Below are 115343 nucleotides of genomic sequence, written 5' to 3'. Positions count from 1 at the left end.
ACACCGCCCAACACCCCCACCGACACAGTTGGAAAGCGTGTTGGGGGCAACCCCTCACGAGTTCGAATCTCCTATCCTCCGCAGCCGCCCACCAGGGCAGATGAAAGGCCCCGACCGTTCGCCGGTCGGGGCCTTTGTCGTGGTCCGTCTCGGCATGGTCCCTCGGTATCTGGACATCGTCGTTCGGAACCCGGTTACGGCTGTACCCCATCCGTAGGAGGGTCGTCCGGTGGGCGCGGAGGGTGCGGCGGAAACGGCGGGTATGCAGGGGCTGGTACAGGGCGCGGCGTACGCAGAGCAACGATGACCGCGGCAACACCACCGCAGACTCCGCCCAAGGCGGAAACAGCGCCGGATACCGCCGTGATCACTTCCGCTGGGCTGGTCGCGTCTGTGGAGCCCCGTCGGTCGTCGTTCTCCGGGGCTTCGGCAGGTGTCGATCCTGGGCTTGAGGTCTCGGACGGATCCGGGCTTGAGGTCGCGGACGGATTTGGCCTTGAGGTCTCGGGCGGAGTCGCTGTCGGACGAGGCGCTCCGTCCCCCGGATCCGTCGGCTCCTCCGCGGTTGGGCGTTCGCTCTTCCTCGGTGGCTCGGCGACCCCCCGATCTGAATCGGCGGCCAGCACTGCTGACCAGCTGAGTAAGGCAACGCCGATGACCAGGGCCAAGACCGAGACATGCGTCAAGCGACGAAGTCGCTTCTTGTGTACTGGTCCGCCCACTGCGTCCCCCTCGGCGTCTCGGACCTCAAGTTCCCCTTCCAGGGTGCGAAATGAACGACTTCGACAAAAGGAGGCGTCGGCCAGGGGCGGCAGTCTCGAGGCTCTCGTCTGGCACGACACGGAAGGTCCGCGAGAACATCGCCGACCGACTACGGCAGGAGCTGCTCGGTCCAGATGCACTTGCCGTCGGAGGTGTAGCGGGTGCCCCAGCGTTGGGAGAGTGCGGCGACCAGTTGCAGGCCGCGGCCGCCTTCATCGGTCTCGATCGCGCGGCGGATGTGCGGGGTTGTCAGGCTGCCGTCGCTGACCTCACAGATGAGCGAGCGGCCGCGGATGAGACGCAGGTGGACGGGGCCTCTCGCATGGCGGACGACATTGCCGACGAGCTCGCTGGCTATCAGCTCCGTGGTCCAGATGAGGTCGTCCAGCTGCCAGTCGGTGAGCTGCTGTCGTATGTAGTCGCGGGCTTGGCCTGCGGCGATCGGACCTTCGGGAAGCTCCCGGAACGCCACGTCACCGGCGGGGAGAGCGTGGGTGCGGGCCACGAGCACCGCGGTGTCGTCGCTGGTCTGCTCCTTGGCGGAGAGGAGAGCGGAAGCGAGCTCGGTGCACAGCTGGTCGAGGTGCCGGGCGTCGGCATCCCGGTCGGCGATCGTGGCGCCCGGATCGTGCCCGTCGGACAGGGGGGGCGTGGGTGAGCGTCTTGGCCAGGTGGGCCATGCCGCTGTCGATGTCGCGGTACGCGGACTCGACCAGGCCGTCGGTGTAGAGCACGAGCAGGCTTCCGGCGGGCACCGTCAGCTCCACGGTCTCGAAGGGCGGCGTGGCCGCGCCGAGCGGCGGGTTCTGAGGCAGCTGCGGGAAGTGGACGGTGCCGTCGGGCTGGACGAGGGCAGGTGGGGGGTGCCCGGCCCGGACGATGGTGCATACCTGGTCGGTGGGGTCGTAGACCGCGTACAGGCAGGTGGCGTAGAAGTCGTCGCCGAGGTCGCTGACCAGGTCGTTGAGGTGGGACAGCAGCTCGTCGGGGGACAGTTCGAGTCCCGCCAGTGTGTGTACGGCGGTGCGCAGGCGCCCCATCGTGGCGGCTTCGGACAGTCCGTGTCCCATGACGTCTCCGATGACGAGCGCGACTCGCTCGGCCGACAGTGGGATGACGTCGTACCAGTCGCCGCCGACGTCCAGACCCTTGGTGGCCGGCACGTAGTGGGCAGCGGTGGTGACGGCCGGCACGGAGGGCAGAGCCAGCGGGAGCAGGCCGCGCTGCAACTCCTGGGCGCGGGTGTGCTCGGCGTCGTACAGGCGGGCGCGTTCGACGGCTTGGGCGACCAGCCCGCTGAGCGCGGTCAGCAGGGCTTGGTCCTCCTCGCTGAACCGACGCGGCCGGGAGAAGGAGATGACGAGGCAGCCGACGGGACGACCGGAGACGATCAGGGGCAGGTACGCCCAGGCATGCTTCCCTCCCGCGAATGCGAGGTCGGCCACATCTGGATAGCGTTCGCGGAACTCCCGCCTGGAGAGGACGTACTGCGGGGCGCCGTGGTGGACGGCGTCACTGCTCGGGATGTGATCGGACAGGCTCAACCTGTCGGGGAAGTTGTCCAGAAATTCCTGGGACCCGGCGCTTCCTGTCACTCGGAGGCTCTCGCCGTCCACGAGCTGCACGAACAGGTCGGTGGCACCGAAGAGGGGCAGGACACGCTCTGCAACGGTGTCCACGATGTCGCTGACCGAGACCGCCTGAGCCAGCGCCTCGTTGAGGCGCCCGATGTACGTGGTGCGTCGGGCGGCAGCGCGCTGTGCCGCCGCACGCTGCTCGTCCGCCAGCCGCTTCTCGGTCACGTCGGTGAGGTAGACCGTCACACCGTCCGGCGACGGGACCAGACGCAGGTGGTACCGGCGCCGGTTTGCCGGCCACTGGACGTCGAAGCCGGTCGGAGTGCCCGCGGCGGCGGCCTGCCGGCAGCGGTCCTCCAGACCGGGCACTTCGGCACCGGCGACGTCCCACAGCACGCGGCCGAACAGTTGCTGCGCGGGGCCGAGGAGGCGCTCGGCGTGGAGGTTGACGAACTCGATCCGCCAGTCGGCATCCACCGTGAGGAAACCGTCGCTCATGTGCAGCAGGGAATGGGCGACCGAGTCCAGCGCCGCCCGTTTCTGCGTCGTGTCCCATACGGTGCCCACGAAGTGAGCAGGCTCGCCGTCCTCGCCGAGGACGACCTGGGCGCGGGCCTCCACCCAGACGACAGTGCCGTCCGGCCGGCACAGCCGGTACTCCGCCGCGTACTCGCAGCGCTGTCGGATTGCCTGCTCCACCGCGGCCACGACGCGCGGCAGGTCGTCCGGGTGGATGAGCCCCACAACGGTGTCGACCCGACCGTCGAAGGTCTCCGGGTCGATGCCGAGTACGGTCAGCGTCGCCTCGTCATAGATCACGTCGCCGGTGCGGAGGTCCTGGTCCCAGCTGCCGACGCGGACGGCCTCGCGAGCCTGCTGGAGCCGGGGCCCGGCCAGATGTTCCGCGTTCCACCAGGCAGGGCCGAGGCTGCCTGTGGCGGGAGCGGGACATGCCAGGCGCTCGCACACCCACTGTGCGAGCGCCTCGAGGAAATCCCGCTGCGCCACCGAGGGAGCTCCGCACACGGTCACGACCGAGAGCACGCCGAGCGAGCTGCCCTCCGCGGCGAGCAGCGGGACAGCCGCGATCCCGGTGCCGGCAGGAAGGGCGCAGGCCTGCGTGTCGGTCGTGGGCAGCCACACGAACGCGCCGTCCCGCAGGGCCCGGACCGGTGCGGTCTCGTCCTCCCAGCCGAGGGTCCCCCACTCTTGGGCGAACTCCCGGGGCAGTCCACCCGTCGCCGCCAGGTGCAACGGCCGGCTGTCGCCGGGTACGCGCAGATGCACCATGCCACCCAGCCCACTGAGCTCGGCCACCGCGTGATGCAGGGCGAGCTGCAGTATCTCCGCCTGGGCCTGTCCGTCGCGCATGTTCCTGAGTACACGCATCCGGGCGGCTTCCGGCGCCAGGCTCGCTGTCGGCGGAGCCTGACCGAGCTGCTCGTTCAGGGCCATATGGATCACGCTCACCGTCCCGCTGGGCAGCGAGATTTACAGTACTGCGTGCCCATATGGGCGGAATCAGTGTCATGCCCTTGTCGAGCCTGACGCGCTCAGTGAGCGAACGCCGTACTCGCCAGGAGTACATGGACGGGGTGCCGCCGAGGATGCTCAGGAGGGCTTGCGCCGCCACAGGTGCAGGCCGATGGTGACGGCCAGGGCAGCCAGCGGGGCGATGGCGCTTGGCTCGGTGAGGGCCAGGTCGCGCAGGCAGTAGACGACCAGGATCACCATGACGCCGGCGGGGCTTATTCACATGTGGACATTTTGGGAAGAATCTCGCCTTACATGGTTGTCGATTGTGCCCATATGATCTCGACATGAGCAATGAAGTCAGCCTGGATGCCCTGGATCGGGAAATTTTGTTTCACCTGCGTCAGGACGGGCGGCTGACCAACGTGGAACTGGCCAAGCGGGTCGGCCTGACCCCGCCGCCCTGTCTGCGTCGGGTCAAGCGTCTGGAGGAGGCCGGCGTCATCGCCGGCTACCGGGCCGTCATCGATCCCGAGGCCGTGGGGCGCGGGCTGGAAGTGCTGATCGATGTGGAGATCTACGCCCAGGACCGCAAAACGGTGGAGGAGTTCGAGCACACCGTGGCCTCGTACGAAGAGGTCGTCGAGTTCCGTCGTATGTACGGCCGCCCCGACTATTTCGTCCGCGTCGCCGTCGCCGACCACGCCGCCTACGAGGCCTTCCTTACCGAGAAGCTCAGCGGCCTGCCCGCGGTTCTTCGCCTCCAGTCCCACCTCACCATGAAGAAGATCAAGGCTGACGGCAGCTGACGCTAAGGACCGGGCTGGCACCGCGGGCACCACATGGTGGTCCGGCCTGCCAGGCGGCACCGGCGCAGGGGGGTGCCGCAGCGTGGGCAGTGCGGGTCGGGAAACTCCGCGACAACGCCGACAGACAGCGGCAGACAACCATGCACGTCTCTGGACCATCACAGCGGGTGAGAAGGGCACCAGCCCAAGGTCAAGTGCCCACCCAAGTTGCTTCGGGACGAAGAGGTCTCGTCGCTAAGGCATGTTGGGGGACTCGCCGGATCCGGACGCCGGCGCGGCGGCCGGGGATCCGGTGGAGGTCACGCGGGCGCACGTGGAGGCGTTCCAGGCGTGGGTGATCGAGACGCGGTCGGCGTCGACGGCGCTGAACAAGCACAAGGGGCTGCAGCAGTTCTTCAAGTGGCTGATGCTGGACGAGGGGGAGATCGACCGGTCGCCGATGGAGCGGGTGCGGCAGCCGAAGCTGCCGCAGAAGCTGGTCCCGGTCATCCGCGACGAGGAGACCTCGAAGGTCCTCGGCACCTGCAAAGGCAGGGAGTTCGCCCAGCTGCGGGACGAGGCGATCATCCGCTTGTACTGCAACACGGGGGCGCGATTGTCGGAAGTCGGCAACCTCCTGCTCGACGACATCGACCTGACCACCGAATCGGTGCACTACCACGGCAAGGGCAGCAGGGACCGGCGGGTGCGGTTCGGGCCGAAGACCGCCCGGGCCGTCAGCCGCTACCTGCGAGCGAGGGCCAGGCACAAGGCGGCTCATCTACCGGACCTGTGGCTGGCCGAGCGGGGGATCAGGCGGCTGGCACCCAACGGCATCAAGATCATGCTCAAGCGTCGGGGCCTTGCGGCCGGGCTGGTGAAGCTGCACGCGCACCGGTGGCGGCACACCTTCGCCCATGAGTGGAAGCGCGCAGGCGGCGACACCGGGGATCTGATGCTGCTGCTGGGCTGGACGTCGGAGGAGATGCCCCGCCGCTACGGGGCCAGCGCCGCAGCGGAACGGGCCCAGGAGACCCACCAGCGGATCGGAGTCGGCGATCATGTCTGAGCCCGGTGCCCTGCCTGTGCGAGGGGAGGCGCTGCACGGGCAGCAGCTTGTCTTCCGCGCCGTTACCACGATCACGGGGACGGTGGTCGGTCTTGCCTTCCTCTTCGGCTTCGGCAACGTGTGGACGTTGGCCCTGCGGCTGGGCGTGTCCGGCGGGGTGGCCCCGCTCGTCGCACCGGCCGTTGACCTGTCGGTGGTGGCGCTGCTCCTGGCGATCCGCTACCTCGCCCTGTCCGGGGCCCCCGCGGCGGCCCTGCGTCCTGCCCGCAGGCTGCTGCTCCTGACCCAGTCTGCTGACACTGGCCCTCAACGTCACCGAGCCGCTGCTCGTCGGCGCGTACGGGCGGGCGGCCTTCGACGAGGTCGGTCCCCTGCTCCTGATCGGCCGGGCCGAGGTCGGCCCCGGCTGCTGCAGGCCATCAGCGGTATCTGCGCCGGCACTGCGGAGGCACCGACAGCGTCAGAGGATCGGCTTGGCCGCAGCGGAAGGCGACTGCACCGCATACAGTCGGAGCAGATTGCCGCCCTGGGTGACGACGGCGATGAACTCCTCGCACGCGCCCGGGCAGAGGATGCCCTGCACTGGCAGATCCACCGGCGGCCGATCTCGGCGGAGACCCTCCGTAAGCGCCTCCACATCGGAGCCGCGCGCTCCCGCTCCTTGGTCGCCATCCTCCGCACTGCCGATGCGCCGGAGGACAAGCCGGTGCTGCGAACCGTGCCTGGCTGCGGGACGGCAAGCCACGCCTGATGTGACGCGGGGCAGCCATGGCGACCTCCTCCCGGAGCGGACCTAAAGCCGCACCCATGAGGGCCGGGCCTGTCAAGGGGCGTAGACGACCCCCGCCCGCGGCTTTCGGTTGGTTGCCGGGGCGTTGTCCTCGCGGCTCTTCCTCGTACGCCGACAGGCGGTCAACAATGGAGGCCGAGGAAACGTCATGGACGTTCGCGGATATGGCCGTTGGCATCCCCGATGCTGGCTGGTCGGCGGAGTGGTCTCACATCCACCCATTCGACGTCTGGCCGCACAGGCCGGCGTCATGACCGTGGTGCGGGGATCCGGGCTGCTCAGTCAGGTCATCGAGCGCGGCCGACGGGCCGTCTCATGCTGTTTTACGAGCTCACCCGGGGTCTGCGACCGCCGGTGGCGGTTGTCGGCTGCTTTCATCGGACCCCCGGCTGGCCGCATTGGTCCTGGACCGCGCGCAGCAGGTGGTAGGCGCGAGCCAGCAGGCGGCGGGCGATGGCGGTGGTGGCGATCTTCTTGCCGCGGCGGTGGGCAAGGCGCTGGTAGGCGGCGGCGAATTCCGGCGACCGCTTCGCAGTCTGCGCGGCCTCGCACAAGATCCACCGAAGCCAGTCCGAACCCTGTTTGGAGATGTGCCCGTGCCGCACGGTCAGGTCCGACCCGCGGACGGTGGGCGTCAGCCCGGCCCAAGCGGTGAGCTTGCGCGCGGAGGGAAAGCGCGTGATGTCCCCGACCTCGGCCACGATGACCAGGGCGGTGAGCGTGCCGACCCCCGGCAGCTGGGTGAGCACCCTGATGCGCGGATCACCCCGCGCCTGCGCGAGCAGCTGCCGGTCGAGCACGTCGATCGGCTCTTTGAGGGCGTCCATCAGGACCAGCAGGTCCTCGACCACGCGGCGGGAGGCGTCCGGCAGGTCCAGGCCCTCCAGCCAGGCCCGGCCCGGGGCGGTGAAGTAGCCGCCCGGCCGGTCGCAGCCGTGGTCCGCCAGGACGGCGTGGACCCGGTTGCGCAGCAGGGTCCGCAGCCGCACCAGCTGGCAGCGGTGCCGCAGCAGGGCCCGCTGCTGCCGCACGTCCAGCGGGGCGATCCACGCCTCCGGGAGAAGGTCGGCCCGCAGCAGCTGGGCCAGGGTCGCGGCGTCGACCTTGTCGTTCTTCAGTCGTGCGGAGGCGATCGCCTTGCACCGCAGTGGATGCACCAGGTGCGGCTCAAAGCCGTAATCCTCCAGCAGCTCCACCAGCCAGCCCCAGCCGTAGGCGGCCTCGAACGCGACTGGTGCCCCGATCGGCAGATCCCCGATCACCGACAGCACCGTCTTGACCCCATTCGGCACATTCCGGTTGACCTGCACTGCACCACCGTGGTTCACCACGGCGATCTGCGACCGCTTGCGATGCACGTCGATACCGACGTAGACAGACATCGAGGGCCTCCTTCCCGAGCCCGTTCCATACCCGGACGGTAGGCACCGCCCGGCTGAGCAGGGAAGGGGGCCCGGCCCTCATAGGGTCAGGTCAGCAGCTGCTAAGGAGTTACTAAGACCTCGACCTTGCAAAGCCGCCCCCGTGTCGGCGGCGCCTGAATCGTGACCCTTTGGCGTCGCTACTGGTCCAGTTTTCAGCCGTCGCCGACACTCGAAGACGCAAGTGCACCGGCCCCTGGCTGCCAGGGTCGACGCAGAGTGATGACGAGCCAGGCCGACAGCAGTCAGCTCCTGCTCGAGTTCAAAGGAGGACGGTAGGGTCTTGCGGAACCGGGAAGGCACTCCCTGCCCAGCCAGCCGACCGGCTCCTACCACGAGTACAGCCTCTGACTGCCTCACGTTGCTGTTTGTGCAGGTCAGGCGGGTGCGTCAGGGGCGCATGAACGCGTGGGGTCGAATCCGGGTCGAAGTGGCTATGCAGTAAATGGCAGTTCTCTGGAAGGCTGGGGGGCTCATCCTGAGAGTTGCGAATGGCGACTGCCGAATTCGGATCGACTTTGGCTGGAGCAGAACGGGGAGTACGAGCCGTTCAGCGGGACCGTCGAGCCCATCAGCGCGGCCTTGATGCGCTGTCCCGACCAGTCCGGGTGCTCCTGCGCGAGGATCGCGGCGGCACCGGAGACGTGCGGGGTCGCCATCGACGTACCGCTCATGCGCACGTAACCGGGGGTGGAGACCGCGTCGCCCTGGACGCCGTGTGCTGCCTTCGCTCCGACGATGTCCACGCCGGGGGCGGAGATGTCGGGCTTCAGCTCGTGGCTCGCGTCCGGGCCGCGGCTGGAGAAGTCGGCGAGCCGGTCCCGGGAGTCCACGGCGGCCACGGTGAGCGCCGCGGAGGCGGCGCCGGGCGAGTCGACGGTCTCGGGGCCCGGGCCCTCGTTGCCCGCAGCCATGACGAACAGCGCACCGGTGGAGGCCGACAGGCCGTTCGCCGCTTTCTCCATGGGGTCGACCCCCGGGGAGTCGACGCCGCCGATACTCATGCTGATCGCGCGCCTTCTGGGCCTGCAGCACACAGACGAAGTCAGAGTGGGACTTACCTTCCCTCCTCCCGCGCTACGGCAGGCGTCGTTCACCTACCAGATCAACCTGAACGTCCGACAGTTCGTGATCTTCGATCGTGACTACGGCCTGACCGCCCAAATGGACATTCACGTCTTCGATACAGGCAGCACCGTGCACTTCGCCTCCCCGTTCGGTTCTACGGCCCCGGCGGTACGCTTCTGCACTTCTTCGGACGCCCCTTCGACGGACTTCCCAGGCGTCGCTGCGTAGCGTCTCTCGTCCATGAGAACGCGACCTGGCACGGCGACAGCATCCAGCTCAAAACCCGGGCAGAGGAGACCTATCGATTCATGCTGCTGATCCCGTCCCTTACCCAGGCTTGCCACCGGGTTCTTGCTGATACAACGGAACGCTTCGAGCTGTCTGACAAGGGGCGGATCGGACAGGGCATCCTGGCGCAGCACGACCCGCAGATCCTGCGTCGCCCCGGCGTGTACGAGGTGATCACCGGCCTCTACACCAAGCGGTCGAAGGAACTGGCCAAGCAGCTCAAAAAGGCACAGGCTGATGGCAGCGACGAAGCCGCTCTCCTGGAAATCGCCCAAGCCTGGGGCGGCCGGGCCCGCCGCACCTACCGCTCCGCCAAACAGCTCCCGGGCAACCATGCCGCGACCGCGCTCGAGCAGTTGTGCTCGATGGAGTGGGCAGAGCGAGGACTGGAATCCAACTGCGCACGCTGCGGGCAGAAGACATTCGTGTCGCTGCCAGACACGACCGGTGCAGCAACCTGCCCGGGCTGCGGAGCCGCCGCCATCTACACCAGCACCGATACCGGTCCCGTCATGATGTACCGGCTGAACACCTTCATCGACCAGGCCGCAGACCTGGGCATACTGCCTCACCTGATGGCCATCGCGGCGCTCCTCGAACAGCACCCCACCTCACATTTCCTTCCCGGCATCAACCTCTACTTCGACGGTGACGTGAAGCGCGAGGCAGACATCTACGGCATCTGGCAAGGCAATGTCGTCGCCGGTGAAATCAAGACCAGCCCCCGTGACTTCGACGCCGCGCAGATCGAGCATGACGTTGACACCAGCGCCCGTCTCGGCGTGGACACCCACCTCATGGCCTCGGTCCACCCCATCCCCGAGGACATCCGAAATGCTGCCCGGGCCGCATGCGAGGCGAGAGGGATCGAGCTGTTGGTCCTCGATCAAGAACACCTGCGGCCCGCCCAATGAGGACTGTGGCGACCTGCTTCGGAGAGCCGACGGCTTCGGGAGCTCGTCCCTGCGCCGCAAGGTGGGACAGGGAGATGAGCGGCCGGCGCGCCCGGCGGCTGGGGATGCCGCGCATGGTGTGATCGCTGGCCGATGAACGGATCCGGGAGGTCGCCCGACTTCACTGAATGCCCAGGGCTAAACGAGCCGCGGCCGTTCGTTCGTGCAGGACCAAGTGCCAACGGCTGCGCATGCGGTGACTTGCTGGCTCTCGGCTGAAGCGCGACGATGGAAGCACGAGAGTTCATTGCGCCCCTCGGTCAGCGGAAGGCGGTGTGCGAGGCGACGAGGCTGTCGGACGGAGGCCTGAATTCACAGACTCCTTTACTCGAACGAGTACGCTGGACACTGACCTCGAAGAACGACCCGTCGCACGCCGCTCATAGAGCACCCAACTGGGGGTCAAGGGGTCGCAGGTTCAAATCCTGTCGTCCCGACTCTGCTTTCGGCAGGTCGGAGGCCGTTCTCTCATGATTGAGAGGGCGGCCTTTCGTGCGTCCGGGGGCGTGGTGGTCGCAGCCACGCCGACCGGTCCGGAGAGGTCCTCGGGGCCGAACAGTGTTGTGCCGTCGACGATGTGGAGCCGCTCGTCGCCATCCTTGCGGCGCTGCTCGACGTGCCGGCTCAGCAGCTCGCGGACGCGTGTCAGCGTGAGTGCGCCGGCCGCGAGTTCGGCGGGGCGGCCGACGGTGCGGACGCTGCCGTCGGCCCGTACGAGCGTGGGGCTGGGGTGCTCCTCGGCGACCGGGCAGATGATGGGGTGATGATCACGATCGACGAACTCGTTCGGTGTGAGCACGCGCGCGCCGGGCAGCTCGTCCTCGTCGAGGGAGTGAGCGGGCACCCAAACTTCGACGCCCTTGTGTGCGTGGAGTACGGGGATGGCCGGTCGGGGCGCCGATACTGACTTCGGCTCGTCAAGGTGAGGCTGGGTCGTCGAGGGTCAGGCCGGTGCCCGCTATGAAGCCGTCGAGGGTTTCGGGGCGGTACTGGAGGCGTTTGAGCCGGTTGCGTACGAGAGCTTCGAGCCGGTCGAGAGCGACCACGGCGAGGTTGGCCAGACTGCGCTTGACGTGCGCCCATACCCACTCGACGGGGTTCAGGTCCGGCGAGTAAGCGGGCAGCAGGAAAACCGTCAGCCAGTCACGCTCGGCAATCAACTCACGCATGGCGTGGGAGACGTGGGTGTTGAGCCGGTCCCAGACCAGCACGATCGGCGCCTTGACGAGCTGGTGGACGCCGTCGACCAGTGCGATGAAGTCGCGCTCGCCCATGCTGCGGCGCTTGCCCTTGCCCGAGGGGTGGGTGCGCAGGCGGTGGCACAGCCGGGTGCGGGAGCCGGGCCGCATGGCGATCAGCCCGGCCACCGACAGGCGACCTGAGCGTCGACCGCTCACCGTCACCTGCGGGGTGTGGCCGCGTCGGCCCCAGGTGCGTCCTTTGGGCGGCTGTCGCGTGAAGCCTGCCTCGTCCTCGAAGCAGATGTAGCCCCCGCAGGCCGCCCGGGCTCTTTTACCTCGGCCCAGGTCGCCTCCTTCCACAGGGTCACGGCCTGCTCGTCGCGTTCGGCGACCCGCCGCGCGGGGACCTGCGGGCTGAAGCCGAGCCGGTGCATCAGCCTCGTGGCTCCCGAGACGCTGTAGGAGACGTGGAACTTCCTGCCGATCAGCGTGGCTACCCGGGCGGCGGTCCACACCTGGTCCTCCACCCATCCGTGCGCGGCGGGTCCTTCATCGAGGTATGCGGCCAGTTTCTCCAGACAGCGCGGGGACAGCCGGCATCGCGATCCACTCGGGCCGCGGGATGCCAGCGCCTGCACGCCGCCGTCCCGCCACAACTGATGCCACTGGTAGGCCGACTTCGGGCTCACCCGCAGGCGCCGTGCCACCTCGGGCGGCTTGATGTCCTGGTCGAACAGCTCGGCCGCCTGCATCCGTACCGTCTCCCGGCGCAGCCGTCCCGCAGCAGTCAGCCCGCCCCCATCCGCATACCTCACACACCACGGAATACAGCCACTACCCCAGGCCCATCAGGGACTTCGGGAAAGTTCACCCTGACGAGCCGAAGTCAGTAACGCGTAGCTGATGCACGGTGCGCCAGCCCTCGGGCTTCGGCAGGCGTACGACATCTCATCCGCGCCCGGCGGCGTGCGAAGCGACGGTGTGTCCGGCTACGGGGATGGTGAAGCCCTGGGCCCGCCGTCACCACACCACCTTCCGCAGCCGTGCCGTCCCCTGTAGCTGATCTTCGTTGCCGCCGGACGTTCCCTCACGGCGGACCAGTTCGAGGATGGGGATGCCGTGGTCGACCACGGTGCCCTTCTCGGTGAAGGAGAGATAGCCGCCGGCGCCGTGGGCCTTCTGGGAGATCATGACCTGGAACATGGCGGCGACAGCCTTGCCGTCCGGGCGGGGGTTGCCGGAGCCGTTCTCGCCGCGTGCCATCTGCAGGGCTTTGCCGATGACGGCGACGGAGTCGTGGGCGACCATGGCCTGGCCGTCGTCGTGGGTGTCGGACGGGAACCACTCGGCCATGCGGCCGCCGGGGGCGAACTCGCGGGCGGGGTCGGGGATGTCGTCGCGGTCGTCCCACATGCGGGGGTGGGCGAGGCCGGTGAACAGCAGGCGGACGCCCTTGTCGGCGGACTCGGCAAGCTGCGCGCTGGAGAGGTTGCTGGTGTCGTCGCCGGTCATGACCGTGACGTTCTGCCAGGCGTCGTCCTGCTCGCCCCGGCAGGTACGGTCGGCGAGCTCGGTGAGGAAGCGGCCGAGCTGTTTGCCGCGCCCGGCGAAGAAGACCACGTCGGGGCGCTCGTCGCACAGTGCCTCGGCCAGGAAGTGCATCTGGTTGCCCCAGCTCTCCTGGGAGGAGTCGTAGACGTAGCGGCGTTCGGCCAGCCGGGACCTGGTGCCCCGGGGGTATACGTGGGCGAATTCCTCGGCAAGGGTGCGTGCGTAAAGGTTGCCTGAAGCCTTGTCGACGACCAGGGCCGCGGTGTCGTACCCCTCATCGTGCAGGTAGGAGGCGGCGGCGCGGGCCTGTGCGGAATTCGGCGGGGCGACCCGCACGAGGCGCTCGGCGACCATGTCGGTGGCGGTCGCGGTGGACGCGGCCAGGGCCAGCCCGGCGTCCGAGAGAGCGCGCGCGGCGGCCTTGTTCTCCTCGGTGGACGGCCCGATCCCGGCCACCGCGACCAGCGGGTGGTCACCACCGGTGCGCGCCTTCAGTTTCTCGACGGTGAACTGCCAGTGCCGGGAGCGGCTGCCAGGGTTGGCGAGAATCAGCTTGATCTTGGGGGAGTAGGCGGCGTTGTGCCGCACCTGCGCGAGGTAGGCGCCCTGGAGCTCATGGCGTACGGATTCGGCGGAATTGGAGTCGTCGTCGCGGACCGTGAGCGTCGTCAGATACGCCACCTCGACGTACGGCGTCTTGTCGTCCTCCGCGGTGATGTTCGCGTTCTCCGTGGCGATACGGGCGGTGACGTCGCGCAGATCGTCGGTGAAGGCGAAGGTGCCGGAGTCCGGGACGCCGACGCACTCGGCCGGGGTGCCGCGCTGCTCCACGCCCTCGGTGCAGTGCCGTTCCGGGCTCAGCCACCAGACCAGGCCGACCGTGACCAGGGCGGCCACAACCAGAGCGACGGCGGCCCAGCCGAGTATGCGGTACAGGCGTCGTCTCGTCCAGCGCGGTCTGCTCGGATACGTCCCCTGACGTGGAGTCACCACCACGTCACCCCCTCCTGGGTCTGCGGCGGCACCCAGTCACGGAACCGGGCCGCCTCTTCGTACAGCGGCAACGTGTCGCGGTCGAGCAACGCCGCGAGCCGGCTGAAGCGCTCCGCGAGTTCGGGCAGCATGCGCCCGCGCGGATCGGTGAGCGGGTCGGCCCACAGCCAGCCGGCCGCCACCAGCCCGCAGACCGTGCGCCGCAGTTCGTCGGTGCCGGCGGCACCCAGTGTGGCGAGCCGGGCCAGATGGTGCTCCGGCTCGGGGAACCGCTCCAGCCGGTTCGGTGCCGCGCACACCCGCTGCAGCAGTGCCACCCACTCCCGGCGCGGCAGTGCCTGATCCCCGGTGAGCAGGGCGGTCAGGGTGTCGGCCACCGCAGCCGGTTCGCCCAGGGCGAGCCGGTGGTACAGCACGTCGGCGGGGCGCTGAAGCCGCTCGGCGTGCGCGTGGAACGCGGCGTGCACTCGCCGCCAGCGCTCCTCGTCCGCGGCCAGGCGCCACAGCAGCAGCCGCCGCAGCCACGGCAGGAACCGCAGCTCACCCGAAGCGCCGTGGTACACCAGCCAGCGGTCGAGGAGGCGGGTGACCAGCGGACGCGGCACCGGCCCGGACGGCTCCGAGACTACCTGCGGGGCCTCGTCCACCGCGTGTGCGGCGGCCCACTTCTCCAGCGTGTGCACCTCCTGCTCGGTGAAGTCGGCCAGGAGCCGGCCGAGCGCGAGATCCACCAGCCGCGGCGCACCGCGCTCCACCGCCACCTCGGGCAGCATCCGCAGCGATCGGGGGGACACCGGCCGCTCGCTGTCCGGCAGTGCCTGCGCGAGCTGGGCGACCGCCCAGGGCAGACCGCCGGTGAGCCGGTGCGCCCAGTCCGCCTCCTGGGTCCAGCGCGGACGCCCGAGCGCGGCGAGGGCGGCGACGTCGTCCCGGGTCAGATTGCGCAACCGTACGGCGTACCACCAGGACCCGGCGCCGCCGTCCGCCGACCGGTGGTTCAGCCAGTCCGCGAGCGAGGCCGCATCCGACCCGACCACCCGTACCCCTTCGCCCGGCCCGCCGTCGCGACTGGGCCCCCAGGCGGCGGGCCACTTGTGCAGACTGCCGGCGACCACCGCCGGGTCGTTGCCGTGACCGTCCTCCGGCAGCGCCTCGCGCACCCTGGCCCAGGCGCGGACGAAATCCAGGCCCATCGGCTCCTGGCAGTTGTCGAGGAGCACCAGCATCGACTTGTTGTGCAGTGGCCCTCGTGCGTGCGCCCGAAGATCGTGGACGAACGCCTCGAGGAGCAGGCGCTCCACCCGTGCTCGGTGGTCTGCCGTCTCCTGGTGCCACCAGGCGTTCAGTTCGACCAGCGCGTCGTCCGGGTCGGTCAGTCCGGCCAGCCGGCCGGCGTACCACTGCCGTCCGCGGCGCTCCTGCAGCAGGCTCAGTTGGCGTCCCGGCGACACCTGGATGTGCTCGGACACGGCGGCGAGCACCGAGAACGGCCCGGGCACCTCGAAGGCGCTCGTCACCTGCATCGCGGTACGGCTGAGTGAGCCGACGATGTCGCGCGTGCGGGAGGGCATCTGGTGGCGCAGCCGCCGGGTGATGCCGACCCGGGCGAGTCGCCGGGCGCCGTCGCGGGTCGGTGGGTCCCAGCGGTGTTCGGTGGCGAGCAGCCCGATGGTGAGCCGTGGGAAGGCAACCGGGTCCAGCGGCTTTCCCGACTGCAGCTGGTGCGCCAGCGCGGCGAGCACCTCGCGCATGGACAGCTGGCCGCCGCCCGCGCGCGGTTCGAAGTTGAGGTACGCCACCGGGCACACCGTCTGGAAGTACTCCAGGGCCGACTCGTGCATCTGACTGGCGCCCGTGCCACGCGGCCCGAGCAGCATCAGCAGCGGACGTGGCGGCGGACTGCCGGGCGGGGTGTGCAGCGCGTCCGCCAGGAACCGCAGCACCGGCCGTCGGCCCCGGAAGCCACCCGGTATCTCCTCCGCCATCCCTGTCACCCCCGTCACCTGGCGCGAACAGCAGTGTCGCACCAAGAGAGTGTCACTACCAGCGAGTTGGGGAGGGTCTTCGAGGCGTGACAGGCGGTGCTGGGAACGGTGGACGGACCGTCAGGGCTCGCAGCTCCGAGGACTGTCTGTTCTGGAACCGACAGGCCACCGGCGACAGCGAGTTCCTGGTCCTGCCGCTCACGGGATCGGCAACGGTGACCGTCGCGGGCGACTCCTTCCAACTGGCCGGACCGAGCGGAGCGTCAGGCGCGGTCACCCACTTCGCCCACCTCCCGCGGGACGCCCGGGCGCATATCAGCAGCGAGGCCGGCGGACGGTTCGCCCTGCCCTCCGCCCGCACCGCACAGGTCCTCATCCCGCGCTACGACATCCAGTGCGAGACCGTCGGCGAGGCCGGGGCACGCGGCTGCGCGCCCCGGCCTCCACGGAGCTCAGGACAGTCGCAGTCCCAGGTCCGTCAGGTGCACCGGAGCGCCTGTGGCCAGGCTGCGGTTGATGCCGATGCCGATGCCGATGCCGATGCCGACCGCGACGCTGCGGAGTCCGTCCGGGTAGCGTCTCTGATTGGCTTGGCGATCCCATGGGTTGCACAGGATCAGAGCGCGGAAAACCGCTCCATGCCGCCAATCGCCTTCGTGCCCTGGTACCGATGGGCAAAGCCGTCGGCCCGCGTGGCACGTCCCTCCGGACGCTGGCCGGTCAGGCAGGTGCAACACCTGACCGGGGAGGGTGCCCGACGTCGCCTGGGCGCCGAGCGTGCGCGTCACACTCTGCCACAGCATCACTACGGTTGGCTGATCCAACTGGTGAGCCTGCGCGGCGGCGCAGAGGGTCGTCGCCGGAGCCGACGAAGACGTCGTGGAGAAGGAGTGCGTCGCCGCCGCCGTGGCCGCCCTCGCCCTCCTTGACCTCGACCTCCTGGGCCTCCTCCCAGTGCCGCTGCACCACCAGGCGGGTGCCGTTGGCCCGGACCGTGCCGCCCTCGCCGGCGCCGGGCCCGGCGGCTTCGGGCGTGGCGCTCGGGTCGGCCGCCGGGCGTACGGGTGCGTGCTTGGAGTGCAGATGGCGGGCCGTGTCGTCCGCCGTGACATGGGCCCGCTCGACGATCTCCAGTTCGGCCCGGCCCTCCGAGCCGTTGACGCACACCCGGTAGCCCTCCCATGGGCTGTGCGCGGTCAGCGCGTACGACATGGACACGTCGCCCTGGTAGCCGACCAGGACGTTCAGGGTGTCCTCGGTGGTGATGCCCGGGTCGAAGACGTCGCGGTCGCGCAGATATCCGTCCACGTGCTCGGCGTCGAGGTAGAGGGCGCGCAGATGCGGGTCCGTGGCCATGCCGAAGCCGAACGGGTCCTCGGCCGCGGCGTCACGGCCGAGCAAGGGCCGCTCGCCCGGCGGCCGCCCCGCGCCCGTGTCGCCGTAGAAGCGGAGGCCGCCGAGGGCGAAGACCGTCTCGGGTACGTCGTCCAGCCACCAGTTGACCAGGCCGAAGTGGTGGGTCGCCTTGTGCTCCTGTCCGGGGCGGATGGGCGGACATCGGCCGGACGGCTCACGCCATCCTCAAGGGCGGCGAGCAGTTCATCGGCAGCACCATCGGTCTGGCGGGCGACCATCTCACCGGCGCCCAATACGCGGAGAAGCTGGGGCCGCGATCGGACATCGCCCGGGTCCCGACAGGACTGGGAGGCCTCCTCCCGACCCCGCTGACCTCCGTCCGCGGAATAGGGACGTTCCGCAGCGTGTTGCGAGGACCTGCACGCCGCCCGCGACGCCGAGCACGCGGCAGGCCAGGAAAGGAGTCCTGATGACCGAGAACTTCAACGACTACCGGGCGAACGGCGGCGTCGCGCCCGACCGCTGGGCAAGCGCCCTGCACCTGTTCGACAACGGCGCCGGGGTCCCGCACGAGGAGACCACCGTCGAGCGCTGGGAGCGGGCCCAGCTGCTCTTCGAGGCCAAGGACTACATCGGCGCCGCGAAGCTGCTCGCCGTCGTCGTCGAGGAGGCCCCGGAGCAGACCGGCCCCAGGCTGCTGCTGGCTCGCGCCTACTACCACTCGGCCCAACTGCAGGCCGCCGAGGAGCAGTTGCGCAAGGTCATCGACCGTGACCCGGTGGAGCACTACGCCCACCTGATGCTGGGCCGCACCCTGGAACGTCAGGGGCGGCATGAGGAGGCGGGGCCCTGGCTGCGCATGGCCGCCGCGTTCTCGGGCGAGTTCCCGGACGACGACTGAGCGGCGGATCGCCTGCTGCGCCGTCAGCGCACGCGCCGGCCGCGCAGCAGGCGCCACAGTAGCCACGCCTGCGCCAGGCCGCCGGCGGCCAGCAGCACGCCGTACGCCTCCGGCGGGGCCGGTATCAGGATCAGCGGGACGGACACGGGCAGGGTCACGAGGATGAGCCACACCCCGCCCAGGCCCGGATCGCCCACCAGAACCAGGGTCTCCAGCCAGGCGGCGACGCCGACGACGAGCGCGGCGTAGCCACCGGCCACGATCAGGGCGGTGTCTCCTCGGGTGTGCAGGGCGGCCGACCGACGGGGCCAGTGCATGGAGGCCTCCTCCTGGTCAGGGACTACTGCGGTCTCCATATCCCAGAAGTACCGTTCCTAAAGGCTGAGCGGGAGTGAGTCCTGTTGCCAGAACCCATGCTCAGCCGCGTGCCCCGAACGGTGCTGGGCACGCTGGTCGGCCGTTTTCACTCCGCACCCAGCGCCATCGGATCGTGTCCGTGGTCCGGGGAGGCGGGGGCGGCTTTCCTCACGCCGTCGGGTGCCGTGTCCGGCCTGGGCGGTCCGATGCCCACACCCATCGCTCTGGTGGGTGCGGGGCGGTGTCGTCCGTCGCCGGATACGGTGCCCGAGGGCGCGCCTTCCGATGGCCGCACTCGCGGCGTCGTGCCGCGTGGTGGCCCGCTTCGTGCTGGTGAGGGGCTTCTGCCAGTGCTGCGCGCCCCACTGGGAGGTGTAGGCGGGATCGACCGCGACGATGGTGATCCCCAGCTCAGCCGCCATGCTGACCAGCCGCGCCCGTAGCTTGGAGACGGGCATGCCGCTGATGAGCTTGCGGAACCGCTTTCGTCTGCCGTGCTTCTCGCGGGTCTTCTCCGCGCCGAAGTCGAGGTCTTCGATCGCGATGTTCAGTCCGTGCCGGGCGGCCCAGTGCAGCAGGCGGATCAGGGCGTGCCGTACCTGGGCGTCCCGGTAAGAGGCGGGGCCTTCGAGGTCGAAGGAGAACCTGCGGGGTTCGCCGCACGGGTTGCCGTGCTCGTCCAGCCGCCAGGCCGCGAGGTGGTCGGCGTTGGTGTCCACGCCGATCAGGCCGCCGCGCCTCGCCCCGGACAGGGGAACGGTCAGAGCCGGAGGGATCGTCCACGAGGCGGTCAGGTACCAGCGCCCGCGCTCCACGTCCAGGTGGATGCGGTAGGCCACGGCCCGGTTCGCCGATACACGGTCGGCCCACTCCTCGCCCCGGTAGCGGAAGACCACAGTCTGGGTGAGGACGTACCGGCCGTGCCTGCTATTGGCCAGGTGGGCGAGCGGAGCGGGAAGCTTGATGGAGACTTCGCCGTCGGGGGTGACGCGGATCGTCTCGTTCCCGAACCTCTTCCCGCTCTCGCCGTCCGCCTGCAAGAACCAGCGCGACGCTTCCCACCGCTGCCGCCACTCGGCTTCGGTGAGCTGGGCGGCTTCGAGACGGTGACGGCCCCGGGCCTGCTTCTTGCCGCCCCGCACGACGCGGACGCGTCCGGCTTCGCGGTCGGCCCGCTCAGCGGTCAGCCGGTCGGCAAGCACGTGCAGACGCCTGGTCTTGGCGAACCACTCTTGCCGGGTGCGGTACCCGCCCGGAGCACGCTTCGTGCCCTTCTCGCCGACCGGCAGGGACAGCCGGTGCTCGATCGTCTCGATGCCCGCTTCCAGTCCTTGGATGTGGGCGAGTTGCGCACGCCGGGACAGCGCCCACTGGTCGTGGGTGGCCTTGGTGATCGATCCGGCCCAGCGGGAGGAGGACTCCTCGGTCAGGGCACGCTTGCGCTCGGCCCACGTGTCCGTGGAGTGCTCCAGACCGTCCATGCAGCGCCGCTTGAGATCCCTCGAGGCGAGCGCGCCGAGGTGCGCGCCCACGGCCCGCAGCACCTTGTCCTCCTCCGGAGTGAGGCCCTTGAGGCGGGTGCGGATGGCGACACCGGACGGGCCGGGCGCCACGAACGGAGCGGCCACCTCCCGCAGCTCACCCACCCCGATCACCCCCAGCCAGGAACAACGCAGTCCGTCACCCCGCTCGACGACCACCATCCGGAAAGGTCACGTATTCGATCGACAGACACAAGTTCCCCGAAGCGGGCCGCTGCTGCCGGGCACTCACTCATCCACACCAGAACACACTTGCGCGTGCTTGTACGGCAGCAGTACACAACCCCTGCCGCGGGCCGTGAGGCTTCCGTGCGGCTACTCGATCGGGATGAGTACGCGCACGCATCCATGGCGTGGTCGGAGACGTCACCCTCCCCCGAAGGTGACGTCCCCGACCGCTCCCCCGGTGCCGGACTGTGGTCCAGGCGTCCGCGTGGCGCGGGGCCGTGCTGTCACCAGCACATGACCGCCGTCTCGCCCGGACCCCACGAGGAGTACAGGCGCACACGGACGAAGTAGCGGCGGCCCTTGACGAGCCGGGCCCTGACAGTGGCGTTGCCGGAGGTGCCTCCGTCGTCCTGTCCGGTGAGGTAGCGGGGTTCGCCGTCCCGCTCCTCGAAGACCACGACGACGGTGTCGCTGTCGCCGAAGGTGCCCACCGTGTACGCGCGGGTCTCCGGCGGCTCGACGACGAAGTCGGCCTGCTCGCCCGGCCGCAGACCGAGCGGCGCCGAGCGGAACGGCACCAGCGCGGGCGGCCGATGGGGGTCCCCCCGGTCGAGTCTGTTCGAGACTGGGGGAGCGCCGGCCGGCGGGTACCAGCGAAGGACGAACTCCTTGTCGAGGGCCGACAGCGCGCCGGGCGGGTTCAGGCCCCCGCGGAACTGCTCGGGCTCCAGGATCAGCCCCGACGGGAACGGGTACTCCATGATCGACAGCGGATCCCAGACGGAGCCGTTGACCTCGTCCGGGTCGAGCTTGCGCAGGATGTTGAAGAACGTCCGGTCCCGGCTCCAGAAGTTCGGCGGGCCCGCCAGCTCGGCGTACACGGCCTCGTCGTCCCAGTGGATGCCCGCGAACGGGCTCTGGTGCTCGTGCAGCATGCCGAGCGCATGCCCGATCTCGTGCAGGGCTGCCCCACGCTCTCCGGGCGCGGTCAGGTCCCAGCCGAAGTTCATGGTGCGTTCGTTGTGGCCGACCCGCAGCGCGTCCCTGCCCACCGTCGACCAGGAGCCGTCGCCGAACTGGAACCCGATGCGCAGCTCCGCCTCGGACCGGTCGTCGACCTCGGTGAAGGTGAGGCCGATGCCCAGGTCCTGCCACTCCCGGAAGCACTCGCGCACGACGTCCTGCTGGTCCTTGGCGCCGGCCCACGACACCCGCCGGGTCTCCGCGGTCCCCGGAACGGGGATGACGGAGCCGTCGGTGTCGCCGTCGAAGAAGTAGTAGTGCAGGACCGTGCCGTTGACCCACATCCGCCGACCGCCGCGCAGCGCACTGAGCCGCTCGGCGGTCAGCCCCGGTGCGAAGACCGGGGCCGACGCCTGCGCGAGGGAGCAGTAGCGTCCGGCCATGCGCACAGACTGCCGTCGGCCGGGCCGGGGCGCCTGAGTCGGGGGCTACTCAAGTCGCCCTGTATCAGGTGTGAGTAGCGCTGCTCTTATGGACGTGATGACTTACGAACAGGACGCGAAGACCCTGGAGCTGCCCTGGCCGTTCGCCGGGCGGGAGGACGAACTCGAACTGGTCCGCCGGTCGTTGACCGCCGGCCGGCACGGCATCGTCGTGACCGGTCCCGCGGGCTGCGGAAAGACCCGGCTCGTCACGGAGGCCGTCCGAGGCGCCGACTGTGCCAGGGCCGCCGGAACACCCGAGACCCGGGAGATCCCCTTCGCCGCGTTCGCCCACCTGCTGCCGGAGGCGGTCGGCCTGCACCGGGCGGTGCACCTGCTGTCCGGCGTACGGCTGTTGCTGGTGGACGACGCACACCTGCTCGACGACGCTTCCGCGGCCCTGGTCCACCAGCTCGCCGTGCACGGCCGCACCCGCCTGCTGGTCGTCGCCACCGAGGGCGCCCGTGTCCCCGGTGCCGTGTCCCGGCTGTGGACCGGCGAACTGCTGCCCCGCCTCGCCCTGGAGCCGCTGCCCGCCACGGAGACGGCCCAACTGCTGACCGCGGGCGCCGGCGGCCCCCTGGAGCCGCTCACCGCGAACCGCCTGCACCGCCTGTGCCAGGGGGACCTGCGGCTGCTGCGCGACTTGTTGGGCGCGGTACGCGACGGCGGACTGCTCACCCGGGTCCCCGACTCGGACGAGCGGGCCTGGCGGGGCCCGGTGCCGATCACCTCGACCGTACGCGACCGGACGGCGCCGGTCCTGGACCGCACCGACCCCGACGAGCGTGAGACCCTCGACCGCCTCGCCTTCGCCGAACCCCTGCCGCTGCACCTGGACGAACTCGACCTCCGCCCCCTCGAACGCCTCGAGGCCGACGGCCTGATCCGCATCGACGACCACGGCGCCGTCCACCTCGCCGACCCCCTGCACGGCCCCGCGCTGCGGGCCACGGCCGGCACGCTGCGCGCCCGGCGGCTCGCGGGCGCCCCGGACCGGTGCGGCCCCGCGCTGGACGCGGAGCGGGCGGCGCTGGCACGGCGTATCGAGCAGGCCGACGTGACCCCCCTGCCCACACCTGTGGGGGAGTGGCTCGCGGCGGAGGGCGTGCCGGTGCCGCCCGGGTACGCCGCGGTACGGGCGCGTTTCGCGCGGCTGCGCGGAGAGCTGCGGGAGGCCGGGGCGTGGGCGCGCGAGGGCCTGCGCGGTGCGCCCGACGACGCGCCCTGCCGCACCGAGCTCGCCCTCGCCGCAGCCCAGTCGGGCGAGGTGACGACCGCTCAGGAGGCGATGGTGGGCTCCGCGGCGGCGGCCTGGCTGGCGGCGGCGCGTGGCGCCGTCGACGGGGCACTGGCCATGCTCGCCGAGGAGGACGCGTACGACGCCGTACGCCTCGGTGCGCCCGAGCAGGCCACCGGCCGCCTGCGCGGCGTCTTCGCCGACCACGCCGACGCGCTCGCCCGCGGCGACGGGCCCGCCCTGGACCGGGCCGCCGAACGGCTGGAGGAGCGCGGCTTCCTGCTCTTCGCCGCCGAGGCGCACGCCCAAGCGGTACGGGCGCACCGCGACCCGCGTGCCGCCCGCACCTCGCGCACCCGCGCCGTCGCCCTCGCCCGCCGCTGCCAGGGCGCCCGTACCCCCGCCCTGTCCGGCCTCGTCCTCGGCGAACTCACCGCCCGCCAACGGCAGATCGTCACCCTCGCGGCGGCCGGCCTCAGCAACCGGCAGATCGCCGAACAGCTCACCCTCTCGATCCGCACCGTCGGCAACCACCTCTACAGCGCCTACGCCCGCCTCGGCGCCAGCGACCGCGGAGCCCTGCCCTGGCTCGTGGAACTGCCCGACGCGCAGCCGGCGTGAACCGGTATCACGCCGCCCCGAACGCCGTGAACGCCCACCCCGTGGCCCGGTGCACCGCATCACCCGGCAGCGCCGCCCGGGCGTCGCGCAGCGCCTCGGCCAGCGACAGACCAGCGCTCAGGCCCTTGTGCAGCGCGAGCATCAGCGGGACGACCGCGGCGTCGTTGACGGGTGCGCTGCTCGCCACCACCCCGGCCGTGCCCAGCGGCAGCAGCGCGGTGACCAGGCCGAGCAGCTCGTCCGCGCCGACCGAGGCGAGCCGGGCGGTGTCGCAGCTGGACAGGATGATCCGGTACGGGCTGCGGTCCAGGCGTTCGAAGTCGTGCACGATCAGCGGACCGTCGGCCATCCGCAGCGCCGAGAACAGCGGGCTGTCCGCGCGGAAGGTGCCGTGCGCGGCGATGTGCGCCAGCGCGGCGCCGTCGAGTTCCGCCAGGACGCGCGGCACCCGCGCCTCGTCGTGTTCCAGGACGGTCGGCCGGCCGTACCGGTCGGCCACGTCGGGCACCTCCGCGCCGCCGGTCGCCAGGCCCGGCCCGCGCACCAGGACATGCCGGCCGCCCGGCGGCGGCTCGGTCTCCCGGGCCCGCAGCCAACTGCTCGCCGACGGTGACACGCTGAGCACCCGCTCCCGCAGCGAGGGCAGCAGCGCCCACGGCACCCGGTGCAGGCGGCCCGGCGGTACCACCACGACCGGGCCGGGCCCGAGATGCGCCGCGGCCGGACCGAGCAGCAGCTCCTCCAGGCGGTGGCCCGCCGCCTCCACCACCGGCAGCCGGCCCTCCGCCCCCGGATGGGCGAGGCGCCGCAGCCCGGCCTGGACGTGCTCGGCCTCGGCCTCCGCCTCCGCCAGCAGCCCCGCCTCGAACCGCCGCACCCGCCCCTGACCGCACAGCAGCACATGCACCCGCCCGTCCAGGACGGCGAGTTCCACCAGCCGCGCCTCGCCGAGCCGCTCCAGGAGCCGCCCGACGTCGAAGCCGAGCTCGTCACCGGGAGCGTCGCCCCGCATGTGCAGGGTCCGTGAGCGGATCTCCCGCTCCAGGCGGCGCTCCTCGCGCTCCAGCGCCGGGACGGGACGGCCCTCCATACGGGCGGCGTCGGCGCGGGCGGCGATCTCCCGGTAGGCGGTCAGGGAGCTGAGCAGCGCCGGGTCGGCCGGCGGACGGGTCGGGGGCGTGGACAGCACGGTGGCCCGCCAGCGCTCGCTCCACACCAGCAGCCGGCGCGGCCCGCCGCCCGTCAGGCTGGCCTGCTGGGCGAGCGCGGCCAGCTCAGCGCCCTGCTCGGTGGCGCGCGCCCGCAGTTCCGACGCGCCGAGCGTCATCCGATGATCGTCCAGCACGTTCAGGCCGCGTCGGCACGCCTCCAGAACCCCTCGGCCGGAACCTGCGGCCCGCGCCCGCAGCGCCTGCGCCGCCCAGCCCGTCATCCGCGCCAGCGGCGGCCCGCTGTGCCTGCTGCGGGCGGCGACCGCCAGATGCCGCTCCGCGTCCGTGCGCCAGCCCAGGCCCAGCGCGATCCGGCCCGCGAGCAGCGACGCCTCCGGCGCGGCCGGCGCCCCGAACGCGGCCAGCCGGTCGGCCACCGCGGCGGCGTCCGCGACCAGCCGCCCCGAACTGCGTCCCGCGGCCACCCGCGCCTCGATCAGCACCAGCCGGGCGTGCGTCTCCCACCAGGTCCGCCGCTGCCCGGCGAACAGCCGCACCGCCAGCGCCGCCCGCGCGATCGCCGTGTGCGGATCGCCCGCCAGCCGGGCCGCACGGGCGGCCGCCAGCAGCAGCTCCGCCTTGCGGGTCGACTGCCCTCCTATGCCGTCGAGGACCGCGATCGCCGCGTCCGCCTCGGCCAGCGCCTCGGGGGCGAGCCCGGCCGCCATCAGTACCTCGCAGCGCCGGATGTTGAGCATGAACGACGGCGTGCCGAGCTTGGCGTACCGCTCCGCTGCCTCGTCCAGCAGCCGCAGCGCCGCCGGGACGTCGCCCGACCGGAACGCGGCAAGGCCGCGGCTCTCCACCGCGTCGGCCTTGTCGTGCTCCTGGCCGGTGGTGTCCCACAGCGCCTCGGCCGCGGTGAAGTCGGCGTCCGCCCGCTCCACCGCGCCCAGCGCCAGATGCACGGTCGCCCGCAGCGTCAGCGCCCGCGCCGTCCAGATCACGTCGTCCGCCTGCCGCAGCACCACAATCGCCCGGCGTACGTCCTCCAGCGCCCGGCGATGATGGCCCAGCACCCACCAGACGTACGCCCGCCGGTACAGGACGCGCGCCCGGGTGTGCCCCGTGCCGCGCAGGACACCCCGTTCGAACGCGGCCAGGCCCTGCCGGGTGCGCCCCGCGTGGACCAGCGCCACGCCGAGCGTGCCTAGGACGTCCGCCTCCCGGTCGGCCGACTCCGCGCGCGCCGCGAGGTCACGGGCGCGGCGCAGATGGTGCAGGGCGATCCGCAGGTCGCCGAAGTCCCGCTGCCAGATGCCGATCACCTGGTGGGCGACGGAGGCGTACAACGGCGGCGGACCGGTGTCGAGCACCCGTTCCGCCCCTGCCAGCGCGTCGTTGGGAGCGGCGAACACCATCGGCAGCAGTTCGAGAACCGAGTCGCTTCCCGCTGTCACCCCTCGGATGGTAGTGGCCCAGGAACCGTGCCACACGGGATTGTCTCTGTATCAATCAGCCGTCTCGCGGCTCTACTTGTCGACCAATGCCCCACCGGGAGGAACACGCCATGGCCCCACAGCGATTCCGCGAGCAGTTCGACCACATCCAGCGCGCGATGCCCGACGTCCCTCTGGCGATGGGGCCGGACGACTCCGCCGAGTTCCTCTACGAGAAGGGCGTTGTGATCGCCCGCGACGGCGAAGAGGCCCGGATGGTGGAGGACACCGTACGCGCGTACTTCACCGAGGCCCCCGACCTGACCCCGGACCATGTGCGCCGGGCGAGCGCCGAGACCAATCGCACGGGCATCACCCGCATCCGGGTCGGCGACCCGGGCGAGGGCGGCGCGCAGGGCGACCCCACCGTCGCGCACGCGCTGCGGGCCGTGCGGCAGCGGGAGGACCGGGCGGGGCGCCGGCTGGTCAGTCGCAACCACGTGGTGCACATCGCCCCGGTCAACGCCTGCCCCGGCGACGAACCGGTGCCCGCTCCGGTCACCGACGGCACCAACCCGTCGCCGGCCGAGGCCGTCCACGACCCGCAGACCGCGGTCGGGGTCCTCGTCATCGACACCGGCCTCATGCACGACTACCGGGCCTGTTCCCAACTGGCCCACGTCGACGGCGACCGCGCGGTCGAGGAACGGGACGCAGGAGGGATGCTGAAGCAGTACGTCGGACACGGCACGTTCATCGCCGGAGTCGTCGCCGCCGTCGCACCCAACACGAATGTCACGGTCCTGGGCACCCTCAACGACGTGGGCGCCATCCTGGAGTCAGAGTTCGGCGCGAAGCTGTTCGAGGCCGTGGACCGGCACGGCTGGCCCGACGTCATCAGCCTCTCCGCCGGCACCTCCAACGGCCGCACCGACGGACTGCTCGGCATGGACGCCTTCATGGAGGAACTGCGCACCCGGCGCACCCTGCTCGTCGCCGCCGCCGGCAACAACGGCAGCGAGATCCCCTTCTGGCCCGCCGCCTACGCCGACCTGCCCGAGTACGCCGACACCGTGCTGTCGGTCGGCGCGCTGCGCAGCGACGGCGAGTTCGGCGCCTGCTTCTCCAACCACGGTTCCTGGGTGCAGGTCTACGCCCCCGGCGAGCGCCTCACCAGCGCACTCACCGGCTTCGACGCGCCCGTCCCATACGTCTACCAGCACTCCACGTACGACGCCTGCCGCTACGGCTTCACCTACGAGTGCACCTGCCAGCACCCCGGGCACACCGGCGTGCTCACCGAGGAGCAGCAGACCACCGGAAGCAAGCCGGACCAGGTGATGTTCGAGGGGTTCGCGCAGTGGAGCGGAACCTCCTTCGCCACCCCCGTGGTGGCGGGGATGATCGCCGCCCACATGACGGCGCACAAGGAGACCGACCCGCGGGCGGCCCGGCAGCAACTGCTCGCGGCCAACGCCGAGTTCGCCCAGGTCCACGGCGACCGTGTGCCGGCCCTGCGTCCGCCCACGTGGCGCCCGGTGCCGGTCGTGGCCCTCACTCCTGGGGCATGAGGGCCGTAACCGTCCTCGCCACCGCGTACGATGACTTGCCGTACACGAGGGGTGGGGCCGTGGACCGTGCAGATGTCGGCGCGCTCGTCCAGTCCGCCGTCGACGGCGACGCGGCGGCCTGGAAAGCGCTGGTGGAAGGGCTGAGCCCACTGGTGTGGTCCGTCGTGCGCGCACACCGGCTCTCCGATGCCGACGCGCACGAGGTCTATCAGACCGTCTGGTTCCGCTTCGCCCAGCACCTCACGCGGATCCGTGAACCGCACAAGGCGGGCGCGTGGCTGGCGAGCACCGCACGGCACGAGAGCCTGAAGGTCCTCAGGAGCTTACGGCGGCTGACGCCGACCGATGACCCGCAACTCCTGGACCGGGTCAGTGAGGACCGTACGCCGGAACAGTTCGTGCTCGACTCCGAGGAGGCCGCCGCACAGAGCGAGCGCGTCCGACGGCTGTGGCAGGAGTTCGAGGAACTCGGCGAGCGCTGCAGGCAGTTGCTGCGGGTCCTGATGGCCTCGCCGCCGCCCAGCTACCAGGAGGTGTCCGCCGCCCTGGGCATCGCCGTCGGCAGCATCGGGCCGCTGCGCCAGCGCTGTCTGCGCCGCCTGCGAGCCCGACTTGACCAACGGGGAGCATCGTGAACGCCCACCACGACAACAGTGACGACGGCTACGACGAAGCCGTCCTGAACGACGCGGAGTTCGACGACGGCCTGCTGGAGGGGGAACTCCGCGGTGCCGCCGCCATCCTGGATCCGGTGCCGGCCGAGCTGCGGCGCCTGGCCGTCGAGGCGTTCATGCTGCGCGACCTGGACGCCCGGCTCGCCGAGCTCACCTTCGACTCACTGGTCGACGCCATCCCGGTCAGGGGAGTGACGGACGCGCCGCGGATGCTGACCTTCCGCGCCGGTGGGCTGACCGTCGACGTCGAGGTGACGGAGCGGGGCGTGATGGGGCAGGTGCTGCCGCCGCAGCCGGCCCGCATCGAGGTGCTCGGCGGCCCCCGGTCGGCCGCGCCCGCCACGCTCACGGCCGACGCCATGGGCCGCTTCGCCGGCGACGTACCGACCGCCGGTCCTTTCGCGCTGCGGCTGCGGACCGGCGGGCAGGTGGTCGTCACGGAGTGGCTGCGGGCCTGAGACCGCCACCCGCGCCGGCCGGGGTCAGTGGGGTACCGCGTCGACCAGTTCCGCCAGTGCCGTCGCGAGCCGGTGCAGTCCGGGACCGGCCGGTCCACCCGGCTCGGTCATGTACATGTCCCGGCGGATCTCCACCATCAGCGCACTCACCCGGGGCTCGGACCCGTAGTACTCCAGGGGTACGTACGTGCCGCCGAAGGGGCTGTCGAGTCCCGTCTCCCCGCACTGCGCGAACGCCTCCCGGGCGGCCGTGAGCAGCTCGGGAGGCGTGTGGAAGGAGTCGGTGCCCAGGCAGACCGGCGGTCGTGGACCCTCGCCGTGCAGCTCGTACGGCAGCCGGGCGGTGGGATAGGAGTGCACGTCGATGATCACGGCCCGGCCGGTGGCAGCCAGCCGGTCGGCCACCGCCTGAGTCATGGCCCGGGCGTACGGGCGGAAGTAGCGCTCGATCAGCGGCTCGGGGTCGAAGCCCTCGGGCCGCAGTGCGCCCTGGTGCGTGGTCCGCGTGTACACGGCGCCCATGCCCACGGCGAGCATCTCCTCCCGCTCGTCCGGAAACCGCTCCGGGTCGACGACCAGCCGGGAAAGCCGGTTGACGAACCGCCAGGGCGCGGCGGCGGACAACTCCGCCGCCTCGGCGGCGATCCGCGCGGTGTGCGCGTCCGTGATGCGGTCGAGTTCCCCCTCCAGCGCCTCGTCGTCCAGCACGATGCCCGCGCGGACGTCGCCCGGTATGTCCCGGGCGGAGTGCGGCACATGCAGGATCACGGGGGAGTCGTCGGCGCCGGGCAGCAGCTCGTAGGAGGGTAGTGCGGCGGAGGACATCGGGCAGCTCCGGAGGCGTTGTCAGTGGCGTACGGCAGGATCAAGGTGCCACATCGACGAGCGAGCATCGATCAGGGGGAGACTCATGCCGATCAGTAACCAGCAGGTGGCCGGACACCCGTTTCTCAAGGGCCTGTACGGCGACGACTACTACCCCGATCACGTACTGGACCGGGGCAGGGCGATCCTGCTGCGGCTCTGCGAGCGCATCGAGGCGGAGCGGCCCGCCGACCTGCCCGCGCTCTACGTCCTGACCCACGCCGCCACGGACGAGTTCAACGACCTGGAAGCCGAGTTCGATGCAGCCGGCAGCGAGATCGAGACCGTGGCCCGCGAGGAGATAGCCGAGGACTTCTGGTTCGTCGCCACTGCCTACGGCTTCCACGACGCGGATGCGGAGGAGTTGATCGCCACGCGGGACTGGTGAGGCCCCACGCCCCGGCCCTACGGCTGGACGAGCGGTGCCTGCCGGGTGATCCTCCGGGCCGGTGGGGTGGCGATGTGCTGCACCTTCACGTCGAGGACAGAGTGCCGGCAGTCGTACGACGGTGCCGTGTCCACGAGGAGGAGGTACGTGATCGTCGTGCCGCAGCCGATCCGGCCCGGACCGATGCTCAGCCGTGAACCGTGCACCCGGGCCGACGGGACCTGGGCCGAGTTCGGGCTGGACTCGGTGCGGAGGATCTCCACGTACGGCACGGCAAGGTCGACCCGTAAGGGCTCCCCGCGGTCGAACGCGCTGCTGGCGATGTCCCGACGCGCAACCCGCCCTGGGGGGCGGATGGCGGGTTCGTTGATTTTCCTGTGACGGAAGTGTTGACGCGGGCATGGCTCAGTCCTAGCTTCTGGCCGAATTTCCGAACTGTGATCGAAATATCGAACAGACTGCTCGGATCAACTGACGAAGGGACGACAGTGATCCGTACCCATGCGGCATTCCGTATGCGCCGGGGCAGATGGCACGCCGCCGTCGTCGCCGTACTCACGCTCCTTCTGGGCGCCCTGACCCAGCCGGCATCCGCCGCGGAGGGGCGGCCGTACACCAACCCGGTCAAGGCCCAGAAGGGCGCCGACCCCTGGCTGGAGTACTACAACGGCAACTACTACCTGATCACGACCTCGTTCACGAACGAGCTGACGATGCGCAAGGCGCCGACGCTCGCGGGGCTGGCCACCGCTCCGAGTGTCCAGGTGTGGCAGGACACCACCTCCGGCCGGAACTGGAACTTCTGGGCGCCGGAGATCCACTTCGTCGACGGCAAGTGGTACCTCTACTACTCGGCCGGGCAGCGCGGAGCCGCCTGCTGCGACTCGCAGCGCACGCATGTCCTTCAGAGCGCGGGCTCCGACCCCATGGGCCCGTACACCTACAAGAACACCCTCACGGGCTCCAACCTGAGCCCCGGTGGCTGGCTGATCGACGCCAGCGTCCTGCGGCACAACAACCGTCTGTACCTGCTGGGCAGCGGGTTCATCAACGGCAGTACACAGAGCCTGGTCATCGCCCCGATGAGCAACCCGTACACGCTGAGCAGCTCGGCCTTCACGATCATCTCCAGCCCGACCCTGAGCTGGGAGACGTCCGGCAACCCGGTCAACGAGGGCCCGGAGCCGCTGTACCGGGGCGGCAGGACGTTCCTCACCTTCTCCGCCAGCTCCTGCCAGACCGCCGACTACAAGCTGGGACTGCTGGAGCTGACCGGCTCCGACCCGCTGAACCCGGCCTCCTGGACGAAGAAGCAGACCCCGGTCTTCCAGCGCAATGATGCCGCCGGGGTCTACGGGCCCGGCCACAACGGGTTCTTCACCTCTCCCGACGGCACCGAGAACTGGATCGTCTACCACGGCAACAACTCCGCCAACGGCGGCTGTGGCAACGGCCGCACCACGCGCGCGCAGAAGTTCACCTGGAACGCGGACGGTACGCCGAACTTCGGCACTCCGGTCGCACTCGGCACCACCCTGCCCGGCCCCTCCGGGGAGACCGCGGCCACGCCCACGGCGTACACGATCGTCAACCGCAACAGCGGCAAATGCCTGGACGTCGAGGGCGGCAACACCGCCGACGGCACCAACATCTTCCAGTGGAGCTGCACCGGCGGCGCCAACCAGAAGTGGCGCATCGAGGACCAGGCCGACGACACCAGCCGGCTGGTGAACGTGGCCACCGGCAAGGTCATGGACGTTGCCGACTGCTCCGGCGCCGACGGCGCGGACCTCCGCCAGTGGTCCTGGCTCAACAACACCTGCCAGCGGTTCCGTCTCGTCTACACCGGCGGCGACCACGTGCGGCTCGTGAACGCAAGCAGCGGCAAGGTCGCCGACGTCGCCGACTGCGGTGCCGCGAACGGCACCGACGTACGCCAGTGGACCTGGCTCAACAACAACTGCCAGCAGTGGCAGCTTCGCCCCACCACCTGAATCCCGCCCACCACCCGAACCGGAGACGCCACCCGCATGAGACGCCTCATCGCCCGTGTGGTGACGGCAGTGCTCGCCGCACTCGCCGTACTGACCACTGGAACCCCCGCCCACCCGGCCGAACCCACCTCACCGGCCGTGACATTCACCAACCCGATCGCCGAACAGCGCGCAGACCCGCACATCTACAAGCACACCGACGGCTACTACTACTTCACCGCGACCGTGCCCGCGTACGACCGGATCGTCATGCGCCGGGCCACCACCCTGCAGGGCCTGTCCACAGCCGCGGAGACCACGATCTGGACCAAGCGCGCCAGCGGTGAGATGGGTGCCCACATCTGGGCGCCGGAGATCCACTTCATCGACGGCAAGTGGTACGTCTACTTCGCCGCCGGCGCGTCCAACGACATCTGGAAGATCAGGCCGTACGTCCTGGAGACCAGCGCCGCCAACCCGCTCACCGGCACGTGGACGGAGAAGGGCCGCATCGCGCTGCCGCTGGACACGTTCTCGCTGGACGCCACCACTTTCGTGCACAACGGGACCCGCTACCTGAGCTGGGCGCAGAACGATCCGGCCGTCGGCAGCGGCACCAACATCTACCTGGCCAGGATGTCCAACCCGTGGACCATCACCGGCACCCCGGTGAGGATCTCCACGCCCACGCACGCCTGGGAGACCGTCGGCCACCGGGTCAACGAGGGCCCGGCCGTCATCCAGAGGAACGGCAAGGTCTTCATGACCTTCTCGGCGAGCGCCACCGACAGCAACTACTGCCTCGGCCTGCTGACCGCGTCCGCCTCCGCCGACCTGATGAACCCGGCCTCCTGGGCCAAGAACGGCCAGCCGGTCTTCAAGAGCAACGACGCCACCGGCCAGTACGGGCCCGGCCACAACTCGTTCACCGTCTCCGAGGACGGCAGAAGCGACATCCTCGTCTACCACGACCGCAACTACAGGGACATCAGCGGTGACCCCCTGAACGACCCCAACCGCCGCACCCGCTACCAGAAGCTGTACTGGAACGCCGACGGCACGCCCAACTTCGGCATTCCCGTCGCCGACGGCATCACCCCGGTCCGCTTTTCCTCGTACAACTTCCCCGACCGGTTCATCCGTCACTGGGAGTTCCGGGCCAAGCTCGAGCCGAACGTCACCAACCTCGCCGACTCGCAGTTCCGCGTGGTGCCCGGCCTCGCCGGCAGCGGCACGGTGTCCCTCGAGTCGGCCAACTACCCGGGCCACTACCTCCGCCACAAGAACTTCGAGGTCTGGGTGGAGAAGAACGACGGCTCGACAACCTTCAGGAACGACGCCAGTTTCCACCAGCGAGCGGGTCTCGTCGACTCGGCGGACGGTGTCTCCTTCGAGTCGTACAACTTCCCCGGCCGTTACCTCCGGCACTACGACTACCTGCTCCACGTGCAGCCCGCGGACACGACGACTGCCAGGGCGGACGCCACGTTCTACGCCGAGTAGGGCCTGGCAGGGCGGAAACAGCGACGCCGGCCTCCAGGACCGCAACCAGGTCCTGGAAGCCGGCGTCACACGGATCAGCTCAGGGACGCGAGCGCCTCGTTCCAGGTGGCCGAGGGGCGCATGACCGTGGCGGCCTTGGCCGGGTCGGGCTGGTAGTAGCCGCCGATGTCGGCCGGCTTGCCCTGGACCGCGATCAGCTCGTCGACGATCTTCTGCTCGTTGGCGGCGAGCGTCTCGGCGAGCGGGGCGAAGGCCTTGGCCAGGTCCGCGTCGTCGGTCTGTGCGGCCAGCTCCTGCGCCCAGTACAGGGACAGGTAGAAGTGGCTGCCGCGGTTGTCGATGCCGCCGACGCGACGGGTCGGGGACTTGTCCTCGTTGAGGAAGGTCGCCGTGGCGCGGTCGAGGGTGTCGGCGAGGACCTTGGCGCGGGCGTTGCCGGTGAACTCGGCGCACTGCTCCAAGGACGGCACCAGGGCGAAGAACTCACCCAGGGAGTCCCAGCGCAGGTAGTTCTCCTTGACCAGCTGCTGCACATGCTTCGGCGCGGAGCCGCCGGCGCCCGTCTCGAACAGGCCGCCGCCCGCCATCAGCGGGACGACCGACAGCATCTTGGCGCTGGTGCCCAGCTCCAGGATCGGGAAGAGGTCGGTGAGGTAGTCGCGGAGGACGTTGCCGGTCACCGAGATCGTGTTCTCGCCGCGGCGGATGCGCTCCACCGACAGCTTGGTGGCCTCGACCGGGTTGAGGATCCGGATGTCCAGGCCCTCGGTGTCGTGCTCCGGCAGGTACTGCTCGACCTTGGCGATCAGGTTGGCGTCGTGGGCGCGGGTGGCGTCCAGCCAGAACACCGCCGGGTCGCCGGTGGCGCGGGCGCGGGTGACGGCCAGCTTCACCCAGTCCTTGATCGGGGCGTCCTTGGTCTGGCAGGCGCGGAAGATGTCGCCGGCGGAGACGGTCTGCTCCAGGACGACGTTCCCGGCCTGGTCGACGAGGCGGACGGTGCCCGTGGTCGGGATCTCGAAGGTCTTGTCGTGGCTGCCGTACTCCTCGGCCTTCTGCGCCATGAGGCCCACGTTCGGGACGGAGCCCATGGTGGACGGGTCGTAGGCGCCGTTGGCGCGGCAGTCGTCGATCACGGCCTGGTAGACGCCGGAGTACGAGGAGTCCGGCAGGACCGCGAGGGTGTCGTGCTCCTGGCCGTCCGGGCCCCACATGTGGCCGGAGGTGCGGATCATGGCCGGCATGGAGGCGTCGACGATGACGTCCGACGGGACGTGCAGGTTGGTGATGCCCTTGTCGGAGTCGACCATCGCCAGCTCCGGGCCCTCGGCGAGCTCGGCGTCGAAGGAGGCCTTGATCTCGGCGCCCTCGGGCAGGGACTCCAGGCCCTTGTAGATGCCGCCCAGACCGTCGTTCGGGGTCAGGCCGGCGGCGGCGAGCTTGTCGCCGTACTTGGCGAACGTCTTCGGGAAGAAGGCGCGTACCACGTGGCCGAAGACGATCGGGTCGGAGACCTTCATCATGGTGGCCTTCAGGTGCACGGAGAACAGCACGCCCTCGGCCCTGGCCTTGGCGACCTGCTCCGTGAGGAACTCACGCAGCGCGGCGACCCGCATCACGGAGGCGTCGACGACCTCGCCCTCGAGAACGGGGACGGACTCACGCAGGACGGTGGTGGAGCCGTCGTCGCCCTTGAGCTCGATACGGAGCGAGCCGGCCTCGGAGATCACCGCGGACTTCTCGGTGGAACGGAAGTCGTCGACGCCCATCGTCGCGACGTTCGTCTTGGACTCCGGGGTCCAGGCGCCCATGCGGTGCGGGTGGGTCTTGGCGTAGTTCTTGACCGACGCGGGGGCGCGGCGGTCGGAGTTGCCCTCACGCAGGACCGGGTTCACCGCGGAGCCCTTGACCTTGTCGTAGCGGGCCTGGATCTCCCGCTCCTCGTCGGTCTTCGGGTCGTCCGGGTAGGCCGGCAGCGCGTAGCCCTGCGCCTGCAGCTCGGCGATCGCGGCCTTCAGCTGCGGGATCGACGCCGAGATGTTCGGCAGCTTGATGATGTTGGCCTCGGGCGTCTTGGCCAGTTCGCCCAGCTCGTGGAGGGCGTCCGGGATCCGCTGGTCCTCGGTGAGGTACTCCGGGAACACCGCGATGATGCGGCCGGCCAGCGAGATGTCACGGGTCTCCACAGAGACACCCGCCTGCGAGGCGTACGCCTGGACCACCGGCAGGAAGGAATACGTCGCCAGGGCCGGGGCCTCGTCAGTGTGCGTATAGATGATGGTCGAGTCAGTCACCGGGTGCTCCGCTCCACGTCTGCAACATTGCTCGACATCAAGATATCTCGTGATCGTGGGTGCTGGGTCGTGGGGCCGGGATGACCGCGTCGGGCAGCGGGGTGCCGCCCTGCTGGATCGCCACCGTCCGCGTCGGGGCCGGGATGCGGATGCCCTCTTCGCGGTAGCGCCGGTGCAGGCGCTTGATGAACTCGTGCTTGATCCGGAACTGGTCGCTGAACTCGCCGACGCCCAGGATGATCGTGAAGCCGATGCGCGAGTCGCCGAAGGTGTGGAACCGCACCGCCGGCTCATGGTCCGGGAGGGCGCCGGTGATCTCGGTCATCACCTCGGAGATCACTTCGAGGGTCACGCGCTCGACGTGCTCCAGGTCACTGTCGTAGGCGACGCCCGCCTGGACCAGGATGGTGAGGTCCTGCTCGGGGCGGTTGTAGTTGGTCATGTTCGTCCCCGCCAGCTGCCCGTTGGGGATGATGACCAGGTTGTTGGAGAGGTTGCGGATGGTGGTCTGCCGCCAGTTGATGTCGGTGACATAGCCCTCCTCGCCGCTGCTCAGCCGGATGTAGTCGCCGGGCTGGACGGTCTTCGAGGCGAGGATGTGGATGCCCGCGAAGAGGTTGGCGAGCGTGTCCTGAAGGGCGAGTGCCACCGCCAGACCGCCGACCCCCAGGGCGGTGAGCAGCGGGGCTATGGAGATACCCAGCGTCTGCAGCACCACCAGGCAGCCGATCGCGAGGACCAGCACCCGGGTGATGTTGACGAAGATCGTCGCCGACCCGGCGACCCCCGAGCGGGACGCGGTGACCGTCCGCACCAGGCCGGCCACCATCCGGGCCGCCGCGATCGTCACGACGAGGATGAGCAGGACGGTCAGGCCCTGGTTGACGTTGCGCTGCACCGTCCTGGTGAGCGGCAGCGCCGCCCCCGCGGCCGCCGCGCCGCCCACGACCGCGGCCCACGGCACCACGGTCCGCAGCGCGTCCACGATGACCTCGTCGCCGGTCCAGCGGGTGCGGTCCGCGTGCTTGCCCAGCCAGCGCAGCAGCATGCGCAGCAGGAACGCCGCCAGCAGGCCGGCGGCCACGGCGATTCCGGCGATGACCAGGTCGTGCATGGTGAGTTCGCGGTTCACCGGTCACCTCCGGGGAGAAGATCCGCGGGGAAGGTCCTCGCCGACGGCCGGATGTGAAGTCTCGTCACTTGTCACCTGCTCGCTTCCGTGATGTGCGGTCGCGCCGGACAGCTTTCTCGAAGTCCGGTGCGACCGCTCATCCTGCCGTATCGGGCACTGGGGTTCGTACCTGGTCCGGCAGCCGGATCGGGCCGCTCAGACGATCCCCTCGGCCAGTTCGGCCTGTTCACGGTCGTCGCCGTACGCCGCGGTGGTGGGCGTTCCGTACGAACGGCGGGCCACGAACCACCACACCGTGGCGAGGACCAGTACGACGGCGAGGGCGACCGAGGCGTAGTTCATCGTGTCGACCGTCACCGGTGACGACTGCGGCAGGCAGAACAGCACCGTGACACAGGCCACCCACACCACCGCGATCCAGCCGATGGGCCGGCTCCACCGGCCCAGGTGCCACGGCCCGCGCTGGAAGCGGTCGCCGGCCCGGAGCCGCAGGAACACGGGGATGACGTACGCGGGTGTGATGCCGATGACGTTGATGGCGGTGACCGCGCCGTACGCCGTCGCCGAGTACAGGGACGGCAGGGCGAGCACGCAGGCGACCGCCACCGACAGCCACACGGCGGCGACCGGGGTCTGGGTGCGGCTGCTGACCTTGCGCCACAGCTCCGAGCCGGGCAGGGCCCTGTCGCGGCTGAACGCGAACACCATCCGGCTGGCCGCCGCGACCTCGGCGTTGCCGCAGAACAGCTGGCCGACGATGACCACGAGCAGCAGCGCGCTGGCGCCGTCGGTGCCGAGGCCGTCGAGCAGGATCTGCGCGGGCGGCACCCCGGTCTCGCTGGCCCGCGTGGCGTCGTAGTCCTGGATGGCGAAGGTCAGGCCCGCGAGCAGCACGAAGCCCGCGATCCAGGAGACCCAGATGGCGCGGACGATGCCGCGGGCCGCCGACACCGACGCGTTGGCGGTCTCCTCGGACAGGTGGGCGGAGGCGTCGTAGCCGGAGAAGGTGTACTGGGCGAGCAGCAGGCCGATCGCGGCGACGTAGACGGGGTTCTCCCAGCCGGTCTCGTTGACGAACTCGGTGAAGACGAAGGACGGCGACTGGTGGTGGTCGGGGACGATGGCCAGTACGCCGACGATGAGGGCGACACCGGCGAGGTGCCACCACACGCTGATCGAGTTGAGCACGCTCACCAGGCGCACGCCGAACAGGTTCAGCGTGGCGTGCAGCAGCAGGATCACGACGAAGATGAGCATCGTCTTCTCCGGCGTCGGCTCGAAGCCCCACTGGAGGTTCATGAACGCGCCGGTGAACAGCGCGGCGCCGTAGTCGATGCCGGCGATCGCGCCGAGCAGGCCGAGCAGGTTCAGCCAGCCCGTGTACCAGCCCCAGCGGCGCCCGCCGAGCCGGTCGGCCATGTAGTACAGGGCGCCGGACGTGGGATACGCGCTGGTGACCTCCGCCAGCGCGAGCCCCACGCACAGCACGAACAGGCCGACACCCGCCCAGCCCCACAGCATCACCGCGGGACCGCCCGCGCCCATGCCGAAGCCGTACAGGGTCATGCAGCCGGACAGGATGGAGATGACCGAGAAGCTGATCGCGAAGTTGCCGAAGCCGCCCATGCGGCGGGCGAGCACGGGCTTGTAGCCCAGTTCGCGCAGGCGCTGCTCCTCGTCCTGTTGCCGGACCTGCTGCTGGGCACCGTCGGGGGTGGGGGGCATACGGAACCTCCAGGGAGGGGAAGGGGACGTCAGGGGCGTCGGGCGGCGGAGCGGCTGCGGGCCCGGGCCTGCAGGAAGACGTCCACGGCCTGGGCGTGATCGGCCGGACCGGAGGTGCGGCAGGCCCAGGGCAGGGGCGCGTAGTACGGGCCGATGGCGTCGAACACCCGGGCCGCCTCCGGAAACTGAAGGGCGCTCCACAGGGCGTGGGCGAGATGGTTGAGGTCGAGCGGGGAGCGTTCGGCGGCGGTGGTGAGCTCGAACCAGCCCTGGAAGGCCCGGCGTGCCTCGCGGGTGGCGTCCTCGGCGACCCAGTGCAGATCGAGCGCGGCGTCCCGCCCGCCGGTCCGCCGGTAGCGCTCGACCCGCACGTACAGCGGCAGCACATGCAGCGCGGAGCCCGGCGGTGCCCCGTCGGCGGCCCAGTGGGCGAAGCCGACCGCCTCCGCCAGCCGCCCCGACGCCGAGCGCGCGTACAGGAACTGCACCATGCGATGGTGGGCCTCGCGGTTGTACGGGTCGCGTTTGTGGGCCTGAGCCAGCAGCCCCCACGGGCCCGGCGGCAGCATCGGCTCCGGCGGCGCCACCCGGTGCTCGTCCCAGCGCTGCTCGCGGTCCAGCCGGGCCAGCGCCAGCAGGCACACCCACGGGACCGGGTCGTGCGGGGCCGCGCGGGACGCCGTGTCGCTCGCCAGCCAGGCCTCGTGCCACAGCTCCTGCGTACGGCGATGGTCGTCCCGGGCCGCCCGTAGCGCCCGCTCCACCCCCACCCGGGCCTGCATCACCACGGCCGGGACGCTGTCCGGTTCCTCGGCGAGCCAGGCCCGCACCACGTCGGTGCCGGCAGCCGCGGCGGCCAGGATCTGTGTGCGTTGGGTCCACTGCCCCCAGGTCGCGGTCTCCGCGAGCAGCGTGCGCATCGACATCCAGCGTCCGGTGCGCACCTCCTGAAGCGCGGTGCGCAGCGCACTGTCGGGTCCGGCGGGATCGTAGGCGGGTCGTGCTCCGTCTCTGGCCATCATCCCCCCGCCCCGGTCAACGGGCGGGTCCGGACGGCAGGGTGGAGTAACAACAGGGCTCCCCCGAGCGGCGGTTGAGGAGATCGCGTGGTCGGCGGTCACTATAGAGGCGGAGGTTCCGCATTCACCTCCGCTTTCCCCGATCCTTGGGAACTGGCTCGTTTCAAAGCATGATTGACGGTGAGTCAGCACCGCTTGACGGGGTGTGGCGGGCGACGGCAGGCTGTCGAGCCGTGATCGCCCAGGAGTCGACAGGGGGTTCGATGACAGGTCCGGTGCTCGCCGTCGACCAGGGCACGTCCGGCACCAAGGCGCTGGTGATCTGCCCCGAACGCGGCGTCATCGGTACCGGATTCGCCGCCGTACGGCCCCGCTTTCTGCCCGGCGGCCTGGTCGAGGTCGACCCGGCCCAGCTGTATGACTCGGTGGTCGACGCCGGCCGCCGCGCGCTGGCCGAGGCGCGCGAGCCGGTCGTGGCGCTGGGCCTCGCCAACCAGGGCGAGACCGTGCTCGCCTGGGATCCCGGCACCGGCCGCCCGCTGACCGACGCGCTCGTCTGGCAGGACCGCCGCGCCGAGCCCGTGTGCGTCGAACTCGCCCCGCACGAGGACGAGTTGCGGCAGTTGACGGGCCTGCCCGTCGACCCGTACTTCGCCGCGCCCAAGATGGCGTGGATACGACGCAACCGCACCCGCGAGGGAGTCGTCACCACCAGCGACGCCTGGCTCGTCCACCGGCTCACCGGCGCCTACGCCACGGACGCCGCCACCGCCGGCCGCACCCAGCTGCTCGACCTCGACCGCGTCCAGTGGTCGCCCCGCGCACTCGACCTCTACGGGCTGTCCGGCGAACGGCTCCCCGACGTCGTCGACACCGCCGGCCCCGTCGGCACCACCACCGCCTTCGGCCCTCGGATCCCGCTCACCGGCCTGATCGTCGACCAGCAGGCCGCTCTGCTCGCCCAGCACATCACCGAACCCGGCGGCGCCAAATGCACCTACGGGACCGGCGCGTTCCTGCTCGCGCACACCGGTGACACCCCCCGGCGCGGCAACTCCGGCCTGGTCAGCTGCGTCGCCTGGCGGCTCGCCGGACGCACCGCCTACTGCCTGGACGGCCAGGTGTACACGGCCGCGTCCGCCGTGCGCTGGCTCACCGACCTCGGCGTCATCAAGGGCGCCGCCGACCTCGACCCCGTCGGCGCCTCGGTGCCCGACAGCGGGGGCGTCACCTTCGTCCCCGCACTGGCCGGGCTCGCCGCCCCCTGGTGGCGCGGCGACCTGCGCGGATCGCTCACCGGCCTCGGCCTCGACACCACCCCCGGGCATGTGGTGCGCGCCCTGTGCGAGGGCCTCGCGGCCCAGGTCGTCGACCTCGCCGACGCGGCCGCGTCGGACCTGGGCAGTCCGCTGGCGGCGCTGCGCGTGGACGGCGGACTCACCCGTTCCACGCTCCTCATGCAGACCCAGGCCGACCTGCTGCAACTCCCCGTCGAGGTGTCCGCGCTGCCCGACGCGACCGCCCTCGGCGTGGGCGTGCTGGCCCGGCTCGGCGCGGAGCCCGGCCTGACGGTCGCCGAGGCGCTGCCCGACTGGAAACCGGCCGCCGTGTACGAGCCCCGCATCACCGCCGACGAGGCCGCCGAGCGCCTCGCGGCATTCCGCCGCGCCGTCGCTGCGCTCCTCGACGGGACGCCCGCATGACGGGCGCCGAGACGGGGCAGCTCAACGGCCGGACGACGGTCACCGAGCGGGGGCCGCTGCCTGCCGTGACGTACGACGTGGCCGTCATCGGCGCCGGTGTCGTCGGCGGCGCCATCGCCCGCGCCCTAGCCCGGCACCCACGCCTGCGCGTCGCCCTCGTCGAGGCCCAGGACGACGTCGGTCAGGGCACCTCCAAGGCCAACACCGCCATCCTGCACACCGGGTTCGACGCGGTCCCCGGCTCGCTGGAGGCGCGGCTGGTCCGCGAGGGCGCCCGGCAACTCGCCGCGTACGCCGCCGAGTCCGGCATCCCCGTCGAACCGGTCGGTGCCCTGCTCGTCGCCTGGGACGAGGAACAGCTCGCCGCGCTGCCCCGGCTCGCCGAGAAGGCCGAACGCAACGAGTACCACGCCGCCCGCCTGCTCGGACCCGCCGAACTGTACGCCCGCGAACCCCACCTCGGCCCGGGCGCCCTCGGCGCCCTGCACGTGCCCGGCGAGAGCATCATCTGCCCCTGGACGACGACCCTGGCGTACGCCACCCAGGCGGTCCGCCACGGGGTCGACCTGCACCTCAACTGCCGGGTGGAGCAGACGAGCCGGCAGGACGGCAGCCATGTGCTGAAGACGCCCCGAGGCGCCCTGCGCGCCCGCCGGCTCGTCAACGCGGCCGGACTGCACGCCGACACACTCGACGCACAGCTCGGCCACGACGACTTCACCGTCACCCCGCGCCGCGGCCAGCTCCTCGTCTTCGACAAGTTCGCCCGCGCCCTGGTCCACCACATCCTCCTCCCCGTCCCCACGGCCCTCGGCAAGGGCGTCCTCGTCGCCCCCACCGTCTACGGCAACGTTCTGCTCGGCCCCACCGCCGAGGACCTGCACGACAAGCGGGCCACCGGCTCCACCGCCGACGCACTGGCCACCCTGCGCGACAAGGGCCGCCGCATCCTGCCCGCACTGCTCGACGAGGAGGTCACCGCCGTCTACGCCGGTCTGCGCGCCGCCACCGAGCACGACGACTACCGCATCCGCGCCCACCCCGAGCAGGCGTACGTCACCGTCGGCGGCATCCGCTCGACCGGCCTGACCGCCTCGCTCGCCATCGCAGCGCACGTCACAGGGCTGCTCACCGAGACGGGTCTCGACCCGGGTCCCGAACGGGAGCTGGAGCCGGTGCGCATGCCGAACCTCGGCGAGGCCTTCCCCCGCCCGTACCAGCGCCCCGACCTCATCGCCGCAGACCCGCAGTACGGCACCCTCGTCTGCCACTGCGAACGCGTCACGCGCGGCGAGATCCGCGACGCCCTCGCCGCTACGATCCCGCCGCGCACCCTCGACGGACTGCGCCGCCGCACCCGTGCCCGGGCGGGCCGCTGCCAGGGCTTCTACTGCGGAGCCGCGGTGCGGGCGCTGTTCGAGGAGGCCGGCGCATGAGACAGGTCGACGTCCTCGTCGTCGGCGCCGGACCCGCCGGACTCGCCGCCGCCGCCCGCCTGGCCGCCGCGGGGGCCGGGCGGGTCGAGGTGCTGGACCGGGAGCAGCAGGCCGGGGGAGTGCCACGGCACTGCGCGCACGGCGGCTTCGGGACCTGGTCGCGCCCGCTGACCGGGCCGGCGTACGCGCGTCTGCTGGCCGACGCCGCGGTCCACGCCGGGACAGTCGTACGCACCGGGGTGACCGCCCTCGACTGGGCGGGCCCGCTGGCCCTGACGACGGTCAGCCCGGACGGCCCCGAGACGATCACCGCGAGAGCGATCGTGCTGGCCACCGGCGCCCGCGAACGCCCCCGCACGGCACGCCTGGTGCCGGGCACGCGTCCCGCCGGCGTCTACACGACGGGCGAACTCCAGCAAGCCGTCCACCTGCACCGGCAGCCGGTCGGCACCCGGGCCGTGGTGGTCGGCGCGCAGGACGTCTCATATGCCGCCGCCGACACCGTACGAGCCGCCGGGGCCGACGTCGTCGCCATGGTCACGGAGCTGCCCCGGGCCCAGACGGCAACCGTCCGCGCGCTGGACGCCCGGCTGCGCCGCGGCATCCCACTGCTCACCGACACCACGGTCACCGAACTGCTCGGCCACGGACGGCTGTCGGGCGTCCGGGTACGCCACCGCGACGGCCGTACGGCCACCCTGCTCTGCGACACGGTCGTTTTCACCGGCGACTTCGTGCCCGACCACGAACTGGCCAGGCGCGGCGGACTGCCCCTGGATCCCGGCACGCGCGGGCCGGCCGTCGACGGCGCGTTGCGCACCGCCCACCCGGGCGTGTTCGCCGTCGGGAGCGTGCTGCACGCCGTGGAGAGCGCGGCCACGGCGGCTCGCGAGGGCGCACACGCCGCCGACGCCGTCCTTGCCGCACTGGCAGGCGCCGAGTGGCCCGACGGCGTCCCCCTGACCGTGGATCCGCCCCTGCGCTGGATCGCCCCGAACCGCGTCACCCCGGCCGACCGCCACCCCTACGTACTGCGCACGGCCACCCTGCTCACCCACCCGGTCCTGCACATCACCCAGGACGGCCGCCTGCTGCACCGCCGACCGCTGCGCTCGGCCGTCCCGAACCGCACGCTCACGCTCACCGCACGCTGGACGCCCCGCGTCGATCCCAAGGGCGGCCCGGTCCGGGTGAGCGTCGCCTGAACTCAGTCGTCCGTGAAGGCGCCGTGCCGTCCCGCACCGGAGGCGAACCGCGCCGCGCCCTCGAGGCTCTGCGCCAACACGCCCATGCCGTGCCGGAGTTCGCCGCGCATCGCGGTCTGCTCGTCCAGGCCGTCCTGCTCCAGGACGGACGCGCGGTCGGAGCGCAGACAGGGCTGGGGGAAGCGGGCGATCGTGGCGGCCAGTTCCTCGGCGGCGGCGCGGGCGGTGCCGCTGGGCACGAGGCGGTTGGCGAGCCCCATCTCGTACGCCTCGTCGGCCGGGACCGGCCGTCCCGTGAGGATCATGTCCAGGGCGCGGCTCGTGCCGATCAGCCGGGGCAGCCGTACCGTACCGCCGTCGATGAGCGGGACGCCCCAGCGGCGGCAGAACACCCCGAAGACGGCGTCCTCCTCAGCGACCCGCAGATCGCACCACAGGGCCAGCTCCAGGCCCCCGGCGACGGCATGTCCGGCCACCGCGGCGATCACCGGCTTCGACAGCCGCATCCGCGTCGGCCCCATCGGGCCGTCGCCGTCCTCCGTGACCCGGTTGCCGCGCTCGGTGCCGAGCGCCTTGAGGTCGGCTCCCGCGCAGAACGTGCCGCCCTCGCCCCACAGCACCGCCACCCGCGCCGCGTCGTCCGACTCGAACTCCCGGAAGGCGGCAACGAGTTCGGCCGCCGTCGGTCCGTCCACCGCGTTGCGGGCCTCGGGACGGGAGAGGACGACCGTGGTGACGAGACCTTGGCGCTCGATCCGGACCGGCATGCTGGAATCTTTCCGTTCGTCGGCATCGGAGCGAGCACGTTACCGGTCCTGAGCAGTGGGCGGGAGAGCCCTTCAGATCACCTTCAGCCGCACCAGCGCCCCCAACGTCAACGCCCCCGGCAGCAGCGGCAGCCACACCGTGATGATCCGGTACGCCAGCACCACAGCCGTGGCCACCGCCACCGGCCCGCCCGCCGCCACCAGCGCCACGATCAGCGCCGCCTCCACCGAGCCCAGCCCGCCCGGCGTGGGCACCACCGCGACGGCGACGGTCGCCGCCAGATACGCGACCACCATGTGCCACAGCGGTATCTCCAGCCCCAGCGCCAGCCCCACCGCCACCAGCCCGGCCGCCTGCAACGCGGGAAACGCCAGCGAACCGCCCCACAGGGCCAGCGCCCGCGACGGACGCATGTGCACCGAGCGCGCCTCGCCCAGCGCCGTGCGCAGAAAGGAGACGACGGCTGTGCGCAGCCGCCGTACGAGCAGGAGGACGGCCACCGCCACCAGTACCGCCGCGCCGAGCCCGAGCAGCAGCGGGCCGGTCGCGCCGTCCGGCAGGAGGGTGCCGAGCCGGAGCGCGCCGGGGAAGAGCAGGAGCAGCGCGGCCAGCAGACCGACCCGGGCGATGCTCTCCGCGAGCAGATAGAGCGCCAATGCCGCCGAGGAGCGGGCCAGCGGCAGCCCGCACACCGTCATGAACCGCAGATTGACCGCGCTCGCGCCCAGCCCGGTCGGCAGCATGTGGTTGGCTGCCATCGCCGCGACCTGGGTGGCCAGCAGCCGGAAGCCCGGCAGCCGCTCGACGACGGCGCCCTGCCGGGTCACCGCCATGGCGACCCAGGTCAGGCAGGTGGCGCCGCCCGCGGCCAGCAGCCAGGGCCACTTGGCCGTCGCCAGGTGGTGGAAGCCCTCGGCGAGCACGTCATGGTGCCGCACCGCGAGGTACGCCACGAGGACGAGTGGGAGCAGGCCCAGGATCAGGCGGAAGGGGATGCGTCCGAGGAGCCGTCCCGTGGGGCGTTGTACTGCTGTCACACTCGGAGAGGTTTTCCGCACCGCCTCAACTGCGGGTTGCGGAAGCGGGGACGGCGGCTTACGTACGGGAAGCGGGCGGACTTCGATCTCTCCCGATCTCCCCGATCTCTCTCGATCCATCTCTCCAAGGTTGACCTCAAGATTGATTGAGGTTCTACGGTCGGTCGTATGAGCATGGAGACCACGGCGTGGACGCAGCTGCACAGCGTCATGACCGCCCAGCAGGAACGCCGCCCCTTCGCCCGCGCCACGCTGCGCCGCATCGGCACGTTCGCCCGCCCCCACCGCCCCCGTATCGCCCTGTTCGTGCTGCTCGGGGTGGTGACCGCGCTGCTCGCCGTCGCCACCCCCGTGCTGGCCGGCGGCGTCGTGGACGCGATCGTGTCGGACGGCGACGAGGGAACCGTCGTACGACTCGCGCTGCTGATCGCGCTCATCGCCGTCGTGGAAGCGGCGCTCGGCATCCTCGGGCGCAGGCTCTCGGCGACGCTGGGGGAGGGGCTCATCCTCGATCTGCGGACGGCTGTGTTCGATCATGTGCAGCGCATGCCGGTCGCGTTCTTCACCCGCACGCGTACGGGCGCACTCGTCAGCCGTCTCAACAACGACGTCATCGGCGCGCAGCGGGCGTTCAGCAACACGCTGTCCGGAGTGGTCAGCAACCTCGTCACGCTGGTGCTCACCCTCGCCGTGATGCTCACCCTGTCCTGGCAGGTCACGCTGCTCGCGCTGGTGCTGCTGCCGGTGTTCGTGGTGCCCGCCCGGCGGATGGGCAGCCGTATGGCCCGCATGCAGCGGGAGGCGGCGACGCTGAACGCGGCGATGGGCACCCGCATGACCGAGCGCTTCTCGGCCCCCGGCGCCACCCTCGTCAAGCTCTTCGGCCGCCCCGAGCAGGAGTCGGCGGAGTTCGCCGCCCGGGCCCGCCGGGTCGCGGACATCGGCGTGCGCACGGCGACCCTCCAGTCGGCGTTCATCACCGCGCTCACCTTGGTCTCGGCCCTGGCGCTGGCCCTGGTCTACGGTCTCGGCGGCTGGTTCGCCCTGCGCGGCACCCTGGAAGCGGGCGCCGTCGTCTCCCTCGCCCTGCTGCTGACCCGGCTGTACGCGCCGCTCACCGCGCTCGCCGGCGCACGCGTGGAGGTGATGAGCGCCCTCGTCAGCTTCGAGCGGGTCTTCGAGGTGCTCGACCTGAAGCCGCTCATCGAGGACAAGCCGGATGCCGCCGAGGTGCCCGACGGCCCGGTGGCGGTGGAGTTCGACGATGTGCGCTTCGGCTACCCCTCCGCCGACAAGGTCTCCCTCGCCTCCCTGGAGGAGGTGGCGTCCCTCGACACCCGAGGTGGCGCCGAGGTGCTGCGCGGTATCTCCTTCCGCGCCGAGCCCGGGCGGACCGTCGCCCTCGTCGGTTCCTCCGGCGCGGGCAAGTCCACCGTCGCGCAACTTCTGCCGCGCCTCTACGACGTCGACGAGGGCGCCGTGCGCATCGGCGGCGTCGATGCCCGCGACCTGACCGCCGACTCCCTGCGCGCCACCGTCGGCATGGTCACCCAGGACGGCCACCTGTTCCACGACACGGTCCGCGCCAACCTGCTGCTGGCCCGGCCCACCGCGACCGACGACGACCTGTGGGACGCCCTGCGCCGGGCCCGCCTGGACGAGCTCGTACGGTCCCTGCCCGACGGCCTCGACACGGTCGTCGGCGAACGCGGCTACCGCCTCTCCGGCGGCGAGCGCCAGCGCATGACCATCGCCCGGCTGCTCCTGGCCCGCCAGCGCGTGGTCGTCCTCGACGAGGCCACCGCCCACCTGGACAACACCTCGGAGGCGGCGGTCCAGGAGGCCCTCGCCGAAGCCCTTCAGGGCCGCACCGCCATCGTCATCGCCCACCGCCTGTCCACGGTGCGCACCGCCGACCTGATCCTGGTCCTGGAAGCGGGGCGCATCGTGGAACGGGGCACGCACGAGGGGCTGTTGGCAGCCGGGGGGCGGTACGCGGAGCTGTACCGGACGCAGTTCGAGGAGCGGGCGGCTCAGGCGCCGGCGGACGCTGCGGCGGCGTAGGGAGCGGTCAGAACAGCAGGACCGGCTTGATCGTCATGTCGGCGATCATGGCGAGGGTAGGTTGGTGGCCGCCGACCCAGGAGATGCCCCGTGCCCAGCCGCCCCAGCGTTTTGTTCGTGACCGATCTCGCCTACCAGGCCCGGGGACGGCGCTACTGCGACGAGGACATCTTCCTGTCGTCGCGGCTGCGGAACGACTTCGACATCGCTTTGTGCCACCCGAAGGATGCGGCCGCTCTCATGGACGCCTTCGACGCGGTCGTAGTCCGCAACAGCGGCCCCGTGCTGCAGTACCAGAAGGAGTACGACGCCTTCCGGAACCAGGCCGCAGCGAGCGACACCCGGGTCTACAACCCGCTGTCCGGCCGGGCCGACATGGCAGGCAAGCAGTACCTGCTAGACCTCACGGCAGCCGGATACCCGGTCATCCCCAGCATCGACCGGCCCCAGGACCTCGACTTGCTGCCCGAGAGCGACCAGTACGTGGTCAAGCCGAAGGCAGGGGCGGACTCCATCGGCCTCAACTTCGTCTCCCGGGACCAGCTGAGCGGCCTCGCCTATGGCGACGTTCTGGTCCAGCCCCGCATCGACTTCCGCTATGAGGTGTCGTTCTACTACGTCGACGACGCCTTCCAGTACGCGCTACACGCCCCCGACCCCGACCGGCGGTGGGTCCTTGAGCCCTACCAGCCCACGGAAGCCGACCTCGGCTTCGCCCGCCGCTTCATCGACTGGAACACCCTCGATCACGGTATCCAGCGGGTGGATGCCTGCCGTACCCAGGAGGGTGACCTCCTCCTGGTCGAGCTGGAAGACCTCAACCCCTACCTGTCCCTGGACCGTGTCGACGACCCGACCCGCGACACCTTCGTCACCAGCATGACGACCTCCCTCCACCGGTTCCTGGGTATCTCACCCCGCACCTGAACCGGGGCCGCCTGCTTGTGGGCCACAGCCGAAGCCGGAGTCGGGTACGCCGCCCGAAGAAGCGCCGTATCGCCCCGCACAACAGAGTTGATGACCTCTCGGTCGACGCGCCCCGTCAGCGACGCCGGTGGGTGTTGAGCCGGACGACCGGGCTGTCGGTCAGGCGCGCGGGCTCGTCGTACCACTCGACGATCTGCACCCAGTCGGTCTCCTCGGCGGTGGGGGCGTCGGCGTGGAGGGCGGCGATGGCGGCCTGGGCCTGGAACTCGCCCAGCCGGTCGCGGGCGAGGGCCGCCTGCAGGATCTCGACGCCCTCGGCGATCGAGTGGGTGTCCCACCGGCCGCGGTCCTGCTCGGCGAGCGGCACCAGGCTGCCGCCGGGCGCGGTCCGGGCGGCACGCCGGGCGTGGTGGAGCAGCATGAGGGCGAGCAGTCCCGCCACCTCGATTCGGCGCTGATCGTCTGGACCGCCGGCAACGCCTCGAACCCGGTGGTGCACAATCACACCGATCTTCCGGTCGACGAGCGGGGTCTCCTTGTAGTCCGTCCCGATCTTCGGGTGGGCACCGACCGCGAGCCGGTGGCGGATGTGTGGGCGGCCGGAGACGATGCGGCCGTTCCCGACCTGGCTTCGCCCGCCCCGGGAGCGCGGACGGTGCCGAACGCCCAGCATGCCGTACGGCAGGGCAAGCGCCTTGCGAAGAACATCGCAGCCGACCTGCACGGGGGGAAGTCCGCAACTACCGCCACAGCAGTCTGGGAGTGGTGGCGACGCTGGGCCCGGGGCGGGGCATCTTCCAGTACAAGAGTCTTGTCATCAAGGGACTTCCCGCCTGGCTGATGCACCGGGGTTATCACGTTCTGGCGGTGCCGACCTGGGAGCGCAAGGCCCGGGTTCTGACCGTCTGGCTCACTGCGGCCCTGTTCGGCCGGGATCTGGTCTCCCTCGCCTCGGTTCAGCACCCGCAGGACGCGTTCGTCGCGAGCAGCGACACGCAGCTCTCCGACGGGGGCCGGTCCGGTAGCCGCCCGGCCGCATGAGCACTGCACGCTCCACGGAGCATGGTGTTTCTCTCTACCGGCGCTGTGCTGCCTCGTGGGTGCTGCGGCAGCGATAGGGCCGGCTCCTGGGCAAGCGGACAAGGACGGTTTTGCCGACCTCATCAGGACCCGGGACAGTCCAGGCGGATCCGCCCGCCTGGTGGGTCAGTTCGCAGATGATGCGCAGCCCGCGACCGCCGGTCGCCGTGGCGTCGGGGGACGTGGGAAGGGCGGGCCGCTGAGGATGGCGGTCGTGAACGGCCAGGATGAGGTTGCGCCGCTCTACGGCCACGGTGATGCGGACCTGTGGGGAACGATGTCCGGCGTGGACGACACTGTTGGTAACCAGCTCGCTGATGATCAGCAGCGCGCTCTGCGTCACCTCGGCGTTCGGACGCAGCCCCAGGTCGGTGAGTGCGGCGGAGGTGCGTTGGCGTGCCTCGGGAACGGAGGCGGGCCGAGTGGGGAAGGTGAACTGGTGGAAGTGACAGGCGTCGGAAGTGGGGGTCATGGTCGTCATCCGGGGTTCAGGTAGGAAAGCGCCTGGTGGAGAATTCCCGCCCCAACGGGTTCATTACGGGAGAGCTTTCAGGTGACCAGCTCTGTTCTCCGGTCACGTCCATGACCTTGCCGCTGTCGCTCGAGCCTGCAAAGGGGAGAATTCCATCCTGGGTGAGGATCCTCCGGGGTGAAAACTCTCCCCCCTTCCCGGCTGCTGAGACGCCGGGGAGGTTGCCGCGCTCCAGCTTGGCGTAGTACTCGACGCTGACGTGGGCCGGCAGTCCGGCCTGCTCGGGGCTGATCTTGGCTCGCCGTGAGGTGGGGAACTCGCGGACTTCGTCACGGTTGTCCACACGCCTGACCGTACGCCCGAGTCCGGCAGGTCGGGGTGTACTGCCAGTACACCCCTCACCAGTAACTCGCTGCCCGCTAGGAACGGCGGTTACCTGGATGGCGTGGCACCCGGCCCGCCCGGCCCTTCACGGCGGCCGATCCCCCCGCACGTAAGGAGCCATCCCAATGCGCGGTGTCTTGATGTGTGCGCCTCCGATGACTTCCGGGCACGCGGCCTCCTCGCGTGCGTTCTCGGCAGCCTGCCTATTTGTCCCTTACCTGTGGGTGAGAAAACCAAGAGGGGGATAAAACTCTCCCTGCCACAGGCATTACCTGTGATGCCACACTCCCCACATGGACGGCCGCGGCAGTGAAGCGGCGGTCGCCCACATCTGCGGCGACGACGATCCCGCCTCCTGCCGTGCCGCTCTGTACGGCCGATCCGTTCGTGATGCGAAGGCATATCCATGTCCACTGATCTCCCTGAATCCGCCGTTCCACCCCCCACCGACTCCAGCGAGTCCTCTTCGGCGCCGACTCGGCGCACCTTCATCGCCACCAGTACCGCGGTCGGCGGTGTTGTCCTTGCGGGCGGCGTGATCGGGGGTACGCTCCTCGGCCCGGAGGAAGCCGGCGCCGCAGCGGCGGCGCCCTCCAGCCGGGTCTCGTTGACGGTCAATGGCACCCGCCGGACCGTGACGGTGGACAATCGCACGTCGCTGCTGGACCTGCTGCGCGAGCACTTCGACCTGACCGGTTCGAAGAAGGGCTGTAACGCCGGGGCCTGCGGGGCGTGCACCGTGCTGGTCGACGGCCATCGGGTCAACGCCTGCCTGACGCTCGCGGTGCGCATGGAGGGTGCCGAGGTCACCACGATCGAGGGCCTGGCCGACGGCGACCAACTCCACCCGCTGCAGCAGGCGTTCATCGACGAGGACGCCTTCCAGTGCGGCTACTGCACGCCGGGCCAGATCGTCTCCGGTGTGGGCTGCATCCAGGAGGGTCACACCGGCTCGCCGGAGGAGATCCGGGAGTGGATGAGTGGCAACATCTGCCGCTGCGGCTGCTACACGAAGATCGTGCGCGCGGTCGAGCAGACCGCGGGCCGGAAGTAAGGATCGGCCACCATGCATCCCTTTTCCTACACCCGTGTCTCCGACACCCGGGAAGCCCTCAACGCCGGTCGCCGCGGCGGGCATTACATCGCCGGGGGCACCACGCTGGTCGACCTGATGCGGGAGACCGTCGAGCGTCCCGAGACGCTGGTCGACATCTCCGGCCTGCCGCTGCGTGAGGTCACCGCCACCGAGCGCGGGGGCTTGCGCATCGGCGCGCTGGTGACCATGTCCCAGGCCGCCGCCGACCGCAAGGTGCGCAGCCTGTACCCGGTGATCTCCGAGGCGCTGGAGCTGAGTGCTTCGGCGCAGCTGCGGAACATGGCGACCATCGGCGGCAACATCATGCAGCGCACCCGGTGCACCTACTTCCGGGATGTCACCGCCGCCTGCAACAAGCGCGAGCCCGGTTCGGGGTGTGCCGCCCGTGAGGGCTTCAACCGGATGCACGCCATCCTCGGTACCTCCGACGACTGTGTCGCCACCCACCCCTCCGACGTCGCCGTGGCGTTCGCGGCGCTGGAGGCGACCGTGCACCTGCTGGGGCCGGACGGGGAGCGCCGTCTCCCCTTCGCGGACTTCCTACTGCGGCCGGGCAGCACCCCGAACCGTGAGCAGGCCGTCCAACAGGGTGAGCTGATCACCGCGGTGGAGATCCCCGCGCTTCCGCGCCCGCTGCGATCGGGCTATCTGAAGGTGCGTGACCGGCAGTCCTACGAGTTCGCCCTGACCTCGGCGGCCGTCGCGCTGCATGTGAGCGGTGGGGTGATCCGAGAGGCGAAGGTCGCCGCCGGCGGTGTGGGCACCGTGCCGTGGAAGCTTCCCGCGGTCGAGCAGCACCTCGTAGGTGAACGCCCGTCCGAGGCCCTGTGGGCCGCCGCCGCCGCGCGGGCGGCGGAGGGAGCCCGCCCGCTTCGGCACAACCGCTTCAAGCCCGAGCTGTTGCAGCGGACCGTCGAACGCCAGCTGCGCATCGTAGGAGAGAACGCATGAGTCCCCAGCCACAGGCAGCCGTCGGTGCGCCGCTGTCCCGGGTGGACGGCCGGGCGAAGGTCACCGGTCGGGCGCTGTATGCCGCCGAGCACGAGGTCGATGGTGCGGTGCACGCCGTCATCGTGGATGCGAGTATCGGCCGAGGCCGCATCACCTCGATCGACACCCGTGACGCCGAGGCCCACCGGGGCGTGCTGCGGGTGATCCACCACGGCAACGCGCCGCGGCTGCCGTACCGTGACAACTCCGGGTCGAACAACCCGTCCGGCCGCAGGCTGCGGGTGTTCCAGGACGACCGGGTGCTTTTCCACGGTCAGCCGGTCGCCGTCGTGGTGGCCAGCACCCTGGAGGCCGCGCAGCACGGCGCGAGCCTGGTCAGGGTCGAGTACGACGCCGAGCGGCCCTCGACCGATCTGGCCGAGGGGGAGCCGGGCGAGCCGACGAACTACGCGCGTGGTGATGTCGAGGCGGGGCTGCGTGACGCGGCCGTGCGGCTGGACCTGACCTACCACCTGGCGCGTAACCATCACAATCCGATGGAGCCGCACGCCACCATCGCCCGCTGGGACGGCAACAGGCTGACCGTGTGGGACAAGACCCAGTGGGTGATGGGCACGCGGGACGAGCTCGCCGCGGTGTTCGGCCTGCCCGCGGAGTCGGTGCGGGTGATCTCGCCGTTCGTCGGTGGTGGCTTCGGCAGCGGACTGCGATGCTGGCCGCACGTCCCCATCGCCGCCCTGGCGGCGCGGGAGACGGGCCGTCCGGTCAAGCTGGTGCTGAGCCGCAAGCAGATGTACTTCGGTGTCGGCTTCCGGCCGTCCTACGAGTACCGTCTGCGCCTGGGCGCCGACCGGCGGGGCCGGCTGGTCGCCATGGACCACGAGATGGACCACGAGACCTCCTCCTACGAGACGTTCGTCGAGGGCGTCATGGACCCGGGCCGGATGCTCTACAGCACGCCCAACGTCCGTCAGGCGTACCGGACGGTGCCGCTGGACGTGAGCACCCCGATCTGGATGCGCGGCCCGGGCCCTGCGACGGCGTCCTACGTGATCGAGTCGGCGCTGGACGAACTCGCCAACGAGCTCGGTATCGATCCGATCGAGCTGCGCCGACGCAACGAGCCGGCCGAGGACGAGTCGTCCGGACTGCCGTGGTCCACCCGCCGGCTGCGCGAGTGCTACACCGTTGGCGCCCGTGAGTTCGGCTGGGACCGCCGGCCCACCAGGCCGCGCTCGCGGCGGGAGGGCGACTGGCTGATCGGCATGGGTATGGCCGCGGGTGTCTACCACACCGCGCGTATGCCTGCTGAAGCCCGGGTCCGATTGGACATCGACGGCACGGCCGTGGTCGAGACCGCCTCCAGTGACATGGGGCCGGGTACCTACACTTCCCACACCCAGGTCGCCGCCGACGCGCTCGGGCTGACGATGCGCGCGGTGACCTTCCGGCTCGGCGACTCGCTCTACCCGCAGACCGGGCCGCACGGCGGCTCGATGACCATGGCGAGTGTCGGCTCCGCCGTCCTCGACGGCTGCAACCGGGTTCGCCGGCAGGCGATCGAGCTGGCCGTCGAGGACGAGGAGTCGCCGCTGTACGGGGTGGCCGCCGAGGACGTCGTGGTGCGCAGCGGTCGGCTGCACGTCAGGAACGACCCGGCTCGGGGCGAGACGTACCAGCGGCTGCTGACCCGCAACAACCGCTCCCGCATCGAAGCACGCGGCTCCTACACCGGACCGTCGAGTCCCGAGCGGCACTCCTTCCACGCCTACAACGCGACCTTCGCCGAGGTGGCCGTCGACGCCACGCTGGGCCTGGTGCGGGTGCGGCGGATCCTGGGCGTGTACGACGCGGGCCGCATCATCAGCCCCAAGCTCGCCGACAGCCAGGCGATCGGCGGCATGGTGGGCGGCATCGGCCAGGCGCTGCTGGAGCACACGGTCACCGACCACCGCGACGGTCGTATCGCGAACGCCAGCCTGGCCGACTACCTCGTCCCCGTCAACGCGGACGTCCCCGATCTCAGGGCGATCTACCTGGAGGGCGAGGACATGGAGGCCGACCCGCTCGGCGTCAAGGGGCTCGGCGAGGTCGTCATGGTCGGCGTGGCACCCGCCATCGCAAACGCGGTCTTCAACGCCACCGGCCGCCGGGTCCGCGATCTGCCCATCACCGCCGAGGCACTGATCTAGCCCTGGCATTCCAGTGACGGGCCCACCGACCCGTCCGGCAGCCTGTCCCCCCGTCGGGCTGCCGGACGTCAGGGCCGCCGCCGCGTACACGCTCCCCGGCGACGCGGCGGCGGCCCACCAACCCCACGGCGAACCACGGAGACAGACCCATGCTGAACATCGCGGACACACTGCACCGCTTGTGCCGCGAGGCACGCCCCTTCGCCCTGGCCACGGTCGTCGACGTCACTGGCAGCGCACCCCTGCCGGTCGGTACGTCGGTCGCCGTGGACCAGGACGGCAACGCGGTCGGCAGCATCTCCGGCGGCTGCGTCGAAGGAGCCGTCTACGAACTGTGCCGGCAGGTACTCCACGACCAGGGTGCTCCCCAGCGCGCCCAGTTCGGCTACTCAGACGAGGACGCCTTCGCCGTCGGACTGACCTGCGGCGGCGAACTCGACGTGTTTGTGCAGCGCGTCGACCCCGCAACCCAGCCGCATCTCTGCGCGGCCCTCGCCGAGGCGGTCGCAGGCCGCCCTGCTGCCGTGGCACAGGTTGTCGACGGCCCCGACGAACTCCTCGGCTCAACCCTGAGCGTGCTCGGGGACCGTCATCTCACCGAAGGCACCCTGGGCGAGAGGGCAGTCGAAGGGGCGGTGGCGGACCGGGCCAGGGCTCTGCTCCGGACGGGACGCACCGCGCTCACCTCGCTCGGCGGGGACACGGACACCTGCCCCGACCGGCTCTCCGTCCTCGTCCACGTGGCAGCCACCCGCCCCCGCATGTTGATTTTCGGCGCGGTCGACTTCGCCGCCGCGCTCAGCCAGGCCGGCCGGTTCCTCGGTTACCAGGTCACCGTCTGCGACGCCCGTCCCGTCTTCGCCACCGCGGCACGTTTCCCGCACGCGGACGAGGTCGTGGTCGACTGGCCCCACCGCTACCTGGAACGCACCGAGGTGGACGGCCGTACCGCCGTCTGCGTCCTCACCCACGACGCCAAGTTCGACATCCCCCTGCTGCAGCTCGCACTCGACCTGCCCGTCGGCTACATCGGCGCGATGGGCTCCCGGCGCACCCACGAGGACCGCCTCAACCGCCTGCGCGAAGTCGGCGTCACCAAGGACCAGTTGGCCCGGCTGCGCTCCCCGATCGGCCTCGACCTCGGCGCCCGCACGCCGGAGGAGACGGCGGTCTCCATCACCGCGGAGATCATCGCCGACACCAACCGGGCGAGTGGCCTGCCGCTTTCTCAGCGCACCGGCCCGATTCACGAGCCGACTGCTCATGGCCTCGGCGATGACCAGCCCATCCGCGAAGACGTGGCCGCACGGTGGGAAGTCGAGACTGCGGTCGCCGAACTCGACTGGTCACACGCTGCGGCTCGGGCCCTGGCCGCGAAGAAGAACGGGGACGGAAACGCCACCAGAGCGGAACCGAGAATCGCACGGTAAGGGATGTCGCACCGCCGCATCAAAAGGAACCGACTCCCGCGACGGACGCTTCGACGGCCTCGCCATCACCCACCCTGATCTGCCCCCTTTCCGCCCAAGGAGAGACCACACGTATGCCTTCCGCATCCGGGACCACCCCCGGCAAGCTGCCCTTCGTCGTGTGGGTGCTTGCCGCCGGCACGTTCCTGATGGGGACCACCGAGTTCGTCATCGCCGGCCTGCTGCCGGAGCTGGCCGGCGACCTCGGAGTCAGCGTCTCCCACGCCGGCCTGCTGATCACCGCCTTCGCCATCGGCATGATCGTCGGCGGGCCGACCATGGCCATGGCAACCCTGCGCATGCCGCAGCGCCAGACGCTGATCCTGGCCCTCGCCGTCTTCAGCCTCGGCCACGTCGTCGCGGTCCTCAGCACCTCCTTCACGATCGTCCTCGTCGCCCGCGTCGTGACCGCTCTGGCCACCGGAGCGTTCTGGGCCGTCGGCTTCGTCGTCGCCACCGCCGCCGCAGGCCCGCACAACGCCACCCGCGCCGTCGGCGTCATGATGGGTGGTCTGACCCTGGCCAACGTCGTCGGTGTGCCGATCGGCTCCTTCGCCGGCCAGTTCACCGGCTGGCGTGGCCCCTTCTGGGCTCTGGCCGTCCTCTCCGCGCTTGCCGCCGCATTCATCGGCCGCTTCATCCCCACAAGCGAGCAGCGCGCGGAGGTGTCCGTCCGGGCCGAGGTCGGTGCTCTGCGACAGGGCCGGCTGTGGCTGGCACTCACCGCCGCGATGCTGATCATGGGCGGCGTTCTGGCGACCTACACCTATATCACCCCGCTGTTGACCGACCGCGCCGGCATTCCGGAAGGAGCCGTACCGGTGGTCCTGATCGCCTTCGGCGTCGGTGCCCTGGGCGGTAACACCATCGGGGGCCGCCTGGGCGACCGCCGCCCGATGAGCACCACCCTCACCGCCGCCGCAGCCACCGCCCTGGTGTTGCTCCTGCTGATCCCGCTGTCCACCAACCCCGTCACGGCCACCGCCCTCGTCTTCCTGATGGCCCTGACCGGATTCACCGTCAACCCGGTCGTCACCTCGCTCGCCGTCCGCTTCGCCGGCGACGCTCCCACCCTCACCTCCGCGCTGACCACCTCCGCCTACAACACCGGCATCGCAGCCGGCTCGGCGATCGCCGGCATGGCCCTGGACTCCTCCCTCGGCCTGACCGGCCCGCCCCTGGTCGGCACCGTCGCCGCCGCCCTCACCCTCCTCCCGCTGATCGCCCTCGCCGTCAGCGGCACGCCGCACAGGACGCGGATCGTGGCCCAGCGCACCGCCCCCACCCACGCGCGACACGACGAACCCGCAGAGATGCAGCCACGGCACTGACCTCGGCGTCGCCCTCCCCGCCGACGGCGGCCACGTCGCTCGCTGACCGCGTCTTAGGTCCATGTGCCGAGTTCGATTCGGGCTGGGGTCGGGTCCCAGTCCCGGACTGCGTCGCTAGCGTTGGCGATCAGCAACGATCACACGCAGTGACGCTCCTGGCCGGCGCGGCCTGCCCGATGCACCCCTGTGGAGCGGATGGCCGACCCCCGTGTCATGGATGCACCCGAGGAGAGCGATGCCCAGCAGCGGCTACACGTACCTCTGCAAGTTCGACGACTTGAAGGAGGGCGTCCCCCGACGGTTCGAGGTGGAGGGCGTTCCCGTCTCCCTCGTCCTGACCGAGCAACAGGTGTTCGCAATCCACGATGTGTGCTCGCACAGTGCCGTCTCGCTCTCCGAGGGCGAGGTGGACGGGTGCACGGTCGAGTGCTGGCTGCATGCCTCCCGCTTCGACCTGCGCACCGGACACCCCCTCGACCCGCCGGCGACACGTCCCGTCCCTGTGTACCCGGTGCAGGTCGAGGACGGATGCGTGTACGCACGCGTGGTACCGCGGAGTGAACGGTGACGCAGGCGCCGGACGATGCCCCTGCGGAGCGGGCCGATGCCGCCCGCAACCGTGCCCGACTGTTGGATGCGGCCGCCCGGCTGGTGGCCGACCGGGGAGCAGAGCATGTGACGATGCACGAGGTCGCGCAGGCGGCCGGGGTGGGAAAGGGCACGCTCTTTCGCCGGTTCGGCGACCGCAACGGACTCCTGCTGGCTCTGCTGGGCGACGTCGAGGCGGAATTCCAGGAGGCGTACACCTCCGGTCCCCCTCCGTTGGGACCGGGAGCACCGGCGAGAGACCGGCTGAGGGCATTCGGTTGTGCCCTGGTCGCGCGCGTCGCCGACGATGCGGACCTGGGTGCCGCGCTGGGGCGCCAGGTCCTCTGCGAACGGCGCAATGCCTCGGAGGACCGCCGGGCCTTTCACCATCACGTCTCGTCTCTCCTGCGGGAAGCGGGAGTTGAGGGTGATCACGACATACTCGCCCACGCCATGCTGGCTTTCGTGAGCCTGGAGACCATGGACTACCTGCGCAACGAATGTCAGGTCACCACCGCACGTCTGGAGAGCACCTGGGTGGACCTGGTACGGCGGGTGACCGGAACCGATGAACGTTGAACACCGGCGATCGGAACCATGACCGGGTGACAACCTCTCCCTGCTGCCATCACGGCGGGAAGACGCGCACGGCGCTCCTCCCGCCCATGGCCTCCGCCTCTCGGGTGTCATGGGCACTGCGGTGGACGACGACGTTGCCCAGGGCACGGGACAGCTGTGTGACGAGGGCGGCGACGCCATGCTGCCAGTCGGCCGAGGCAGTTGCCGGCGGAACGACGATCAGCTCCAGTACGTCCGCAGGATGTGATGCCGTTCCTTCGATGACGGCACCGTTCAGCGCGAGATAGGCCGGTGCCGGGTGGAGGTGTGCCTGCGCCTGCTCGCGGACCGTGTCGATGACGCGGCTACGCAGGTCTGTCAGCTGATGCAGAGCGGCCCAGGCGATGTGGCCTGCGACGAGATGTACGGCTGCTCCTTTGCGCCTGGGGGCGATGAGGCCGAGCAGGCCGAGGCGGAAGAGTGCCGCTTCCAGCTGGGTGGGCGTCACTGCGGCGTTCTTGGACAGTTCGTTGAGCGTCAGCGGCCTGGCGGCGTCGGCGGCGTGGTGATCGACGAGGGCGGTGAGGAGCCGGCCCGAGGTTCCGGGGAACAGGGCGGACAGCGGAGTCCGGAAGTTCATGGCGCGTCCTCACCGTCCGGAGCCGGCGAGTCCCTGAGGAACTCGCCGGCGACGATCCGGTTCAGCGCGGCTCTGGACAAGCGAAACACTCCGCTTCTGTGAAGGGTTCGGCCACCTGGCAGGAGGTAAGGGGTTCTCGCCGGCTTCGCAGGCAGGTGGCATCGACGACGAAGCCGACGAGAGTCTGTTGATCCGGACGCACCGGTGCGAGTGGTCAGACGCCGGAAGGCCGATCGTTCACGAGCGCGGTGACGGTCTCGTGGAACTCCTTGAGAACACCATGGAATCCGGTCCTGCCCCACAGCGCCAGACCCAGAACGGCGACGCCTACGGCCGTCATGTGCACGGCCCCCGGGAGGTCGCGGCCCGACAGCGCACGCATCGCGGACTGGTCTCCGCGGGCCCAGGCCCGCGTTGCCTCGGCAACGGCGAACTCGTAGTGGGGCGGGGCCGCGGTGGCGACCTCGTCGGCATGCCGAACCAGGTCGCCCGGTTTCCACTGCCTGCCGGTCAGCTCCATGATGCTGACGGTGGAGCGCAGCAGACCACTCAGGACGGCGTACACCTCTGTCCAGCTGCCCGCGTCCAGACCGGCCAGCGCCCCCTGAACCGCGAGGGCGTCGCGGTCCGCGTAGCCCCGGACAACGTCCAACGCGCGGTCGTGGGAGGTCTTGTGCGCTGCATCGCTCATGCGGTCCACACTATGATCGCCCAGCAGGGCGGGAATCGGTCTCTCGGCGCAACGTGCCTCGGAAGAAAGCACTAAGACCAACGGCCACTCCTCCGCAAGCACCGCGTGAAGTGCACCCATCCCACGCCACCGCTGCCGGGCGCTGCGCTGGAGGCCGTGCGCGGGGCGGCGCGAAGCCGGCGTGCGTGCTGCAGAGCGTGACGCGGTTCTACGAGTGAGCCTGGACGCCGCGTGATCTGGCGCGGCGCGTGATCCGGGGTGGGTAATACCGTCGGGGTACACCCGCTCCTGGAGGCCGCCGTATGACCGAGCACCCCGCAGACCCACCGCTGTCCGGCATCACCGTCGTCAGCGTCGAGCAGGCGGTGGCCGCCCCCTTCGCCACCCGTCAGCTCGCCGACCTCGGCGCCCGGGTCATCAAGGTGGAGCGCCCGGGCGGCGGCGACTTCGCCCGCCGGTACGACACCACCGTGCACGGCGAGTCCAGCTATTTCGTCTGGCTCAACCGCTCCAAGGAGTCCCTCTCCCTCGACCTGAAGTCGGACCGGGGGAGGCGGGTGCTGGACCAACTCCTCGGCGGAGCGGACGTGTTCGTGCAGAACCTCGCGCCCGGCGCGGCCGCCAGGGCGGGCCTGGGCAGGGAGGCCCTCGCCGAGCGCTTCCCGTCGCTGATCCCGTGCTCCATCACCGGCTACGGCTCCACCGGGCCCTGGGCCGACCGCAAGGCGTACGACCTGCTCATGCAGTGCCAGACGGGCCTGGTGTCGCTGACCGGCAACGAGCACGGATCCGCTCGGGCGGGGATCTCCGTCGCCGACGTCGCCGCCGGGATGTACGCCTACTCGGGCATCCTCACCGCCCTGTTCACCCGCGCGACCACGGGCGTGGCACGGGCCGTGGAGGTCTCCCTGTTCGAGGCGCTGGCCGAGTGGATGGGCCAGCCCGCCTACTACACCCGGCACGGTGGCACCCAGCCCCCACGCCTCGGCACCCAGCACGCCACGATCGCCCCGTACGGCACCTACACCGCGGCCGACGGCAAGGAGGTCCTGTTCTCCATCCAGAACGAACGCGAATGGGCCGCCCTCTGCGAGCAGTTCCTCAGGCGGCCCGACCTCGTCGACGACCCTCGCTTCGCCACCGGCTCCGCACGGGTGGCCCACCGCACCGAGCTGAACGCGATCGTGGCCGAACGCTTCCGGGAGTCCGACAGCGGCGAAGTGAGGAAACTACTGGACGAGGCGGGCATCGCCAACTCCGAAGTCAACGACGTCAAGGAGTTCCTGGCGCACCCGGTGCTCAGCGCCCGGGACCGCTGGCGGGACATCCCGCTCCCCGGCGGAGCCCGGGTACCGGCCCTGCTGCCGCCGGTCGATCTCGCCGGTACGGCACCGCGCATGGGGGCCGTACCGGCCGCGGGCGAGCACACCGACCGGATCCTGGCCGAACTGGGCTACACCGCGGCGGACATCGACGAACTGCGAGCCGACCACGTCATCTGAACTCCCCGCCCCCGTACGCCGTTCGCGCCTTCACCCGGAAGCGGCCACGGTCACCGCCTCACGGGACGCCGGCGCGCGGTCGGTTATGGCGGAACCCTACGGTTGCAGCACATATCTGCCCGTATAAGGATGAAAAGGTCTCTCCCCGGAGGTGACCCATGTCTGTACGCGGTCAGGCTGTCGGTCAACGGTGTCCAGCACTTCCTGGAGACAGAGCCACGTGTCAGCCTGCTCGACGCGCTGCGCGAACATCTGCACCTGACCGGGGCGAAGAAGGGCTGCGACCAGGGCACGTGCGGCGCCTGCACGGTGTGGGTGGACGGCAATCGTGTGCTGTCCTGCCTCACGCTCGCCATGACCTGCGAGGGACGTGAGGTGACCACCGTCGAGGGACTGGCGGAGGGCGATGAGCTGCACGCCATGCAACAGGCGTTCATCGCCGAGGACGCCTTCCAGTGCGGCTACTGCACTCCGGGCCAGATCATGTCGGCCGTGGCGCTGCTCAAGGAGGGCCATGTGGGCGACGACGCCGAGATCAAGGAGTGGATGAGCGGCAACATCTGCCGCTGCGCGGCCTACCCCCACATACGGGCCGCGATCCACGCTGTCCGCGACGGAGCCTAGAAGGCTCATGAAGATCTTGGGGTTCTGGTCCCGCCGCGTGAGCGGCGGGACCAGACTTGTTTTCGTGGTGATGGGGGAGTGGGCCGGGGAGACGGTCGGTCCGGATGTGTGGGAGATCTGCCGGGAGTTGATCCCGGCGGGGAGTGTGTTCGCGTTTCTGGCCGAACATCGCGGTGCGTTGTTTCCGGCGGAGATGTTCGCGGACATGTATCCGTCGGCGAACGGGCGGCCGAGCATGCCGCCGCAGATCCTGGCCGCCGCGATCACGTTGCAGGCCCTGCACGGGCTGTCGGACTTCGAAACGGTCCAGGAACTGCGGTGTGACCTGCGGTGGAAGGCCGCGTGCGGGCTGGGCCTGAACGACATGGCGTTCGATCCGTCGCTGCTGGCCTACTTCCGCCGTTGGCTTTCCCGTTCGGCTCGGCCGAACCGGGTCTTCGAGGCTGCTTGAGTTCTATCGGTGGTTGCGAACGCCTCGGAAGGAGAGCGTTCGGATGCCGGAGTACGCCCCCAACAAGATGCCGACCGCGGTGAAGAAGCGGTACTTCGAGCTGCTGCGGGAGGGCTACAAGGGTGCGGCTGCCGCCCGAGTGGTTGGGGTATCCGCCAGCTGTGGTTCGAACTGGTTCATCGAAGCTGGAAGCATGATCGTCCCCGACCCCGGCCCGGTGTCGCCGCGCTTCCTCACCCAGAACGACCGCATCGCCATCGCCGACGGCCTGCACGCCAAGCAGACCGTCAAGGAGATCGCCGCAGCCATCGGCAAGAGCTTTCAGACCGTCTACCGGGAGATCAAGCGCAACGCCAAGCCGGACGGCAGCTACCACCCGTGGTGGGCGCACAACCAGGCCCTGCTGCGGCGCCACCGCCCGAAGGAGGAGAAGATCCGCGGCAGCGAGCCGCTGCGGACGCTGGTACGCGAGAAGCTCACCGAGAAGTGGTCACCGCAGCAGATCGCGCGCTACCTGGCCCGCGAGTACACCCACGACAGTGCGATGCGGGCCTGCCCGGAGACCATCTACCGGGCCCTGTTCGCCGGCCTCCTCGGCCGCCGCGACGCCAAGCTCCGCACCGGCCGCACCCGTCGCAGGAAGCAGCGTCGAGGCGTCCCCACCCTGAACAAGATCAAGAACATGACGCTGATCCATCAGCGCCCTCGGGAGGTCAACGACCGTAAAACTCCCGGGCATTGGGAGGGCGACCTCATCATCGGCCGCGGACAGAACTCGGCGATCGGCACCCTGGTCGAGCGCACCACCCGCTACGTCCACCTGATCCACCTGCCGCACGGCTGGAAGGCCCCGCAGATCCGCAACGCGCTGATCACGCAGACCGCCCACATCCCGCCCCAGCTCAGGAAGACGCTCACCTGGGACCAGGGGCGCGAGCTGACGCTGCACGAGGAGATCGAGGCGCTGACGGGCTTTCGGATCTACTTCTGCGACCCGCGCTCGCCCTGGCAGCGCGGAACGAACGAGAACACGAACGGCCTGCTGCGGCAGTACTTCCCCAAGGGCACCGACCTGTCCGGACACACCGCCCGGGACCTCCGTGAGATCGCCCGACAGCTCAACCACCGACCCCGCATCGTGCTCGGAGACAAGACCCCCGCCGAGGCCATGCGAGAATCCCTGACAGGCCCATTGACCAGGTGATTCGCAACCACTGCTGGAAACCGCCTCAACGACGGGCTCCAGGTAGTGGAGAACTGGAACTCCGCCAACCACGACCTGTTCTACGGCAAGGACAGCGACCTGACCGGCTCCGACAAGGAGTCCCAGGAGGTCTCCATGCTCGCCCTGCATCTGCTCCAGTCGGCGTTGGTGCACGTCAACACCCTGCTCCTCCAGGACATCCTGAGCGAGGAGAAGTGGCAAAAGCGGCTCACGGACGCGGACCGGCGGGCCCTGTCCCCGCTGTTCTGGACCCACATCAACCCCTACGGCCGATTCGAGTTGGACATGAACAACCGGCTTGGCCTGGCCCTCGGGGCGGCCGTTCCCGGCCCCCGCACTGCACCCGATGCGGAGACTGTCAAGCCAGCGGCGTACCCTGCGGCCGCGTCGGCATCATGAGGAGCATGGACGACATGCGTTACGTCCTCAGCGAGGACGAGATCAATGAGCTGCTCAACTGCGACCGCGGCGCTGGATGGGGCCCGGACGACAAATACAAGTGGGTGCGCTGAATATCCCGGACGCCTGGGCGGGGCCGTACGCAGCCTGCCCGGGCCACTGGAGCACGTGCGGCGCCACGTCAGGAGAGGTCACCTGACGTGACGCGGGTGCGGTTGTCCATCCGGGTGGTGAAGCCGCTCGCGATGTCGCGGGTGAGCAGGAGCAGCGGTTCGGGCACCCGGACACCTTTACTGGATCCGGGCAGCTCCGGCTCGCCACCTCACAAGGAAGGTGGCGACAGCCCACTCCGCAGACCGCCCTGAAACAAAATCACCGGTTTCTACGAAACCCGGGCAGCTCAAGCAGCCCACTCAGTCTGCTTTTGGTCTCCAGAATGGTGCGGCACGGCGGGCGGAATGCGCCGCGAGGAGGCCGATGGCCACGGCGGCCAGGGAGAAGCCGGTGGCTGCGGTGGCCAGGACCGGCCAGGAGAATCTGCCCTCCCGCAGGGAGATGACGAAGAACAGTGAGTGCCAGTTGGTGATGAAGGTCGCGAGGGCGGTCGCGATCAGCAGCGGCACAGTCAGATACCACAGGGCGATCGTACGAAAGACCTGGTCGTTGCCGGTCAGAACGCTCAGTGGTGCCAGCCCCGCCCTGATGCGTACGAACTCTGCGGCGGCGCTGATCAGCCCCGCCACGAGCAGCAGTGCCAGGCCGGTACCGCCGAAGAGGAAGAGCCAGTTGTTGAGCTTGTTCTTCTGTTGAGCGCCGATCACCCAGGTTTCTCCGGGCGTGTCGACGTTGATGCCAGGATGGGCAGCGTAGGCGGCTTTCTCGATCTCGGCACGGTGCCCGGGTTCATCGGTGGTGACGATGAGGGACCCGTTGATCTGACTGACGGACAAGTCGCCGCTGACGGCCCGGACAGTGAGGTTGCCTGCGTAGGGACGGGCCAGTTCTTCCAGCCGGGGATCGCGCGTGGCGACCTGCTGTGCGGTGGCCGGACAGGGCAGGCGCAGGGACTTCAGGTCGGGGCAGGATCCCGCCAGGTCGATGCGAGGGTGGTCACCTTCAGGATGGGTGGTCGCGACCAGGAGATGCGTCCCGTCGGGAAGGTCGCGTGAGAAGTTCTTGACGGCGCCGGAGGTGAGAGTGCTGCTGTGGACGGTGTAAAGAGTGTCGCCGACGCGTTGGGTGATCCGCTGTGCGGCGGCGGCGCTGTCTCCCAGGCGGCTGTTCCAGACCTGGAGGTGGCTGATGAGGCCGATGCCGATGATGAAGACCACGGAGAGGCGCACCAGGACGCCCGGGTGGGCTGCGGTCCAGCGGCCTGCGATGAGCCGGCCGGGATTCCCGTTGCGGTAGCCGCTGGCGGCGATGCGTTTGCCGTTGGCGATGGATAGCTGGGCGATCACTGAGGGCAGCGTGGCCCACATCAGGACGGTGCCAGCCAGGAAGATAGCGATGTCCGGGCCCTTTGGGGCGTACTGGCTGAAGGCGATCGCCAGGACGCCGACCACGCACAGGGCCAGGCGCCATTTCGGCAGCCGTGAAGTGGATGTGCTTGGCCGGGTGGCCGTCTTGGAGCGTTGCACCCGGTGCAGGATCACGACCAGCAGCAGGGTAAGGACCAGGGATACGGCGAGTGCGCCGGCCAGTTCGGGCCACGCCCGGCGCGTGTCGGCTGTGTTGATGATGTAGCCGGTGCCAGGCAGGCGGACATCGGTGGCCAGCAGCAGTGCGGCCGGGATGAGAGCCACCAGGGTTCCGGCAGCGGCCGGTACGAAGGCCTCCCCGATGTTGATCACGGCTCGGTGGGCCCAAGAGGCGCCCAGGGCGTTGATGAGCTGGCTTCGGCGGTCACGGGTCGCCGATCCGACGCGGGTGGCCACAACCAGCAGTGCCAGGGCTGGTACGGCCATCAAAACGGCGATAGCACCGCCGGTTTCGACCGCTGTGTGAGGATAGGTCTCCTGGTTCATCGGGAAGAGTTGGCCGAAGCCGGTGATGTACTGCCAGGACTCTGCTGTGGGGTCAGCCGGCGGGTGAGCAATGCTCAAGACCTGTGGATCGGCTCGGGGAGGACGTACCTTCCCGGGTGATTGATCGATAGGTCACCGAGCAAGACCGGTGTTCGCAGCACCGGCCGGGAAGGCACGAAGGATGCTGGCCGCCGCGCTGGAGGCCGAAGTCAACGCGTACATAGCCGAGTTGGCCGACCAGCGGGACGAGCACGGCCGACGGATCGTGGTCCGCAACGGCTACCACCAGCCCAGAAGGTCACCACCGCGGCTGGCGTGGTGGAGGTGAAGGCGCCGCGGGTGAACGACAAACGCGTCGACGAGGCCACGGGCGAGCGCAAGCGGTTCTCCTCCGCGATCCTGCCGCCCTGGTGCCGCAGGAGCCCGAAGATCAGCGAGGTGCTGCCGCTGCTCTACCTGCACGGCCTGTCCTCCGGCGACTTCGTGCCCGCGCTGGAGCAGTTCCTGGGCAGTTCGGCCGGGCTGTCTCCGGCCACGGTCACGCGGCTGACCCAGCATTGGCAGGCCGACCACGCCGCGTTCATGGACCGCGACCTCGCGGAGGTCGACTACGTGTATGTGTGGGCCGACGGCATCCACCTCAATGTTCGCCTGGAGGAGGCCAAAGCCTGCGTACTCGTCCTCGTCGGCGTGCGCGCGGACGGCAGCAAGGAGCTGGTCGCGCTCAAGGACGGCTACCGCGAGTCGGGCGAGTCCTGGGCGGACCTGCTGCGCGACTGCGCCCGCCGGGGGATGCGTGCCCCGGTCCTGGCGGTCGGCGACGGGGCTCTCGGCTTCTGGAAGGCCCTGGCCGAGGTCTTCCCCGCCTCCCGGCATCAGAGGTGCTGGGTTCACAAAACGGCCAACGGGGCCTGTTGCGTTTTCGCCTGCTGGGGCTTGTGGGATTTGGGAGACTCGGCGGGTGGCCAAACCGGCTCATCGCCACCGGCAGGCAGCATTCCCTGCAGCAACGGGCCGCAGCCGAGCCGGCCCAGGGACCGCCACCGGCGGACGCCGACCCGATCCGCGCCATGGACCACCGTCTGCGCACCCCGCACGGCGCGGCCGCCTATCGCCGACGCGGTCCGATCGCCGAGACCCCCAATGCCCAGCTCAAGGACCTCATCGGACTGCGACGCTTCGCCCGACGAGGCTTGCAGGCCGTCCAGGAGGAGTCACTGCTGGCGGCACTGACTCTCAATCTGCTGACTCTGTTCCGCACCGCACCCGACTCCCTGCCGCACAAGACCCGGACCGTGGCCGGATAGCGGTGAGGGCGGGCCGCCCCGCCCGGCTTTCCCCAGCTCCTCAATGCCATGCCCCAGCAGGCGAAAACGCAACAGGCCCAACGTGCTCAATGCTCTGCCGAAGTCGGCCCAGCCCGGCGCCCGCAAGGCGCTTCAGGACATCTACAACGCCGAGGACCGCGACCTCGCGGTCAAGGCGATCAAGACATTCGCCCAGCTCTACGGCGCGAAGTTCCCCAAGGCGGTCAAGAAGATCACCGACGACGAGGCCGAGCTGCTGGCCTTCTACGACTTCCCCGCCGAGCACTGGATCCATCTGCGGACGACCAACCCGATCGAGTCCACGTTCGCCACCGTCCGCCTGCGCACCAAGGTCACTCGCGGGGCCGGCTCCCGCACCGCGGCCCTGGCAATGGTCTTCAAGCTCGTCGAGTCCGCCCAGCAGCGGTGGCGGGCGGTAAACGCGCCTCACCTCGTCGCCCTCGTTCGTGCCGGGGCCCGCTTCGAACGCGGCCAACTGGTCGAGCGTCCCGCCACGGCCGCGGCATAGGGTCTGGTGCACCATGACCGACCACCACACCTACGGCACCAGCACCCACACCGCCGACGAGCTGGTCCGGCTCGTCAGCGACTGCCTCGGGCTGCTCTTCACCGAGCGCGACAGCAACTACCGGGGCGTCTACCACCTCGCCGGCAGCCCCAACGGACGGATCGAGATCCAGCCCACCCCGATCCTCGGCGACGACGGCGAAGACGACCTCTACGCTCCGGAACACCCGGCGGCCCAAGTGCTGTTGCTCACCACCACCCCGACCCCGCACCCCGCCCTGCAGGCCCGCCTGGGCTCCATCGAAGGGCTCATCCACCTGAACCACGAGACCGTATGAACAGCTACTGATCCACAGCTTTTGACAATTGCTCCGTCGAAAGCCGACCCGGCCGATCTGCTCAGCCGGGCCAACTCCGCACTGACCGCCGCTGGCCAGCCGGAGCTGGCCGTGCTGGAGCTCGCGGTCATCGAAGCGGACATCCCGGTGGGTCCCACTGAGAAGACGCTCAAGCGCCAGCTCCGTGAGAAGTACGCCGAGCTGCCCGCTTACCTGGCCTCGGCGACGCCGGGCCGGGTGGCCACAAACGATCGTGAGCGCGTCAAGAGCCAATAACCTGTCGGCCGAGCCGACAGTCCGTCCGTTCCGGATTTCGCTCGCGCGGCCCCGACCGACGGCCCGAACCCCGGAACGGACGCCCGGCTCCCGACGCCACCAGGCGTCCAACCGACCAGATATGTGAGAGAGACAGACAGCCATCATGCGTGTTCACGGACTGACCGCAACCCTGCCCAGTGGAGCGGCGCGGAAGCCAATCCTGCTGATGACACTCGGATCGTTCGCACTGGGGACCGACGCCTTCGTGATCAGCGGCGTCCTGCCCTCCTTGGCGAAGGGCCTGGACGTCTCACTGGAGGCAGCGGGTCTGCTGGTCACCGTCTTCGCCGGTGTCTACGCCCTGTCAGCGCCCTTCCTGGCGGTTGCCACGGGCAGCCTGGACCGGGGCAGGGTACTGATGATCGCGCTGTCCGGATTCGTGGCGGCAAACGTGCTGGCCGCGGCTGCCCCGAACTACACCGTGCTGATGGCTGCCCGTATCGTGGCGGCGCTCTCCGCCGCCATCTTCATGCCCGCCGCGTCGGCCAGCGCTGCGGCCGTCGCGCGCCCCGAGGAGCGCGGACGGGCGCTCACCACTGTGCTTGGCGGACTCACGCTCGCCAGCGCCCTGGGGGTACCCATCGGTACGATCATCGGCAACACCGCCAACTGGCGTGCCACGTTCGTCCTGGTCGCGGTCCTCAGCTTGATCGCCCTCATCGGCCTGGCGCGGGTGTTGCCCCCGACGCCGGCGACGAACATCCCCTCCCTCGCAGACCGGGCCCGTGCCGCCAAGCTCCCCGGTATTCCCACGATCCTGCTCGGCAGCATGCTGACTTACTGCAGCATGTTCGCGCTCTACGCCTACATCCCCTGGTTCGCGGAGCATACAGCGGGGATCGGTTCCGGTGCAGTCTCCTGGGTGTACCTGCTCTACGGTCTGTGCGGTGTGCTGTCCAACATGGCAGCGGGCTGGCTGATCGACCACTACCCGCCCCGCCGGGTCGCGATTCTCGCCTCGGCCCTGATGGTCATCTCCCTGGGGCTGCTGACGCTTTACGCCTGGGCGGACATGGGCGACACGATCGTCAGCGGCGTGCTGCTGTACGTGCTGATCGCGCTCTGGGGACTGATCGGCTGGGTCATCAATCCCGCCCAGCAGAAGCGGCTGATCATCACCGCAGGTCCGCGGGGCCCGGTAGCGCTGTCACTCAACGGTTCCGCCGTCTATGCGGGCCAGGCCGTGGGCAGTCTCGCCGGCGGCTTGATGCTGACCCATGGCAGCACCTGGTTGATGGTGACGACCGTGATGCTCCAGATCCTCGCGCTCCTCGTGTTGTGCCTGCCCGCCCCATCCGGGACGCACGTTCCCGCAGCCGAGGCGGCCGGATCCGCCAAGGCCCACGAGACCGCAGAGTCGTCGGGGTCCGCCAAGACCACTGAGGCAGCCGGACCCACCGACGCCCGCTGAACCTGCGAACAGTCCTCGCCGCGCAGGCCCCCGATGCTGAGGCCCGTTCGTCCGTACCCCGAAGGAGAACCATGTGCGACGAGACCCTTGACTCCATATCGGCCGATGGAGCCCACTGACCATGACCCATGAAGTGGCGATCACTGGATACGGCGTTTTCACCGCATTCGGCTTCGGTGCCGAGGCACTGCGCGTAGGAGTGTTCGCGGGCCACCCCGATTTCAGACCCGTCACCCGCTTCGACTCGGCTCCCTACTTCGCGAAGTACGCGGCGGAGTACACGGGGGACGGGCCCGAGATCCCCGGCGTACCGGTGCGGCCCGGTTACACTCCGGGCCAGTCCGAAGTGCTCCTCGCCTGCGCCAGGGCAGCGTTGGAGATGGCCGGTTCCGACGGAGCCGGGGCAGCGGTGCTGCTGGGTACCAACGGCGACCACTCCACGGGGCGGCACTTCTGGGAGGACATACAGGGCGGACGTACGCCCGGCGCCCCTCGGACACTGGACAGTCTGGCGAGCATGATCCCGCACCGGCTCGCCGAGGAACTCGGCCTGGGTGCCCCACGGCTGGCCTTCGTGAACGCTTGTGTCGCAGCAACCAACACCATCGCGCACGCCGCGCAGTTGATCCGTACGGGCGCCGCGACCACAGTGGTGTGCGGTGGCGCGTCCATGGTCACCGAAGACGTCTTCGCCAGGTTCGACTCCGGGAAGGCGCTCACGCAGGAGGACAGGGTCCGCCCCTTTTCGCGGGGCCGCTCCGGGCTGCTGCAGGGTGACGGCGCGGCCGTCCTGGTACTGGAGTCGGCCGCCGCGGCGCGGGCTCGCGGCGCCGAGGTCCTGGCCAAGGTCTCCGGATGGGGCATGACAGCGGACGCGCACCATGCCATTCAGCCTCATCCGCAGGGCGCCGGACTCGCCGCAGCGGCGCGGACCGCGCTGCTGCGGGCCGGGGTTGCCCCTGAACAGGTCGGTTACGTGAATGCTCACGGCACCGGAACCGAGCTCAACGACGTGGCCGAAACAGCGGCCCTGCACGCGGTGTTCGGCCCGCACGCACTGAGCATCCCCGTGAGCTCCACCAAGAGCACCACCGGTCACATGCTGGAGGCCACGGGCGCAGTGGAGGCCGTCATCACCCTGCTCGCCCTCCAGGACGGGCTGCTTCCGCCGACCATGGGGCTCGATGAACCGGACCCGGAGTGCGACCTCGACTACATACCCGGCACCGCTCGCCTGGCCCGGATCACGCACGCTCTCTCCCTCAATGCCGCCTTCGGCGGGGTCAACGCGGCCCTGGTGCTGGAGCGGGCACACTCATCGGACGATCAGAAGGAGTCGGTGTGACGACAGCAGCATCGGTGGTCGCCCCCCGCCTCTCAGTGGTCGCGACGGCGGTACGCACTCCCTGGGGCGAAGCAGCCGAGGGCCTGCCGGGTGCCGCGGACGTGGCCCTGCCCAAGGTCAGAGGCTTCGTCGGCTCACGGTTCGGCCCGCTGGTGCACGCAGTCGGCACTGCCTGTCTCGGAGAGCCGGAGACGTTCGCCGGTGCCGACGGCTCGGCCGGCCGACGGACCGGGATCGTCCTCGCGACGATGTTCGGCGACACGGTCACGGCCGACACGTTCACCCAGCACATGATCGCAGGCCACGTACACAACCCCCTTCTGTTCCTCCAGTCGGTGCCCACCTCGATCCTCGGTCACCTGACGAAGCAGTACGGGATCACAGGGCCACTCAACTGTGTCTCGGGTGGCGCGGACCTGGCGGTCGAGGCCCTTCGCCTGGTCGATGTCCTGATGGGCTCGGGCGATGTGCACCAAGTTCTCGTCGTGGGCGTCGAGTCGGCCCCGAACGAGCGGGTTGGCTGGGTGACCACCTCACTGGCCGGGGAGGCAGCCTTCGGTGGGCTGCCCGCCAATGACGTCGCCGTGGGACTGCTGCTGCGGCGGAGCGGCCCGGACGACGGCCTGTCCCGGCTCCCGGCCGTGACCAGCGATGTGTTCCCACAGGACGGGACGGAAATTCCGCCGGAGTGGGCTGCGGCCTTCGGCTGGCTCACCCCACTGGTCGTGCTCTGCGAGACCTATGGGAGCCCGGTCGCGTGACGGGATTCCCTCGTGCACTCCTGCGGGTGCTGGTGCGGTCGGGGCGGTCCGTCAGATGCCCCGACCCACGGGACCTCGCAGTCCTCTCCCCCGAAGAGAAGGCCAGGGCACGGCGCTTCCGGGAACCCCGCCGAGCGGCGGCGTACGCGGCAGCGCATGCCGCCGCCCGCCGATGCCTGGGCGAGCGGCTGGGCAGCCCCGCCGGGGAGATCCACTTCGGCCGACGCCCGTGCCCCGGCTGCGGCAAACCAGACCACGGTCGCCCGGTCGTCGATTGGCCGCGCACCTCGTGGGAGTCGAGTCTTTCCCGGTCTGGCCCCCACTGGTTGTTCGCGGCCGCAGACGGCGTGCGGATCGGGGTCGACATCGAACGGGTCCGGCCCGTCAGCCTGAACACCCTGAGCTCCGCCGTGCTGAGCGAGGCCGAGCGGGACTATCTGGCAGACATCGAGCCATACCTGCGCCAGGCCGCCTTCATACGTTGCTGGACCAGAAAGGAAGCCGTCGTCAAGGCCAGCGGCATCGGTATCGAAGCCATCCTGTCGCAGATCGACGTACAGCCCTGGGAACCGAGAGCCGTCGTCGAACACCGAGTCGCGGGGTGTCCCACCGTCACCTGGGCCATACGCGACTTGCCTGCCGGACCTGGCTACTCTGCCTCCCTCGCATTGCCCGCGGAAGCCCAGCCGCTGCTCGACTTCGGCCGGGACCGTGGCGCCCCTTCACCGACCGATATCGCCGTCGCCCAGGAGGCAACTCAATGGAGACCACCACCGCCGGTACGGGTGAGAACCGCCCGACCGACACCATGACGCCCCGCATGCTGTCCATACCGCCGCACCTGGCCGACAAGCAACTGGCCACCCGCATGGGCATCGAGATCACCTCATGGGATCCGCACCGGCTGGTCGGCACGATGCCGGTGGAGGGCAACCAGCAGCCCTTCGGCTGGCTGCACGGTGGAGCGAACGCAGTGCTCGCAGAGACGCTCGGCTCGATCGCGGCCAGCCTGCACGCCGCACCGAAGGGCGCCGTGGCAGGACTCGAACTGTCCTGCACCCACCACCGCCCAGCCCGAGGAGGCATCGTGACCGGCGTGTGCACGCCGCTCCACCAGGGCACCCGAGTCGCCACGTACGAGATCGCGATCAGTGACGACCAAGGCAGTCTGACCTGCTCGGCCAAGCTTACTTGCATGATCAACAGTCGTTGATCATGCAACTGTTGCCGAGCGGACTTCTCACTGGGGGGCCTGTTGATGGGACAGCAGGCTGGCGATGGCTTGGACGGTGTCGCCCATGTGCTCGCGGAGGCCGAGGTGGCGGGCCAGTGCCCACCAGTTCTCCAGATGGGCGATGAGATGCTTGCTCCTGGGCGAACAGCTTTCGCGCGCGGGCCTCGATGGCACGCAGCGACGGATTGCCCCGCTCCACCCTCAGACGGCTCAGGTGAGCAGCCTGATCCCGCAGCGCCTCCTCGTACGTGCCCGCCCGGTCGGTGGCCTCGGCATGCTCTGCCATGGGCTTCGTCCCACCCACGTTGTCCCAAGTCATCGGCAGCATAGGGGCTCCGGACCGAACAGCACCGAACTTGACGGAACAGTCTCGTACAACCCCTGCGGGACGCGGTCGTTCGGTGGGATTCGGCCGAACACCCACCACGTATGGAGGAGTTGCGTGAGTGATCGGCGTTCGCCGGATCCGTTCGATGCCTGCAGGTCAGAGTGGTGAAGAGGGCCAGAGTCGAGGCATGTCCCCTCCACCTGACACCTTCCTGTCCCTACACATTGCCGTCGTCCTCCTGGCAGCCGTCGTCATTGGCATGGTCATCGGTTGTCTGACGGTCCTCACCGGGGCCCCGGTCGCGGCGGCTGCCATCGCGGGTGTGTCTAGCGCCGGCGGCAGCGTTCCGGCCCTGCGCACCCTCATCGGATGATCACCGGCACCACCGCTCCAGCTGTGAGCGGCGCCGCGCGGAGCGGGCGCGCGGTGTTCGGGGGCGGGGGACTTCCGAGCGCTTGAGCTTCTGCCCGGACCCGGTTTTTTCGCATTCAGGGCATGTGGTGCTGTCGATGGACGCGTGTCAGAATTTGTCTCACCCCCTTGTCTCTCGAGATGGTCGTCTCACTTCTTCATCGGAGGATCCAGAGTTGGGGCAGATCGATACCCGCCTCATCCAGACCGCGGTCATCGGAGGCCGCGACTCGGACCAGCCGGTGATCCTTCCTGAACAACCGCATAACTTAGATGAGTTCATCCACCAGTTCGGGAGGGACGACTTCTGGTGCGGCACGCTGCTCGGCGGCTGCGGAGAACCGCTGCGTCCCAAACGGTATGTGACGAGGGTCTGTCACTTCGCCCACGAAGCCGACCCCGGCCGCGGGGAGTGCCACCGGACCAGCCACAGCGCGGACGGCGCCGACCACCTGTTCGTCAAAACCCATGTCACTCGCTGGTTGGCCGGACAGGGGTACGCGGCCCAGGGTGAACTGCGCAGCTTCGGGCACTGCCACGGCGATGCCGTGGACTTCCGGCTGCGTCGCACGAGAACGCATCTCCGGTTCGAGCTGCACTCGGAGGACTACCGGAGCTGGCGCAAGGCGGCGGACAGTCTGGGTGCGAAGGAAGGCCGTATCGAGTGGGTGTTCGGCCGGGACGACGCGCTCGCTCGCGACATGATGGCGCGTCGCGGGTACGCCCTTCTCGTGCGGTGCGAGACCGAGGGCAATGACCGTCGCGTGTTCATCGGCACCGCGACCGACGGGAAGAAGACGCCCTGGGTTCCGCTGGAGCACTGCCGGATGACCGAGAGCGGCCTCGTCACGCCCGCGCTCGAGGAGCTGCGTGCCGAGGGGGCGATCCGCGACGACGGCATCGGCCGCGAGCCGCTTCCCGGCAGCGTGGTCCTTCCCCGCGGACAGGTCGTGTTCGCGGTGGACACGGAAGCGGCACCCCTGGCCTCGTCACCGTTGGACATGCCTGGCAGGCGCCTGATTCCTGGCTTCGTCAAGCCGGCGGGAAGCCGCATCGTTCGGGCCCACCTGTCCCTGCCCGACACGGTGCCGCCTCCCACGGACCAGTACGTCTACCAGCTCGCGGGTTCGGTCCGGCTGCTGGTCACGGACGTCGTCGAGGGAAACGGCTCCTCTTGGGCGGTCCGCGCCGACACCCTGGTACGGCTCAACGGCCTGGAGGCAGAACGCACCGGGTTGTGGCGTCCCAGCGTCGCGCTCGACGAGAAGTACGTCCCGGCGGCCCGCGCCTCCAGCGCTTGTGAGCGGACCCCGCTCACCGAATCCGCGCCCAGCGGGCCCAAGGCGCCGGAGACCGCACCGGGAAAGGCGGCCGACGAGCTCACGAAGGTACTGGAGGAGGTCGCGGCGAAGGGTGCGACGATCACGTGGAGCGTTCTGGCCGAGAGGCTAGGCAGGTGGGTCCACGACCTGCCGAACCCCGGGCGCCAGGAACTGCTGGTCGAGGTGGACAGGCCGCGGGTGCCCGATCACCCACTGCTGAGCGTCCTGGTCGTCACCCACTTGGGCAGGCCCCTTTGGTACCTGGGCCAGGTGCTGAAACGCCTCGGAGCCGCCGAACCGGCCTCGGAGTTCGCCCTGCAGCAGTGGGCGGCGGCCGAGACCAGGAAGACGCACGAGGCGTACGGACACCGGAGGGCACGCGCGTCGGTCGCTCCGCCGTCCGCTGCGAAGCGGCCGGCCGCCGGGGAGCGGGCACCCTTCGCAAGCGACGTGGAGCAGGCACACCGAAGACGCGCGGAGATGAGGGAGAAGCTGGAGGAGGCGGCGAGGACCCGGGCCCGGACGAAGGGGACGCGAGCCCAGCGCCTGGCACAGGCGATTCGGCAAGGAGAAGAGCATCTCCGCCGGTACGAAGAAGTCCGCTCCCAGAGGAGGGCCCTCCGTGACTGGCTAGGAGAGGGCGACCGCGTCCTGGACCTCCTCATCGGTCTGATCGGCCGCCCCATTACCGTCACCTCGGCCAAGGCGGAGCGTCGGGCCGTCGCTCCCGACCCGAAACCGTCCAAGGCCCTTGCACCGAAGCCGGTCGAGAAGAAGGATCCGAACCTCAGGAAGATCCGGCGCCTGCTCGGTGAGCTGGACCGGACCCATGGGCACCGGCCCACCCAGGACCTGCTGCGGCTGCTCGACGAGATCGGGGAACATCGCGATCAGCTCGCCCGACCACTGCCCGCCGCGGAAACCAAGCTCGTCGAGCGGTGGCGGAGCAGGCTGGAGGACCGAAAGTCCGCCGAGCGCTCCGCCCAGGCGGCCGCCGCCTCGCGGAACACATCGGCGCGGACGGGACGCACCGCCGAGCCACCGCAGGACGACCGCCTGCCGGCCGACAGGATCGAGAAGCTGGCCCCCACGGTCCGCGACATCCTCCAAGAACTGGCCCGCACCGACGGCACTCCCCTGAGCTGGGGCGACCTCCGTCTTCGGGCGGGTGGGCAGCTCCCGTTCCTGCACCCCGACGACCAGGTCGCGTTGCTTGTCGTGGCGGACCGGGGCACACCGGCTGACGAGCCGCTCCTGTCCACACTGGTCGATAATTCCGTAGCCGCCCCGCACCGGCTCTATCGCCAGGTGCGCCTCGGTCTCGGCCGGGAGCCCGTCCCTGATGCGGAGCTCGAGACTCATCGGGCCGTGGAGGCTCTGCGGTTGCGGCAGATCTGGCGTTACCGGCGGTGAGTCGGTATCCCTTCCGGCGCCCGCGACGGGGCGAGGGCGAAGCCGTGTGCGTCATGCTTCGACCGGCGTCGTCAGCACCGCCCGGACGGTCTTGCCGCAGGGCGGGTGGGGGACGGTATCCCAGTGGTCGGCGAGGGCGGCAAGAAGCGCCAGGCCACGGTCGCCGGTCTGGAGCGCGTCGGGTTCGGTGTTCGCCAGGAGAGGTCGCGGGTGGAGGTCCAAGCAGGCGTTCTGACCTTGATGCGGAGGCGGTGGGCGGTCGGGTCGAGGACGGCGTGAGCTGGAAGCAGCGGCCGTGCACGCGGCCGTGCAGGACGGCGGTGGCGACCAGCTCCGCGACTACGAGTTCGGCACTTCATGGACGAGTTGGAGGCCGATGGGCCACGGACAACCAGGTGAACATCTTTCGCACCCGTAACCGTTGTCATCCGAGACTGTCATGCGCCTTGGGCATGGCGAAGAGGGGAAATGACGCGGAAGCGCTCGATCGTGTGGTGGGGGAGCGTGCTGGTCGGCTCTCCCGTCCCGCTCTCGCACTCGCCCGCGAGCCGGGATCGAATCACCCCCGAGCAGGCCCAATGCCGCCGACTCTCGACATGCCTGATGAGACGTCAGGTAAGTCAGCATCCACTCAGCATCAGTCCCGTACGGTTCCTCGCGCGTGCGCCTGGTCGGTGGCTTCGCGGCAGCCTGGCTGGCGCAGAAATGCGCAGGCGGGAAGCCCGGTCACAGCAACGCACGATTTTCCTAGAGGTCTTCGAGCCGAAGGCATGCCGATGTACAGTGAAGGACGCCCCTGACCTGCAGAAAGCTGGCAGGGAGCCGTCTTCTAGGAGTTAGGGCTTTGTTAGGTCCTGTGGTGGGGTTCGGGTGCTGGTGCGGGTTGGCCGCATATCGAGCAGGCGCCGGTCCAGGTGGCCAGGAGGGCCTGGAGTTCGCGGAGGACCGCGTAGAGGGTCAGGCCGGCGCAGGGGCTTTTGGGTCGAGCCTGAGCATGGTGCAGAAGGCCTGGGCGAGGGACGCGAGGGTGACGTGGCGGTGCCAGCCGAGGTAGTTGCGGCCCTCGAAGTGGTCCAGGCCCAGACCGTCCTTGAGCTCGCGGTAGTCGTGCTCAACTCGCCATCGGGTCTTGGCGATTCGTACCAGTTCGCGCAGTGGGGTGTCGGCGGGAAGCGTCGAGAGCCAGTAGTCGGTTGGCTCGGCGGAGTCGGGTGGCCACTCGACGAGCAGCCAGCAGTCGGGCAGGGAGCCGTCGGCGGCGCGGCGGATGGTGCGGTTGGCCGGTCGGACCCGCAGGGCCAGGAACTGCGAGCGCATCTCGGCGTTCGGGTTGCGTCTGGTGGCCTTGCTGCCCTGGCGCCAGGTGACGGTGCGGGTGGCCGCTCGGCCGACGGCCAGGGCCAGGGCGCGCAGGGTGGTGTGCGGTTGGGGGTAGGCGGACACGGGAGGGCGGCCCTGCCCGGAGTACGGCGGGCGTTGGGGTGTGGCATTGCCGGGGTGCGCGGTCGTGGTGGCTTTGACCGCGACCGCGTAGGTCAGGCCGCGCTCGGTCAGGCCCTCGCGAAAGCCGGTGGCGTCGCCGTATCCGGCGTCGGCGGCGACCGGAAGGTCGGGCAACTCCCAGTTGTCGCGCACCTCGTCGAGCATGTCCAGCGCCAGGCGCCACTTCTCCCGGTGCCGCTCGGTGTCCGGGATTCCCGCCTTGGCGCGGCGGCGCCGGATCGCCTCGGCCATCAGCGCGTCCTCGCCGTACTTGGTGTCGTCCCAGCTCTCGGGCAGGAACAGGCGCCAGTCGACAGCCGATGACGCACGGTCACTGACCAGGTTCACACTGACGCCGACCTGGCAGTTGCCGCGCTTACCCAGGGCGCCGCAGTACATCCGCGCCACCCCCGGTGAGTCGTAGCCGTCCTTGGGGAAGCCGACATCATCGATCGCGTACGCCTCGGGAGAAATGTGCGCGGCAGCCCAACGGGCCAGCCGCTCACGGACCTTGGAGTAGTCCCAGGTGGACGATGAGACGAACTGCTGCAGCTGCTGGTGGTCCACGCCCAGGCGCTCGGCCATCGGCTGCATGGACTTGCGCTTGCCGTCCAGCATCAGCCCGCGCAGATACAGCTCGCCCTTGGCCCGCTGGTCCCGACGCGCCAGCGAACCGAGCATCTCCGCCGCGAACGCCTCCAGGCGCGGGCGGACCGTCTCCATCTCCTCAGGTGTCACACCTGACAGAACATCACAATCTACCTGACGATGATCAATCGGGGTACCTAACAAAGCCCTACTAAAGTGCTGCGAACTTTGATCAAGTCCAAGATCCACCGAGCCACCGTCACCCAGGCCGACCTGCACTACGTGGGATCGGTGACCATCGACGCCGAGCTGCTGGACGCCGCCGATCTGCTGCCCGGTGAGCTCGTGCACATCGTCGACATCACCAACGGCGCCCGGCTGGAGACGTACGTCATCGAGGGTGAGCGCGGCTCGGGCGTCGTCGGTATCAACGGTGCCGCGGCCCGTCTGGTCCATCCCGGCGATCTGGTGATCATCATCAGTTACGCTCAGGTCACCGACGCCGAGGCGCGGGCACTGAAGCCGCGGGTCGTGCACGTGGACCGCGACAACAGGATCGTGGCCCTGGGGGCCGACCCGTCCGCACCGGTGCCGGGCTCGGACCAGGAGCGCAGCCCGCAGGCCGTGTCGGCCTGACCTTTCCGACCAGGAGCGTACCCATGAGCGACATCGAGATCCGCGACGACCGGGCGACCGGCCGCCTCGAGGCCCTCGGGGACGGCGGCGAAGTCGTCGGCCACATCGAGTACTTCGTCCTCGAAGCCCCGGGGCGCGCCCTGGTCCCCGTGCACACCATCGTGGAACCGGCGCACGAGGGGAAGGGCATCGCGGGCTCGCTGGCGCGCGAGCTGTACGCCATCGCGAAGCGTGAGGGCATCGTCGTGGCCCCGCTGTGCCCGTACGTTGTGAAGTGGGCGGAACGCCACCCCGAGGAGGCCCCGGCGGCCGACCCGGAGCTGCTGCGGGCGGCGAAGCAGTGGCTGTCCGCGCACCCCGGCCGGTTCTGAAAGAGGGAGCCCTCACACATGCTCGCTCTCCTGCACACCTCACCCGTTCACGTCCCCGTCTTCGACGCCCTGCGCGACGAGGACCACCAGGGCCTGGAACTACGGCACTTCGTCGACGAGGAACTGCTGGACCGAGCCCGTGACAAGGGCCCCGAAGCGGTGGCGGACGACCTGCGCGCGGTCCTGGAGCGGGCGGTCGCCGACGGCGCGCGGGCCGTGCTGTGCACCTGCTCGACCCTCGGCGGCGTCGCCGAGACGGCCGGCGTCGGCGTCGGGGTGCCGGTGCTGCGCGGTGACCGTCCGATGGCGGCCGCCGCGGTGGCCGCGGGGTCCCGGGTCGTCGTCCTCGGGACGCTGGAGAGTACGTTCGGGCCGACCGTGTCGCTGATCGAGGAGGAGGCCCGCCGCGCCGGACGTTCCGTCGAGGTACGGCCCCGATTGGTGGAGGGCGCGTGGCAGCGGTTCGAGGCGGGCGACACGGAGAGTTACGCACGTCTCGTCGCCACCGCGGCCGACGAGGTCACCGACGCCGACGCGATCGTCCTCGCCCAGCCCTCCATGGCCCCGGCCCAGCATCTGACGACGACATCGGTCCCGGTGCTGTCCAGCCCGCGCCCGGGGCTGGCGGCGGGGGCACGGGCGGCGCGGACCGGGCTGTCGCGCTGACGTCGTCCGGACGGACCCCAGGGGTCCACCTGGGCCACGCGGTGACTCCGGCGAGTGACTGGCGGCGCTGGGCCCCGGGTAGACGGGGAGTAGTCCACAGCCGACGTTCACCGACTGGCGGAGGACATCATGACCAATCCGTACCCCGATCCGGTCCCGCCGGGTCCCACTCCCGGACCGGATCCCCATCACCCCGAGCCGCACCCCGACCCGGTGCCGACTCCGGAACCGCCCCCGGCCCCGGGGCCGACCCCTCCGCCTCCGGCTCCCGAGCCGCCGCCGGGGCCCCGCCCCGTCCCGGAACCCAACCCCTCCCCGATCCCCCCGGGCCCGGAGCCCGTCCCGAACCCGGAGCCCGGACCGCCGCTCTCCTGAGCGGCCGCACCACGAAGGGCGATGAGCGCCCATGACGCGTGGTGGGCGACCACGAGGCCGCCCACCACTGCCGTACCGCAGGACCGGCCCCGGCCACGACGCACCCGCACGTGGCGTACCGGACCTCCAGCGGAGCGCTCAGCCCGCCACCTCCGACCGGTCTCCGCCCCACAGCGTGTGGAACGAACCGTCCCGGTCGGTGCGCCGGTAGGTGTGCGCGCCGAAGAAGTCCCGCTGGCCCTGGGTGAGCGCGGCGGGCAGCCGCTCGGCGCGCAGGGCGTCGTAGTAGGCGAGGGCCGCGGCGAAGCCCGGCGTCGGGACGCCCTGCCGGGTGGCGGCGACAAGTACCTCGCGCCAGTCGTCCTGAGCCGCCGCGATCTCCTGGGCGAACGTCTCGTCCGACAGCAGGCTCGGCAGATCGGACCGGGCGTCGTAGGCGGCGCGGATCCGGTCCAGGAACGCCGCGCGGATGATGCAGCCGCCGCGCCAGATCGAGGCGACCTGGCCGAGGTCGATGTCCCAGTCGTACTGCTCGCTGCCCGCGGCGATCTCATGGAAGCCCTGGGTGTACGACACGATCTTGGAGGCGTACAGCGCCTGCTCGACCCGGTCGGCGAAGGCACCGGCCTCCGCCTTGTCCAGCGGGGACGCCTTCGGGCCGGCCAGGTCTCGAGACGCCTCACGCAGCGCCGCGTGTCCGGACAGTGAGCGGGCGAACACCGCCTCCGCGATCCCGGAGACCGGAACACCCAGGTCCAGCGCGATCTGAACGGTCCAGCGGCCGGTGCCCTTCTGCTCCGCCCGGTCCTGCACCACGTCCACGAACGGCTTGCCCGTGGCCGCGTCCACATGCGACAGCACCTCGGCCGTGATCTCGATCAGGTAGGAGTCGAGCCGGCCGGTGTTCCAAGTGCGGAAGATCTCCGCGATCTCGGCGGGGGAGTACCCGGCGACATCGCGCAGCAGCTGGTACGCCTCGCCGATGAGCTGCATGTCGGCGTACTCGATGCCGTTGTGCACCATCTTCACGAAGTGCCCGGCGCCGTCCGGACCGACGTGCGTGACGCACGGCGCGCCGTCCGCCGCCTTCGCGGAGATCTTCTCCAGCATCGGGCCCAGCGACTCGTACGACTCCTTCGAACCGCCCGGCATGATGCTCGGCCCGTGCAGCGCGCCCTCCTCGCCGCCGGAGATGCCGGTGCCGACGAAGTGGATGCCCCGCTCGCGCAGCTCGCGCTCCCGGCGCCGGGTGTCCGCGAAGTGGGCGTTGCCGCCGTCGATGATCATGTCGCCGGGCTCCAGGAGCGGGGCGAACTCCTGGATCACGGCATCGGTCGGATCGCCGGCCTTGACCATGATGACCAGGCGGCGGGGCCGTTCCAGCGCGGCCACGAACTCCTTGGCGGTCTCGGCCGCGACGAAGTCGCCCTCGCTTCCGAACTCCTCCACCAGCGCGTGCATCCGGGACGCCGTCCGGTTGTGCACCGCGACCGTGTAGCCGTTGCGCGCGAAGTTGCGGGCGAGGTTGCGGCCCATGACCGCGAGACCCGTGACGCCGATCTGGGCTGAAGTGCTCATTCCGCCTGCTCCTCAAGGGGTCCAGTGGATCCCGTAGATCGTGTTTGCCGATCGTGCCGGTAGTGCCGTCAGTATCGCCCCCCGGGCCATCCTGACGTGCCGAAACGCCGACCGCACGTCCGACCCTACGGGGCTCAGTACGTACGGGAGAGGCCGGGTGGCTCAGCGGACCGCGCTCGAACCCGTCAACGGGGGTGCCTTCTGCGCCACTTGGCCTGACCGGGCGGCTGATTGCCGTCTTGTCATGGCCTGTTCGGGACCCTTAGTTTTGGCCCTCCTGACGCTTGTCGAGGGGGCACTTCCATGGCCTTACGCGGCCGGCACCGCCGGTATCAGCCGAACAGGATCAACCGCGCCTCGCTCACCGTCACGGCGGGCGGCGCCGGAATGGCCCTCCCGTTCGTCGGCACCGGTGCCGCGCAGGCGGCCGACATGGACACCTGGGACAAGGTCGCCGCGTGCGAGTCGACCAACGACTGGGACATCAACACCGGCAACGGGTACTACGGCGGACTGCAGTTCAGTCAGTCCACCTGGGAGGCGTACGGCGGTACGGCCTATGCGCCGCGCGCGGATCTGGCCACCAGGGACCAGCAGATCGCCGTCGCGGAGAAGGTGCTCGACGGGCAGGGGCCCGGCGCCTGGCCGGTGTGCTCGGTGCGGGCCGGACTCAACCGCGGTGGCGAGACGCCCGACATCCGGCCGGGCGGGGGCACCTCGACCCGGGCCGCCAAGAGCTCCGTGGCGGACGTACGGCCGCACACCACGCCCCAGTCGCGCGCAGGAACCGCCGAGATGTACACCGTCGTCCGCGGCGACACGCTCTCCACCATCGCCGAGGAGCAGCGCGTCCAGGGCGGCTGGCAACGGCTGTACGCCGCCAACCGCAGAACGATCGGGACGGACCCCGACCTGATCCTGCCGGGCCAGCGGCTGAACCTGCGCGCCAAGGCCACGGCTGCCCCGGCGCCCGCGCCGACCACACCGGCGGCACCCGAGTCCCGGCCGAAGACGACCGCTTCGGACGACGCAGACGACCGACGAGAGGACTCCCTCGTCGCCCCCGTCAGCGGCTCCCTGGGGACCCCGTACCGGGCGGCCGGCTCCAGCTGGTCGAAGGGCTACCACACCGGCGTCGACTTCCCCGCGGCCACCGGCACCTCCGTGAAGGCCGTCGCCGCGGGCCGGGTCGTCACCGCCGGATGGGGCGGCTCCTTCGGCTACCAGGTGGTCATCCGGCACGCCGACGGCCGGTACACCCAGTACGCGCACCTGTCGGCGATCTCCGTGAAGGCCGGCCAGCCGGTGGGCGGCGGACAGCGGATCGGCCGTGTCGGGTCCACCGGCAACAGCTCGGGCCCGCATCTGCACTTCGAGGTGCGGACCGGGCCCGGCTTCGGTACGGACGTCGACCCGGTGGCGTACCTCCGGGCCGGTGGGGTCAGGATCTGACCCCGGCGCGCTGCTCCACGCTCGGGAACGGGATGTACGAGGCGCCGTACAGGGAGGAGTAGTAGGGCGCGGTCCCGTCGGCGGGACCGACGGGCGCGTCGTTGCCGTACCTGCTCTCCGTGACCGGGCTCGGCAGGAAGACGCCGCCCTCCCGGTGTGCGGCGGGCTTCTCGGGGAGGCCCTCGAGGAACGCGGTGGCGGGCTCGTCGGCGGGCCTCGCCGGGGCGACGATGCCGGACAGCTGCCCGGTGAGGGGCTCGGGCAGCAGCTCCGCGTTGTCGGAGTCGTCGAAATGCCGGATGCGCTCCGTCGTCAGCAGGATCAGACCGCCCGCCGCCACCACCCCGCAGCTCAGGGCGAGCACGGTGCCCGTGGCGCCGTAGCGGAAGGTTTCGCCGAACATCGTGATGCCCACCGCGGCTGCTATCACCGGGTTCACCACCGTCAGCGTGGCCAGCGGAGCCGCGAGGCCGGCGCCCCGGTACGAGGCCTGGGACAGCAGCAGACCGGAGACGGCGAACACGCCGATAGCGGCCAGGGACGGCAGATCCGCGCCCGACACCCCGCCGGTCCAGTCGACCGCGACCGTCTTCGTGAAGACCGAGGACATGCCGAACGCGATGCCCGACGCGGTCGCGAGGAGCAGGGCGCGCACCGCCGGACGATGCCGGACCGCCCGTGCCGCGAGCATCAGCGCGGCGACCCCAGCGGCGGTCGCCAGGAACACGGACACCTGCTGTGCCCCGTCCAGCGACCGCGAGTCGGACGTGCCGACCAGGGACAGCAGACCCGCGAGGCCGACGGTCGCCATCACAGCGCCCCGCCAGGCCGTCCCACCGGCCCTGCGGCCCACGAACAGCGCCGCCATCGGCAGCGCGAACACGATGGTCAGCGCCCCCAGCGGCTGCACCACGCTCAGCGGACCGTAGGCGAGGGCCGCCACGTGCAGCAGCCCGCCGAAACCGTTGAGCGCCACCGCGGCCCACCAGCCCGGCCGGCGCATCGGCGCGTACTGACCGCCCGGCAACGACACCGCGACCCGCTCCTGCACGATCGCCCCGCCCGCGTACGCGACAGCGGACACCAGCGACAGGAACACGGACAACGCGAGGGCGCTCATGAGCTGCTCCTCTGCCTGAGGCTGGGGCGCTGGGCCCGGTGCGGCGAACGGTCGGCTTCCATGACCAACACGATGCCCGCTCGCCCTGTTCCCCGTCGTCGTCCCTGAGCACCGAATGAGTCCTACTGCCGATGGAGTACGAACGCCCCCCGGTCATCCCCAGGGTGGGCGAACCGGGACGGAGACCCCCTGATCCCGACCCCTAGGGGACTTGGTACTACTGCTCCTCGTGGACCTCGACCCCGATCTCGCCGGCCTGAGCCCGCTCGGCGGCTTCTTCGTCCTGCGCACGGTCGTGGGCGGGCGGACAGTCTCCGTGAGCTCGCTGCCGACACTTGCGCAGGCCTACGACCCGTCGACATCGGATCCGGACCCCCTCGGCGTCCGGATCCGAAAAGTGGCGGCCGCGCTGGGAGCTCCCGAGCTGCGGATCGCGGCCTCGGTGGCGCACCTCGGGCTCGTGGCCCGGCTGTGGTCGACTGCGCTCGGCTGCGCCGTCCTGTACGGCAGCGTCCCCGACCTCGACCCGCGGCTGCTGCACTGGGACGCCGAGGGGAGCGCACCCGACGACCTGTGGCTCGCTCAGGTGCGCCCGCTGCCGGGGGACGCGGCGACCGTCGTGGACGTCGTGCTGCACGGTCACCTGGAACCGCTGGCGGCCGCTCTGCGTGCCCGCCACCGGCTCGCGGCGGGGCTGCTGTGGGGCAACGCCGGATCCGCGCTGGCGGGCGCCGTCCGCGAGCTGGACCGCTGGGCGCGCGCGAACGGCCGTACCGAGGCCGCCGCCCGGGCCCGCGCACTGGCCGGCGAGCTGTTCGCCCACCCCCGCCTCACCGCAACCGGCGCGCTCACGGGCACTGCCTTCCGGCGCCGCAGCTGCTGCCTGTACTACCGGGTGCCCGGCGGTGGACTGTGCGGCGACTGCTGCTTCACCTGGCCCCCGGGCTCTTCCCCACGCGCCACATCTGGGTGACCATGAGGGAACCAGCCGCCGAGACAGGGGGTTTGCGGGTGCGAGTGGGACTGCTGACCCGGGAGTACCCCCCGGACGTGTACGGCGGCGCGGGCGTCCATGTCGAGTTCCTCGCCCGGGAGTTGAGATCCCTCGTCGACCTCGAGGTGCACTGCTGGGGCGAGGGCCGCGCGGAGGGCGTGCTGCGGCATCGCCCCTGGCCCGCGCTCGACACCGCCAACGACGCGCTGCGCACCTTCTCCGTGGACCTCGCCATGACCGCCGCCCTCGAGGGCCGCGAACTCGTCCACTCCCACACCTGGTACGCCAACCTCGCCGGCCACCTCGGCAAGCTCCTGTACGGCATCCCGCATGTGATGACCGCCCACTCCCTGGAGCCGCTGCGCCCCTGGAAGGCCGAGCAACTCGGCGGCGGATACGCCCTGTCGAGCTGGGCCGAGCGCACCGCGATCGAGGCCGCCGACGCGGTGATCGCCGTGTCCGGTGCCATGCGCGCGGACATCCTCGACTGCTATCCCGCGCTGGACCCCGCCCGCGTCCACGTCGTGCACAACGGCATCGACACCGACCTCTACCGGCCCGACCCCGCCACCGACGTCCTGACCCGCCTCGGCCTGGACCCGGCCCGCCCGTACATCCTGTTCGTCGGCCGGATCACCCGGCAGAAGGGTGTGCCCCATCTGCTGCGCGCGGCACGGGACATCGACCCCGCGGCGCAGGTCGTACTGTGCGCGGGGGCGCCCGACACCCCCGAGATCGACCAGGAGTTCCGCGACCTGTACCAGGAGCTGAGCCGCGTCCGCGACGGCGTGCACTGGATCCCGCGGATGCTGCCGCGCCCGGAGGTGATCCAACTCCTCACGCACGCCACCGTGTTCGTCTGCCCCTCGGTGTACGAACCGCTGGGCATCGTCAACCTGGAGGCGATGGCCTGCGGCACACCCGTCGTGGCCTCCCAGGTCGGCGGCATCCCCGAGGTCGTCGCGGACGGCAAGACGGGCCTACTGGTGTCCGTGGACGACGACTTCGAAACGGGCCTCGCCCGCGCCCTGGACGCCGTCCTCGCCGATCCGGAGGGCGCCCGGCGGATGGGCGAGGCGGGACGGGAGCGTGCGGTGGGGGAGTTCGGCTGGGACACGGTCGCCCGCCGCACGGCCCGGCTCTACGCGGCGATCCTCGAACAGGCTTAGCCCGCCCGGCTCAAGGGCAATCATGGGTCAACCAGGGTGAGGGGAGCGGCCATGCGTCGATGGGGGTACCCCCGGTCGAGCGAAGCCGAGACTGGGGGAGGACCTTCGGTGCTCGGGATCGTACTGGCGGGCGGAGAGGGCAAGCGCCTGATGCCCCTGACCGCGGACCGCGCGAAACCCGCGGTGGCGTTCGGCGGCACGTACAGACTTGTCGACTTCGTCCTCTCCAACCTCGTCAACGGCGACATCCTGCGCATCTGCGTCCTCACGCAGTACAAGTCGCACTCGCTGGACCGGCACATCACCACGACCTGGCGGATGTCCAGCCTGCTCGGCAACTACGTCACGCCCGTCCCCGCCCAGCAGCGGCTCGGCCCGCGCTGGTACCTGGGCAGTGCGGACGCCATCCTGCAGTCCCTGAACCTGATCTACGACGAACGGCCCGAGTACGTCGCGGTGTTCGGCGCCGACCATGTGTACCGCATGGATCCGCGGCAGATGCTCGCCCAGCACATCGAGTCCGGCGCGGGCGTGACGGTGGCGGGGATACGCGTGCCGCGCACGGAGTCCTCCTCCTTCGGCGTGATCACCCCGGGCTCGGACGGAAGCACCGTCGAGCGGTTCCTGGAGAAGCCCGCGGACCCGCCCGGCCTGCCCGACGACCCCGACTCCGTCCTCGCCTCCATGGGCAACTACATCTTCACCACCAAGGCGCTGATCGAGGCCCTCCAGCGGGACGCAGACGACGTGAACTCCGTGCACGACATGGGCGGTTCGATCCTGCCCCAGCTCACCGAACGCGGCGAGGCCCACCTGTACGACTTCGGCGACAACCACGTCCCCGGCGAAACCAGCCGCGACCAGGGCTACTGGCGTGACGTCGGCACGCTCGACGCGTACTACGAGGCCCATATGGACCTGATCGCCGAGCGGCCCGCCTTCAACCTCTACAACCGCAGCTGGCCCATCTACACCCACTCCAACCAGCTCTCGCCCGCCCGCTTCAACGCCGGCGGCATCGCCGGCGAGTCCATCATCAGCGCCGGCTGCCTGATCCGGGGACAGGTCACGCGGTCCGTGCTCTCGCCGGGTGTCGTGGTCGACCCGGGGGCGGTGGTGCAGGGGTCGGTGCTGCACGACAACGTCCACATAGGGCGGGGCGCGGTGGTGCGCGGCGCGGTCCTCGACAAGAACGTCGAGGTGCCGCCCGGCGCGACGATCGGCGTCAACCCGGAGCGGGACGCCGAGCTGTACACGGTGTCCAAGGGCGGCGTGATCGCGCTGGGCAAGGGGCAGCGGGTGCCGTAGCCCGGGCTGCTTCGGCAGGAGCGGCGGCGCGTCACACGATCGAGCGGACACGCCGGGCCGGGCCTCGGTTCACGCCTTCGTGGGGCGCTGACCTCGACACTATGACCTCTTACACCACATGAGTCCCGCCTCTTTCGTAGGAGGCGGGGCTTAATCTGCTGTTAACTGTACGTAGCCTGATCGTACTTGACCGTAATCGCCTCGGGGCGATTGACTGCTGGCCCACCCGTCATCGTCGCGAGGCAAGCCATTGACTCCTGACCTGCTCGCACCACTCGACCTGGCGTTCTGGAACATCGAGTCCGACCTGCATCCCATGCATCTCGGCGCGCTCGGCGTGTTCGCGTCCCACTCGCCCGCCGCCGGTGCCCACGCCGCCGACCTGCTCGCCGCCCGTGCCGCCGCGGTGCCCGGGCTGCGGATGCGGATCCGGGACGTGTGGCGGCCGCTCGATCCGGGGCAGCCATTCCCCTTCGGACTCCGCCGGCCGCTCGCCTTCGGCGGCGCGGCCAGGGAGCCCGCCCCCGACTTCGACCCGCTCGACCACGTCCGGCTGCATGCCCCCACCGCCGACTTCCAGGGGATGGCGGGCCGGCTCATGGAGCGTCCGCTGGAGCGCGGCCGGCCGCCGTGGGAGGCGCACGTGCTGCCGGGGGAGGACGGCGTCTCGTTCGCCGTGCTCTTCAAGTTCCACCACGCCCTGGCCGACGGCCTGCGCGCGCTGACCCTGGCCGCGGCCGTCCTGGACCCCACGGACATGCCGGCCCCGCGGCCCCGCCCCGCCCAGCCCCCGCGCGGCCTGCTGCCCGACGTGCGCAAGCTGCCCGGTCTGCTGCGCGGCGCCGTGTCCGACGTGGGCCGGGCCCTCGACATCGGCGCCTCCGTCGCCCTGTCCACCCTGGGTATGCGTTCGTCACCCGCGCTGACCTCGGAGCCCTCCGGCACCCGTCGTACCGCCGGAGTGGTCCTCGACATCGACGACGTGCACCGCGTCCGCAAGGCCGTCGGAGGCACCGTCAACGACGTCCTGATCGCCGTCGTCGCGGGCGCCCTGCGCCGCTGGCTCGACGAACGCGGCGACGGCAGCGAGGGCGTCGCGCCGCGCGCGCTGATCCCCGTCTCCAAGCGCCGCCCGCGCACCGCGCACCCACGGGGCAACCGGCTGTCCGGTTACTTGATACAGCTCCCGGTCGACGACCCCGACCCGCTCGGCCGCCTCGAGGCGGTCCGCACGGCCATGGACCGCAACAAGGACGCCGGCCCCAACCGGGGCGCGGGTGCCGTCGCGCTGCTCGCCGACCATGTGCCGGCGCTCGGCCACCGGCTCGGCGGCCCGCTGGTCAGCCAGGCCGCCCGGCTGTGGTTCGACATCCTGGTCACCAGCGTGCCGCTGCCCGGCCTCGGCCTGAAGCTCGGCGGCAACCCCCTCACGGAGGTGTTTCCCTTCGCCCCGCTGGCTGCCGGCCAGTCCCTCGCCGTCGCCGTCTCGACGTACCGGGGGCGGGTCCACTACGGGCTCGTCGCCGACGCACGGGCCGTACCGGACCTGGACCGGTTCGCCCAGGCGGTGTCCGACGAGGTGGAGACGCTGATCAAGGCCTGCGCTCCTTGATCGTCGTCTCTTCTGGCTCGTTCACCTCCAGGGCGCTCCAGCCGGTGTCGAGAGCACGACCGTGCTCAGCCCTTCGGGCCTCCGCGCGCTCGTACTCTCAACACCGGCGCGCCCCTACGGCTCACTCGCGAGCGGGTTTGGTGGTGCGGCCCGGCGCTCCGTAAAATCTGCCGTTCGAATGCGGGCGCGACCGGAGCGCCGCGACGGCACACAGGGAACGGCAGCGGCGATGACGGTGACAGAGGACGGCTCGGCGACCACGGACGAGGTGGTGTACGGGCCCGGCATCGACCCCGAGCGGCTGGCCGTCTGCCTCAGCGTGCTCGAGGAGCTCGACAAGCTGGAGGTCGACCACCCCGACGCGATCGCCGTGCGCCGGGCCACCGCGGGCATCTACCGCACCGTCAAGCAGCGGCGCCGCCAGGAGCGCCGGGCCGCCAAGACCGCGCACGACAAGGCGGTCACGGAGGCCACGGCGACCGGCTCCGCCCAGCGCATCGACGACGAGACGGAGGGCATCCTCCCGTCGTCGATCACGGAAGAGGGCAAGATCGCGGGGATACTCCAGCGCCCGCGCTCCTGCTACACCTGCAAGAGCCGGTATGTGGAAGTCGACTACTTCTACCATCAGCTCTGTCCCGACTGCGCCCGCCTGAACCGCGCCAAGCGCGACGCCCGCGCCGACCTCACCGGCAAGCGCGCGCTGCTCACCGGCGGCCGCGCCAAGATCGGCATGTACGTCGCGCTGCGGCTGCTGCGCGACGGCGCGCACACGACGATCACCACGCGGTTCCCGAAGGACGCCATCCGCCGCTTCAAGGCCATGGACGACTCGGCGGACTGGATGCACCGCCTCGAGGTCGTCGGCATCGACCTGCGTGACCCGGCGCAGGCGGTGGCCCTCGCCGACCAGGTCGCCGAGGCGGGCCCGCTGGACATCCTCATCAACAACGCGACGCAGACCGTACGCCGTCTGCCCTCCGCCTACGCCGCCCTGGTCGAGGGCGAGAGCGCCCCGCTGCCCGCCGGTGAGCTGCCCGCCCACCACGTGATCGGCGCCTTCGGCTCCGGCGCCGTCGACGGCCTGGCCGCGCTGCCGGTCGGGATCTCCGGCCTCGACGCACAGCAGGTCGCCGACCTCGCCCTGGTCGCCGGCAACGCCAGCGTCGCCCGGCATCACGACGGCACCGCCATCGACGCGGGCGGTCTCGTCCCCGACGTCGTCGACACCAACACCTGGGTGCAGACCATCGAGCAGATCTCCCCGGTGGAGCTCCTCGAGACCCAGCTGTGCAACTACACGGCGCCGTTCATCCTGATCAGCAAGCTCCGCCCGGTCATGGCCGACGCCGCGAAGAAGGCGGCGAGCGGGCGCGCGTACGTCGTCAACGTCTCGGCGATGGAGGGCGTCTTCGGCCGCGGCTACAAGGGTGCGGGCCACCCGAACACCAACGCCGCCAAGGCCGCGATGAACATGGTCACGCGGACCAGCGCCCAGGAGATGTTCCAGACCGACGGCATCCTCATGACCTCGGTCGACACCGGCTGGATCACCGACGAGCGCCCCCACTACGACAAGCTGCGCCTGGCCGAGGAGGGCTTCCACGCCCCGCTCGACCTGGTCGACGGCGCGGCCCGCGTCTACGACCCGGTAGTGCGCGGCGAGGCGGGCGAGGACCTGTACGGCGTCTTCCTGAAGGACTACGCGCCCGGCAAGTGGTGAGACCCGGCGTCGCGCGTCCTCGACGGGGCCGGACCAGGCGGACGCTACTCGACGGCCCCGAGCCGCGAGTTGCGGGCCGCCACGAGCTCCAGGACCGTGCGCCAGTCCTCCAGGACTCCCGCGTCGAACCCGATGACCTTGCCGGCCTCGTCGGCCTGCCGCAGGGTCACGGCGTCGTCGGCGAGCGGGTCCCGCTCGAACGCGGCCGCCTCCGCGGGACTCATCGGGCCGCCCTGCCTGGTCAGGGTCCGAGCACTCCGCGGGGACAGCTCACGCCCTGGAGACACGGCGGCCAGATAGCGCTTCGCGGCCACATGCAGTCGTATGAGACGGGAGACCCGTTCACCGAGCAAGGGCCGGACGGCGTCCGCCGCGTGGTCGGCGTGACCGGCGTCGTCGCCGGGCCGCAGCAGATGCCCGATGTCGTGCACCAGGCCCGCGATCTGGAGTTCCTTGTCGGCGGGGCGACTTCGGCGCAGCAGTGCGGCCGTCTGCAGCGCGTGGTCGTGCAGGTCGACCGGGTCGCCGGTGCAGTCCGGGGTGCCCCGGACTCCGCGGCAGGCGTTCAGCAGATCCATCAGCTCTTCGACACTGCGCAGCTCCATGCGTCAGTCCTCCCGCCGGACAAGCCGTTGCCGGACGTCAGCAGATCATGGCCGCCTTGCGAATCGGCCAACGGGACTTGAACTGCGTGGCCCCCGGCAGCCGCCGGTCGTGGGCGTGTTCGCCCGGGTAGGCCGTCCGGGTGAGCCGAAAAGAGTCCATTGTGTAACAAATAGGGGTAGATTTCCGCTGATTGCACACGGGGTGACGCACAATAATTACCCGCTGTTTTCAGCCCCATCGAGCGGACCCCCGCTCATTTGGTTAGTCTGGTCCAGACGGACAGCCAGAACGGGTCCCTACCCACACCCACCGTCCGTCCCGGGGCAAGCCGGTGCACAACGGCCTGCTCTCACGCGACCCACCGACGCCACCGCGTCCGCGCAGCAGCACGTCAGACCCAACGGGCGTCGGGCAGCGGACCGCAGACCGCCGACGCGCCCCGAGGGTGACCCGACACATAAGGAGTGCGCGGTGACACCGGAGAAGACGAATCGCGAACAGCGCCCCAAGGAACGCCCGGAGCGCGCGGGCCGCCGCCCCGGCGAGCTCGGCAACCTCGACGTGTGGGCCAGGTCCGCCCCAATCCGCCTGGCGGGCTACGAGGACGACCTCGCCGAGCCGCACATCCTGCCCAGCGTGGACTGACCCGGATTTACCCGGCAGGCCCCTTCGCGATCGCCGACGGCATGGGCGTGCGAGACTCACGCCCATGCTGATCAGGGAAGCAACGGCCGACGACTGGCCGCACATCTGGCCGTTCTGGCACCGCATCGTCGCCGCCGCCGAGACCTACGCCTGGGACCCGGACACCAGCGAGGAAGCGGCCCGCGCCCTGTGGATGAGTCCGGCCAAACGCGTGTACGTCGCCGAGGACGAGACCGGAGCCGTCGTCGGCTCCGCCTACCTCACCCCCAACTACGGCGGCCCCGCCGCCCGGATCGCCAATGCCGGCTTCATGGTCGACCCCGACCAGGGCGGCCGCGGCATCGGTCGCGCCCTCGCCGAGCACATCCTGGCCGAGGCCGAGGCCCAGGGCTACCGGGGCATGGTGTTCAACGCGGTCGTCGAGACCAACCCGGCGGTCGAGCTCTGGACTTCTCTCGGCTTCACCATCCTCGGCACCGTGCCGGACGCGTTCGACCACCCCCGGCACGGCCCCGTGGGGCTGCACATCATGTACAAGGCACTGTAGTCAGAGCCGCCTACTCCAGCGGTGCCGTCCGCTGCCACGGACGCGCGGCCTCCAACTGGGCCGCCAGCCCCAGCAGTTCCGCCTCCGACCCCGGCCGCCCCACGAGCTGCACGGCGCAGGGGGCGCCGGAGGGGAGGGTGCCCAGCGGCACCGTCATCGCGGGCCAGCCGGTCAGGTTCCACGGCGGCGTCATCGGCGAGTAGGCGGTGTTGGCGGCCACGTTGCGCAGCCAGCCCCGCTCGTGCCAGGGCCCGGCCTTGGGGGAACGGCGGGCGAGCGCCGGTGTGAGCAGCACGTCGTACTCGGCGAAGAACGGCTCCAGACGCCGACGCAGGGCGTCCCGGCTCCCGCCGCCGCGCACGGCTCCCACGAACCGCCTCCCGACGGCCGCGTGCACCCGGGTGCGCCGGGCCAGCAGCCGCCGGTCCAGGCCCTGGGCGTCGACGGAGGTGCCCGCCGTCCAGTGGGCGAGCGAGGTGAAGCTCAGCGACAGCGGATACGGCGGATCGGCACGCCGCACCTGGTGCCCTGCCTTGATCAGCAGCCCGGCCGCCTCCTGGGCGGCGGTCGTATACGGTCTGCTGACGGTGACCCCGGCGAGGGGGCTGCGCAGGGAGACGGCGACGCGGTGCGTGTCGGGCGCGCCACGCCGTACGACCTCGGTGTCCGCGAGGACGGACAGCATCAGCCGCGCGTCCGCCACGGTCGTCGCCAGCGGCCCGTTCTCCGACATGCCGAACCAGTCGCCGTCACTGATGCCCGCCGGAACCACCCCGCGGCCCGGCTTGATGGTGACGAGGCCGCAATTGGCCGCCGGTATGCGCAGGGATCCCATGCCGTCGTTGCCGAGCGCGATCGGCACCATGCCCGCGGCCACCGCCGCCGCGCTGCCGCCGGAGGAGCCGCCGGCTGTGCGCGACGTGTCCCACGGGTTGCGCGCGGTGCCGTGGACACCCTCGGTGGTGCCGAAGACACACAGTTCCGGGACATTCGTCAGCCCCACGACCACCGCGCCCGCCGCCCGCAGCCGGGCCACCGTGACATGGTCCTCGGCGGCAGGCGTGTCCGGGGTCGCGGCCGAACCGGTGCGGGTGGGCTCGCCGCGGACGGCGAGGTTGTCCTTGACTGCCACGGGGACGCCCGCCAGCGGGAGTTCGGCAAGGTCCTCGTGCGCGGCCACCGCGTCGGCCTCGGCGAGCGCCGCCTCGGCCCGTACGGTGCGAAAGGCGCCGATCCGGCCGTCCAGCCGCTCGATCCGTGCGAGGTGCTCGGCCACCACCTCCCGCGGCGTGACCTGCTTCTCACGTACGGCGGCGGCGATCTCGACGGCGGTCCGTCCGACCCAGTGGGTCACGGGCACTCCTTGGGGCTGAGGGCGGCTGATGCGCACGTACTTGCGAGTACGTAGGCAGAACTGTGCCCGGACGCGCCCGTCACGTCGAGGGTGCCGACCACGAATCCGGCTGACATCCGATGACTTCATCAACTCCGGTACCGGCACGCCCCCCTGACAGCTGGAGAACTCGTCCGGGGCTGACGCCGAACGACGGCTCCTCAGTGAGCGGCAGGTGCCTCGACCTGCCGCTTGCGCGCGCGGTAGGCAGCCGCATTGAGCTTGTTCCCGCAGGACTCCATGCCGCACCACTGCCGACGCATGCCACGTGACCGATCGATGAAGACACGGGTGCACTCGGGATTGGCGCACTCCTTCATCAGCGGCAGATCCGGTCCACTCAGGACCTCGACGGCATGGCGCGCCACGGTGGACAGGGCTTCTTCCGGCGTTGCGTCCGTCCACCAGCTCGTCGGCCGGCTGCGCCGATACCGGCATGTAGATGGCCTCCCGAACGGTCACCGCATCCTCGACGTCTGACTCGCGGCTCGGGGTGACGGCATCAACGATCCCGGACTCGAGGTACCAGGCGTCCAGCCGGTCCGGCGACACGAACATCTCGAACCGCACCGACCGGCGGGGCCCGTAGCGTCGCAGCGAAATCAAGGGCCGGATTTCCGCACAGAAAGACGTGATCCAGATTCACGTCACCATATTGACGGGTGACCCTCACCGCTGCGTAGCCTTTGCCGGCCAAGGAGAAGCCCGACATGCGACCGCGACTCGATCACGCGAGCCGGCTTCGTCCGTTCAGCCAAATGACCGATGTTCGCCGCTCCCGCCCCTCCTGGCGTTGGTGCCGCCCGCCGGATCGGCACCCGCTCTCCTTCCCACCGCTATGTCCCCCTGTGCCGCCGACGGCGACGGGAGCGGCCAAAAGGGCGCAGCGTGCCCATCATCGCCACTCAGGATGGCAGCGGATCTTCTACGAGAACCGGGGCAGCAGGCAGCCCGCGGTCTTCAGTCGCGGCCGGTCCGACCAGCAGACGTCACCACCTTGACTGGTGACGAAGACTGTGTCAGCGTTGATCACCAGCCCGGCAAGGGTTGTTCGCCCGAGTCGATCGGAGCGGGCCTCGCTCTCGCAGTCGAACCGCCGATCTACGCCTGTCTGCGGCCCCCGAATCGACCCCCCACGGAACGGAGTAGCAGTTGTCCGGCACATTCAAGATCAACAAGATGCGTTTCCTGAGTGTGGCCGCCGGCATCACTGCTGCCATCGCGGCTGTCTTCGCCATAGCCCCGCTGGCGCCGGCCAACGCCTCCGCTTCCGGCAGCGCCCCCGACACCCAGCAGCGCACAAGGGTCATCCAGCTGGTCGGCAAGCAGACCCAGATCGAGGACATCGATCTGGGCAAGGAGGGGGTCGGCCTGGGTGACCAGCGCGTCGTCGCCGAAGACCTCTACCGTGACGGCAAGAAGGTCGGCGATCACAGCGTGATCTGCACCACCGTTCACGTCAATCCGGGCCAGCTCCAGTGCGTGGGCACCTTCGCCCTCCCTGGGGGACAGTTCACCTCTCAGGCGCTGCTCCACCTGCCTGCGCCGTCTTCGGTCGATGTCGCCATCACCGGCGGAACAGGTGACTACCGCAACACCCAGGGCTATATCCGCACCACTCCCGCCGGCGAGACGGAGAGGCAGTTAACTGTCCACATCAAGCGTTGACCGTCCACATCAAACCTTGACGGTCGATTGGCGAACCACTGGCTCGCTCGAAGACCAATCGTTCTGCGGAGCGTTCTGCCGAGTCGGTGTCGCCGCCGACATGGCGCGCGCCGTCAACTCGAACAAAGGATGAATAGTGATCACTCGCCGTTCGCTGATGCGCAGCAGTAGTGCAGCCACACTCGGAACACTCGGCCTGACCGCCGTGGCGTCCACCTATGCGGAGGCACATGACCACCCGTCGGAGGCGGCCTCCGTCACCCCCGCCCCGACCGACGGCATCACGCGTACCGAACTGCAGCGGCATCCCTCGCCGGCCGCCGGCTGGGAGCTCGTGCAGACGCTGGTACAGATACCCAGGGGTATGGAATCCGGCCGTCACAGCCACCCCGGTGTGGAGGTCGGCTACATCATCCAGGGGGACGTCATGATGGAGTTCGACGACCGGCCCCCGCAGCGACTGCGTGCCGGCGACCCCTTCTTCATCCCGCTCGGTGCCATTCACAACGCCCGTAACATCGGGAAGGCGGAGACGAAGATGCTGTCTACCTACCTGATCGAAGAAGGCGAGCCTTTGGTGATGCCCTATCAGTGAGCCTTGTTCAGCGCTGGTGCTCCAGGGTAGGGACAGCTGCGGCGGCTGACGCCATTCGATTCGGGCTGCACCGGCCCTGCGGAAGATCCGCCACGACTTCAGTCGTGCGACGCCACGCTCGACCGGTGCCCGTGCTGCGGACAGCGCGCAGCTGACGGTTCGCCGCGTTGGTATGAGGTCGCGGCCCGGTTGCTGCCGGCCCGGTCGCATTCCGCGAGAGCGCCGTCGAGCAGGACCTTGAACCAGCGGCGATCTGCGCGGAACCCAACGAGGATCCTGAGCCGAGGAGTTGAGACGTCGAACAGCTCTCTCAACGGCACAGGAGCCTCGTGCGTTGCGGACGTCGACGCCGTCACCGGCGCCGGGACGCTCCCCCGGCGCGCCAGCGCTCCTCGTACTCCCCCACCACGACTTGTTGCTCTTGACTCCGGCCATCACGACGTAGACCGGCCGGTTCGCGAGCTAACCGTCCCGGATCCTCACGTTGATGCAAGTACGCCTCGGCCAGGTACGCGGAGATCTCCCCGTGCGTGAGTCCCTTCGCCGACAGCGACAGCACCATCTTCATCCGGTTGAAGCACCGTTCGACGACGTTGCGGCTCTTGTAAGCCTCCTCGTGGAAGGCGGGAGGGCGACCACCGCGGGAGCCCTTGCGTCGGCGGTGGGCCACCTGGTCGGCACGCTCTGGGGCGGTCGCGGCGATGCCTCGGTGTCGCAGTCGGCACGGATGGTGCGGGACGAACACGCCTTGTCGGCCAGCACCCCACTCGGCCTGGTCCGCGGTCGCCCGGCACCGGCGCAGGCACCCGGACGGCATCGAGCGCCGCGTCGAAGACCGTGGAGTCGTTGCGTACGGCGTCCGCCCGTGCAGGAACTTCCCGCCCCGGGACGGCGCCCCAGCCGTGCCGCCCGGGTATGGTGTCCCGCCTCTGCCGGGCGGCGACTGCCGGATCACGCAACCATCCTCCGAGCCCGAGCCGTCCACCGATCGGCCGCACTGATCCGAGCACCGGGGTGGAGCGACAGCCGCGGGCGAGCGGACGCGGTCGCACCGCGGTGTGCGGTCCGTACATCGGAAGGTGTGACATGTGCTTGCACGGGGCTGCCCACGGGGGGACCTGACCGGGAGACCATGGCGCTCGACATCGACACCGACCGCATCCACCAGCTCCTCCACGACGGCGTCCGCGACAAGGTCTATCCCGGCATGGATCGGCGCTGTCGCCCCGCGTACTGACCGAACGCGCCGTCAGCGCGTCCGGGGGCGCTCCTCTCTTTCGTCTCCCACCGTGCGCGTCAGCGTTTGAGGGATGCGGCGTCCCCCATGACGATCACCGGGTGCCGGTCGGGGTCGAGGGTGCGCAGGAGTTCTTTCATGTGCTGCTGTGCCAGGCTCACGCAGCCGTGTGTGGGCCCGCCGTGGTCGACGTGCAGCCAGATGCCGCCGCCCTTGTCGGCGCCGAGAGGGCGGGTCCAGTCGAGGGGGGAGGTTCCGGGCTTGCGGTTGTAGTTGATCGCGACGACGTAGTCGAAGGATCCCGCGAGCGGTTCGCCCTCGAAGCCCGTGCCGCCGATGGTGAAGCTCTGCGACTGGTCGTACGGCAGCTCGGTGCCGGGATCGGGGAGCAGTCCGCCGGCGTCGGTGAGGGTGAACACGCCGATGGGCGACCGAAGATCATTGAGGCGGTGGTCGTCCGTCCAGCCCTTGAGCGCGTTGTGCGCCGGCCAGGTGGCCCCCGGCTCCCAGCCCGCGCTCGTGCGCCGGTACAGCACCACCTCTGACTCCGAGGAGTTCTTGCCCCGGCCGGTGACCAGCACCACCTGGCGCGCGTTCGCGGGGACGTCGGCCAGCGTCCGCGGACCCAGGCCCGGCAGCTGCTCGGGGACGGACGCGGCGGACGCTTCGCTGTCCGCGGATGTCCGCCCGGGCACGGCCTGTGTCGTGCCGGGGGCGGCCGATGCGCCGTGCGTTCCGACGGCCGCCGGCCGGGCAACGTCGGCCGTCTCGACGCCCGTCCCCGCACATCCGGCGAGGGTGACGGACAGGGCCAGGACGGCGGCCGGTATTCCCGGGCGGGTCGGGCCTGGGATGGTGGAGGTGGTCGCTTGAAGGTTCCCGAACGGGGCAGGGAGAAGCCGCCGTGGGGACAGGCGACGGATTGATGAAACCATGATGATCATCCTGGGGGAGAGATGTGAGGAACTGGTCAGCCACGACTCAAGAGGCCGGAGCGGCCCGGACGCGGTGATGACGGCTTGCGGCAGGGTTCGCCTCAGCGTGCGGAGCCCGCCTTCCACTGGTCCCAGGGCATGTTCCAGCCGTTGAGGCCGTTGTCGGGGGCGATCGTCCGGTCGTCGGAGTTGCGCACCACGACCACGTCACCGATGAGGGAGTTGTCGTAGAACCAGGCGCCGTCCTGCGTGGGATCGCCGCCGCCCCGGGCGTCGTTCAGTCCCACACAGCCGTGGCTGATGTTGGACCGTCCGAACACCGAGTCCGCGCCCCAGTAGTTGCCGTGGATGAACGTGCCCGAGGTGGACAGGCGCATGGCGTGCGGAACGTCGGGGATGTCGTACTCCCCGGCGAATCCCACCGTGGCTCCGTTCATCCGGGTGCTGATCAGCTTCTCCGATATCACCATCTGGCCGTTCCACGTGGGCGACTTCGGGGCGCCGGCCGTAATGGACAGCGTCTTCAGGGTCTTGCCGTCGCGGACGACCGTCATCCGGTGCGTGGAGGCGTCCACGGTGGAGACCTGACTGCGGCCTACCGTGAAGCGGACGGTCTTGTCCTGTTCGCCATAGGCGCCCTCGGCGCCCTTGACTCCGTCGAGGCGGATTCTCACGGTGATGATGGAGTTGGCCTTCCAGTACTCCCGCGGACGGAAGTCGAGGCGCTGCGCGCCGAACCAGTGGCCGACGACGGGCTGTCCGCTGCTGGAGCTGACCTCGATGGCCGACTCCACGGCCTTCTTGTCGGTGACAGGTCTGTCGAAGGTGAACGAGACCGGCATCCCCACACCGACCGTGGATCCGTTGTCCGGGGTGAACGTGCCGATGAAAAGGTCGGTCTTGGCGACCGTCGTGAATGCGACCTTCTTCGTCACCTTGCGTCCCTCGGCGCCCGCGGCCACCGCGGTCAGCCGGTAGGCAGTGCCGTGGTCGAGGACGGCATCGGGTGTCCAGGTTCTGCCGTCCGAGGAGACGGTGCCGCTCACGGCCCGGCCGTTCGCAGTGGCCAGGGACACCTGGGTGATCCTCCCGGCGTCGACCGTGACGCGGCCACCGCGCCTGACGGAAACATGCTTCTGCCCGTCGGCGGCGTTCAGCCGTATGTGCGGTGTGGCTGCTGCTCCGGGCGCAGCGGACGATGTCTTCTTACGGTCACTCTCGTCCTGTGGCCCGGTGCTGCAGCCGGCCAGAAGGCATGCCGAGATCGACAGGGCGGCAAGGGCCGCCGCCGGGCGGGTGCGGTGCATGGGATCTCCGTTGTGCGCGTCGGGTGGTGTGTCCCACCGAGTCGTGGGACGGCAGCCCCAGGGCGAGCAGCACGGTGTCGGCGCCGTCCGGCGTGACCACGCAGGAGCAGGCGACGGACGCTGTCGCGGCTGCGACCGGGCCACGGTTCTTCGACTCGCCGGCGCCGTCGCTCCGGTGGTCTCCCGGCGCGATGCCGGCGCCGAACGCGTCGAAGGGCGCGGCCAGGGGCATGCGCCGAGCCTGGCGTCCGGATATCAGGAAGTTGTCAGGTGTGGGAAGACCCGCACATCGCCCTGCCGCCGGTCGCGCGCGCCACAGTCAGTGCCGGGTGCGCACATGTTCTGGTCGCGGAAGACGACGACATGCAGGCCAAGCTCATACACCGGCTGCTGCTTCAGGAAGGTCACACCGCCGCCGTGGTCCACGACGGGCGGGCCGGTGCGGGGCACGTGCTCCGGGCGCGGTGCCGATATGGGCGGCGTGTGTGGGGGGATGGCCGATGTACACACGCGCATCGCCGCCGTCTCCGTATGGGATCAAGGCGCCAGGCACCTGGACTACGAAAACGCGCGGGCGCCATCGTGGTCCTTACCGAGGCCGGTCGTACGGCTGGTGTCATGGACCGACGCAGTGCGGCGCAAGGTCCGCCGGCGGGCACGCGAGGCAATCGCAAAGCAGGCCGGTACGTGGCAGCAGCCGCAGTCGGCGAAAGGAGCCGTTGTCGACCAGGTAGCGGACCGCGTCGATCATCTGGCGGTGGCAGTAGCCCTCCGGGCGGCCGCCGCGGCCGTCCATCCAGGCCGGCACCGGCAGCCCAGCCCCCACAACTACCCACTCGGCGTCCGTCATGTCGGTGCCGTAGCGGAGGTTCCGGTCCGGGTGGTCGGCCGCGTTCTCCGCAGGATGTCATGGTCCTCGCCATCCGTGGGCGGCCCGGGGCGCCCCGGGCCGCCCGGGTCAGTCCGCCGGGCCGCGGGCGGCGAGGTGGAGCAGGCGGGCAGCCGTGCCGTCACAGCGGGCACGCCACTGAGCCACCCGGAACCCCTTGGCCCCGTGCACGGCGCATTACCCGACCGCGGTGGACGCGGGGCGGTCGGCCGTGCTCGGCGCAGGCTCCGGCCGCCTCGACAGGGCCTTCACGACACCATGCTGGACACCGTCGACCTCGTCGGCCTGCTCGTGCTCCTCTTCGAGAACACGGTCGTCGCCAAGTGGGGGGCCAGCCATGGCCTCGACCCCCGCAGCCACGGCTACAACAAGGCCACGCCCGACGAGCCCTACCTGACCGCCGAAGATGTCGTGCACAGTCTCGTCGACATCGTCTCCAAGCACGGAAACTTCCTGCTCGACATCGGCCCGCGCGCCGACGGCACCATCCCGGAGATCATGGAGCGCAGGCTGCGTGAGACCGGGCGCTGGCTGAACGTCAACGGCGAGGCGATCTACGGGATCACGTACTGGTCATGGATGGCGCAGCTGGGAGAGGACCTGAGGTTCACGGTCCGGCAGAACGAGGCGTTCTACATCCACTTGCTGGCCGGGCCCGGCGCCAAGCTCACCGTCGAGGTGTTTGTGCCGATCCGGGGTGGCGACCGGGTGACCATGCTGGGGCACGACCGGCCGCTGCACTGGACGGTCCGCGCTGGGGCCTTGGCGATCGACGTGCCCGAGGCGGCCCGGAGGACGGGCGAGCACGTGTGGGTGTTCAAGGTGGACCGGCGCTGACCGTGCAACGAAGGGGCTGCCCCGCGTGCGGCGGGGCAGGCCCCCTCCCGGGCTGCCACGCGCCGCCGTTCAGCCGCCGCGCGCCGCCCCCGTGCTGTCCCGCTCGATCAGCCGCGGCACCGGCACCTGCACCGCCCGGGCCGGGCCGCCGTCGAGCAGGGCGGTCAGCTCCCGGGCCGCCGTACGGCCGAACTCCACCGTGTCCCGGGACAGTGCGGACAGCCAGGGCTTGACCATGCGGCACAGCGCGGAGTCCTCCCACGCCACCACCGACACATCGGCCGGCACGGAGAAGCCCAGCCCTGCCGCGGCGGCGACGCCCGCGACGGCCATCACGTCGTTGTCGTAGACCAGGGCCGTCGGGGGAGTGGGTCCGGACAGCACGCGGCGGGTCACGGCGGCGCCCTCCGCGTCCGAGTAGTCGGTCGTCACTGACCGCACCTCGGTGAGACCGCGCCGGTCCGCCTCGGCGCGCAGCGTACGGATCCGGCGCTCGGTGTGCGCGAGTCCCGCGAGGCCGGCGATGTGCACGATCCGCCGATGCCCGAGGGCGTACAGCTCGTCGACGACCGCGGCCATCGCGCCCGCGTCGTCCGCCCACACCGTGGTCAGCCCGGGGTGCCGTGCGTCGGGCGCGCCGCCGATCACCACGCCGGGCAGGCCCAGTTCGTCGAGCAGGTCCGGGCGCGGGTCGTCGGTGCGCGGGTCGACGACGAGCACGCCGTCCACCCGGTGCTCGGCCCACCAGCGCCGGTACACCGCGCACTCGTCGGCGATGTCCTGCGCGATCTGGAACAGCAGCCCGAGATGACGCTCCGCCAGCACCTCCTGGATGCCGGACACGAGCTGCAGGAAGAACGAGTCCACGCCCAGCGTGTCCGCGGGCCGAGCCAGTACGAAGCCGACTGTCGCGGCGCCCTCGCCGGACAGCGCCCGCGCCGCCGTGCTCGGCCGCCAGCCCAGCTGCTCGGCGACTCTGCGCACCCGGTCCCGGGTCACCTCGGAGACCCCCGGACGCCCGTTGAGCGCGAACGACACCGCGCTCTCGGAGACCCCGGCACGCCGCGCGACGTCCTTCATCGTCGGCCGGCGCGCGGGAGACCGCTTACCCGTCACATGCTGCTCCCATTCGAAAGGCGCCGCGCACTAATGCGCTTGAGTGTGATCACCCTAAAGCGCATTAGTGAGCTCACGCAAGGCCTTGCTCACAACATCCTGACCTGGCACTTCTCTCAACTGAAGGCTTTAGCTGGGCTGAATCCATTGACTTTGTGCGGGGGGAAGTGCAAGGTCTGCCCGACGCACCGGCCCACCCCGGACGTCATCGGACCTCACCGCCGCAAAGGAGCACATCGTCGTGCACATTTCCCGCCGGACCTTCGCCGCCGCTGCCGTCGCCGTCGTTCTCGTGCCGCTCAGTGCCTGCGGCTCCGGGGGAGACGACGGCGGCTCGGCCGACGCCTCGGGCAAGGTGGAGGGCAACATCACCTTCCAGACCTGGAACCTCCGCGCCAACTTCAAGGACTACTTCGAGGGCCTTGTCGCCGACTTCGAGAAGAAGTACCCGGGCACCGAGGTGAAGTGGGTCGACCAGCCCGCCGAGGGCTACGCCGACAAGATCAGCGCCGACGCGGCCGGCGGCACCCTGCCCGACGTCGTCAACGTCTCCCCGGACCTGGTCGCCCCGCTCGCCAAGGCCGGCCTCGCGCTCGACCTCGACAAGGCCGCGCCGCAGTACAGGAAGGAGTACCTGGAAGGCGCCTGGGCCAGCCACGAGATACCAGGCATGACCGGCACGTACGCCTTCCCCTGGTACCTCAACACCGGCCCGCTCTTCTACAACAAGTCCCTGTTCAAGAAGGCCGGACTCGACCCCGACCAGCCGCCCAAGACGTACGACGAAGTCTTCTCCGCCGCCCTGCAGATCGCGCAGAAGACCGACGGCGAGGTCGCCACCCTCGCCAACGTGCCCACCATCGAGGACTTCGGCCGCTACGGCGTCCAGCTGATGAACAAGGAGGGCAGCGGCTTTACCTTCAACGACGCCAAGGGCGTCGAACTCCTCACCAAGTACAAGGAGTTGTACGACGCCAAGGCCCTGGACCCGCAGGCGCTGACCGCCACGCCCGAGTCGTCCGGCAAGAAGTTCCTCACCGAGGCCGTCGCCATGAACCCGGGCAGCGCCCTCGACCTCGGCAACTTCAAGAAGCAGGCGCCGAACCTCTACAAGAACATCGGCATCACCGACCAGATCACCAGCACCGGCCACGTCAACATGTACGTGATGGGCGTGATGGTCAACGCGCAGACCAAGCAGAAGCCCGCCGCCGTCGCCTTCGCGCACTATGTCACCGACGCCGCGCACCAGATGTCCTTCGCCAAGCAGGTCGCCATCTTCCCCAGCACCGCCGGTTCACTCGACGACCCGTACTTCACCAAGGAGGACGGCACCGACGAGACCCGGGTGCGGGTGGCCGCCGCCAAGTCGCTGAAGAACGCCGTCAACTACACGCCGGTGCTGTTCAGCGAGCAGATGAAGGTCGAGCTGCGCAACGCCGTCGCCCGTGCGCTCCAGGGCAAGGAGAGCCCCGAGGAAGCTCTTGACAACGCTGTCAAGGCGTGTGACCGGCTGCTCCAGCAGCAGGGCTGAGTCGTCATGGCGAGTCCCGCTGTCTCCCGGGTGCGGCGCCAACTGCCGAGCAGCCCCTGGCTGTTCGCCGCGCCCGGACTCATCGTCATCGGCGCGTTCGTGCTGTACCCGTTCGTCTCCACGCTGGTCAACGCGTTCACCGACCGCCGGACGCTGGTCCCGGGCGAGTTCGTGGGTCTTGCCAACTTCCGCGAGCTGCTCCACGACGACATGTTCTGGATCGGCCTGCGCAACAGCACGCTCTATGTGCTCGGGGTCGTACCGGCCCTGGTGATCCTGCCGCTGCTCCTTGCCCTGCTGGTGCAGAAGAGCATCCCCGGCATCACCTTCTTCCGCTCCGCCTTCTACACCCCGGTCGTCGCCTCGATCGTCGTGGTCGGTCTGATCTGGGTGTGGCTGCTCGACGAGCGCGGGCTGGTCAACTCGCTGCTGGAGGCGGTCGGCGTCGGCCGGATCGGCTTCCTCAGCGACCAGTGGCTGCTGCTGCTCAGCGCCATGGCCGTCACGGTCTGGAAGGGCCTCGGCTACTACATGATCATTTACCTGGCGGCGCTCGGAAACGTACCGCGCGAACTGCACGAGGCCGCCGCGGTCGACGGCGCCGGAGCGGTACGCCGCTTCCTCACCGTCACCGTGCCCGCCGTGCGCTCCACCATGGTCCTGGTCGCCGCGCTCTCCTCGGTCGCCGCCTTCAAGGTGTTCTCCGAGGTGTATCTGATGGCCGGACCCGCCGGCGGACCGGCCGGCGAGGACACCACCCTGGTGATGCTGGTCCAGCGCACCGGCACCGGCCTGACCGGCCGGGTCGGCTACGCCTCCGCGATCTCCGTGGTCGTCTTCGTCGTCACCGTCGTCCTGATGCTGCTCGTGCTGCGCGCCGACCGGAGGGAGGAGCGATGAGCGTGATCGAGAAAGTACGTCCCGCCGAAGCGCCGCCCGCCCCGAAGCGCGCACCCCGCCGCCGCCTCACCGACGAGCACGGCCGCCGCATCCCCGGCTGGGAACTCGCCCTGCGCTACCTGCTGCTGCTCGCCGTGCTGGCCCTGACCGTCGGCCCGTTCCTGTGGCAGCTGTCCACCTCGCTCAAGGGACCGACCGAGGACATCTTCAGCTCTCCGCCGAAGTTCCTGCCGAGCGAACCGACCCTGCACAACTACGAGCGCGTCGCAGACACCATCCCGGTCTGGGACTACGCCCTGAACTCGCTGCAGGTCGCCGTCGCCAACGTGGTGACCAACTGCGTCGGCGCCGCCCTCGCCGGCTACGCCCTGGCCCGGCTGCGCTACCGGGGCCGCCGCGCGGCCACGCTCGCCTTTGTGCTGGCGATGCTCGTGCCGGTGGAAAGCATCATCATCGCCCAGTTCACGTTCATGCGGGACCTCGGCCTCAACAACACGCTCGTCGGCGTGCTGCTGCCCGCCTCCATCGCCTCGCTGAACGTGCTGCTGATGCGCAACGCCTTCCTCAACCTGCCGTACGAGATCGAGGAGGCGGCCTTCGTCGACGGGGCCAACGTCTGGCAGCGGTTCCTGCGGATCGCGCTGCCGTCGGTGAAGGGGACGATCGCTGTTGTCGCGATCTTTGCCTTCATGGGCGCCTGGGACGACTTCCTGTGGCCGCTCATCGTGCTGAGCGACCCGTCCAAGTTCACGCTGACCATCGGGCTCAACTATCTGCACGGCACCTTCGCCAACGACGAACGGCTCGTCGCCGCGGGCACGATCATCGCCGTCGCACCACTGATCGTCCTGTTCGCCTGCCTCCAGCGGTACTTCTTCCACGGGGTGGGCGAGGGAGCGGTCAAGGGCTGAACAGGGCTCACCTCGCAATCGAGTTCAAGGACTTCCGCATGCCTCCTGCCGTGCGCTTCGGCGTCAACTACACCCCCAGCGAGGGGTGGTTCCACCACTGGCTCGACTTCGACCTGGACTCCGTACGCGCCGACCTCGACTCCATCGCCGCGCTGGGCCTGGACCACATCCGGGTCTTCCCGCTGTGGCCGTACTTCCAGCCCAACCGCACCCTGATCAGGCCGAAGGCCGTCGAGCAGCTGGTCGCACTCGTCGACGCCGCCGCCGAACGCGGACTCGACGTCAATGTGGACGGGCTGCAAGGGCACTTGAGCAGCTTCGACTTCCTGCCGGCCTGGACCGGGACCTGGCACCGGCGGAACCTCTTCACCGACCCGGACGTCCTCGACGGCCAGGTGACCTACCTGCGCACCCTGGCCGCGGCCCTCGCCGACCGCCCCAACTTCCTCGGCATGACCCTGGGCAACGAGGTCAACCAGTTCGCCGCAGGCCCGCATCCCGACCCCGACCGGGCCACCGAGGCACAGATCGACGCCTGGCTGGACCGCATGCTGGCCGCCTGCGAGGAGGGCGCGCCCGGCAGACTGCACCTGCACGCCGAGTACGACGCGACCTGGTACCAGGACGACCAGCCGTTCACCCCGGCCCAGGCGGCCCGGCGCGGTGCCGTCACGGCCGTGCACTCCTGGGTGTTCAACGGCACCGCCCAGCGCCACGGCCGTACCTCCGTGCCGAGCGAACACCACGCCGAGTACCTCATCGAGCTCAGCAAGGCCTGGGCCGACGACCCGCACCGGCCCGTCTGGCTCCAGGAGGTCGGCGCACCCGCCCCGCTCGTCCCGGCCGAACACGCCGCCTCCTTCACCGAGGCCACGGTGCGGCACGCGTTGGACTGCCCGGACCTGTGGGGCATCACCTGGTGGTGCTCCCACGACGTCTCGCGCGACCTTGCCGACTTCCCCGAACTCGAGTACAGCCTCGGCCTGTTGACCAACGACCGGCGGCCCAAGGACTCCGCGCGGGTGCTGGCCCGCGCGGCCCGTGAGCACACCGGCGCCGCGGCCGCCGCCCGGACCACGGCGCTCGTCGTACCCGCGGATCCGTCCCTCCGTTCCCGCTGCGCGCCCGGCGGTCCGGTCTTCGACGCCTTCTTCCGGCTGGTCGCCGACGGCGCCCGGCCCACCACCGTCCTCGACACCAAGGCGGACGACAAGGACCATCTCGCCGCCCGCGGCATCACCGAGGTCGTCACTCCCGATCAGGTACTTCCCCTCCCACAAGGAACCCAAGGAGGCACCCGCTCGTGACCCCCACCAGACGCACCGTCCTACTCGCCGGCGCCGCAGCCGCCCTTCTGCCCGACGGCACCCGGCGCTTCCTCGGCGGCACCTGCCAGCGGGCCTACTTCGTCGGCGGCCTCCGGCCCGAGCAGGGTGAGCGGGCGGCGCGGTTCGAACTGCGCGCCGTAGGGGAGCTCTACACCTCGTCGGACCGTTCCTGGAGACTGAGCGGGAGTGAGTCCTGTTGCCAGAACCCACGCTCAGCCGAACGCCCCGAACGGTGTTGGGCGTTCTGGTTGCCCGCGTTCGCTCCGCATCCGGCGCGCACGGATCGTGTCCGTGGTCCGGGGATGCGGGGGCGGGTTCCCTCACGCCTGAGGACCTCCGGTCGGGCCTGGACGGTCCGATGCCCCTGCTCATCACTCCGGTGAGCAGGGGGCGGTGCCGTCCGTCGCCGGATCGGGTGTCCCTGGGCGCGCCTGCCGATCGCCACGGCGGCCGCGTCGTGGCGAGTGGTGTTGCGGTTCTTGCCGGTGAGGGGCTTCTGCCAGTGCTGGGACCCCCAGCGGCTGGTGTAGGCCGGGTCCACCGCGATGATGGCGATGCCCCTGTGGTCGGCCATCGAGGTCAGCCGGGCGCGGAGCTGCCCGGTGGGCATGCCGGAGATCAGTCGGCGGAAGCGCTTCTTGCGTCCGTGTTTCTCCCGGGTCTTCTCCGCGCCGAAGTCGAGATCCTCTACCGCAATCGCTTTGACGCCGCAGGTCTTCGCCCAGTTCAGCAACCGGGTGAGGGCGTGGCGGGCCTGGGCGTCGCGATGCTGCGCAGTGCCGGACAGGTCGTAGAAGAAGCGGCGGGGGGAGCCGATCGGGTTGCCGTGGGTATCCAGGCGCCAGGCGGCGAGGTGATCGGCGTTGGCGTCCACGCCGATCACGCCCTCGGCCAGGGCAGCCTGAAGCGGGATCGTCCTCGTTGGCTGGTACTGCCAGGACGCGGTGAGGTACCAGCGGCTGCGTGTGACGTCGTAGTGGATGCGGTACGCGACGGCCCGGTTGGCCTCAACACGGTCGGCCCATTCCGGCCCCCGGTGCGGGAAGCTCACAAGGGCGGCGAGCACGTATCGGCCATGTTTCGCGTTCGCCAGGTCTGCCAGCGGGGCGGGCAGCTTGATGCTCACCTCGCCGTCGGGGGTGACGCGGATGGTCTCGTTGCCGTACCGCTTCCCCGACTCGCCGTCGGCGGCGAGGAACCAGCGTTCGGCTTCCCACCGGCTGCGCCACTCGGCCTCGGTGAGCTGGGCGGTGTCGAGGTGGTGGCGGGTGCGGGCCAGGCGCTTGCCGCCCCGCACCACGTGCACGATCCCGGCGTCGCGGTCGGCCCGCACGGCGGTCAGCCGGCCTTCGAGGACGTGCAGGCGGCGGGCCTTGGCATGCCACTCCTGACGGGAACGGTAGCCGCCCGGCGCCTTCTTGCTGCCCTTCTCCCCGACCGGGAGCGACAACCGGTGCGCGATCGTGCCGATGCCCGCTTCGAGGCTCTGGATGTGGGCGAACTGGCAGCGGCGGGCGAGCGCCCACTGGTCATGAGTGGCCTTGGTGATGCTGCCCGCCCACCGCGACGACGACACCGCCGTCAGCTCCCGCTTCCGCACCGCCCACGTGTCCGCGGAGTGATCCAGAGCGTCCGCGCAGCGGGCCCTGAGGTCCTTCGAGGCGAGCGAGCCGAGATGCGCGCCGACCAGCCGCAGCACCTTCTCGTCGTCCGGCGTCAGACGCTTGAGCCGGGTCCGGACAGCCACACCGGCCGGGCCGGACGCGACGAACGACTCCACTACCTCCCTCAGTCCGCCCACGCCTTCACCCCCGCCCGGACCATCCGAAGACCCCGTCACCGGACCCAACGAACACCACCCGCGAAGGTCACGCATTCGATGCGGGTGCACCCGTTCCCATACCGAAGGGGCCGACACCATGGCCAGACCGCGCGATACGGCACAGACCACCAGCACTCACTCCTGCTCACCAGAACACACTTGAACGCACCCCAGCGGCAACAGTTCCAGACCCCGTGACCGTGAACCACACCTGGTAACCACCGCAACCCAGCTATGGAGCACCCCGCATGCATGACGACCGCACCCTCGTCGAGGCCCGTCTGAGGCGTGTCCTCGACGAACGCATCCGACCCGCCGTGTATCCCGAGTCCGTGCCACTCGACGTGGCCGTCTGGCACGCCCCCGACGAACCCGTGCCGGTTGCCGAGGGGCTCGCGGCCGCGACCGAGCCGATCGAGGTGGGCGCCCGGTGGGGTGCTCCCTGGGGCACCAGCTGGTTCCGGGTCACCGGGACCGTGCCCGAGGCGTGGGCCGGCCGGACCGTCGAGGCGATCCTCGACCTCGGTTTCGACGAGAACATGCCCGGCTTCCAGTGCGAGGGCCTGGTCTACCGGTCTGACGGCACGCCGGTGAAGGGCCTCAACCCGCGCAACCAGTGGGTGCGCATCGGCGCCCCGGTCGAGGGCGGCGAGGAGGTGCGCCTGCACATCGAGGCCGCCTCCAACCCCGTCATCCTCGACTACCACCCGTTCGTGCCCACGCAGCTCGGCGACAAGGAGACCGCCGGCAGCGAACCGCAGTACACGCTCACGCGCATGGATCTCGCCGTCCTCGACGAGACGGTGTGGCAGCTGGTGATCGACCTGGAAGTGCTCGGCGAGCTGATGGCCGAGCTGCCGGTGGAGTCCGCGCCGCTGGGAGATCCTGCGGGCGGTGGAGCGGGCCCTGGACGCGGTCGATCTCCAGGACGTGGGCGGCACGGCGGCCGAGGCCCGTTCCCGGCTCACCGACGTCCTCGCCACCCCGGCGGCCCCGTCCGCGCACCGAATCAGCGCTGTCGGCCATGCGCACATCGACTCGGCGTGGCTGTGGCCGCTGCGTGAGACGGTCCGCAAGGTGGCCCGCACCACCGCCAACATGACCGCGCTCCTGGACGACGAGCCGGACTTCGTGTTCGCCATGTCGCAGGCCCAGCAGTGGGCCTGGGTGAAGGAGCACCGGCCCGAGGTGTGGGCGCGGGTGAAGAAGGCCGTGGCGGACGGGCGGTTCGTGCCGGCCGGCGGGATGTGGGTCGAGTCGGACACCAACATGCCGGGATCCGAGGCGATGGCCCGGCAGTTCGTGCACGGCAAGCGGTTCTTCCTCGACGAGTTCGGCATCGAGAACGACGAGGCCTGGCTGCCCGACACCTTCGGTTTCGCCGCCGGACTGCCGCAGATCATCAAGGCCGCGGGATCCAAGTGGCTGCTGACGCAGAAGATCTCCTGGTCGCAGACGAACAAGTTCCCGCACCACACCTTCCAGTGGGAGGGCATCGACGGCACCCGGATCTTCACCCACTTCCCGCCCGTCGACACCTACAACTGCTCCATGAAGGGCAGCGAAATCGCCCACGCCGCACGGAACTTCAAGGACAAGGGCGTCGCCCGGCACTCCCTCGCCCCCACCGGCTGGGGCGACGGCGGCGGCGGTACGACCCGCGAGATGGTCGCCAAGGCGGCGCGGCTGCGCGACCTCGAAGGCTCGGCGACCGTCGTCTGGGAGACCCCGGCGGACTTCTTCGCCAAGGCGGAGGCCGAGTACCCGAACCCGCCGGTCTGGGTCGGCGAGCTCTACCTCGAACTCCACCGCGCCACCCTCACCAGCCAGGCCAAGACCAAACAGGGCAACCGCCGCAGCGAACACCTCCTGCGTGAGGCCGAGTTGTGGGCGGCCACGGCGGCCGTGCGCACCGGATTCCCCTACCCCTACGAGGACCTGGACCGCATCTGGAAGACGGTGCTGCTGCACCAGTTCCACGACATCCTGCCCGGCTCCTCCATCGCCTGGGTGCACCGCGAGGCCCGCCGCACCTACGAGCGGCTCGCCGAAGAGCTGACCCGGATCATCGACGCCGCCCAGCGCTCCCTGGCCGGCGAGGGCACCACCCCGCTCGTCTTCAACGCGGCCCCCCATGCCCGCGCCGGAGTCCCGGCGGGCGGCGCGGCCACGCCCACCACCAAGGGCCGCACCACGCTCGCCGCCCGTCCGGACGGCGGCCACGTCCTGGACAACGGGCTGCTGCGCATCGAGGTCGATGCCCGGGGCCTGGTCGTGTCGGCGTACGACAGCCAGGCCGACCGCGAGACGATCGCCCCCGGCCGGGCAGCGAACCTCCTCCAGCTCCACCCCGACTTCCCGAACATGTGGGACGCCTGGGACGTCGACGAGTTCTACCGCAACACGGTCACCGACCTGACCGACGCCGACGAGGTCATCGCCGGTGAGGACGGCGTGTCGGTGCGGATCGTACGGTCCTTCGGCGCGTCGCGCGTCACCCAGGTGCTCTCGCTCGCGCCGGGGGAGCGGCGGCTGGTGGTGGACACGGAGGTGGACTGGCACGAGACGGAGAAGTTCCTCAAGCTCGCCTTCCCGCTCGACGTGCACGCCGAACGGTACGCGTCGGAAACCCAGTTCGGGCACTTCCACCGGCCCACCCACACCAACACCTCATGGGAGGCGGCAAAGTTCGAGGCCTGCAACCACCGCTTCGTCCACCTGGAGGAGCCCGGCTGGGGTGTGGCGATCGTCAACGACTCGACGTACGGCCACGACGTGACCCGCACCGTCCGCACCGACGGCGACGGAGGCACGACCACCACCGTCCGCGTCTCCCTGCTGCGCGCCCCGCGCTTCCCCGACCCCGAGACCGACCAGGGCGTCCACCGCTTCCGGCACGCCCTCGTCCCGGGTGCCGGCATCGGCGACGCGGTCCGTGAGGGCTGGCGGCTGAACCTGCCGGAGCGGTGGGTCACCGGCGCGGGGGAGGTCGCGCCGCTGGTCGCGGTCGATCAGGAGGCGGTGGTCGTCACCGCGGTCAAGCTGGCCGACGACGGCAGCGGCGACGTGGTCGTCCGCTTCCACGAGGCCCACGGCGGCCGGGCCCGGGCCACGCTCACCGCGGGCTTCCAGGTCACCGGGGTCACGGTCACCGACCTGCTGGAACGCCCGCTGCCGGAGACGGCCGCCCCCGCACGGGACGGCAACGGGATCACCGTACGACTGCGCCCCTTCGAGTTGATGACCCTGCGGCTGAAGCGGGCCTGACGTCCCTCGCGGGACCGGCTCACCGCGCGAGTCGGTCCCGCAGCCACTCCTCCACTTCTCCCACGTGCGCGGCGGCCGCCGCCCTCGCCGCCTCCGGGTCGCGGGCGACCAGGGCGCGGTGGATCGCGGCATGCTCGCGGCGGGTGCGGGCGAAGGCGCCCTGTTCCTGGTAGCCGCGCCAGACGCGGGCGCGGAAGGTGCGGGAGGACAGGCCCTCCAGGATCGCGGCCATGGTCTCGTTGCCGGCGGCCACCGCGATCTCGCGGTGGAAGGCCAGGTCGTGGGCGAGGATCTCCTCGGGGTCGTCCGTGGCGTTCATCGCCGTCAGGTGCTTCTCGACCTCCGCCAGCCGGTCCGGTGTGATGCGCGCCGCCGCCAGGGCTGTCGCCGTCGACTCCAGGATGCGGCGCACCTCCAGCAGCTCCACCAGACGTGAACCGCGGGACAGGTCGGCCACCACACCGAACGTCTCCAGCAGGTCGCCGGCCTCCAGTTGCGTGACGTAGATGCCGGAGCCGTGCCGGGCCTCCAGCACCCCCAGCACCGTCAGCGCGCGGATCGCCTCGCGCATCGAGCTGCGGGAGATGCCGAGCTGGGCCGCCAGATCGCGCTCGGTCGGCAGCCGCTGGCCGGGCTCCAGCCGCCCCTCGGCGATCATCGCCTTGATCCGCTCGATGGCGCGCTGCGTCACGGTGCCCTTCTGCGGGGCTGTCTCGTCCACGCCATTCCTCCCATCGCCCGAGGCGCCTGAGGGCGCCTGGTGAGCGGCAGTGTAATCACCAGGTTGGTCGGACCACTACGGCCGGAAACAGCGAGAATCTGCCTCCGCAGGGTGTTGTACCGGCAAAGTGGTCTGATAAATATGCGGGCATCTGCTCGAACACGCTCAACGAGGAGCCGCCAGATGCCCGGCACAACAGCGCGGAAGCAGAACAGGTCACGGATGGTCAAGGCGGTGGCCGCGGTCGCCGGCGCCTCGCTCGTGCTCGCCGCGTGCGGCAGCACCAAGGACACCGGCGCCTCCAGCGCCGGAGGAGGCGGCGGTACCGGCAAGGTGGGAGTCATCCTGCCCCTGCTGACCTCGCCGTTCTGGCAGTCGTACAACGACTATGTGCCGAAGATGGCGGACTCCGAAGGCGTCGACGCACTGAAGACGGTCAACTCCAACAGCGACCCCTCACAGCAGATCACCGACATCAACAACCAACTCAACCAGGGCGTGAAGGGCTTGGTCGTGGCCCCGCTGGACAGCGCCGCCATCGAGGCCGGCCTCGACCAGGCGGAACGCAAGGGCGTGCCGGTCGTCGCCGTCGACGTGGCGCCGGACAAGGGCAAGGTCGCGATGGTGGTGCGCGCCAACAACGTGGCGTACGGCGAGAAGGCCTGCCAGTACCTCGGCGAGCAGATCCCGTCCGGCAAGGTCGTGCAGATCATGGGCGACCTCGCCTCCGTCAACGGCCGCGACCGCTCCGAGGCC

General features: G+C 70.4%; 98 protein-coding genes and 12 pseudogenes (1 of these 110 only partly in view). 65 read left to right on the top strand and 45 right to left on the bottom strand.

The window, feature by feature from the left end; genetic code table 11:
• Window positions 1-871: 871 nt before the first annotated feature.
• From ACKTSN_RS05680 to ACKTSN_RS05670, 3 genes are all read right to left on the bottom strand, one after another.
• Complete coding sequence (locus tag ACKTSN_RS05680; protein WP_409468068.1) at window positions 872-1267, bottom strand: ATP-binding protein; 396 nt, start codon at window positions 1265-1267, stop codon at window positions 872-874.
• Window positions 1236-3710, bottom strand: coding sequence for a SpoIIE family protein phosphatase (locus tag ACKTSN_RS05675; protein WP_409468067.1), 2475 nt, complete (start codon window positions 3708-3710; stop codon window positions 1236-1238). The genes ACKTSN_RS05680 and ACKTSN_RS05675 overlap by 32 nt, the downstream gene beginning before the upstream one ends.
• 240 nt (window positions 3711-3950) lie before the next feature.
• Window positions 3951-4073 (bottom strand): hypothetical protein, encoded by a 123-nt coding sequence (locus ACKTSN_RS05670; protein WP_409468066.1) that lies wholly within the window; start codon window positions 4071-4073, stop codon window positions 3951-3953.
• An 86-nt stretch (window positions 4074-4159) separates the two neighbouring features.
• Between ACKTSN_RS05670 and ACKTSN_RS05665 the strand changes: the two genes are divergently transcribed.
• A complete protein-coding gene (locus ACKTSN_RS05665) occupies window positions 4160-4621 on the top strand; it encodes an Lrp/AsnC family transcriptional regulator (protein ID WP_409468065.1) in 462 nt (153 codons plus the stop codon).
• A 2-nt stretch (window positions 4622-4623) separates the two neighbouring features.
• Here ACKTSN_RS05665 and ACKTSN_RS05660 read toward each other — a convergent pair whose 3' ends face one another.
• Window positions 4624-4767, bottom strand: coding sequence for a zinc finger domain-containing protein (locus tag ACKTSN_RS05660; RefSeq protein WP_409468064.1), 144 nt, complete (start codon window positions 4765-4767; stop codon window positions 4624-4626).
• Between the two features lie 95 nt (window positions 4768-4862).
• On the opposite strand from ACKTSN_RS05660, the gene ACKTSN_RS05655 reads away from it, so the two are divergent.
• Window positions 4863-5669, top strand: coding sequence for a tyrosine-type recombinase/integrase (locus tag ACKTSN_RS05655; protein ID WP_409468063.1), 807 nt, complete (start codon window positions 4863-4865; stop codon window positions 5667-5669).
• Entirely contained in the window at window positions 5662-6420 is a 759-nt protein-coding gene (locus ACKTSN_RS05650) for a hypothetical protein (protein ID WP_409468062.1), read from the top strand. Before ACKTSN_RS05655 ends, ACKTSN_RS05650 begins: the two co-directional genes overlap by 8 nt.
• Before the next feature lie 413 nt (window positions 6421-6833).
• Here the strand turns inward: ACKTSN_RS05650 and ACKTSN_RS05645 are convergent, their stop codons facing one another.
• Together ACKTSN_RS05645 and ACKTSN_RS05640 are read right to left on the bottom strand one after the other, a co-directional pair.
• A complete protein-coding gene (locus tag ACKTSN_RS05645; protein WP_409468061.1) occupies window positions 6834-7841 on the bottom strand; it encodes an IS110 family transposase in 1008 nt (335 codons plus the stop codon).
• Window positions 7842-8353: 512 nt separating this feature from the next.
• The gene (locus tag ACKTSN_RS05640) at window positions 8354-8884 is read right to left on the bottom strand and encodes a S8 family serine peptidase (protein ID WP_409468060.1); all 531 of its coding nucleotides are present in this window, start codon (window positions 8882-8884) and stop codon (window positions 8354-8356) included.
• On the opposite strand from ACKTSN_RS05640, the gene ACKTSN_RS05635 reads away from it, so the two are divergent.
• A complete protein-coding gene (locus ACKTSN_RS05635) occupies window positions 8883-9176 on the top strand; it encodes a hypothetical protein (RefSeq protein WP_409468059.1) in 294 nt (97 codons plus the stop codon). The genes ACKTSN_RS05640 and ACKTSN_RS05635 overlap by 2 nt on opposite strands.
• 80 nt (window positions 9177-9256) lie before the next feature.
• A complete protein-coding gene (locus ACKTSN_RS05630) occupies window positions 9257-10150 on the top strand; it encodes a hypothetical protein (RefSeq protein WP_409468058.1) in 894 nt (297 codons plus the stop codon).
• Between the two features lie 457 nt (window positions 10151-10607).
• Here the strand turns inward: ACKTSN_RS05630 and ACKTSN_RS05625 are convergent, their stop codons facing one another.
• From ACKTSN_RS05625 to ACKTSN_RS05605, 4 genes are all read right to left on the bottom strand, one after another.
• Window positions 10608-11033: a hypothetical protein gene (locus ACKTSN_RS05625; protein ID WP_409468057.1), complete on the bottom strand. Its 426-nt coding sequence runs from the start codon at window positions 11031-11033 to the stop codon at window positions 10608-10610.
• Between the two features lie 73 nt (window positions 11034-11106).
• Window positions 11107-12185, bottom strand: a protein-coding gene (locus ACKTSN_RS47525) for an IS630 family transposase (RefSeq protein ID WP_431197146.1) whose coding sequence is annotated in 2 segments (ribosomal slippage) — window positions 11107-11684 and window positions 11684-12185 — 1080 coding nt in all. Because the reading frame shifts where the segments join, the coding sequence is not laid out codon by codon here.
• Window positions 12186-12390: 205 nt separating this feature from the next.
• A complete protein-coding gene (locus ACKTSN_RS05610; RefSeq protein ID WP_409468056.1) occupies window positions 12391-13917 on the bottom strand; it encodes an ABC transporter substrate-binding protein in 1527 nt (508 codons plus the stop codon).
• Window positions 13908-15899, bottom strand: a complete 1992-nt coding sequence (locus ACKTSN_RS05605) for a hypothetical protein (RefSeq protein WP_409468055.1) — start codon at window positions 15897-15899, stop codon at window positions 13908-13910. Before ACKTSN_RS05605 ends, ACKTSN_RS05610 begins: the two co-directional genes overlap by 10 nt.
• Between ACKTSN_RS05605 and ACKTSN_RS05600 the strand changes: the two are divergent.
• Window positions 15803-16273: pseudogene (locus ACKTSN_RS05600) on the top strand (5-deoxy-glucuronate isomerase); the annotation flags it as partial. The gene ACKTSN_RS05605 and the pseudogene ACKTSN_RS05600 sit on opposite strands and share 97 nt — an antisense overlap.
• Before the next feature lie 346 nt (window positions 16274-16619).
• Here ACKTSN_RS05600 and ACKTSN_RS05595 read toward each other — a convergent pair.
• Window positions 16620-17300: a hypothetical protein gene (locus tag ACKTSN_RS05595; protein WP_409468054.1), complete on the bottom strand. Its 681-nt coding sequence runs from the start codon at window positions 17298-17300 to the stop codon at window positions 16620-16622.
• A gap of 424 nt (window positions 17301-17724) precedes the next feature.
• On the opposite strand from ACKTSN_RS05595, the gene ACKTSN_RS05590 reads away from it, so the two are divergent.
• Complete coding sequence (locus ACKTSN_RS05590; RefSeq protein WP_409468053.1) at window positions 17725-18156, top strand: tetratricopeptide repeat protein; 432 nt, start codon at window positions 17725-17727, stop codon at window positions 18154-18156.
• A 23-nt stretch (window positions 18157-18179) separates the two neighbouring features.
• Here the strand turns inward: ACKTSN_RS05590 and ACKTSN_RS05585 are convergent, their stop codons facing one another.
• The 3 genes from ACKTSN_RS05585 to absR1 form a co-directional block, all read right to left on the bottom strand.
• Entirely contained in the window at window positions 18180-18473 is a 294-nt protein-coding gene (locus ACKTSN_RS05585; RefSeq protein WP_409468052.1) for an SCO4225 family membrane protein, read from the bottom strand.
• Window positions 18474-18530: 57 nt separating this feature from the next.
• Entirely contained in the window at window positions 18531-20159 is a 1629-nt protein-coding gene (locus tag ACKTSN_RS05580) for an IS200/IS605 family accessory protein TnpB-related protein (protein ID WP_409474748.1), read from the bottom strand.
• A gap of 347 nt (window positions 20160-20506) precedes the next feature.
• Entirely contained in the window at window positions 20507-21628 is a 1122-nt protein-coding gene (gene absR1, locus ACKTSN_RS05575) for a beta-glucuronidase AbsR1 (RefSeq protein ID WP_409468051.1), read from the bottom strand.
• A 97-nt stretch (window positions 21629-21725) separates the two neighbouring features.
• Between absR1 and ACKTSN_RS05570 the strand changes: the two genes are divergently transcribed.
• The gene (locus ACKTSN_RS05570) at window positions 21726-23528 is read left to right on the top strand and encodes a LuxR family transcriptional regulator AbsR2 (RefSeq protein ID WP_409468050.1); all 1803 of its coding nucleotides are present in this window, start codon (window positions 21726-21728) and stop codon (window positions 23526-23528) included.
• A gap of 7 nt (window positions 23529-23535) precedes the next feature.
• On the opposite strand, the gene ACKTSN_RS05565 is transcribed toward ACKTSN_RS05570, so the two are convergent.
• Complete coding sequence (locus ACKTSN_RS05565) at window positions 23536-26139, bottom strand: CHAT domain-containing protein (RefSeq protein WP_409468049.1); 2604 nt, start codon at window positions 26137-26139, stop codon at window positions 23536-23538.
• 110 nt (window positions 26140-26249) lie between these two features.
• Between ACKTSN_RS05565 and ACKTSN_RS05560 the strand changes: the two genes are divergently transcribed.
• From ACKTSN_RS05560 to ACKTSN_RS05550, 3 genes are read left to right on the top strand one after another with little or no spacing between them, the layout of a single operon-like run.
• On the top strand, window positions 26250-27689 hold the full coding sequence (locus ACKTSN_RS05560; RefSeq protein ID WP_409468048.1) for a S8/S53 family peptidase: 1440 nt from the start codon (window positions 26250-26252) through the stop codon (window positions 27687-27689).
• Between the two features lie 59 nt (window positions 27690-27748).
• Window positions 27749-28324 (top strand): RNA polymerase sigma factor, encoded by a 576-nt coding sequence (locus ACKTSN_RS05555; protein ID WP_409468047.1) that lies wholly within the window; start codon window positions 27749-27751, stop codon window positions 28322-28324.
• Window positions 28321-28821, top strand: a complete 501-nt coding sequence (locus ACKTSN_RS05550) for a hypothetical protein (protein ID WP_409468046.1) — start codon at window positions 28321-28323, stop codon at window positions 28819-28821. The genes ACKTSN_RS05555 and ACKTSN_RS05550 overlap by 4 nt, the downstream gene beginning before the upstream one ends.
• 24 nt (window positions 28822-28845) lie before the next feature.
• Here the strand turns inward: ACKTSN_RS05550 and ACKTSN_RS05545 are convergent, their stop codons facing one another.
• On the bottom strand, window positions 28846-29646 hold the full coding sequence (locus tag ACKTSN_RS05545) for an N-formylglutamate amidohydrolase (RefSeq protein ID WP_409468045.1): 801 nt from the start codon (window positions 29644-29646) through the stop codon (window positions 28846-28848).
• Window positions 29647-29731: 85 nt separating this feature from the next.
• On the opposite strand from ACKTSN_RS05545, the gene ACKTSN_RS05540 reads away from it, so the two are divergent.
• Window positions 29732-30073, top strand: a complete 342-nt coding sequence (locus ACKTSN_RS05540) for a DUF5713 family protein (protein WP_409468044.1) — start codon at window positions 29732-29734, stop codon at window positions 30071-30073.
• Window positions 30074-30090: 17 nt separating this feature from the next.
• Here ACKTSN_RS05540 and ACKTSN_RS05535 read toward each other — a convergent pair whose 3' ends face one another.
• Window positions 30091-30336 carry a hypothetical protein gene (locus ACKTSN_RS05535; RefSeq protein WP_409468043.1) on the bottom strand — a complete coding sequence of 82 codons (246 nt, stop codon included), beginning with the start codon at window positions 30334-30336 and terminating at the stop codon, window positions 30091-30093.
• A gap of 252 nt (window positions 30337-30588) precedes the next feature.
• On the opposite strand from ACKTSN_RS05535, the gene ACKTSN_RS05530 reads away from it, so the two are divergent.
• Together ACKTSN_RS05530 and ACKTSN_RS05525 are read left to right on the top strand one after the other, a co-directional pair.
• The gene (locus tag ACKTSN_RS05530; protein ID WP_409468042.1) at window positions 30589-32067 is read left to right on the top strand and encodes a family 43 glycosylhydrolase; all 1479 of its coding nucleotides are present in this window, start codon (window positions 30589-30591) and stop codon (window positions 32065-32067) included.
• 36 nt (window positions 32068-32103) lie between these two features.
• Window positions 32104-33549: a family 43 glycosylhydrolase gene (locus ACKTSN_RS05525; protein ID WP_409468041.1), complete on the top strand. Its 1446-nt coding sequence runs from the start codon at window positions 32104-32106 to the stop codon at window positions 33547-33549.
• Window positions 33550-33623: 74 nt separating this feature from the next.
• On the opposite strand, the gene ACKTSN_RS05520 is transcribed toward ACKTSN_RS05525, so the two are convergent.
• The 4 genes from ACKTSN_RS05520 to ACKTSN_RS05505 all read right to left on the bottom strand — a co-directional run bounded on the left by ACKTSN_RS05520 (window position 33624) and on the right by ACKTSN_RS05505 (window position 39719).
• Entirely contained in the window at window positions 33624-35843 is a 2220-nt protein-coding gene (locus ACKTSN_RS05520) for an NADP-dependent isocitrate dehydrogenase (RefSeq protein ID WP_409468040.1), read from the bottom strand.
• A gap of 37 nt (window positions 35844-35880) precedes the next feature.
• A complete protein-coding gene (locus ACKTSN_RS05515) occupies window positions 35881-36975 on the bottom strand; it encodes a mechanosensitive ion channel family protein (RefSeq protein ID WP_409468039.1) in 1095 nt (364 codons plus the stop codon).
• Window positions 36976-37170: 195 nt separating this feature from the next.
• Complete coding sequence (locus tag ACKTSN_RS05510; protein ID WP_409468038.1) at window positions 37171-38700, bottom strand: amino acid permease; 1530 nt, start codon at window positions 38698-38700, stop codon at window positions 37171-37173.
• 29 nt (window positions 38701-38729) lie between these two features.
• Window positions 38730-39719: a hypothetical protein gene (locus tag ACKTSN_RS05505; protein WP_409474747.1), complete on the bottom strand. Its 990-nt coding sequence runs from the start codon at window positions 39717-39719 to the stop codon at window positions 38730-38732.
• A gap of 263 nt (window positions 39720-39982) precedes the next feature.
• On the opposite strand from ACKTSN_RS05505, the gene ACKTSN_RS05500 reads away from it, so the two are divergent.
• From ACKTSN_RS05500 to ACKTSN_RS05490, 3 genes are read left to right on the top strand one after another with little or no spacing between them, the layout of a single operon-like run.
• Entirely contained in the window at window positions 39983-41422 is a 1440-nt protein-coding gene (locus ACKTSN_RS05500) for an FGGY family carbohydrate kinase (RefSeq protein ID WP_409468037.1), read from the top strand.
• A complete protein-coding gene (locus ACKTSN_RS05495; protein WP_409468036.1) occupies window positions 41419-42858 on the top strand; it encodes an FAD-dependent oxidoreductase in 1440 nt (479 codons plus the stop codon). The genes ACKTSN_RS05500 and ACKTSN_RS05495 overlap by 4 nt, the downstream gene beginning before the upstream one ends.
• Window positions 42855-44063 carry an NAD(P)/FAD-dependent oxidoreductase gene (locus ACKTSN_RS05490; protein ID WP_409468035.1) on the top strand — a complete coding sequence of 403 codons (1209 nt, stop codon included), beginning with the start codon at window positions 42855-42857 and terminating at the stop codon, window positions 44061-44063. Before ACKTSN_RS05495 ends, ACKTSN_RS05490 begins: the two co-directional genes overlap by 4 nt.
• Window positions 44064-44065: 2 nt before the next feature.
• Here ACKTSN_RS05490 and ACKTSN_RS05485 read toward each other — a convergent pair whose 3' ends face one another.
• Together ACKTSN_RS05485 and ACKTSN_RS05480 are read right to left on the bottom strand one after the other, a co-directional pair.
• Complete coding sequence (locus ACKTSN_RS05485) at window positions 44066-44830, bottom strand: crotonase/enoyl-CoA hydratase family protein (RefSeq protein ID WP_409468034.1); 765 nt, start codon at window positions 44828-44830, stop codon at window positions 44066-44068.
• A 72-nt stretch (window positions 44831-44902) separates the two neighbouring features.
• Complete coding sequence (locus ACKTSN_RS05480) at window positions 44903-45868, bottom strand: lysylphosphatidylglycerol synthase transmembrane domain-containing protein (RefSeq protein WP_409468033.1); 966 nt, start codon at window positions 45866-45868, stop codon at window positions 44903-44905.
• Between the two features lie 174 nt (window positions 45869-46042).
• Between ACKTSN_RS05480 and ACKTSN_RS05475 the strand changes: the two genes are divergently transcribed.
• On the top strand, window positions 46043-47932 hold the full coding sequence (locus tag ACKTSN_RS05475) for an ABC transporter ATP-binding protein (protein ID WP_409474746.1): 1890 nt from the start codon (window positions 46043-46045) through the stop codon (window positions 47930-47932).
• A gap of 90 nt (window positions 47933-48022) precedes the next feature.
• Window positions 48023-48859: a hypothetical protein gene (locus ACKTSN_RS05470; RefSeq protein ID WP_409468032.1), complete on the top strand. Its 837-nt coding sequence runs from the start codon at window positions 48023-48025 to the stop codon at window positions 48857-48859.
• Between the two features lie 133 nt (window positions 48860-48992).
• Here the strand turns inward: ACKTSN_RS05470 and ACKTSN_RS05465 are convergent.
• A pseudogene (locus ACKTSN_RS05465) lies at window positions 48993-49304 on the bottom strand (DUF6596 domain-containing protein); the annotation flags it as partial.
• Here ACKTSN_RS05465 and ACKTSN_RS05460 point away from each other — a divergent pair.
• Window positions 49305-49900 (top strand): annotated as a pseudogene (locus tag ACKTSN_RS05460) (NAD(P)/FAD-dependent oxidoreductase); the annotation flags it as partial.
• 34 nt (window positions 49901-49934) lie between these two features.
• Here ACKTSN_RS05460 and ACKTSN_RS05455 read toward each other — a convergent pair.
• Together ACKTSN_RS05455 and ACKTSN_RS05450 are read right to left on the bottom strand one after the other, a co-directional pair.
• A complete protein-coding gene (locus ACKTSN_RS05455) occupies window positions 49935-50411 on the bottom strand; it encodes an ATP-binding protein (RefSeq protein ID WP_409468031.1) in 477 nt (158 codons plus the stop codon).
• A 199-nt stretch (window positions 50412-50610) separates the two neighbouring features.
• Window positions 50611-50754 (bottom strand): annotated as a pseudogene (locus tag ACKTSN_RS05450) (transcriptional regulator); the annotation flags it as partial.
• A gap of 447 nt (window positions 50755-51201) precedes the next feature.
• Here ACKTSN_RS05450 and ACKTSN_RS05445 point away from each other — a divergent pair.
• The 7 genes from ACKTSN_RS05445 to ACKTSN_RS05415 all read left to right on the top strand — a co-directional run bounded on the left by ACKTSN_RS05445 (window position 51202) and on the right by ACKTSN_RS05415 (window position 59001).
• Complete coding sequence (locus ACKTSN_RS05445; protein WP_409468030.1) at window positions 51202-51849, top strand: (2Fe-2S)-binding protein; 648 nt, start codon at window positions 51202-51204, stop codon at window positions 51847-51849.
• A gap of 12 nt (window positions 51850-51861) precedes the next feature.
• Window positions 51862-52842, top strand: a complete 981-nt coding sequence (locus tag ACKTSN_RS05440; protein WP_409468029.1) for an FAD binding domain-containing protein — start codon at window positions 51862-51864, stop codon at window positions 52840-52842.
• Window positions 52839-55034, top strand: a complete 2196-nt coding sequence (locus ACKTSN_RS05435; RefSeq protein WP_409468028.1) for a xanthine dehydrogenase family protein molybdopterin-binding subunit — start codon at window positions 52839-52841, stop codon at window positions 55032-55034. Before ACKTSN_RS05440 ends, ACKTSN_RS05435 begins: the two co-directional genes overlap by 4 nt.
• Window positions 55035-55183: 149 nt before the next feature.
• Entirely contained in the window at window positions 55184-56464 is a 1281-nt protein-coding gene (locus ACKTSN_RS05430) for an XdhC family protein (RefSeq protein ID WP_409468027.1), read from the top strand.
• A gap of 113 nt (window positions 56465-56577) precedes the next feature.
• Window positions 56578-57834, top strand: coding sequence for an MFS transporter (locus ACKTSN_RS05425; RefSeq protein ID WP_409468026.1), 1257 nt, complete (start codon window positions 56578-56580; stop codon window positions 57832-57834).
• 235 nt (window positions 57835-58069) lie between these two features.
• Entirely contained in the window at window positions 58070-58402 is a 333-nt protein-coding gene (locus ACKTSN_RS05420; protein WP_409468025.1) for a non-heme iron oxygenase ferredoxin subunit, read from the top strand.
• Window positions 58399-59001 (top strand): TetR/AcrR family transcriptional regulator, encoded by a 603-nt coding sequence (locus ACKTSN_RS05415; protein WP_409468024.1) that lies wholly within the window; start codon window positions 58399-58401, stop codon window positions 58999-59001. The genes ACKTSN_RS05420 and ACKTSN_RS05415 overlap by 4 nt, the downstream gene beginning before the upstream one ends.
• A 49-nt stretch (window positions 59002-59050) precedes the next feature.
• Here the strand turns inward: ACKTSN_RS05415 and ACKTSN_RS05410 are convergent, their stop codons facing one another.
• Window positions 59051-59620, bottom strand: coding sequence for a hypothetical protein (locus ACKTSN_RS05410; RefSeq protein ID WP_409468023.1), 570 nt, complete (start codon window positions 59618-59620; stop codon window positions 59051-59053).
• Window positions 59621-59834: 214 nt separating this feature from the next.
• The gene (locus tag ACKTSN_RS05405) at window positions 59835-60311 is read right to left on the bottom strand and encodes a hypothetical protein (RefSeq protein WP_409468022.1); all 477 of its coding nucleotides are present in this window, start codon (window positions 60309-60311) and stop codon (window positions 59835-59837) included.
• Between the two features lie 302 nt (window positions 60312-60613).
• Here ACKTSN_RS05405 and ACKTSN_RS05400 point away from each other — a divergent pair, with 302 nt between their 5' ends.
• The 5 genes and pseudogenes from ACKTSN_RS05400 to ACKTSN_RS05380 all read left to right on the top strand — a co-directional run.
• On the top strand, window positions 60614-61813 hold the full coding sequence (locus ACKTSN_RS05400; RefSeq protein ID WP_409468021.1) for a CaiB/BaiF CoA transferase family protein: 1200 nt from the start codon (window positions 60614-60616) through the stop codon (window positions 61811-61813).
• 129 nt (window positions 61814-61942) lie between these two features.
• Window positions 61943-62437 carry a (2Fe-2S)-binding protein gene (locus tag ACKTSN_RS05395; RefSeq protein WP_409468020.1) on the top strand — a complete coding sequence of 165 codons (495 nt, stop codon included), beginning with the start codon at window positions 61943-61945 and terminating at the stop codon, window positions 62435-62437.
• 7 nt (window positions 62438-62444) lie between these two features.
• Window positions 62445-62888 carry a transposase gene (locus tag ACKTSN_RS05390; RefSeq protein WP_409468019.1) on the top strand — a complete coding sequence of 148 codons (444 nt, stop codon included), beginning with the start codon at window positions 62445-62447 and terminating at the stop codon, window positions 62886-62888.
• 43 nt (window positions 62889-62931) lie between these two features.
• Complete coding sequence (locus tag ACKTSN_RS05385; RefSeq protein ID WP_409468018.1) at window positions 62932-64092, top strand: IS30 family transposase; 1161 nt, start codon at window positions 62932-62934, stop codon at window positions 64090-64092.
• 33 nt (window positions 64093-64125) lie between these two features.
• Window positions 64126-64512 (top strand): annotated as a pseudogene (locus ACKTSN_RS05380) (Tn3 family transposase); the annotation flags it as partial.
• Window positions 64513-64925: 413 nt separating this feature from the next.
• On the opposite strand, the gene ACKTSN_RS05375 reads toward ACKTSN_RS05380, so the two are convergent.
• A complete protein-coding gene (locus ACKTSN_RS05375) occupies window positions 64926-66479 on the bottom strand; it encodes a permease (protein ID WP_409468017.1) in 1554 nt (517 codons plus the stop codon).
• A gap of 232 nt (window positions 66480-66711) precedes the next feature.
• Between ACKTSN_RS05375 and ACKTSN_RS05370 the strand changes: the two are divergent.
• The 12 genes and pseudogenes from ACKTSN_RS05370 to ACKTSN_RS05315 all read left to right on the top strand — a co-directional run.
• Window positions 66712-67445, top strand: a pseudogene (locus tag ACKTSN_RS05370) (IS256 family transposase); the annotation flags it as partial.
• A 164-nt stretch (window positions 67446-67609) separates the two neighbouring features.
• A complete protein-coding gene (locus tag ACKTSN_RS05365; protein WP_409468016.1) occupies window positions 67610-67846 on the top strand; it encodes a transposase in 237 nt (78 codons plus the stop codon).
• 79 nt (window positions 67847-67925) lie between these two features.
• Window positions 67926-68375, top strand: a pseudogene (locus ACKTSN_RS05360) (transposase); the annotation flags it as partial.
• 13 nt (window positions 68376-68388) lie between these two features.
• Window positions 68389-68712 carry a hypothetical protein gene (locus ACKTSN_RS05355; protein WP_409468015.1) on the top strand — a complete coding sequence of 108 codons (324 nt, stop codon included), beginning with the start codon at window positions 68389-68391 and terminating at the stop codon, window positions 68710-68712.
• A gap of 21 nt (window positions 68713-68733) precedes the next feature.
• Window positions 68734-68988, top strand: coding sequence for a hypothetical protein (locus ACKTSN_RS05350; RefSeq protein WP_409468014.1), 255 nt, complete (start codon window positions 68734-68736; stop codon window positions 68986-68988).
• 208 nt (window positions 68989-69196) lie between these two features.
• Window positions 69197-70441, top strand: a complete 1245-nt coding sequence (locus ACKTSN_RS05345) for an MFS transporter (protein ID WP_409468013.1) — start codon at window positions 69197-69199, stop codon at window positions 70439-70441.
• Between the two features lie 121 nt (window positions 70442-70562).
• The gene (locus ACKTSN_RS05340) at window positions 70563-71786 is read left to right on the top strand and encodes a beta-ketoacyl-[acyl-carrier-protein] synthase family protein (protein WP_409468012.1); all 1224 of its coding nucleotides are present in this window, start codon (window positions 70563-70565) and stop codon (window positions 71784-71786) included.
• Window positions 71783-72547 (top strand): ketosynthase, encoded by a 765-nt coding sequence (locus tag ACKTSN_RS05335; protein WP_409468011.1) that lies wholly within the window; start codon window positions 71783-71785, stop codon window positions 72545-72547. The genes ACKTSN_RS05340 and ACKTSN_RS05335 overlap by 4 nt, the downstream gene beginning before the upstream one ends.
• Entirely contained in the window at window positions 72475-73359 is an 885-nt protein-coding gene (locus tag ACKTSN_RS05330) for a 4'-phosphopantetheinyl transferase family protein (protein ID WP_409468010.1), read from the top strand. Before ACKTSN_RS05335 ends, ACKTSN_RS05330 begins: the two co-directional genes overlap by 73 nt.
• Window positions 73308-73760: a PaaI family thioesterase gene (locus ACKTSN_RS05325; RefSeq protein ID WP_409468009.1), complete on the top strand. Its 453-nt coding sequence runs from the start codon at window positions 73308-73310 to the stop codon at window positions 73758-73760. The genes ACKTSN_RS05330 and ACKTSN_RS05325 overlap by 52 nt, the downstream gene beginning before the upstream one ends.
• A 536-nt stretch (window positions 73761-74296) precedes the next feature.
• Window positions 74297-74482, top strand: a complete 186-nt coding sequence (locus tag ACKTSN_RS05320) for a hypothetical protein (RefSeq protein ID WP_409468008.1) — start codon at window positions 74297-74299, stop codon at window positions 74480-74482.
• Window positions 74483-74696: 214 nt separating this feature from the next.
• The gene (locus ACKTSN_RS05315; protein ID WP_409468007.1) at window positions 74697-77255 is read left to right on the top strand and encodes a hypothetical protein; all 2559 of its coding nucleotides are present in this window, start codon (window positions 74697-74699) and stop codon (window positions 77253-77255) included.
• 51 nt (window positions 77256-77306) lie between these two features.
• Here ACKTSN_RS05315 and ACKTSN_RS05310 read toward each other — a convergent pair whose 3' ends face one another.
• Together ACKTSN_RS05310 and ACKTSN_RS05305 are read right to left on the bottom strand one after the other, a co-directional pair.
• Entirely contained in the window at window positions 77307-77477 is a 171-nt protein-coding gene (locus ACKTSN_RS05310; protein WP_409468006.1) for a hypothetical protein, read from the bottom strand.
• 735 nt (window positions 77478-78212) lie between these two features.
• On the bottom strand, window positions 78213-79475 hold the full coding sequence (locus ACKTSN_RS05305; RefSeq protein WP_409468005.1) for an IS701 family transposase: 1263 nt from the start codon (window positions 79473-79475) through the stop codon (window positions 78213-78215).
• Window positions 79476-79541: 66 nt separating this feature from the next.
• Here ACKTSN_RS05305 and panD point away from each other — a divergent pair, with 66 nt between their 5' ends.
• The 3 genes from panD to ACKTSN_RS05290 are packed head-to-tail and all read left to right on the top strand — an operon-like array spanning window position 79542 to window position 80998.
• Window positions 79542-79961 (top strand): aspartate 1-decarboxylase, encoded by a 420-nt coding sequence (gene panD / locus ACKTSN_RS05300; protein ID WP_409468004.1) that lies wholly within the window; start codon window positions 79542-79544, stop codon window positions 79959-79961.
• Between the two features lie 23 nt (window positions 79962-79984).
• Window positions 79985-80332, top strand: coding sequence for a GNAT family N-acetyltransferase (locus ACKTSN_RS05295; RefSeq protein WP_409468003.1), 348 nt, complete (start codon window positions 79985-79987; stop codon window positions 80330-80332).
• A gap of 18 nt (window positions 80333-80350) precedes the next feature.
• Entirely contained in the window at window positions 80351-80998 is a 648-nt protein-coding gene (locus ACKTSN_RS05290; protein WP_409468002.1) for an aspartate/glutamate racemase family protein, read from the top strand.
• A 513-nt stretch (window positions 80999-81511) separates the two neighbouring features.
• On the opposite strand, the gene gndA is transcribed toward ACKTSN_RS05290, so the two are convergent.
• Window positions 81512-82951: an NADP-dependent phosphogluconate dehydrogenase gene (gene gndA / locus ACKTSN_RS05285; RefSeq protein WP_409468001.1), complete on the bottom strand. Its 1440-nt coding sequence runs from the start codon at window positions 82949-82951 to the stop codon at window positions 81512-81514.
• Window positions 82952-83254: 303 nt separating this feature from the next.
• Between gndA and ACKTSN_RS05280 the strand changes: the two genes are divergently transcribed.
• Window positions 83255-84403, top strand: a complete 1149-nt coding sequence (locus ACKTSN_RS05280; protein WP_409468000.1) for a transglycosylase family protein — start codon at window positions 83255-83257, stop codon at window positions 84401-84403.
• On the opposite strand, the gene ACKTSN_RS05275 is transcribed toward ACKTSN_RS05280, so the two are convergent.
• Entirely contained in the window at window positions 84393-85523 is a 1131-nt protein-coding gene (locus ACKTSN_RS05275) for a DMT family transporter (protein WP_409467999.1), read from the bottom strand. The two genes, ACKTSN_RS05280 and ACKTSN_RS05275, sit on opposite strands and share 11 nt — an antisense overlap.
• A gap of 211 nt (window positions 85524-85734) precedes the next feature.
• Here ACKTSN_RS05275 and ACKTSN_RS05270 point away from each other — a divergent pair, with 211 nt between their 5' ends.
• From ACKTSN_RS05270 to ACKTSN_RS05250, 5 genes are all read left to right on the top strand, one after another.
• A complete protein-coding gene (locus ACKTSN_RS05270; protein WP_409467998.1) occupies window positions 85735-86496 on the top strand; it encodes a (2Fe-2S)-binding protein in 762 nt (253 codons plus the stop codon).
• A gap of 38 nt (window positions 86497-86534) precedes the next feature.
• Window positions 86535-87686, top strand: coding sequence for a glycogen synthase (glgA, locus tag ACKTSN_RS05265; RefSeq protein WP_409467997.1), 1152 nt, complete (start codon window positions 86535-86537; stop codon window positions 87684-87686).
• Window positions 87687-87794: 108 nt separating this feature from the next.
• Window positions 87795-88994, top strand: a complete 1200-nt coding sequence (glgC, locus tag ACKTSN_RS05260; RefSeq protein ID WP_409467996.1) for a glucose-1-phosphate adenylyltransferase — start codon at window positions 87795-87797, stop codon at window positions 88992-88994.
• A 250-nt stretch (window positions 88995-89244) separates the two neighbouring features.
• A complete protein-coding gene (locus tag ACKTSN_RS05255; protein WP_409467995.1) occupies window positions 89245-90606 on the top strand; it encodes a wax ester/triacylglycerol synthase family O-acyltransferase in 1362 nt (453 codons plus the stop codon).
• A 229-nt stretch (window positions 90607-90835) separates the two neighbouring features.
• Window positions 90836-92329, top strand: a complete 1494-nt coding sequence (locus tag ACKTSN_RS05250) for an SDR family NAD(P)-dependent oxidoreductase (protein ID WP_409467994.1) — start codon at window positions 90836-90838, stop codon at window positions 92327-92329.
• Between the two features lie 44 nt (window positions 92330-92373).
• Here the strand turns inward: ACKTSN_RS05250 and ACKTSN_RS05245 are convergent, their stop codons facing one another.
• Complete coding sequence (locus ACKTSN_RS05245) at window positions 92374-92934, bottom strand: HD domain-containing protein (protein WP_409467993.1); 561 nt, start codon at window positions 92932-92934, stop codon at window positions 92374-92376.
• 472 nt (window positions 92935-93406) lie between these two features.
• Between ACKTSN_RS05245 and ACKTSN_RS05240 the strand changes: the two genes are divergently transcribed.
• Window positions 93407-93580: a hypothetical protein gene (locus tag ACKTSN_RS05240; protein ID WP_224735466.1), complete on the top strand. Its 174-nt coding sequence runs from the start codon at window positions 93407-93409 to the stop codon at window positions 93578-93580.
• Between the two features lie 64 nt (window positions 93581-93644).
• Entirely contained in the window at window positions 93645-94127 is a 483-nt protein-coding gene (locus tag ACKTSN_RS05235) for a GNAT family N-acetyltransferase (RefSeq protein WP_409467992.1), read from the top strand.
• Between the two features lie 10 nt (window positions 94128-94137).
• On the opposite strand, the gene ACKTSN_RS05230 is transcribed toward ACKTSN_RS05235, so the two are convergent.
• Together ACKTSN_RS05230 and ACKTSN_RS05225 are read right to left on the bottom strand one after the other, a co-directional pair.
• Window positions 94138-95481 (bottom strand): amidase, encoded by a 1344-nt coding sequence (locus ACKTSN_RS05230; RefSeq protein ID WP_409467991.1) that lies wholly within the window; start codon window positions 95479-95481, stop codon window positions 94138-94140.
• 200 nt (window positions 95482-95681) lie between these two features.
• Window positions 95682-96166: pseudogene (locus ACKTSN_RS05225) on the bottom strand (CGNR zinc finger domain-containing protein).
• A gap of 506 nt (window positions 96167-96672) precedes the next feature.
• Here ACKTSN_RS05225 and ACKTSN_RS05220 point away from each other — a divergent pair.
• Together ACKTSN_RS05220 and ACKTSN_RS05215 are read left to right on the top strand one after the other, a co-directional pair.
• Window positions 96673-97188 carry an allene oxide cyclase barrel-like domain-containing protein gene (locus ACKTSN_RS05220; RefSeq protein ID WP_409467990.1) on the top strand — a complete coding sequence of 172 codons (516 nt, stop codon included), beginning with the start codon at window positions 96673-96675 and terminating at the stop codon, window positions 97186-97188.
• A gap of 157 nt (window positions 97189-97345) precedes the next feature.
• Window positions 97346-97783 carry a cupin domain-containing protein gene (locus ACKTSN_RS05215; RefSeq protein WP_409467989.1) on the top strand — a complete coding sequence of 146 codons (438 nt, stop codon included), beginning with the start codon at window positions 97346-97348 and terminating at the stop codon, window positions 97781-97783.
• 7 nt (window positions 97784-97790) lie between these two features.
• On the opposite strand, the pseudogene ACKTSN_RS05210 reads toward ACKTSN_RS05215, so the two are convergent.
• The 5 genes and pseudogenes from ACKTSN_RS05210 to ACKTSN_RS05190 all read right to left on the bottom strand — a co-directional run.
• Window positions 97791-97963 (bottom strand): annotated as a pseudogene (locus ACKTSN_RS05210) (IS5/IS1182 family transposase); the annotation flags it as partial.
• A gap of 358 nt (window positions 97964-98321) precedes the next feature.
• Window positions 98322-98631, bottom strand: a pseudogene (locus tag ACKTSN_RS05205) (IS5/IS1182 family transposase); the annotation flags it as partial.
• Between the two features lie 448 nt (window positions 98632-99079).
• The gene (locus tag ACKTSN_RS05200) at window positions 99080-99955 is read right to left on the bottom strand and encodes a L,D-transpeptidase family protein (RefSeq protein ID WP_409467988.1); all 876 of its coding nucleotides are present in this window, start codon (window positions 99953-99955) and stop codon (window positions 99080-99082) included.
• Window positions 99956-100056: 101 nt separating this feature from the next.
• A complete protein-coding gene (locus ACKTSN_RS05195; RefSeq protein WP_409467987.1) occupies window positions 100057-101262 on the bottom strand; it encodes a L,D-transpeptidase in 1206 nt (401 codons plus the stop codon).
• A 255-nt stretch (window positions 101263-101517) separates the two neighbouring features.
• On the bottom strand, window positions 101518-101670 hold the full coding sequence (locus ACKTSN_RS05190) for a hypothetical protein (protein WP_409467986.1): 153 nt from the start codon (window positions 101668-101670) through the stop codon (window positions 101518-101520).
• Between ACKTSN_RS05190 and ACKTSN_RS05185 the strand changes: the two are divergent.
• A pseudogene (locus ACKTSN_RS05185) lies at window positions 101626-101727 on the top strand (DNA-binding response regulator); the annotation flags it as partial. The gene ACKTSN_RS05190 and the pseudogene ACKTSN_RS05185 overlap by 45 nt on opposite strands.
• Before the next feature lie 151 nt (window positions 101728-101878).
• On the opposite strand, the gene ACKTSN_RS05180 reads toward ACKTSN_RS05185, so the two are convergent.
• Window positions 101879-102112, bottom strand: a complete 234-nt coding sequence (locus tag ACKTSN_RS05180; protein WP_409467985.1) for a hypothetical protein — start codon at window positions 102110-102112, stop codon at window positions 101879-101881.
• A 297-nt stretch (window positions 102113-102409) separates the two neighbouring features.
• On the opposite strand from ACKTSN_RS05180, the gene ACKTSN_RS05175 reads away from it, so the two are divergent.
• Complete coding sequence (locus tag ACKTSN_RS05175) at window positions 102410-102988, top strand: alpha-L-fucosidase (RefSeq protein ID WP_409467984.1); 579 nt, start codon at window positions 102410-102412, stop codon at window positions 102986-102988.
• A gap of 69 nt (window positions 102989-103057) precedes the next feature.
• On the opposite strand, the gene ACKTSN_RS05170 is transcribed toward ACKTSN_RS05175, so the two are convergent.
• Window positions 103058-104068 carry a LacI family DNA-binding transcriptional regulator gene (locus ACKTSN_RS05170; RefSeq protein ID WP_409474745.1) on the bottom strand — a complete coding sequence of 337 codons (1011 nt, stop codon included), beginning with the start codon at window positions 104066-104068 and terminating at the stop codon, window positions 103058-103060.
• A 277-nt stretch (window positions 104069-104345) separates the two neighbouring features.
• Between ACKTSN_RS05170 and ACKTSN_RS05165 the strand changes: the two genes are divergently transcribed.
• Genes ACKTSN_RS05165 through ACKTSN_RS05150 form a run of 4 tightly spaced genes read left to right on the top strand, consistent with a single transcriptional unit; the run spans window position 104346 to window position 108756 of the window.
• A complete protein-coding gene (locus ACKTSN_RS05165) occupies window positions 104346-105638 on the top strand; it encodes an ABC transporter substrate-binding protein (RefSeq protein WP_409467983.1) in 1293 nt (430 codons plus the stop codon).
• 6 nt (window positions 105639-105644) lie between these two features.
• Entirely contained in the window at window positions 105645-106538 is an 894-nt protein-coding gene (locus ACKTSN_RS05160) for a carbohydrate ABC transporter permease (RefSeq protein ID WP_409467982.1), read from the top strand.
• On the top strand, window positions 106535-107449 hold the full coding sequence (locus ACKTSN_RS05155; protein ID WP_409467981.1) for a carbohydrate ABC transporter permease: 915 nt from the start codon (window positions 106535-106537) through the stop codon (window positions 107447-107449). The genes ACKTSN_RS05160 and ACKTSN_RS05155 overlap by 4 nt, the downstream gene beginning before the upstream one ends.
• Window positions 107450-107487: 38 nt before the next feature.
• Window positions 107488-108756, top strand: coding sequence for a glycoside hydrolase 5 family protein (locus ACKTSN_RS05150; RefSeq protein ID WP_409467980.1), 1269 nt, complete (start codon window positions 107488-107490; stop codon window positions 108754-108756).
• Window positions 108757-108925: 169 nt separating this feature from the next.
• Here the strand turns inward: ACKTSN_RS05150 and ACKTSN_RS05145 are convergent, their stop codons facing one another.
• Entirely contained in the window at window positions 108926-110578 is a 1653-nt protein-coding gene (locus ACKTSN_RS05145; protein ID WP_409467979.1) for an IS200/IS605 family accessory protein TnpB-related protein, read from the bottom strand.
• Between the two features lie 269 nt (window positions 110579-110847).
• Here ACKTSN_RS05145 and ACKTSN_RS05140 point away from each other — a divergent pair.
• Window positions 110848-113866: pseudogene (locus ACKTSN_RS05140) on the top strand (alpha-mannosidase).
• Between the two features lie 19 nt (window positions 113867-113885).
• Here ACKTSN_RS05140 and ACKTSN_RS05135 read toward each other — a convergent pair.
• Window positions 113886-114587, bottom strand: coding sequence for a FadR/GntR family transcriptional regulator (locus tag ACKTSN_RS05135; protein ID WP_409467978.1), 702 nt, complete (start codon window positions 114585-114587; stop codon window positions 113886-113888).
• Between the two features lie 183 nt (window positions 114588-114770).
• On the opposite strand from ACKTSN_RS05135, the gene ACKTSN_RS05130 reads away from it, so the two are divergent.
• On the top strand, window positions 114771-115343 hold the 5' portion of the coding sequence (locus ACKTSN_RS05130) for a sugar ABC transporter substrate-binding protein (protein WP_409467977.1). Its footprint extends 501 nt past the window's final position; 573 of the gene's 1074 nt are visible here — the first part of the coding sequence; its start codon is at window positions 114771-114773; its stop codon lies off the right edge, out of view.

The sequence above is a fragment of the Streptomyces flavusporus genome (assembly GCF_046267975.1).
GTDB lineage: Bacteria > Actinomycetota > Actinomycetes > Streptomycetales > Streptomycetaceae > Streptomyces > Streptomyces flavusporus.
Note: the sequence above shows the minus strand (reverse complement) of the source record. Positions and strands in the feature narration are given on the sequence as shown.

Coding starts and splice junctions, on each gene's coding strand:
- ACKTSN_RS05675 (WP_409468067.1), bottom strand. CDS start 3,710: ATGCGCGACGGACAGGCCCAGGCGGAGATACTGCAGCTCGCCCTGCAT.
- ACKTSN_RS05670 (WP_409468066.1), bottom strand. CDS start 4,073: ATGGTGATCCTGGTCGTCTACTGCCTGCGCGACCTGGCCCTCACCGAG.
- ACKTSN_RS05665 (WP_409468065.1), top strand. CDS start 4,160: ATGAGCAATGAAGTCAGCCTGGATGCCCTGGATCGGGAAATTTTGTTT.
- ACKTSN_RS05655 (WP_409468063.1), top strand. CDS start 4,863: ATGTTGGGGGACTCGCCGGATCCGGACGCCGGCGCGGCGGCCGGGGAT.
- ACKTSN_RS05650 (WP_409468062.1), top strand. CDS start 5,662: ATGTCTGAGCCCGGTGCCCTGCCTGTGCGAGGGGAGGCGCTGCACGGG.
- ACKTSN_RS05645 (WP_409468061.1), bottom strand. CDS start 7,841: ATGTCTGTCTACGTCGGTATCGACGTGCATCGCAAGCGGTCGCAGATC.
- ACKTSN_RS05635 (WP_409468059.1), top strand. CDS start 8,883: ATGCTGATCGCGCGCCTTCTGGGCCTGCAGCACACAGACGAAGTCAGA.
- ACKTSN_RS05640 (WP_409468060.1), bottom strand. CDS start 8,884: ATGAGTATCGGCGGCGTCGACTCCCCGGGGGTCGACCCCATGGAGAAA.
- ACKTSN_RS05630 (WP_409468058.1), top strand. CDS start 9,257: ATGCTGCTGATCCCGTCCCTTACCCAGGCTTGCCACCGGGTTCTTGCT.
- ACKTSN_RS05605 (WP_409468055.1), bottom strand. CDS start 15,899: ATGGCGGAGGAGATACCGGGTGGCTTCCGGGGCCGACGGCCGGTGCTG.
- ACKTSN_RS05590 (WP_409468053.1), top strand. CDS start 17,725: ATGACCGAGAACTTCAACGACTACCGGGCGAACGGCGGCGTCGCGCCC.
- ACKTSN_RS05585 (WP_409468052.1), bottom strand. CDS start 18,473: ATGCACTGGCCCCGTCGGTCGGCCGCCCTGCACACCCGAGGAGACACC.
- absR1 (WP_409468051.1), bottom strand. CDS start 21,628: ATGGCCGGACGCTACTGCTCCCTCGCGCAGGCGTCGGCCCCGGTCTTC.
- ACKTSN_RS05570 (WP_409468050.1), top strand. CDS start 21,726: ATGACTTACGAACAGGACGCGAAGACCCTGGAGCTGCCCTGGCCGTTC.
- ACKTSN_RS05560 (WP_409468048.1), top strand. CDS start 26,250: ATGGCCCCACAGCGATTCCGCGAGCAGTTCGACCACATCCAGCGCGCG.
- ACKTSN_RS05545 (WP_409468045.1), bottom strand. CDS start 29,646: ATGTCCTCCGCCGCACTACCCTCCTACGAGCTGCTGCCCGGCGCCGAC.
- ACKTSN_RS05540 (WP_409468044.1), top strand. CDS start 29,732: ATGCCGATCAGTAACCAGCAGGTGGCCGGACACCCGTTTCTCAAGGGC.
- ACKTSN_RS05530 (WP_409468042.1), top strand. CDS start 30,589: ATGCGCCGGGGCAGATGGCACGCCGCCGTCGTCGCCGTACTCACGCTC.
- ACKTSN_RS05525 (WP_409468041.1), top strand. CDS start 32,104: ATGAGACGCCTCATCGCCCGTGTGGTGACGGCAGTGCTCGCCGCACTC.
- ACKTSN_RS05510 (WP_409468038.1), bottom strand. CDS start 38,700: ATGCCCCCCACCCCCGACGGTGCCCAGCAGCAGGTCCGGCAACAGGAC.
- ACKTSN_RS05505 (WP_409474747.1), bottom strand. CDS start 39,719: ATGGCCAGAGACGGAGCACGACCCGCCTACGATCCCGCCGGACCCGAC.
- ACKTSN_RS05500 (WP_409468037.1), top strand. CDS start 39,983: ATGACAGGTCCGGTGCTCGCCGTCGACCAGGGCACGTCCGGCACCAAG.
- ACKTSN_RS05495 (WP_409468036.1), top strand. CDS start 41,419: ATGACGGGCGCCGAGACGGGGCAGCTCAACGGCCGGACGACGGTCACC.
- ACKTSN_RS05490 (WP_409468035.1), top strand. CDS start 42,855: ATGAGACAGGTCGACGTCCTCGTCGTCGGCGCCGGACCCGCCGGACTC.
- ACKTSN_RS05485 (WP_409468034.1), bottom strand. CDS start 44,830: ATGCCGGTCCGGATCGAGCGCCAAGGTCTCGTCACCACGGTCGTCCTC.
- ACKTSN_RS05475 (WP_409474746.1), top strand. CDS start 46,043: ATGGAGACCACGGCGTGGACGCAGCTGCACAGCGTCATGACCGCCCAG.
- ACKTSN_RS05455 (WP_409468031.1), bottom strand. CDS start 50,411: ATGACCCCCACTTCCGACGCCTGTCACTTCCACCAGTTCACCTTCCCC.
- ACKTSN_RS05445 (WP_409468030.1), top strand. CDS start 51,202: ATGTCCACTGATCTCCCTGAATCCGCCGTTCCACCCCCCACCGACTCC.
- ACKTSN_RS05440 (WP_409468029.1), top strand. CDS start 51,862: ATGCATCCCTTTTCCTACACCCGTGTCTCCGACACCCGGGAAGCCCTC.
- ACKTSN_RS05435 (WP_409468028.1), top strand. CDS start 52,839: ATGAGTCCCCAGCCACAGGCAGCCGTCGGTGCGCCGCTGTCCCGGGTG.
- ACKTSN_RS05430 (WP_409468027.1), top strand. CDS start 55,184: ATGCTGAACATCGCGGACACACTGCACCGCTTGTGCCGCGAGGCACGC.
- ACKTSN_RS05425 (WP_409468026.1), top strand. CDS start 56,578: ATGCCTTCCGCATCCGGGACCACCCCCGGCAAGCTGCCCTTCGTCGTG.
- ACKTSN_RS05420 (WP_409468025.1), top strand. CDS start 58,070: ATGCCCAGCAGCGGCTACACGTACCTCTGCAAGTTCGACGACTTGAAG.
- ACKTSN_RS05410 (WP_409468023.1), bottom strand. CDS start 59,620: ATGAACTTCCGGACTCCGCTGTCCGCCCTGTTCCCCGGAACCTCGGGC.
- ACKTSN_RS05405 (WP_409468022.1), bottom strand. CDS start 60,311: ATGAGCGATGCAGCGCACAAGACCTCCCACGACCGCGCGTTGGACGTT.
- ACKTSN_RS05400 (WP_409468021.1), top strand. CDS start 60,614: ATGACCGAGCACCCCGCAGACCCACCGCTGTCCGGCATCACCGTCGTC.
- ACKTSN_RS05395 (WP_409468020.1), top strand. CDS start 61,943: ATGAAAAGGTCTCTCCCCGGAGGTGACCCATGTCTGTACGCGGTCAGG.
- ACKTSN_RS05390 (WP_409468019.1), top strand. CDS start 62,445: ATGAAGATCTTGGGGTTCTGGTCCCGCCGCGTGAGCGGCGGGACCAGA.
- ACKTSN_RS05385 (WP_409468018.1), top strand. CDS start 62,932: ATGCCGGAGTACGCCCCCAACAAGATGCCGACCGCGGTGAAGAAGCGG.
- ACKTSN_RS05375 (WP_409468017.1), bottom strand. CDS start 66,479: ATGGCCGTACCAGCCCTGGCACTGCTGGTTGTGGCCACCCGCGTCGGA.
- ACKTSN_RS05365 (WP_409468016.1), top strand. CDS start 67,610: ATGGACCACCGTCTGCGCACCCCGCACGGCGCGGCCGCCTATCGCCGA.
- ACKTSN_RS05355 (WP_409468015.1), top strand. CDS start 68,389: ATGACCGACCACCACACCTACGGCACCAGCACCCACACCGCCGACGAG.
- ACKTSN_RS05345 (WP_409468013.1), top strand. CDS start 69,197: ATGACACTCGGATCGTTCGCACTGGGGACCGACGCCTTCGTGATCAGC.
- ACKTSN_RS05340 (WP_409468012.1), top strand. CDS start 70,563: ATGACCCATGAAGTGGCGATCACTGGATACGGCGTTTTCACCGCATTC.
- ACKTSN_RS05325 (WP_409468009.1), top strand. CDS start 73,308: ATGGAGACCACCACCGCCGGTACGGGTGAGAACCGCCCGACCGACACC.
- ACKTSN_RS05320 (WP_409468008.1), top strand. CDS start 74,297: ATGTCCCCTCCACCTGACACCTTCCTGTCCCTACACATTGCCGTCGTC.
- ACKTSN_RS05295 (WP_409468003.1), top strand. CDS start 79,985: ATGAGCGACATCGAGATCCGCGACGACCGGGCGACCGGCCGCCTCGAG.
- ACKTSN_RS05290 (WP_409468002.1), top strand. CDS start 80,351: ATGCTCGCTCTCCTGCACACCTCACCCGTTCACGTCCCCGTCTTCGAC.
- gndA (WP_409468001.1), bottom strand. CDS start 82,951: ATGAGCACTTCAGCCCAGATCGGCGTCACGGGTCTCGCGGTCATGGGC.
- ACKTSN_RS05280 (WP_409468000.1), top strand. CDS start 83,255: ATGGCCTTACGCGGCCGGCACCGCCGGTATCAGCCGAACAGGATCAAC.
- ACKTSN_RS05275 (WP_409467999.1), bottom strand. CDS start 85,523: ATGAGCGCCCTCGCGTTGTCCGTGTTCCTGTCGCTGGTGTCCGCTGTC.
- ACKTSN_RS05250 (WP_409467994.1), top strand. CDS start 90,836: ATGACGGTGACAGAGGACGGCTCGGCGACCACGGACGAGGTGGTGTAC.
- ACKTSN_RS05245 (WP_409467993.1), bottom strand. CDS start 92,934: ATGGAGCTGCGCAGTGTCGAAGAGCTGATGGATCTGCTGAACGCCTGC.
- ACKTSN_RS05235 (WP_409467992.1), top strand. CDS start 93,645: ATGCTGATCAGGGAAGCAACGGCCGACGACTGGCCGCACATCTGGCCG.
- ACKTSN_RS05215 (WP_409467989.1), top strand. CDS start 97,346: ATGCGCAGCAGTAGTGCAGCCACACTCGGAACACTCGGCCTGACCGCC.
- ACKTSN_RS05200 (WP_409467988.1), bottom strand. CDS start 99,955: ATGGTTTCATCAATCCGTCGCCTGTCCCCACGGCGGCTTCTCCCTGCC.
- ACKTSN_RS05195 (WP_409467987.1), bottom strand. CDS start 101,262: ATGCACCGCACCCGCCCGGCGGCGGCCCTTGCCGCCCTGTCGATCTCG.
- ACKTSN_RS05180 (WP_409467985.1), bottom strand. CDS start 102,112: ATGACGGACGCCGAGTGGGTAGTTGTGGGGGCTGGGCTGCCGGTGCCG.
- ACKTSN_RS05175 (WP_409467984.1), top strand. CDS start 102,410: ATGCTGGACACCGTCGACCTCGTCGGCCTGCTCGTGCTCCTCTTCGAG.
- ACKTSN_RS05170 (WP_409474745.1), bottom strand. CDS start 104,068: ATGAAGGACGTCGCGCGGCGTGCCGGGGTCTCCGAGAGCGCGGTGTCG.
- ACKTSN_RS05160 (WP_409467982.1), top strand. CDS start 105,645: ATGGCGAGTCCCGCTGTCTCCCGGGTGCGGCGCCAACTGCCGAGCAGC.
- ACKTSN_RS05155 (WP_409467981.1), top strand. CDS start 106,535: ATGAGCGTGATCGAGAAAGTACGTCCCGCCGAAGCGCCGCCCGCCCCG.
- ACKTSN_RS05150 (WP_409467980.1), top strand. CDS start 107,488: ATGCCTCCTGCCGTGCGCTTCGGCGTCAACTACACCCCCAGCGAGGGG.